This is a genomic window from Cryobacterium sp. TMT1-2-2 (assembly GCF_004403505.1).
Lineage (GTDB): Bacteria > Actinomycetota > Actinomycetes > Actinomycetales > Microbacteriaceae > Cryobacterium > Cryobacterium flavum.
Genome location: NZ_SOGS01000007.1, coordinates 1 through 114,659, shown reverse-complemented (window position 1 = coordinate 114,659; position 114,659 = coordinate 1). Strand labels below are relative to the sequence as shown.

Below are 114,659 nucleotides of genomic sequence, written 5' to 3'. Positions count from 1 at the left end.
GAGTAGTTTGAGGGCGGGCCCGGCTCACTCTTATTGTGGGTCGGGCATTTTTTTGTGGGTCGGGGCCGGGAAAAGCATTCCGCTCCCCGCTCAAACATCGCAACTCCGCGAAATACTTCCCCCGCTCCCTCACATTCGAACCGCTCGAGGCTTCGTCCGAGCGCGATGTCCGGAATCCTGGGTGGGGGCTAGAACCAGGTGGACTCTCGGATTTCCTTCATCGCGGCCTTGCGGTTGTCCTTGTCGAGGCGGTCGATGTAGAGGTAGCCGTCGAGGTGATCGGTTTCGTGTTGTAAAGCCTGGGCCATGATGCCGGTGCCGGAGAGCTCGATGAGATTATTGTCGAGGTCGATGCCGGTGACCCGGGCGAACGGGTAGCGCTTGGTGGGGTACCAGAGTCCCGGAACGGAGAGACAGCCCTCGTCGACGAGGTCGGGCTCTCCGGAGAGTTCAACGACCGTGGGGTTGAGGATGTAGCCGATGACACCGTCGACGTTGTAGCTGAACGCTCGCAGGTTCACGCCGATCTGCGAGGCCGCGACGCCGGCCCGCCCGGGCAGTCGCACGCTGTCGACCAGGTCCTGCACCAAGCCGCGCACCCGGTCGTCGATCCCGTCGATGGGGTCGGAGACGGTCTTCAGCACCGGATCTCCGAAGAGACGGATCTGGCGTTCGGGCACGGGGAGACTCCTCGGTAGGCGGGTGGTGTGAAAGACGAACGAGCGCGCGGCTCGCTACAGGTTGCGGTCGGTGGGGAGCCCCTCGACGACCAGTTCGGCGAGCGTTCGTGCTGCCAGCCGGGTGATCGGCTTGAGATCTTTGTAGGAGACGACGCTGCCGGCGGCAAGTTGAGGGTCGTAGGGGATGCGCACGATCTCGCGTACGCGGGAGCGAAAGTGCGACTCGATTTCTTCGAGGCGAACCAGGTTGGTGCCCTGGGTGGCGGTGTTGAGGGCGACGATCGCGTTGCGCACGAGGTCGCCGTAGCCGTTGGCTTCGAGCCAGGTGAGAGTTTCGGAGGCCAGACGGGCCTCGTCGACGCTGCCGCCGGAGACGATCACGATGGAGTCGGCGCGCTGCAGGGTGGCCCGCATGACCGAGTGCACGATGCCGGTACCGCAGTCGGTGAGTGCGATCGAGTAGTAGCGGGCCGCGAGGTCGGCGACGACGTTGTAGTCGTTCTCGTCGAACGCCTCGGAGAGCAGCGGGTCGGTGTCGGAGGCGAGAATGTCGAGGCGCGTTTCGTCGCGGGAGACCAGAGCGGAGAAGTCGGTGAAGTTGCCGATCGATGCGGCCTTGGAGACGACGTCGCGCACGGTCGACCTGGTCTGCTTGCTCACGCGTTCGGAGAGTGTGCCGCGGTCAGGGTTGGCGTCGATGGCGATGATGCGGTCGTCGCGGGCATCCGCCAGGGCCATTCCGAGCAGGGTCGTGACCGTGGTCTTGCCGACGCCGCCCTTGCGGGTGAGGATCGGAACGAACCGCGTGCCGCCCTCAAACTGGCGGCGGATGCGCTCGTCCATCTCCTTGTAGGCCTGCACCTTGGCGGAGTCGCCCAGGTTGACCAGGTGCAGGGTGAGGGCGTAGACGAATTCGGGCCAGGTGCCCTGCGGCGCCTTGCGGGTCTTACGGTTGACCGCGAGCAGGCGATCAGAGGTGAGCATGGCGGCCGACTCGGGGGCCGTGCTGTTTTCGGTACGGATGCGGTCGCGCCGAACTGTGGAGGCGGCATCCGCTCGGGAGAGCGATTCGATGGCCGAGCTGGCTCCGGCTGAACGGGCCGGCGCCGGCGTCGAGATTTCAACGGTGTGGGTGGCCGGGGTGGACACGATCCGGGTCGTGTCGAGGCCGATGCCCCCGGCCGACCGGCCCACGGCAGGCACCGAGCGGCGGGGCCCGACCGGCACCTCGATCGGAACGCTCAGGCTCTCGGGCAGGGACGCAGCGAGGTTGTCGATCGTGTGCGGCGGCAACTCGCTGTGATAGTCGTCGCGCTCGTCACGGGTTCGCTTGGCGGCAGACACCGGGCGCGCGGGCGCGCTCTGGTCGTCAGTACGTTTGTCTGGCACGGGTACATCCTCAACTGGTCGATAACGGCCCTAATCTTAGCGCGGACGCACAACCACGAGCAGATCGCCCGCATCGACCTGCTGGGTGAGCGGGATGGCGACACGTTCGATGGTTCCGGCGATCGAGGTGGTGATCGCCGCTTCCATTTTCATGGCTTCGATCGACGCGACGCTTTGGCCGGCTTCAACGTGAGCGCCTTCCTCGACCTGCAGGGTGACCACGCCGGAGAAGGGTGCGGCGATCTGACCGGGCTGGTTGGCATCCGCTTTTTCGGCGATCTTGGTCTGCACCGTGATGCTCGTGTCGCGCACGAACACCGGGCGCAGCTGGCCGTTGAGGATGGTCATGACGGTGCGCATACCCTTGTCGTCGGCTTCACCGATGGCTTCCAGGCCCACGTAGAGTCGCACGCCCTTAGCGATTTCGACGGCGTGTTCCTGACCCTGCTGCAGGCCATAGAGATAATCGACGGTATCGATGACGGACAGGTCACCGTAGCTTTCCTTGACCTGTTCGAACTGGCGGGTCGGCGCCGGGAACAACAGCTGGTTGAGCATCGCGCGACGTTCGGCACTCGATGCGCCGAGGGCGGTGCGCTCCCCCGCGGTGATCTCGGTGACACCAACGCGTACGTCGCGGCCCGCGAGCACCTTGGTGCGGAACGGCTCCGGCCAGCCGCCGGGCAGTTCGCCGAGCTCGCCAGCCATGAATCCGATGACGGAGTCGGGCACGTCGTACTTGTCAGGGTTCGCCTCGAAGTCGGCCGGGTCGGCCTTCACCGCGGCGAGGTAGAGGGCGAGGTCGCCGACCACCTTCGAAGACGGGGTCACCTTGGGCACGCGGCCGAGGATAGTGTTCGCGGCGGTGTACATGTCTTCAATCAGTTCGAAGTGGTCGGCCAGGCCGAGCGCGACGGCCTGGGTGCGCAGGTTGGAGAGCTGCCCGCCCGGGATCTCGTGCGAGTAGACCCGGCCGGTCGGGGCGGAGAGGCCCGATTCGAACGGCGTGTACAGGGTGCGCACGGCCTCCCAGTACGGTTCGAGGTCGGTCGTGGCCTTGAGCGAAATGCCGGTGTCCCGTTCGGTGTGAGCGAGGGCCGCCACCAGTGAGGATGCCGACGGCTGGCTGGTCGTGCCGGCCATCGGAGCCGAGGCCACGTCCACGGCGTCGGCGCCCGCACGGGCGGCCGCCAGCAGGGTGGCCAGCTGGCCGCCCGGAGTGTCGTGGGTGTGCACGTGCACCGGAAGGTCAAAGCGTTCGCGGAACGCGCTAACGAGCTTCTCGGCGGCGCTCGGGCGGAGCAGCCCGGCCATATCCTTGATGCCGATGACGTGGGCGCCGCTTTCGACGATCTGGTCGGCCAGGCGCAGGTAATAGTCGAGGGTGTAGAGGTTCTCGGCCGGGTCGAGCAGGTCGCCGGTGTAGCAGACGGCAACCTCGGCCAGGGCGGTACCGGTGTTCAGCACCGCGTCGATAGCCGGGCGCATCTGTGACACATCGTTGAGGGCGTCGAAGATGCGAAAGATGTCCACGCCGGTGTCCGTGGCCTCTCGCACGAACGCGTCGGTCACCTCGGTCGGGTACGGGGTGTAGCCCACCGTGTTGCGGCCGCGCAGCAGCATCTGCAGGTTGATGTTCGGCAGGGCTTCCCGCAGGGCGGCGAGGCGTTCCCACGGGTCTTCGCCGAGAAAACGCAGCGCCACGTCGTAGGTAGCGCCGCCCCAGCCCTCGACCGAGAGCAGCTGCGGGGTCAGCCGGGCCACATACGGTGCCACGGCCACGAGATCTTTGGTACGCACCCGGGTCGCCAGCAGCGACTGGTGGGCATCCCGGAACGTCGTGTCGGTGACGGCCAGAGCGGTTTGGGCCCGAAGATCGGCGGCGAATTTGGTCGGGCCGAGCAGCTGCAGCTTCTGGCGGGAGCCGTCGGGGGCCGGGGTCGTGATGTCAAGCTGCGGCAGCTTGTCGCGCGGGTGCACCGTGGTCGGCGGCACGCCGTTGGGCTGGTTGACCGTGACCTCGGCAAGCCAATTGAGAATCTTGGTGCCGCGGTCCTTGGATTCCCGGCCGCGCAGCAGCTCGGGGCGTTCGTCGATGAACGAGGTGCTCAGGTCGCCGGCGGCGAAGTCGGGGTCGTCGAGCACTGCCTGCAGAAAAGAGATGTTGGTGGAGACGCCGCGGATACGGAATTCGGCCAGCGCACGCTTGGACCGCACCACGGCGGCTGCATAGTCACGGCCGCGGCAGGTGAGCTTGGCGAGCATCGAGTCGAAGTGCGGGCTGATCTGCGCGCCCGTGTTGACCGTGCCACCATCCAAGCGGATGCCGGCGCCGCCGGGTGACCGGTAGGTGGTGATCTTACCGGTGTCCGGGCGGAACCCGGCCGCGGGGTCCTCGGTGGTGATGCGGCACTGCAGTGCCGCGCCGCGCAGGCGGATCTCGCCCTGCGTGAGGCCGATCTCGGCCAGGGTCTCCCCCGCCGCGATGCGGATCTGCGCCTGTACGAGGTCGACATCGGTGACCTCTTCGGTCACGGTGTGCTCCACCTGGATGCGCGGGTTCATTTCGATGAACACGTGCTGGCCGGCGCGTTCGCCGACGGTGTCGAGCAGGAACTCCACGGTGCCGGCGTTGACGTAGCCGATCGAGCGGGCGAACTTGATGGCGTCGGCGTAGAGCTGCACCCGGATCTCATCGCTCAGGTTCGGCGCCGGAGCGATCTCGATGACCTTCTGGTGGCGACGCTGTACCGAGCAGTCGCGCTCGAACAAATGCACCGTCTCACCGGCGGCATCCGCCAGAATCTGCACCTCGATGTGACGGGGGCGCAGCACTGCGGCCTCGAGGAACATCGTGGCGTCGCCGAAGGCGCTGTTCGCCTCGCGCATGGCTTCTTCGAGGGCGCCGCGCAGCTCGCTCTTCTTGGCGACGCGGCGCATGCCGCGCCCGCCACCGCCGGCGACGGCCTTGGCAAAGATGGGGAAGCCAATTTCATCGGCCTGGATAATGAGCAGTTCGACGTCGGTCGATGGCTGCGTCGATTTCAACACCGGAACGCCGGCCGCAATGGCGTGCTCTTTCGCGGTGACCTTATTGCCGGCCATTTCGAGCACGTCGGCGCCGGGGCCGATGAAGGTGATGCCAGCCTGGGCGCACGCATCGGCGAGCTCGGGGTTCTCCGACAGAAAACCGTAGCCGGGGTAGATGGCGTCAGCGCCACATTCCTTGGCCACCCGGATGATTTCACTCACGTCCAGATACGCACGAACCGGATGCCCGGTCTCACCAATCTGGTACGCCTCGTCGGCTTTCAGACGGTGCAACGAGTTACGATCCTCGAATGGAAACACCGCCACAGTCTTGGCTCCGAGCTCGTACGCCGCACGCATGGCACGGATCGCGATCTCTCCGCGGTTGGCAACAAGGATTTTCTCAAACATGCAAGCCTTTCGAGGGCGTACGGGGCGCACAGCTAACGGTTAGGTTCTCTAACCCTAGTGAAGGTAACCTTGCTACTCATGCACGTACTCAGCGTAAGTTCCCTCAAGGGTGGTGTCGGCAAGACCACTGTGACCCTTGGTCTGGCTTCTGCTGCCTTCGCCCGCGGCGTGCGCACACTCGTTGTGGATCTCGATCCGCAGTCTGACGTGTCAACCGGTATGGATATCCAGGTAGCCGGTCACCTCAACGTTGCCGATGTTCTCGGCTCACCCAAGGAAAAGACGGTGCGCGCGGCTATTGCCCCGAGCGGCTGGACCCGCAACCGTTCCGGCACGATCGACGTCATGATCGGCAGCCCGTCGGCGATCAACTTTGACGGGCCGCACCCGAGCATCCGCGATATCTGGAAACTCGAGGAAGCGCTCTCGACGATCGAGAAAGACTATGAGCTCGTGCTCATCGACTGTGCACCGTCGCTCAACGCCCTCACCCGCACCGCGTGGGCCGCGAGCGACCGCGTCGCGGTCGTTACAGAGCCCGGCCTGTTCTCGGTTGCTGCAGCAGACCGTGCGCTGCGCGCGATCGAAGAAATTCGCCGAGGCCTCAGCCCGCGCCTGCAGCCGCTCGGCATCATTGTGAACCGGGCCCGCATGGCGTCGCTCGAGCACCAGTTTCGCATCAAGGAGTTGCGCGACATGTTTGGGCCGCTCGTGCTCAGCCCGCAACTGCCGGAGCGTACGTCGCTGCAGCAGGCGCAGGGCGCCGCGAAGCCGCTGCACATCTGGCCGGGCGACAGTGCGCTCGAGATGGCGGGCTACTTCGACCAGTTGCTCGACCGGGTGCTGCGCACGGCGCGCATCGGCGAGTACGCCGAGGCCCCTGCGGTCTAGTTCGAACCTAGGCTTCTGCGAGGTCGCTAAATCGAGCCTGGGCTTCTGCGCAGATGCAGCCTGGCCAGAATCCCAGCGCACCGCGGCGCGCGGGACTTACGCCAATACGCCCCAGTTTCGCCTCGCGCGCAGCGGCGCAAGTCCCGCACACGCGAATGGCGGGCACCTCGGACCGAAAAGCGGACGCTAGGAGATTTTGCGGGTGGAACGACGGGCGGCGAGCTCGTCGGCGGGGTCGACCGGATGCATGTCGAGTTCGACCAGGCTAGTCTCGACCTCGCGGAGAACTTTGCCCACGGCGATCCCGAAGACGCCCTGGCCGCGGCTGACCAGGTCGATGACCTCATCGTTGGAGGTGCACAGGTAGACGCTCGCGCCGTCGCTCATGAGCGTGGTCTGGGCGAGGTCGCTGATTCCCGACTCGCGCAGTTGGTTGACCGCGGTGCGAATCTGTTGCAGAGAGATGCCGGTGTCAAGCAGACGTTTGACAAGCTTGAGCACGAGGATGTCGCGAAAGCCGTAGAGGCGCTGGGAACCAGAACCGGCCGCGCCACGCACTGTGGGTTCGACCAGGCCGGTGCGGGCCCAGTAGTCGAGCTGACGGTAGCTGATGCCGGCCGCACGCGCGGCGACAGCGCCGCGGTAGCCGGAGTTTTCATCAAGCTCGGGCATGCCATCGGTGAACAGCAGTCCTAACGAGTAACGCGAAGCGTCAGCGTCAGGCTTGAGCTCACTCATATGGGTTGCCTCTCGGGGGTTACGCGGTGCCGTGACCTGCAGCTGCGATGAAGCGAGCGTAAAGCCACTGTGTTGCGGAATTATCTGTGGTTCGGACGTGAACGGAATACTGATGTTATGACGATGTCCTGCTGTGGATCGCTCTACCTACGGTACCGAGGTGAAGTGCCTCGCAGCATGACATTCGCGTGACCGATTTGGCGTGTCGGTCGAGTGCAGGCGGCCCCGCCAGGAAGCGACCGGATCAAATCGACGACGGTGTCTCTTGAACCTGAATCAGTCTACGACCTAGTTGGTCAGTCGGCCCAGTGCGGAGCGAATCAGGCTGCCTCGAATGACCTCGAGTTGCCCGGCGATTTCGACCGCCATTTCAGCTGCCTTCGCCCGGCTGGAGGCGTCTTTACGCCGGGCGAGCGGCACGAGCGCACTTTCGATGAGGCCGAGTTCGCGTTCCGCCGCACCGCGAAAGCCTCGGAGGTGCCGCGGTTCGATTCCACTGCGTTGCAGCTCGACAAGGGCCCGCAGCACGTGCAGCACGCTGTCGCCGTAGTGTTCGGCGGGCAGAATGATCGACGCGGAGACAGCATCGTGCAGGAGCGTGGCGGATGCCCCGGCTTCGCGCAGCAGTTCGTCGCGGGTGAGACGACGCGACGTGCCGAGCATCGACGCTCCGGGGGTGGTTCCGCCAGGCAAGACCGGCGACAGCCCGGCATCCAGATCATCCAGATAGGAGCGGATGACCTTCAAGGGAAGGTACTGATAGCGCTGCATCGACAGGATCAGTCGCAGGCGATCGACGTCGCTGGTGCAGAACTTGCGGTAGCCGGATTCCGTGCGGGCCGGGGCGACGAGGCCCTGTTCCTCGAGAAAGCGCAGCTTCGACGGAGTCAGTTCGGTGAATTCCGGGGTGAGGCGTGCCAGGACCTGGCCGATACTCAGCAGCGGCGCTGATCCCGGAGCTTGCCCTTGAGCTTCCGACACAGACACGGAACGAGCCTGGGCGGAGTTTGCCGCCACTACTCGCTCGCCGCGCGGGCGAGGTCGAGGCGCGACGCGTAGAAGGTGAGACGAAACTTGCCGACCTGCACCTCGGCGCCGTCGGTCAGAGCAGCGGTTTCGATGCGCTCACCATCGAAGTACGTGCCGTTGAGCGAGCCGAGGTCTTTCACCGTGAAGGTTGTGCCGTTACGCAGGAACTCGGCGTGCCGACGCGAGACCGTGACGTCGTCGAGAAAGATGTCGGCGTTCGGGTGGCGACCGACGCTCGTGAGATCGGCGTCCAGCAGAAAACGGGCACCGGCATTGGGTCCGCGACGAACGACCATGAGCGCCGACCCGGAGGGCAGAGCGGCGATGGATTCCTGCTCCTCGGCCGTGACGTTCGAGTTGATCGACGCGATCTGGGCGGCGAACTCCTGGCTGAAATTCATCGTTGTGTCGGTGCTGAGCATGTCGTGCACCGTGGTCGATTCGCCGGGCGTCTCGACACCGGTGGAGCCAGGAGTAGAGGATGCTGGGGTGGACTGCGCCTTGCTGGGCATTGCTTCGCCTGTCGTCGGGTTTTCGGGCTGATCTGTGGGCACGGCCTCGTTCTGCTCCTCGGAATTATTCTTTCCGGCTAGATCGACCATCATGCACCTCCTATCGTTCCAGCGTATCGGAAGATACACCCGGGGCGACCCTTGGCAGCCGAATCACTCGCATCGTTTCAATGGCATAAATAATGCCGGCCCACCAGTACAGAAAAGCGCCCCAGAGACCGAACGCCCAGCCCATCGGCTGCGACCACCATTCCAGTGCAGGAAAGGCCTGTCCGAGCATGATCATCGGCAGGGCGTAGAACAGGCAGAAGGTCGCCACCTTGCCGAGGTGGTGCACCGGCAGCGGGCCAAACCCATAGTTTGCGAGGATGACGCCCAAGGCCAGCAGAAAGACGTCACGCCCCACGATGACCAGCACAATCCACCACGGGACCAGATCGCGCCAGGCGAGTCCGATCAGAGCCGCAAAGATATAGAGGCGATCGGCGGCCGGGTCCAGCAGTTGGCCGAGGCGGGTGATCTGGTTCCAGCGCCGCGCGAGAAACCCGTCGAGCCAGTCGGTGAAACTGGAGATGCTGAGCACGACCAAAGCCCAGGCATCCTCTCCCTGGGCGAGGAGTACGAGAAAAACCGGCACCAGTACCAGCCGCAGCAGGCTCAGCACGTTGGGCAGGGTGAGCACCCGATCGCTCACCACCCCGTTCACTGCCGTCGTCACGAGAAAGAGTCTATCGAGTGGGGCCAGATTTCAATCCAGCCGCCCCCGCAGCGTGGGCCAGCTGGCAGCGAAACCGGGATGAAGGGCGAGTAGATCAACGGAACCAGCCGGAACCCAGCGCAGGGCAATGCTCTCCTGGTCGCTGATCACCGGTTCGAACTCCTCGGTCGCCTCCACGACGACGGTCGTGTACGACCAGAATCCCAAGTCGAATAGGGACGTGAATTTGACCTGCACCAGGTGCGCTGGCACGCCGGCCTCTTCCCTTGCTTCGCGCAGGGCGGCGTCGATCGCACTTTCGTTCTCGTGGCGAGCTCCACCCGGAAGCCCCCACGTATCGCCGAAATGACTCCAGACGGCGCGATGCTGCAGCAACACTCCGAGGCGCGGATGATGAACGAGGAGCCCGGCCGCACCGAATCGGCCCCAGAATTTGCGACCATCGGGAGCGTGAACCCAGGCGTCGCCGCTGTCCCGGCCCGGGCCGACCGGCGGGACGGCCGCCCCGCGCGCGACGCTCGCATCGACACCCGAACTCTCAGTCATGGTCCAAGCATGCCCCACGCAGCCCTGAGGTTCGTACGAAATTTGGCTCAGCTGACCTAGATCGACATGATCGCGTGTACCGCCGTGGTGCCCAGACGCTCACGACCGTGCAGGTCGGTCAGCTCGAGCACGACACCGACGCCGGTGAGGGTGTAGCCGGCCCGATCGATGAGACGGCTCGTGGCCGCGATCGTGCCACCCGTGGCGAGGACGTCGTCAAGGATGAGAACTCGGCTGCCGGCCGGCAGCTGGCCGATTTCGAGTTCGAGTCGGGCCGAGCCGTATTCCAACTCGTATTCTTCGGTCAGCACGGTGCCTGGCAGCTTGCCGCCCTTACGCACGGCCAGGACAGCCACGTTCGCCGCGTACCCAACTGCGGCCGCCAGCAGAAAACCGCGAGCCTCGATACCGGCTACGGCATCGAATCGGCCTCGGTGCTGGTCGGCCAGGTCGTCGATGATTGCGCGAAAAGCGACCGCGTCGGCGAATACCGGGTTGAGGTCGCGGAACAGGATGTCAGGCTTGGGAAAATCGGGGTACGAGGCCAGCAGGGCCTCAACGTAGGAGGCGGCAGATTTCGGCGCAGTGGCAGAGAGTTGAGTCACTGATCCATCTTAAGCGGATGCCGGCTCCCCGCCCGGCGCTGCAGCGGCCGCCGCTTCCCGGGCCACTGTGTCCGGGTGCGGCATCATGGCGATGGCGCTCATCGCGTCGAGAAAATGCACAACGGCCGCCTGGTGGTCGGCGGAGAGCCCCACGGCGACCTGCATGAGCTGCTGGTGCGTTCCCGACAGCGCCTGCCGCATCTGCTCGTGCGAGGACGAGGTAGCGAACAGACGCTGGGCCCGACCGTCATCCGGGTTCACCTCCCGGCGAATGTGGCCAGACGCCGTGAGCCTGGAGAGGAGCTTCGCGGTGGCGGCCGACGAGATGTTCAGGAATTCGCTGAGATCCTTGGGGCTGGCGACGCGGTTTTGGCGTTCGCAGGCGATGAGGTGACGGATGGCCATCAGGTCTGTTTCATTGATCTGCATCTCAGCCTGGGCGCGCTGACGCATCGCGGCGTCGGCCACGCGAAACCGGCGCACGGCACGCAAAACCTCCATGGCCGAAGAAACTCCGGCGTTCTTGGGGTCGTACCAGTACGTCCCGGGCGCTGGGGGGTTACTCTCATCGTGGGACATATCCCCATGGTAACGTGGGCAGTCGCTAACTTGGTTAGTTATTTCCGATCATGTTAAGGTTACAAAAAGAAGGGGAGCACACGTGCACACCGCCAATACCCTTGATGAGCACGTAATCCTCCTCGATGACGAGGGCCGCCACATTGGTACCGCGCCGAAGCACAGCATCCACGGATCGGACACCGTCCTGCACCTGGCGTTCTCGTGTTATGTCCTCAATCCGCTCGGCGAAGTGCTCGTCACTCGACGGGCGCTGACCAAGAAGGCCTGGCCGGGTGTCTGGACCAACTCGTTTTGTGGGCATCCGCTTCCCACCGAACCGCTGACGCAGGCCGTCACCCGCCGGGCCGGATTTGAACTCGGGCTCGAGCTCGACCACATCGATCTCGCACTCCCCCAGTTTCGGTACCGTGCCACCGACAGTAATGGCATCGTCGAGAACGAGATCTGCCCCGTCTATCTGGCCACGACCGTCGCCGAACCCACGCCGAACCCCGACGAGGTCGCCGAATACGCCTGGACCCGCCCCGCAGACCTGTACCGGGCAGTGACGGATGCCCCGTGGGCGTTCAGCCCGTGGATGGCTCTGCAGGTGCAGCAGCTGGACACTTTTCGTGCTTGACACGGTCGCGACGGGCGTCGAAACCGAACTGACCCGGTTTTTCGCGGCCGCACGACTGCGCGCGAGCGACTACGGCGAGCACTATGTGGCGTTGTGGGATTCCCTGGAGCAGGCCAGCAGTGGCGGCAAGCGCGTGCGCCCCGCGCTCGTGCTCGCCGCCTATGCCGGTTTCGGTGGTCGTGATCAGTCCCTGGTAGCACCGGTCGCCGTGAGCTTTGAGCTGCTGCACACGGCATTTCTGATTCACGACGATGTCATCGACCGCGACCTGGCGCGTCGCGGGGTCGCCAACATTGCCGGGCGTTTCAACGACCGGGCGCTCGCGCACGGAGCCGTTGCCGACCAGGCCGGGGTCTGGGCGGCGGCGGCCGCTATTCTCGCCGGCGACCTGGCGCTCAGTGAGGCGCATCGGGCGCTGGCCAAGCTGCCGGTCGACGTGCACACCAGGCTGCGGCTGCTCGACCTGCTCGACCGGGCGGTGTTCGTCTCGGCCGCCGGGGAATTGGCCGACGTGACCAACAGTTCGGCGCAGCATCCGCTCAGCGTGGAGGAGGTCATCACCACCCTGGAGAACAAAACCGCCGTCTACTCCTTCGAAGCGCCGCTCCAAGCCGGGGCGGTGCTGGCCGGAGCCTCGGCCGAGGCGATTCGCCTGCTCGGGCGGTACGGACGTCTCGTCGGGGTGGCCTTTCAGCTCACCGACGATCTGCTCGGGGTGTTCGGCGACCCGGTCAAGACCGGCAAGAGCGTCACCGCCGACCTGCGCGAGGGCAAGCAGACCGCGCTGATCGCCCACGCCGGCGGCACCGAGAGCTGGTCGCTGATTGCGCCGTATCTCGGCAAGATCGACCTCAGCGAGGAGGAAGCGGAACGGGCGCGGGAGCACCTGCGCGCCTGCGGTGCGAAAGCGGCCGCTGAGGGGCTGGCCTACGACCATTCTCGACTGGCAGTCGACACGCTCGACCCGGCGATCATTCCCGCCGAGCTGCGGGCAACCCTGATCGAGTTGGCCGAGGCCGCCGTGAATCGGGCCCGCTGATGACGCCGCTGCGAGCAGTATCGTCTCGAACGGCCTCCGACACGAATCTGCTCAAATACGCGGAGACCGCGCGGGCCAGTTCCGCGACGGTGATCGGACACTATTCCACGTCGTTCGGCCTTGCCGCCCGGCTGCTCGACTCCCGGGTGCGCACCCCGGTACGAACGATCTATGCCCTCGTGCGCATCGCCGACGAGATCGTCGACGGAGCCGCCACCGAGGCCGGCGTCGGGATAGAGGAACAGCGGCAGCTGCTGGACGAACTCGAACTAGAAACCGAACGTGCCATCGTGCGTGGTTACAGCACCAATCTGGTCGTGCACGCCTTTGCCGCTACGGCCAGGCAGTGCGGAATCGACTCCAGCCTGATCGCCCCCTTCTTCGCGTCGATGCGCCGTGACCTTGACCCGACCCCGTTCAGCGCCGAGGGCGTAGCCGAGTACATTTACGGTTCAGCCGAGGTGATCGGGCTCATGTGCCTGCGCACTTTCGTGCACTGGTCCCCGCGCAACGACTCCGAACTCAGTGTGCTCGAAGACGGTGCACGCCACCTCGGCGCGGCTTTTCAGAAGATCAATTTTCTGCGCGACTTGTCCTGTGATCGCGAGGTCCTCGGCCGCAATTATTTTCCGGGGATCGACCCGCTGCACCTCACCGACGCGCAGAAGAACGTGATCCTCGACGACATCGATGCCGACCTCGCAATTGCCAGTGCCGTTCTGCCGCTGCTGCCTGCTGGCTGCCGGCGCGCCGTCGCCGCCGCACAGGGCCTGTTCACCCGGCTGTCCCGACGGCTGCGGTCGACCCCGACCAACCAGTTATTGCGCTCCCGCGTGCGGGTGCCGGATGGAGAGAAACTAATGATCGCCCTGAACTCCACCATCGGCCGCGGCGCGTGGAAGCGATGACACGCACCATCGTGATCGGCGGCGGGATCGCCGGTCTGGCCAGCGCCGCCCTGCTTGCCAGGGAAGGCCACGACGTCACCCTCCTGGAATCCCGCGCCGAACTCGGCGGCCGGGCCGGCCTCTGGGAGACCGAAGGATTTCGCTTCGACAAGGGCCCATCGTGGTACCTGATGCCGGAGGTGTTCGAGCACTTCTACCGTCTGTTCGGCTCCAGCTCGGCCGAGCAGCTCGACCTCGTGAAACTCGACCCCGGCTACCGGGTGCTCTTTGAGGGTGACCCTGTTCCGGTGGATATTCGCGCCGACCGGGCCGCAAACATCCGCTTGTTTGAATCGGTGCAGCCGGGGGCCGGACGGGCGCTCGATCGGTATCTCGACTCGGCGACCGAAACCTATGACATGGCCGTGAAGCGATTTCTGTATTCGAGCTACGAATCGTTCCGCCCGTTCCTGGTGCCCGACGTACTGCGCCGTCTCGGTCGACTGGCGCGTCTGCTGCTGCAACCGCTCGACAAATTCGTCGCGGGCTTCGTGACTGACGCACGGCTGCGTCAGATTCTCGGGTACCCCGCGGTCTTCCTGGGTTCGGCGCCCAACCTCACGCCGTCGATGTATCACCTGATGAGTCATCTCGACCTCGCCGACGGAGTGCTTTACCCGCAGGGCGGATTCAGCACGCTGATCGACAGCATCGCAGCGATAGCCCGATCCGAAGGCGTTCGAGTGATCACCGAAGCTACGGTCACCGCTATTCGGGTGAACGGTGACAAAACCGTCGCCGGGGTCAGCTACCGGGATTCCGCTGGGCAGTCGGTGAGCCTCGACTCCGAAAGCGTCGTCTCGGCCGCCGACCTGCACCACACCGAAACCGAATTGGTGCCGACCGCACTGCAGACCTACCCGGAACGCTGGTGGCAGAAACGCCGGTCGGGCCCGGGAGCCGTGTTGGTCATGCTCGGCGTGAGCGGTGAGCTCCCCCAGCTGCAACACCACTCACTGTTTTTCACGACGGACTGGGGCAAGAACTTCGGCCAGATCTTCGGTAAGACGACATCGGTGCCGTCGCCCGCGTCGCTGTACGTCTGCATGCCGAGCGCGACCGACCCCTCGGTCGCACCGACCGGCGACAGCAACCTGTTCGTGCTCGTGCCCGTTCCGGCCGATGTGGCCCTCGGTGCCGGCGGCATCAACGGTGCCGGTTCAGTCACGATCGAGCTGATAGCGGATGCCGCCATCGCGCAGATCGCCCAGTGGGCCGGAATCCCCGACCTCGCCGCCCGCATCACGGTGCGACGCACCGTCGGCCCGGCCGACTTCGCCGACGACCTGAATAGCTGGAAGGGCGGCGCTCTCGGGCCGGCCCACACGCTACGACAGAGCGCCTTCATGCGCGGATCGAATATGTCGAAGAAGATTTCCGGCCTGTATTACGCTGGCGGCACCACGATTCCCGGCATCGGACTGCCGATGTGCCTGATCAGCGCTGAAATTCTACTCAAGCGGATGCGCCACGACACCAGCACCGGACCGCTGCCCGAACCGCTGCCGGCCCGGCCAGGCCGGCCGGCCGTGCCTGGCGGATTCGGAGGATTCGGAGGATTCGGAGGATATTCCGACACCCCAGCGGAGTCTGCGCCGCCCTCGTGAGCGTTCTGTACCTGCTGACGCTGCTGGTCTCGCTTGGAGGCATGGTGGTGCTGGACTGGCGTTTTCGGCTGTTTTTCTGGCGTTCGCCCGGCCGGGCAGCCCTGGTGCTCGGTATCGGTGTGCTGTTCTTTCTCGGCTGGGACCTCGCCGGCATCGGCCTGGGTATCTTCTACCGCGGGGAAACATCGCTGATGACCGGCGTGCAGCTGGCGCCGGAACTGCCGCTCGAGGAATTCTTCTTTCTCACTTTTCTCTGCTACCTCACCATGAACCTGGTGCAGGGGGCCCGGCTGGTTCAGGGCCGGCGGGCTACCAAGTGACCTACCTGCTCCTGAACGCGGTCTTTCTCGCCGTCGCCGCGCTCGTAGCCGCAGTGGCCGCCCTGCGCCGGTTGATTTCGGCTCGCTTCGTCGTGCGCGTTGCCTCCGCGCTGCTGCTGACACTGCTGCTCACGGCCCTGTTCGATAACCTGATGATTGGGGCTGGATTGTTCAGCTATGACCCGGAGCATATTTCGGGCCTGTTCGTTCTTCTCGCCCCGATCGAAGATTTTGCCTACCCGCTCGCCGCGGCGATTCTGCTTCCGGCGCTGTGGACATTGGTGGGCGGCACCAGGTTAGGACAAACGGATGACTGAGCAGCTCGGCACTTCAGGGTGGAAGACCCGGCAGGTTGTGCAGTCGTCGCGGCCGCTCAGCTGGATCAACACGGCTTTTCCGTTTGCCGCCGCCTACGTTGTGACCACCGGGCGTGTGGACGCGACGCTGATCGTGGGCACGCTGTTCTTTCTGATTCCGTACAACCTGCTGATGTACGGCATCAACGATGTTTTTGATTACGAGTCCGATTTGCGAAACCCCCGGAAGGGCGGTGCCGAGGGGGCGCTGCTGCACCCCGCACTGCACCGAACGGTGATTGCCGCGGGCGTCCTCAGCTGTGTGCTTGTCGGCGGTGCGATGGTGTGGTTGGCGGGGGCTGGACATCCGCTCTCCTGGGTCGTGCTTGCCGTCAGCCTGTTCGCTGTGGTGGCGTACTCGGTGCGCGGGTTGCGATTCAAGGAACGGCCCATTCTGGACTCGATCACCTCGAGCACCCACTTTGTCAGCCCCGCCATCTATGGCCTCGTCGTGGCCGGTGCCACCGTGAACCTCGGGCTGCTGGCCCTGCTCGCCGCCTTCTTTCTGTGGGGCATGGCCAGCCACGCCTTCGGTGCCGTACAGGACGTCGAGCCCGACCGCCAGGCCGGAATCGCGTCCATCGCGACAGCGCTCGGCGCCTGGCCGACGGTGCGCCTCGCGATCACCTTCTGGGGTCTGGCCGGTCTGCTGATGCTCGCCATCCCCTGGCCAGGGCCGCTCGCCGCGGTGCTGGCCGTTCCCTACATTCTGGCGGCGCTGCCGTTCTGGTCGGTCAGTGACGAGCTGTCCGAGAGCGCCAACCGCGGCTGGAAACGATTTCTCTGGCTCAATTTCTTCACCGGTTTTGTCGTGACCATGCTGCTGATCCTCTGGGTGCGGCAGGGCGGCTGATTTTCGACTCGGCCCGTTGGCTAGAGTGAAGGGATGGAGCTTACCTCTGCCCGCGTCGACAGCTGGAGCTGGGGCGTGCGCTTGTTCAAGACCCGATCAATGGCCACAACCGCCTGCCGCGCCGGGCACGTGCGGGTGAACGGCGACAAAGCCAAAGCCGCGCAGGCCCTGCACATCGGTGATGAGGTTCGTGTGCGCAGCGACGGTTTCGACCGGGTGCTGATCGTGTCGCGTCTCGTGGTCAAACGGGTCGGCGCCGTGATCGCCGCCGAGTGCTACGTCGACAAGACTCCCCCGCCACCGCCCCGCGAAGAGGTCGCACTCGTGCCGATGCGCGACCGCGGCGCCGGGCGCCCGACCAAGCGCGAGCGCCGAGAGATCGACGAGCTGCGGGGCCATATCAACGAGTGAGCACTACGACAAACGCACGTCAAAGCGGATGCTGCGCTTGCGCTGACCGCTCAGGCGTGTGTCGGCGGGTGCGGCAGAGCCGGCTTGGGCCGAGGCTCGGCTGATTTCGGTGCTGGGGCCGGTATCAGCGCTTCCGGTGTTACTGCGGGTGCTGGCTGCGCCTGGCGCGACTGGGCCGACTGGGCCGACTGCAGCGCGGCGAGAACGCCGAGGGATCGTTTGATGCGATCTTCGGCGGCGGTGTCGATGTGGCTCGCCGCGAGGTTTGCCTCGCTGACCGCGCGCACGACCTCGTCGCGTTGAATCTTCACGCCCCGCGGTGCGTCGATGCCGATGCGCACACTGTCGCCGCGGGCGTCAAGCACGGTGATGACGATATCGTCACCGATGAGGATCTTTTCCCCCGGTTTGCGTGTCAGAACGAGCATCGTTCCAGCCTACCGTTCGCGCTCGGTGGGTCGAGAATGCGGCGGTGCAGCCCGGCGGCCGGTCGGCGCCGCCGCGACCCGCCCGTCCATCCACTCCACCGGCAGTCCGAGGTCGTCGACGGTGGCCGGCGAGGTCGTGAATTGGCGACCGAGCGCGGCCACGGCGTGCACCTGAATAGCGGTGACGACCATATTGACCCAGCGGATGGTGTCCTCGGGCTTTCGACTCGCGTCGACGACCACCCAAACCTGGTCGGCACCGATTGCGGTGAGGGTTGCCGCTCGAGCGAGAGCGTCAGACGCGGGTTCGAGGCCGTAGGCGATGAAGGTGCTGTGGCCGATATCCACGCCGTGGGCTCTGGCCAGCATGGCACCGCGCCGGTCGTCGACCCGCTCGATGCGCTCCTCCAGCAGGGTGCCGGCGATGCGCAGCTCGCCCGCACCGGCCACGCGCAGCATAAGACGAGCGATCGTGAGTGGGTCTTCCTCGAGCCCGACGATCAGAACCAGGTCTCCGGGCCGAGTGAGCGGGGCCGGTACCGGGGGTCGGGCCAACGCCGGGCGGGCGGGGCTCGGTGCTGGTGCCGAGCCCCGGGCGGGAACCGCGTCCGCGACCGGCTCGGGTGCGGCATCCGGCACCACATCGCGGCCGGTCGCGAAGGTGAGTTCGTCCATGAGCTTGGCGAAACCGTCAGAGGTCGTCGAGAGCTGCGGCGACGGCTGGGCCGGGTGCAGTTGGAATTCAGCCTCGTCGGCGTCGTCGAGCAGCGCCGCTATACCCAGCCGGGCCGAGATATCAAGGCCGGCATGCGCCGACTTCTTACGCTCTGACGGCTCCAGCACCTCGACGGTGATCTCGTAGTGCTGGCGCGCGAAGAATCCGCGGATCCCGCCGACTGTGACCCGTTCGGCGGCGATGATGGTGGCGTTGGCACCGTGCTCGGCGACGACGCGTTCCTGCAGCTCCCGCAGGGTCGGACCCTCAAGCAGAAATCGTTTCGGCTCCACGGACCACACCCACTGTCTCAATGGTCACATTCGCCGATGTTACTTCCTGATACGACAATACCGGCAGACCGCCGGTCTGCGTGGAGATGAGGCGGCGGATGGCTGGCCGCAGCGCCGGAGCGCACACCAGCACAGCAGTCTGCCCGCTCGCCTCCACCTTGGCCACCGAGCTGCGCACCGAGGCGAGCACCGTCTCCAGGCGCGCCGGATCCATCAGAATCTGCGTGCCCTGATCGGAGGGGCGCAACCCCTCGAGCATGGACTGTTCGAGAGTGGGGTCGATCATGATCACGCGCAGCAGCGTGCCATCGAGATACTGTGCGGTCAGCGCCGGGCCGAGCGCCTGCCGCGCGGCCTCAACCAGACCCTCCGCATCGTTCGAGGCCTTCGCGCGCAGCGAGAGCGCCTCGTAGATGCGCGGCAGGTCGTTGATCGGAATCTGCTCGACCAGCAGGCCCTGCAACACCCGCTGTACCTCGGCGAGGGAGAGCAGACCGGGAATGAGATCGTCGACGGCCGAGGGATTGACCTGTTTGACGCCATCCGTGAGCACTCGCACGTCTTCCCGGGTGAGTAGTCGGGCCGCGTTCGTGGTGATGATCGAAGACAGGTGGGTGACCACCACCGAGACCCGGTCGATCACGGTGGCTCCGGTCATCTCGGCGCTGTGCCGCATTTCGCTCGGCACCCACTTGCCGGCCAGGCCGAACACCGGCTCGATCGTGACCTGCCCCGGCAGGGTGTCCAGGGCGTCGCCGAGGGCGAGTACTTTGCCGGCCGGTGCCAGGCCGCGCCCATATTCGACGCCGGCGATGCGAATCACATAGGTCGACGACGGCAGATCGACGCTGTCCCTGGTGCGCACCGGGGGCACGACCACGCCAAGATCCATAGCGATTTTACGCCGGAGGCCCCGTACCCGAGCGAGCAGGTCGTCGGAGGCGCCGGAGACGAGATCGACCAGGTCAGGCGAAAGCATGATCTCAAGCGCGTGCACGCGCATCTGCTCGATCAGGTCTTCGGTCGTGTCGGTCTTGGGAGCGCTCTTCTCCGACGCCGTGCTGGCCTCGATGCTCGCCTGTTTGCTGACTTCGCCGGCCTTGATTCGTTGGGCGATCAGCATGAGCGCCATCCCCACGATGAGGAACGGCAGCACCGGCATACCAGGGATCAGCGCCATGAGCACTGCTGCGGCACCGGCGATGGTCAAGGCGTTCCGCGACTGCGTCAGCTGAGCGGATGCCGTCGAACCGATGTCGGTCTCCGCGTTCGAGCGGGTGACGATCATGCCGGTGGAGACCGCCATGAGCAGTGCCGGAATCTGGGTGACGAGGCCGTCACCGATGGTCAGCAGGGCGTAGGTGTTGACCGCCTCGCCGATCTCCAAACCACGCTGCAGCATGCCGATCGCGATGCCGCCGATGATGTTGATGATGATGATGATCAGGCCGGCGATCGCGTCACCCTTGACGAACTTCGACGCACCGTCCATGGCGCCGTAGAAGTCGGCCTCGGCCGAGACTTCAGCTCGACGATCCTTGGCCTGCGCATCCGTGATCAGGCCGGCGTTGAGGTCGGCGTCGATCGCCATCTGCTTGCCCGGCATGGCGTCGAGGGTGAATCGAGCCCCGACCTCGGCCACACGCTCAGCACCCTTGGTGACGACAACGAACTGGATGACGACAAGAATCAGAAAGATGACGGCGCCGATGATGATCGAGCCGCCGACGGCGACGTGCCCGAACGCCTCGATCACCTGGCCGGCATAGCCTTCGCCCAAAACCAGACGAGTGGATGCCACGTTGAGACCGAGACGAAACAGGGTCGCCACCAGCAGCAGCGACGGAAATACCGAGAAGTCCAGCGGCTTCTTCACGAACATGGTGGTGAGCAGGGTGACCAGGCCCAGCATGATGTTCAGGATGATCAGGATGTCGAGCAGACCGGCCGGAATCGGTACGACCAGCAGCAGAATGATGCCGACCACGCCGACCGGAACGGCGAGCTTGATGAGATTGCGATTCACGAACGGCCTCCGGCAGTCTGCGGTGTTGATGAGGATGATGGAGCAAACGGTGCAGCGGCCAGTGCGCTCATGGTGTGGGTTCCCGCCGTGCTCCCCCGCTTCTTCAGTGCCATGACGAAGGCGAGCACCCTGGCGACAGCGTTGTACAGTTCCGTGGGTATCTCGTCGCCGATCTCGCACGCAGCGTGCAGCGCCCGCGCGAGCGGCACGTCCTGCACGATGGGAACATGATCGGTGTCGGCTTGCGCGCGAATGCGGGCTGCCAGGTGCCCGACTCCCTTGGCGACCACGCGCGGCGCCGATTTGCCCGGCTCATATTTGAGGGCGACGGCCACGTGGGTGGGGTTTACCAGCACGACATTGGCATCGGTCACCGAGGCGATCATGCGGTTGCGGCTCATCATCAACTGCCGGGAGCGGCGCTGCGATTTGATCAGCGGGTCGCCCTCCGAGGCCTTGTTCTCGTCCTTGACCTCTTTCTTCGTCATCATGGTTTTCTTGCGGTTGCGTTTCATGATGACGAAGATGTCGGCGGCAGCGAGCACGAGGCCGGCCGCGACGGCGGCCTGCAGCAGCGCGGCCGTGCCGCCGCCGGCCGCGATGAGCAATTCAGAAACCGGCAGCCCTCCGGCGGTCAGCAGCACCGGCATCAGGCCCTGAATCACCGAGTACAGTACGAAGCCCACGGCGGCCGTCTTGGCGAGAACCTTGACGCCTTCCCAGAGTGCCTGGGTGCCGAACACGCGTTTCATGCCCGTGACGAGATTGAACTGCTCGAACTTTCCGGCGAATTTCTTGAAGTGGATGCCGCCCTGCAGCATTGCTCCGCCCAGCACGACGACGAGCACCACGACGAAAAACGGCGTGAGAATATCGGTCAGCGAGGCCAGCCCGTTGCCGAGGGCTTCAACGGCCACGCTGGGATCTGGATTGCGGGCGAGCGTGCCGATCAGATACATCTGGTCCGTGCCCGCATCGCCGCCGGCCGCGATGGTGGCTGGCAGCATGAGACCGGCCGCGCCAACGCCGAGCCAGGCGGTGACATCCTGCGATTTGGAGAGTTCGCCCTTTTCGCGCACCCTCTTCATACGTTTTTGGGTGGCTTGTTCGGTCTTTTCGCCGGAATCGGTGTCGGACACTACCTCACCCCCATGAGCGCATCGAGGGCCTGCCCGGTGAGGGAAGAGACGATGCGCGGCAGGGCCACGAACACCGTCGCGGCGAGGCTCAGCGTGATGAGGATCTTCAGCGGAAAGCCGAGGGCGAACGCGTTGAGCGCGGGGGCGACCCGAGTGAGCAGGCCGAGGCCGGCATCCGCTAGAAACAGCACGACGAGCAGCGGGCCGGCGATCTGCACGGCGGCGAGGAACATCTGGGTGGTAGCGGCGATCATGGCCTGGGCTGGCGCGGCCAGGTCGATGCCGGAGCCGAGCGGAATGGCGGTGTAGCTGCGAAACAGACCGCCGAGCACGAGTTGGTAGGCGCCGGAGGCGAACATGAGCGCGAGGGCGGTCATCTGGAACAGTCGGGTGAATTGGGCGCCGTTGACCATCGACTGCGGGTCGAAGCCCTGCGCCATCTGGAATCCGCTGAACATGTCGATGAGGCCACCGGCGGACTGCACGGCGGCGAAAACGAGAAAGACCAGGAAGCCCAGGGTGGCGCCGACCAGGATTTCCAGGATCAGGGCCCCGACGAACCCGGCGGTGTCCTGGGAGACGTACTCGGCGGTGACCCGCGGTGAGACGGCCAGGGCCAGTCCGATGGCGAGCATGGCTTTGATGCGGGCCGGAAAAGCACGGTAGGAGAACGGCGGTGCGATGACCAGAAAAGCCACCATGCGCACACCGGCCAGCATGACCGCTTCGATCCAGGCGAAATTGAGGTTGAACTCCACGTCAACCTCCGCCGAGCAGCGCGGGAATCTTCTCGAACATCGAGTTGGTGAAGGCGACCGATTCGGCGATCATCCAGTGGCCGCAGATCAGCAGGGCCAGGGCGACGGCGACCGCTTTCGGCACGAACGACAGGGTCACTTCCTGAATTTGAGTGATCGACTGCATCAGCGAGATGGCAAAACCCACCACGAGCGCGGTGATCAGCACGGGAGCCGACAGTTTCGCGGCCAGAATCAGCGCCTGCAGGCCGATATCGAGCACCGCATTGGTATTCATGTGGCCAGCTGATAACTGCCGATGAGGCTCGTGATGATGAGCCCCCAGCCGTCGACGAGTACGAACAGCAGAATCTTGAACGGCAGCGAGATCATGACGGGCGGCAGCATCATCATGCCCATCGACATCAGCGCCGCGGAAACCACAATGTCGATGACCAGGAACGGGATGAAGATGACGAACCCGATGATGAAGGCGGCGCGCAGTTCAGAGATCATGAACGCCGGAATGAGGGTGAGCAGGGTCACGTCGTCGGGATTGTCGGGGTTGGGCTGGTCGGCAGCCCGGGTCATCAGGGCGAGGTCTTCGCCGCGGGTATTGGCCAGCATGAACTGCCGCAACGGCTCCGAACCGAGGTTCAGGGCATCGGTGAAGTTCAGCGAACCGTCGAGGTAGGGCTGAAGTGCCACGTTGTTGATGTCGGTCAGCACGGGAGCCATGATGAAGAGCGACAGAAACAGGGCGAGGCCGGCGAGCACCTGGTTCGGCGGAATCGACGGCAGCGCGAGGGCGTTCCGGGTCATGGCCAGCACGACGAAGATCTTGGTGAAGCTCGTCATCATGAGCAGCAGAGCCGGCGCGACGGACAGCAGGGTGATACCCAGCAGGGTCACGATCGCTGACGAAGGTGCACCGTCGGGTCCGTTGATGTCCACGCTCAGCCCGCCGCCGCCGGTGTCGGACGGGTCGGTGGGGTCGGTCGGCAGAGTCGGGTCGATGGGGCTGTCCGGCATGGCCGGGTCGACCGGCAGGGCGTGCACGACGCTCACGCTCAGCCAGACGAGGGCTGCGGTGATGACGAGACCACAGAGAATCAGCAGGCCGAGCCGGGCAGAAGCCTGACGGTGTACCTGCCGGTCGACCGCGGAGTTCACCGTCCCTGCCGAAGCAGCGCGGCGGTCTGGCGCCAGGTTGATGGTGACAGGATCGACCCGGCCAGCGGGGCGGGGCGGGTCGGCGTCGGGGCCGGGGCGGCGTCATCCGCTTCGGCCGTGGCCAGGGAACGGGCAAAGGCGTCGCTCGCGTCGGGGCTGCCGAGCGCTGCCACAGCGGTCTCGAGGGTCGACGTGGAGACGGCAGCGACGGATTTTTCGTGCAGCACAGTCACGGCCTGCTCGGTCACGCCGAGAACGAGACGGGTTCCGTCGACCTCCACGACGACAACGGATGCCTTCTGCCCGATGGGTTGCCGGCCCACGACGGTCACCGGGTTAGCGATACCGTGCGCGCGTGCCCCGCGCGACAGTCGTCGCTGCAAGTACCAGAGCAGTGCGAGAACCACGCCCAAGGACAGGACGACGCGCACCGCGACTATAAGGGTGTCCACTTACGACAGGCCATCCGCGACATCGAGAATCTGGGTGATACGCACGGCGTAGTCCTGGTCGACGACGACGATTTCACCGTGCGCGATCAGGCGGCCGTTCAGCAGAATATCGGCCGGTGCACCGGCGGAACGGTCCAGTTCGATGACCGCGCCGGGCTTCAGCGACAACACGTCGCGCACGGACATGCGGGTGCGCCCGATCTCAACGGTCAGGGACATTTCGACGTTGCTGATACGCCCAAGGTTTCCCATGGCGACGCGGCTAGAGGCCGTAACGGGCCCGCCGACAACGCCGTTCTGGCGCACTCGAATGGCGAACCAGCCGGTCACGACGCCGCCGGCACTCAGCTCGAAGACGTCGGTGTCGTCGGCGGCGAACAGCGCCGAGGCGTCTTCTACCCTCGATTCGCCGAGCACGCCGATTCCGAGCACGCCGGAGGCGCTCTCCAGGGCCGGACGCAGAACATCCTGACTGGAGACGAGCTGGGAGTTCGCCCCGGCGGCGGCGTCGAGGGAGGCCGAGTCGCTCAATACCACGGCCAGGTCAGCGGAGGTCGTGCCCACAAACGAGGCGACCACGGCGGAACCAGCGCGCGAGCTCAGCTCGGCACTGCCTGTATGTGGCACCGCCAGCAGCGGCACCGACGTCGGCAACACGCGGATGAGAGCGTCAACGGCGACTTCGGGAATGGATCGGGTAGAAATCATTGAGCTGTCTCCTCGGTATCAATGACGATGCAGGCCAGCCGTGAACCGTTTGCTCCCACGGCCGCGCGGGCGAGCGACTGGCCGTCGACGGTCAAATTGAGCGGACGATGCTGGGGATGCGGAACGTGCAGAACATCGCCGACGGCCAGCGTCAGAATGCGACTGGGCAGTACGTGGGCCGTCTCCAGCCGGAGCGACACGTCGACCGGTACGGCCGCGATCTGGGCCTGCAAAAATTCGGCGGCATTCGACGTGGTGCTGGTGGGGTTCGCTTCGCCGAGTTGCGGCATCAGGGCCGCAGCAGGAATGGCCACCGTCGCCGTCGCCGTCACCTTCTCCACCCGAATGGCAAAGGTCGCGACCACCATCAGATCGCCGGTTGCGGCCGCCTGGGCAAACTGCGAGTTGTACTGGATCGCCTCGACCCCCATCTCGTCGACGAGCAACGGTCCGAAGGAATAACGCAGGTCTTCGAGGCTTTCGGCGATGAGCTTGCGAATCAGGGCGAGCTCGATCTGGGTGAAATTGCGTTCGGCGATCACGGGGATGCTGCTGTTGCCGCCAAGCATGTGGTTCACCCAGGTGAGTGCCGACGTGGTCGGAAACTGGATGACGGCTCGGGCCTCGAGACCGGCGACCGTGCACAGCACCATGGCCGTTTTCGGCGGCAGAGAGCCAGCGTACTCGTCGTAGGTGGCCATGAGTACCTGCTCGCAGGTGACCATGCAGAGCACGCGCACACGTGCGGTCAGCTGGGTGCCCCACTGCCGGGCGAACGTTTCAAAGGCCAGTTCCAGAACACGAGCGTGTTCCCGAGCCAGGGTGGTGGGACGCCGAAAGTCGTACAGCTCAACGCTCTTCGCCGCTTTCGCGGGCGCACTGCTGTCGACCTGATCCTGGACTGTCACGTTGGGACTATCGGCGGGGTCAGTCGAATGGTAAGGAGTCTCAGCCCGCGGATGCAGCGCGTCTGTTCCGGGTCAATCCTTCCCGGCCACACCGGGGATGAGCGCCCGCACGCTGTCCGGCTGGTCCGACAGCAGCACGACATCGACCCGGCGGTTCTGGGCCATGTCGTCGAGGGTTGATCCGGTGTTCACCGGCTGAGCCGAGCCGAAGGCGACAGCGGATATCATCTCTCCGCCAATCCCACCCTGCTCCACCAGACGACGCAATACCTGCGTCGCCCGGCTCGCGGACAGTTCCCAGTCCGTGGCAAACGTCGCGGACTGGCCGTGTTTGTCGGCGTGCCCCTCGACCGATATCTTCTGCCCGCTGGCCACCATCGCCGGAGCGGCAGCATCGAGCACCGCAGTCGCCGCCGCGGTGAGCTGGGCGCTGTCCGGTGCGAAGAACGTTTCGCTGCCAACCAGGCCCAGTGTCAGGCCACGGTCGGTGATGTGAAACTCGACCAGTTGGGCCACACCGGCTGCGGTCAGATTGGCGGTCACAGCAGCCTCCAGCTGATCGAGCTTCGCCACCTCCTTCTCGGCCGCTTCGGCGTTCGCGGTGGCCACGGCCGTGGCCTCTGCCGGGTCGATTGCCTCGGACGAGTGGGTGACTTCCGTGGGTGATTCGCCCTGGTTGTCGATGAGGTCGGCCGGAACGACGACTCCCTCGGCGGTATCCACCTTGCCAGCATCGACGGCCCCGAAGCCGGTGGCGAGGGAGTTGGCCAGTTGCTCGTATTTGTCCTGGTCGACGGTCGACATGGCAAACAGAACGATGAACATGCACATCAGCACCGTGACCATGTCCATGTAGGAGGCCATCCACCGTTCGTCGGGGTGGACGTCCTCTTCTTCGACCATTTTGCGCCGCGTGGCGCGCACACTCATGCTGCTTCGGGAAGGTCTTTGTCTTTACCCTTTCCCTTACCCTTGGCTTTGATCTTTCCTGCGGGCGCATCGGCATCCGCTGCGCCATCTTTATCCTTGGCGCCGACCTTGGGCAACAGCTCGGCCGGAACCATGGCCCGCAGTCGTTCACCGAGCAGCCGCGGCTGGCTTCCGGCCTGCACGGCCAGGGCGCCTTCCATGACCAGGGTCATGCGGTCGACGTCGAGGTCGGCAAGACGGCGCAGCCTGGAGCCGATCGGCAGCCAGATGAAGTTGGCGGACAGCAGGCCCCACAGTGTCGCGACGAACGCGGCCGCGATCATCGGGCCGAGGGTAGCGGGCGTGTCGAGGTTTTCGAGGACGTGGGTCAGAGAAACGACCGTGCCAATGATGCCGACAGTCGGGGCGTAGCCGCCGAGGCCGGTAAAGAATTTGGCCGCGTTGCGGTTGGAGCGTGCCTTGGTTGCGATCTCGTCTTCGAGCAACATGCGCAGTTCGTCACCGTCGGTGCCGTCGGCGATGTTCTGCAGGGCCCCCCGCAGAAACGGATCCTTGACGGTGTCGGCTTCCTGGTCGAGGGCGAGCAAGCCGGAACTTCGAGCGGTTTCGGCCAGGCCGACGACCTGGTCGATGACGGACTGCGGCGGCGTGGTCTTCCCGCGGAACGCACCCGGCAGCGCCTTGAAGGCAGAAGTGAAATCCTTTATTGTGCCGCCAGCGAGCCCGACCGCGATGGTGGCGCCGAAGACGAGGATCATGGGAGCCGGCAGCAGGATTGACATGACCGACGAATGCTCGAGGGTGATCATGGCCAGGAGCGCGCCAAAGGCGAGCACCAGACCGATCAGAGTTGCGGGATCCACTAGAGCTTCCTGGGGCCTCGTGGCAGGTCCCCGGCGGTCGGGTCATACGCGAGCGCGATCACGTGCGCCCGGTAGCTCGCGATCTTCTCGATCACTTCTTCCATGGACTCGGTGACGATGAAGTTGGCACCGTCCACCATGACCAGGGTGGTGTCCGGGTTCGCATGGATGCGTTCGATCAGGTCGGGGTTAATCGCAAAGTGACTGTCGTTCAGCCGCGTTAGTACGATCATGTGTTCATCCCTGGGTCAGAACACCGCAAGCGAGGTGTCAATCAGTACTGTCGGCTGTTTGTGGACCGGCGTAAGGCATCCGCTCAGTGGACAATTTTGACGGGTGCACGGCCCTGCCCACCCACGAAAATCGTCTACTGAGCGCGGCGGGGCGAACCGCACCAACCGCGACGGCTCAGATTGCGCGCGATTCGAGCCACGAGTTGGGACTCCTGACGCAGATCGTCGGCGTTGACGCGGGTGACGTGCAGCCCTTCCGACTCGACGTCGGCTGTACGGGTGAGGTCGCGGCGCCACTGTCGTTGGTCGGTGCGATGCTGATCTCCCTCATATTCGAGGAGCTCGCCGAATTGTTTGAAGTACAGGTCGGCACGACACAGGAACCGACCCGATGCGGCAAAGATGTTTTCGTTGACGAGGGGTTGAGGGAGCCCGTTCGTCACCACGATCACACGCAGCTCGGATTCGGGCGACGACTCGCTGCGAGCTGGGGCGGCAGCGGCGCTCCGAACAGGTGCGCGGCCGTGTGGTGACTGAAGAACGCGCCCACGGGCATCCGCTGTGCGAAGGCGTTGCATAGGTCTCGCGTGCTGGCGTGAGCTGATGCGGGTGCGCGCACTCCCCAGAACGGGCGGGCGAGGTCGCTGGCCCGCAGGCGACCGGGTGACAAGCCGTGCGCAGCGCCCTGGGACACGGCGAATGGGCCGGCAAGGAGGTGGGGCGGGAGCATTCGGCGCGTGGTCATGCCATGAGGATGCCGCATTCTGCCCCGAGGTCTGATGGTTATGCACAGGGCGGCGTTCACTCGACACAATTGTGGGGTGCGGACGGTTCCGCACCCCACAAACGTGTCTACTGAGCTAGCGCTTGAGGTTGGTCAGCTCCTGCAGGACCTCGTCCGAGGTCGTGATGATGCGGGCGTTGGCCTGGAACCCACGCTGGGCGACGATCAGGTTGGTGAATTCCTGCGACAGGTCGACGTTGGACATTTCGAGGGCACCGCTGGTGAGGGAGCCCATGCCGGCCGCGCCGGGGGTGCCGAGTTCGGCCGCACCCGAGTTGAACGTGGCGCGGTAGGCCGAGGAGCCGGCCTTCTCCAGGCCGCCCGGGTTGACGAAGTTAGCGAGGGCGATGCGACCGATGGCCTGCTGCTGGCCATTGCTGAACAGGCCGACCAGGGTGCCGTCGGCGCCGAGCGTGTAGCTGTTCAGCGTGCCAGCCTCGTTGCCGTCGTCGGTCTTGCCGGCAACCGTGGCGAGTCCGGAGAAGCCCTTGAGTTGGGCCAGGTCCATATCGATGCCGTCAACTTTCAGGGCGCCGGAGGCGGTGAAGTTACCCGTGGGGCCGTCGGCGTCGGTCTCGGCGGTGAGCTGCACGGGGGTAGGCGTCGTGCCGTCCGCCAGCTTGGATTGCCCAACGGTCCAGCCATCCGGCGTTGCGGTACGCGTGAAGGCCAGCGACACCGTGCGGGAGTTGCCGAGGTCGTCGAAGACATCGACGGTGCGGGTGAGGACGGTACCTTCGGCGGAATCCGACGGCAGGTTGCCGGTGAACGTCGCGGCGGTAGAGGCCTTAGCCGGCACGATTGCGCCGACCGGCAGGGTAATGTTGCTGGTCGCCCCGCTGGCGTTGACGACACCGTTGACGGCGCCCCAGCCCTGCACGATCGCGCCGTCGGGTGAGACCAGTCGGCCGGCCGAGTCGAAGTTGAAGGACCCAGCGCGGGTGTAGAGGGTTTCACCGCCGAGCGAGGTGACGAAGAAGCCATCGCCGGAGATCATGAGGTCGGTGGTCTTGCCGGTGGACTGCGACGATCCCTGGGCGAAGTTGGTTGAGATTCCGGCGACCTGCACGCCGAGGCCGACCTGGGCCGGGTTGGTACCACCGGCGGTCGGCGTCGCGCCGCCGGCGGCCTGGGTCAGCTGTGACAGGGTGTCCTGAAACTGGGCCGCGGACGCCTTGAACGCCGTCGTGTTGACGTTGGCGATGTTGTTGCCGGTCACGTCGAGCATGGTCTGGTGTGAACGAAGGCCGGAGATGCCGGAGTAGAGAGAACGAAGCATGAGGTGCTGCCTTTCGGAAAAAAGTTATGCGGTGAAGTTGATGGGTCGAGGACAAGCCGCGGATCAGGCCGCGGTCGTCGCCTCCGCGGTGGCTTCCGCGCCTTCGGTGTCGTCGGCAACGACGGCGCTGGTCACACCGGAGATGACGTCGAGGGCCACCGGTTCCCCGTTGACGGTGACCATGGGCACCGGGCCAGCGAACGAGACGGACGACGCGAGCCCGGTGATTTCGTCGCCATCGGCATTGGTATAGGTGACCGTCTCCCCCACCAGCGCGGCCGCCGAGGTGCGCATCTGCAGGGAGAAACCCTCCTGGCTCGCGGTGGCCATTTCGGTGAGCTTCTCCATCATGGCGAGCTGGGTGGTCTGGGCGATCATCTCGTTGGTATCCATCGGCGAGCTGGGATCCTGGTTTTGCAACTGGGTCACCAGCAGCGACATGAACACCTCCGAGTCCATGGACTGGTTGGGCGTACGCGTCGTGGTCGTGGACGTGTACATTCCGGTCGGAGCGGCGGCATTGCCTGCCAGGGCATCGATTGTCACGGTTGTTCTCCTAAGCCAGTACGTCGATAGTGTGGGTGGACCCGAATCGGGACGCGCGGTTCTCCAGCGGAGTGTCCGGTGCTCGCTCGGCGGGACTCCGAGCGTTGGGATTGCGCCCGTCGGCCTCCGAGCGGGGCTGGCGGGTGGCGCCGGGATCGCCGGCCTCGCTGTCGCTCGACAGGTCGAGCTGGGCGCTCAGCCCGGAACCGGCGAGGTCCCGGCGCAGGTCAGGCAAAATCACGCGCAGCGCATCACGGGCCAGATCGGTGGGAGCGAACAGCTCCACCCGAATGCCCTCCCCCGTCACGTGCGCCCGCACGGTGACCGGCCCGAGGTTGTCGGGCGTAACGCTGATGGTGAGCACGTGCTCACCCGGCGCAGCATTGGTCAGCGAGAACAGCGGCTTCATGATCTGCGCGGTGAGCGGCACGGCGGCAGCCGGCGCGGGCGCTGCAACCGGCGTGGCTGTGCTGGTCGCCAGCGCGGTCGGTGCAACGCTGGGCAGAGCGGATGCCGTCGGCGCGACGGCCTCCGTGCTCGTGGCGTGCACCCGCACGGCGTCGGGCAGCGCGGAGCGCGCCGACCCGTCGGTGGCCGCGGCGACGCTTTGAGCCGCACCGGCGAGGCTTTGTGCCCCACCGGTCGGCGCGGCGGGGTTCTGTGCCGTGCCGGGCACGGGCGGCGTGGCGGCCGGACTGAGTGCGCTCGCGGGCGTCGCTGAATCTGCGGTTGTCGAAGGGGCCTGGGGCGGCAGCGTCGCGGCATCCGCTTCGGGGGACGTTGTCGGTGCGGCACTGGAAGCGGTTGCACCGGCGTCGGCGGTGCGACCCTGGGCGGCCCGCACGGCAGCGACCGGAACGGCGGCGGCGGCCACTGCGACGACCGCCGCCGCAAGCGGGACGGCGGCGGTATCAGCAGCGGGCACCGCAGCGGCGGCGTTCGCTGCGGCGTTCGGCACAGCCGTGACTGCTCCAGCGACGTGGGCGGAAGCTACACCCGAACCGCCCGCCGTCGCCGGCGCGGCAACCGACGCGGTCAGGTCGACATTGGTGCTCCCCACGGCGTCAACCGACGGGCCGGGAGCAGCAGTGCTGCCCGCGGTACTGTCCGCAACGGTACTGTCCGCCGCCGGGAACGCGGCTGCGGCAGCGGCAGCCCAGGTCAGAGCTGGGGAAAACGCCACCGGGGCGGTTGCATCCGCCGGGGAACCGGCCGCAGTGGCCTCGGCCGCGGAATCCTGCGCGGGGTCCGTCTTCTGCTCCGTTGACGACGTCGCCGCCTTAGGGCCCGATGTCGACGAGGCGGCGCTGCGATCGGTGAGGGTGCCTTGCAGAATAGAGCCGAACGCTTCAGCGCCCGACGAAGCCGAGCCCTGACTGGTGTCGCGCGGGGCCGGCGCGGTAGCCGGCCGAAATTGGCCGAGGGTGAGGGTCATAGTGCACTTCCCGTGACGGTTGAATTCTGCTGGGCGAAAGCGGCGAAGGCGGCGCTGAGCATGTCGGTGGAGCCGGTGCCGGCGGACTGGGTGGTGGTGGGGATGATGCGGCGGATAGTGGTGATATCGGCATCCGTCATGTAGGCCTCGCGCAGGCACACGGTGCGGCCCGGATACGGGGCGTGGATGACCTTGTTGTCGCCGGCGTAGATGAGAATGTGGTCGCCACCGCCGGTGACGATGAGGTCGCCCGGCTGGGCTTCGGCGAGGGAGGCGACCTCGGTGCCCATCTTCATCTGACCAGAAACGAGGCGTGGCAGTTCTATTCCGATATCGGCATATACGGTTTGAACGAGTCCGGAGCAGTCCATTCCGCTGGAATCTTCTCCGCCGAACACGTAGGGCACGCCGAGATATTTCTCAGCGGACGCCACGACGTCGGTGCCGGTCGCGCCGTTGGCCGATCCGGTCGCACTGGTTGCACTCGTTCCGAGCGCCGCAGCGAGGGTAGCCGCGAAACTATCAGCCGAAGCGGATGCCGCTGCCGTCGTCGCTGCGGTCGTCGCTGCGGCCGTGGTCGTGACCCGTTCGGTCGACACGCTGGAGAGCTGCTGCAGGGTCGCCTGAATCTGGCTGACTCTGCCCATGGCCGCGATCATCGTCATAGTGTCTCCCCCTCGTTCAGGCTTGCCGAGCGGCTGCGGTGCCAGCGAGCTCCGGCAATCTCGTCGAGCACGGTCTGCTCGGCGTGCAGGTCTTCGGCCAGCACTGCGGCCGCGTGCCGGTCATGCAGTTTCTCGAGCGCGACCGACTCGGCCCGGGCGGCGTTGTAGTTGGACTGGGCGGAATCGAGGGTCTCCTGGTGGTTACGCCCCATGGCGTCGAGCTCAGCGAGCATGCTGCGCGACGACGACCTGGCCGCGGCCATGGCGTTGAGCGCGGCGATGGTCTGCGGAGTGTTCCCGAGAGCGCCCAGGGCCGAGCGGGCACGACCCCGGCGGGCCTGGAGCGCGGCCACGCGGGCATTCGCCTCGGCGAGGTCGAGGGCGGCCTGGTCCTGCTGCAACTTACGCAGACGCAGCAGCCCGGCCAGCGGAAAGAGGCGGCTCATGCGACAGCCCCGAACGCGCGGGTCAGCCGGGTGAGCTGGGACCAGGCCTGCTCGCTGGGAGTCTGGTCGTCCATCCGCTGTTGCAGAAAAGCGTTGATGGCCGCGCCGTTCTCAACGGCCGCATCGACCAGCGGGTTCGTGCCGGGCCGGTAGGCGCCGACGTCGAGCAGATCCTGCGCGCCCTGACGAGCCGCCATGACCTTGCGCAGCGTCGTCGCGATCTGGTTGCGTTCGGGGCTGTTGACCCGCGACGCCACGCGCGAAATGGAAGCCAGCACGTCGACCGAGGGAAAATGGCCGGTGATAGCGAGCTTGCGGTCGAGAACGACGTGGCCGTCGAGGATAGAGCGCGCCGCGTCGGCGATGGGTTCATTGTGGTCGTCGCCGTCGACGAGCACCGTGTACATTCCGGTGATCGAGCCTGTCTCACCGGTACCGGCACGTTCCAGCAGCCGGGCCAGCACCGAGAACGTCGACGGCGGGTAGCCGCGAGTGGCTGGCGGTTCCCCGACCGAAAGCCCGATTTCGCGCTGCGCCATGGCCACGCGGGTGAGCGAGTCCATCATGAGCATGACGTCGGCGCCCTGGTCGCGAAACGATTCGGCGATGCGGGTGGCGGTGAATGCGGCGCGCAGCCGCATCATCGCGGGTTCGTCGGAGGTCGACACGACGACGATGGAGCGGGCCAGGCCTTCTGGGCCCAGGTCGTCCTCGAGAAACTCGCGAACCTCACGCCCGCGCTCCCCCACCAGTGCGATGACCGAGACCTGGGCATCCGTTCCGCGGGCGATCATCGACAGCAGGGACGACTTTCCAACGCCGGAGCCGGCAAACAGGCCCAGACGCTGACCGCGGCCAACCGTCGTGAGAGTGTCGAGAACGCGCACGCCCAAGTGCAGCGGGGTCGTGATGCGCGCCCGGTGCATGGCCGAGGGGCTGTCATGTTCCAGGGAGACGAAACCGTCTGAATCGAGCGGGCCCTTGCCGTCAATGGGGCGGCCCAGGCCGTCAATGACGCGCCCGAACAGGCCACGGCCGGTGGGCACGAGCAGCGGCGAGCCGGCCGATCGCACGCGGGCACCGGCCTGCAAACCGGTGATGCGGCCAAGCGGCATGCATCGGATTCCGGTCTGGGTGGTGGCGACGACTTCAGCGTCGATACCCGCCTGGCCCGGTCGGGCGCCGAGCGTGACGATGTCACCAATCGCCGAGCGCAGGCCTCGCACCTCCACGCCCAGACCGACAATGGACGACACGACACCGACCCGCTCCGGGCGCCCGGCTTCGATTGCCTGCACGAGCTGCGTGGCGCGTGGGCGCCAGGTGGTGATCATGCTTCGACCTCGGCGAGAGCGGCCTTTGCGCGGGCAAAGGCCGTGCTGATACGCGCGTCGAGAAAGCCGTCGCTGAACTCGGTGATGGCGTCACCGCGCTTGAGTCGGGAATCCCCAACAAAACGGATGCTCTCCAGCGCGCGCGTTTGCGCGCCCAGCACCACGAGGTCATCCGGGTGCATGCGAATGCTGTGCACCTCGCTGCGGTCGAGCTGGTCTGGCTGGTGCAGGGCACGCTCCAGAGCGCGGCGGGCCGACGGTTCGGTATGGCTGAGTTCACAGCCGAGAATGGCTTCGGCCAGTTGCAGGGACGTGTTGACGAGCGTGGCTTCCGCCTGCTGAATGAGCGGAATGCTTCGTTCATTGAGGGCGCGGGCGGCGGCAGCGAGCAAACGCACCGCGCTGTCGACCTGCGCTTCACCGTAGCGTTCGTTCTCGGCGTGCTGGGCGTTGATCTCGTCGGCGCGCCTGGCGACGTCTGCGGCCGCCAGCCGTAGCCCCTCGGTGTACCCGGCGGCGTGACCCTCGGCGCGCGACTGCTCGTCGACGCGATCCTGCTCCTCGTCGCGCAGTCTCGGAAAGGCCATGCGGCCAAACCCGGTGTCAGTTGACATATTCGTCCTCGGCACCGCGTTGCACGGTGATGCTGCCCTGTGCTTCCATGTCGCGAATAGCGCGCACGATTTCGGCACGGGCGTCTTCGACCTGACGCATCCGCACCGGTCCGAGGCTTTTGGTTTCGTCGTCGAGTACGTCGCGGTTGCGCTCGGAGAGGTTGGCGCGGATGACCTCGGTGACGGCATCGGACGTGCCCTTCATGGCCATGGCCAGCACGGTCGTGTCGATGCCGCGCAGTACCTGCTGCACGTCCCGGCTCTCCAGCTTGACGATGTCGGCAAAGGTGAGCATGCGAGAACGGATCTCCTCGGCCAGGGCCGGGTCACGTTCCTCGAGGCCTTCCAGAAGTGCACGCTCGGTGGCGGCATCCGCTCGGTTGATGATGTCGACGAGCGGCTGAATTCCGCCGACCACTTCGATGCTCTCGCGCGCGACAATTTTACCGGTGCGAAGTTTGAGCGTGTCCGTCACGACCCGAATGGCTTCGGGCGTCGCACTCGACATAGTGGCGATGCACTGGGCGACGTCGGTGCGGAGGCCCGGTTCCATGCTGGCCAAAATAGCGGATGCCTGGTCGCGTCGCAGGTGCGCCAACACCAGTGCAATGGTCTGGGGCATCTCGCCGTCAAGCAGGTTGAGCACATCGCCGGGCTCGGAGGGATCCAGAAATTCAAAAGCCTTGCCGGCCATGGAGGTGGCGACGCGGTTCATGACACCGGCCGCGCGTTCGGCACCGAAGGAAGCCTCAAGCAGACCGACGGCGAACTCGTGCCCGCCGCGGGACAGCCGACGACCCTTCAGGGTGATTTCGTGAAATTCGTTGAGCGTGGACTCGGCGACGGCCGGGTCCACGTTGCGCAGCTGCACGATTTCGCCGGCGATGACTTCGGCTTCGATGTCGCTGAACTGCTTCATCACCTCCGTTGCGCGCTGGCGATCCATGTTCATGAGTACGACGGCAACTTTTTGGGTGCCGGTCAGTGCTGTGCCTGGCTCGTTCATGCGCGCTGCCGGTCATCCATCAGGCCACGCAGGAACTCGGCCGTGCTGCGCGGGTCGGACTGCGCCAGGGAATCGATCTCGGCGCGGCGCACGTCGGTGTCGGTCGGCACGAACTTGACAGTCGGGATGATCTTGGTGGGGGTGTCGGTCGGATTGTCGAGGAACAAGGAGCCGGCGGATGACGTCACCGAGAGCGGAACAGTGGCCTCTCCGAGGGCGTTCTGCATTGCCGTGAGATCGCCGATCTCCACCGATTCCCGGCTCTGGCGACGTGACCGGCGTGCGTAGAGAATGAGGCTGACCACGAGGGTGATGACGATGCCCGCGGTGATCACCGACACCCGCAGAATCTCGGCGAACTGTGCGGCGGCCGCGGCATCCGCTGCTGCCTTGAGCGCTGCAGCTGCTGCAGCGGCACCCGTGGTGTCGAAGGCCATGACTTCGACGGTCACGGCGTCGCCGCGCACGGCGTCGATTCCCGCGGCCGAGGTGACGAGCGAGGTGATGTCGGCCACATTGAGCTTGGCGGCGGCGGCGGCATCGACGGCCACGGAGACCGTCTGCCGGGTGATCGCTCCGGCCGGAATGGTGCGGTTCTCGGTGACCTTGTTGACGGCGTTGTTGCGGGTCGTCGACTCGCTTGAGAAGGTGCCGTCGGTGGCGCCATCGGCCACGGGGGCCGTGTCGGATCCGAGCACGCCGGCGGCGCTGCCGCCGGCTCCCGAGTAGGTCTCGGTGTCGACGGACTCGTTCAGCGCGGGCGCCTGGGTTGGGCTGGTGAAAGACTCTTCGACCCGATTGGCTGATTCGTAGCTCATGTCGGCGGCAACGACGACGGTGGCGTTGCCTGCACCGACAACCTTGTCGAGCATGGCCTGCACGGAACTGCGCACGCGGGTCTCATAGTCCGAGGCCTGCTGGTCGGCTCCCCCGGTGGCACCAACGCCGACGGCAGAGAGCACGGTGCCAGTCGAATCGACGACGGCCACATCGGCGGCGGTCATGCCGTCGATCGAGGCGCTGGTCAGGTGCACGATGGCCTGAACCTGGTCGTTGGAGAGGGTGACGCCGTTCTGGGTTTCAACGAAAACGGATGCCGTTGGGTCGTTTTTCTCCGACACGAACACGCTGTCTTTGGGGATGGCGAGCTGCACCGAGGCCATCTTGACACCGTCGAGGGCACCGATGGTCTTGGCCAGTTCGCCCTCGAGCGCTCGCTTGTAGGTGACCGACTGCTGAAACTCGCTCGAGGTCACGCCCATGGTGTCGAGCAGGGAGTAACCGCCGGTGCTCGAGGTGGGCAGGCCGGCCGAGGCCGACTTGATGCGTTCGTCGTAGACACTCGCTTCGGGCACCAGAATCGTGGCGCCGCCGTCGGCAAGCTCGTATTCGACGCCGTCGCTGCGCAACTGCTCGACGATGCTGTTGGCGTCTTCGCCGCTGAGGCCGGAGAAGAGGGGCGTGAAAGCCGGCTTGGTGACCCACATGCTGAGTGCGGCGATGCCGAGCACGAGCACGGCGACGCCGATGATGGCGACGGTGCGCTGGGCAATGGTGAACTCGCGAATCGCGTTTCCGAAGCGCTTGAAGACGCTGGTGACTTGCCGGGGCATCAGGCTTGCATCCTCATGATCTCGTTGAACGCGTCGACGCCTTTGTTACGCACGGCGGCGACGAGTTCCATGGTCACCTGGGCGCGGGTGGCGGCGATGGTGGCGGTGTGAATGTCACCCAGGTCACCGGTGACGGCCTGAATGGCAAGAGTATTCGAGGTGCCCTGAAGCTGCTGCAGGTTGTCGACGGCACCCGAGAGGGCGGTGCCGAAACCCGAGCCGTCGGTGCGCTGCGTGGCGGTCGTGGCTGAGCTGCCCATGACACCCGAGAGGGCGGTGGTTGCGTTGATGGCGCCAAGTGGCATCAGCCACGTCCGATCTGTAGTGCGGCTTCATAGGCGGTCTTGGCCCGGTCGACGACGGCGGCGTTGGCCTGATAGCCGCGCTGGGCCATGATGAGGTGGCCCATCTGCTCGGCCATGTCGATATCGGGGTAACGCACGTAACCATCGGCATCGGCGAGCGGATGCTCCGGCTCGTACACCAGGGTGCCCTCGGCACCGCCGAAGGCGGCCGTGGTGCTGGCGCCCACGTTGCCGGGGCCCTCCTGCGCGAGGATATAGCGTTCCTGAAAGGCAGCATCCGTTGTGGCGGTCACGGTGTTGGCGTTGGCGAGGTTGTCGGCGATGGCGTCGAGCCACTTGCGGTGCAGCGTCATGCCGCTGCCTGCGATTCCGATGGCGTCGACCATCAGGCGGTCTTCATCGCGGCGCGAATCGACGAGACCGGGCCTTCGACGGCCTTGGCGGCAAACTGGTAACGCAACAGCGCGTCGATGTTGGCGAGGGTCTCGGTGTCGAGGTTCACGTTGTTGCCGTTGAGCAGCGTCGGGTCGAGCGAACGCTCCGTCGTCGCGGCCGAAACACCGTTGCCGTCAGCGACCGATTTGGCCAGTGCGTTCTCGAACGAGACGACCTTGGCGTGGTAATCGGGGGTGTTGACATTGGCGATGTTATTCGCGATGGTGCGCTGGCGCAGCGCAAGGCCGTCCAGGGCGCTCGTGAGGGCCAGGGAGGTCACGGAATCAAGCATGATTACCCGCTTCGTCGACAGAATGACAAGACGGCCAATCCGTGGCCCGGTGGTGAGCAATCCGTGCTCACTCCTTGCTATCGGTCGCCACGACAGATGGGTAAGGAGTTCGTAAGAACATTCCCCAAGTTTGTTGCGCTACGGCGTGTCGCCGGTGTTTTACTACCCTCGAACGGGGGTCAGCCGGCCACATCCAGATAAACGGATGCCCGCGCGTCGCGCTCCGGAGGTACCGACCGTACCGCCGTGAGGTGCTTCAAGGTGAGGGTGCGAGCCTGTTCGAGTTCCCCGATGAGCTTCTGCTGATTGTGCAGCAGGTCCTGCACTCGTGTGGCCAGTTCCGGCGGAATATTTCCGAGCCTCGTCGGCACCGTCCACTCCCCTACGGCCGCGACACCATCGCTGTTCGAACCTGTCGAGACGGCCATCGACCGGGCCGCAGCATCCAGCCGATTCTCGAGGTCGTCGAGCGCGGCCTCCCAGGCGGCCAGACTAGCCAATGCCGAGCTCACCGCTCAAGCGCGCGATCGGTGCTGGCGCCGCCGGCAGCAGCGCCGCGGCTTCGTGCCAGGTGAGCCGCAGCGGTTCGAGCAGCGAGATGCACTCGCGGGTGCGGGCCGAGTCGCGGTGCGTGTTCGCACTCACCATGGCGGTCGAGACATAGGTATAGAGCGAGAACAGCCCCTCGCCGCCGTCCCAGGCGTCGACGTTGAGCGAGGTACTCAGCTCCGACACGATGGCCTGGGCGTGAATCAGGTTGTCTGACGCGATCTGCCAGTCCAGGCGCTGCTGGGCCGCTTCGGCCCGGTTCAGGTCCAGCAGCAGGCGGTCGTAGAGCATGGTGAGCAGGCGAACCGGGGTTGCCGAGAGAACCGCGTCGCGGTTGTAACGCGAACGCTGGGCGTTGGTTCCCATTGTCATAGTCATCATTTTCCGTTCGCGCTGTTGAGACCGTCAACCTGGGCGGTGAGCCAGGCGGATTGGGCGTTCATGTTGCTGAGCTGCACCTCGAGCGAGGCGTAGGTGCGTTCCAGGGTCGATCGGCGCGATGTCAGGCGCAGATCCCAGTTGTCGATCTGCGTGCCGAGGCTCTTGACCAGACTCTCCTGGCCGGTGATCATGCCGGTGATCATGCCGTCGTACTTGTCGGAAGCGCTCGTGGCCGCGGCGGCGACACGGGAGGAGATCTCGGCCAGCACCTTCTCGACGTGGTCCGGGTCGTCTTTCATGGCGGCGGCGAACTTATCAGCGTCGAATTCCATGGTGCCGCTCTTGGTGATGCTAATGCCGATCTCGCTCGGCGAGCGGCCGTCAACCGGGTACGACGCGGCGTCGAGGATCAGCTGTTTCACATCGCGCACAGTGCTGTCGCCGCTGAACACCCCGGCCGAGACCACGGCGTTGCCGCTCGTGTCGGTGCTATTGACCACGGCCGACTTGGTTGAAATCAGCGCGAACACCGTGTTGAGCGAGCTGACCAGCTTCTCTGCGATGTCGCTGACCGCCGCGTTGTCGCGGGCGACGGTGATGGTGACCGGATCGGTGGAGACCTTGGACACCGTCACGGCCACGCCGGGCAGCAGGTCGGCGAAAGTGTTCGTTGACGAGGTAATGCTCTGCGCGGCAGCGGTTCCGGCCCACAGCGTCACCTGCGCGTCTTGCGCGGCGGTAATCACGGCGGCGCCGGTAGCCTCGAGCACGTTGGCGGCGGTTCCGGCCGTGACGTCATCGCTCGTGCCCTGGTACAGCTCAAAGTTTCCGGTGAGGCCGGTGTCATCAGCGACCAGCTGCAGGCGATATTGCTTGTCGCCGGCGGCGTTGGTGCCCGAGGCCACCTTGGTGGCCGTGATGCCGGCGCTCGAGGCGTTGATGGCACTCGCGACGTCGTCGAGCGAGGCCGAGTTGGCCGCAATGTCGATGGGGGTACCGTTGCTGCCGACGAAGGTGAAGGAGGTGCCGCTGAAAGCCGTCATGGCCGCGGTCACGCCGGACTTTGCCTGGGCGAGGGCGCCCACGACGACGTCGAGTGAACCGGTGCTGGCACCGCTGGAGACGGTGGTGGTGATGCTCGAGTTGCTGCTCGTCGCCGAATAGAGGTTGAGGGAGCTGGCGACGCTGCTCTTGGTGGCGAGAGTCGCGAGACTGGCGATGGAGGCGTTCAGCCCCTGCAGCGCCGTCACGAACGTATTGGAGGCGGTGACTTTGGCTTTGAGCAGGGTCTGCGGCCCGGCTTCAAGCGTCATCAGAGAATTAATGAGCGAGGTGGTGTCCAGGCCGCTGATCAGGCCGTCGACTGCGAGAGACACGGGTTTCCCTTTCTGGTTGTCGAACCTGGGGTGGTGCTGTGGCGGCTGTTGCGGGTCTCATCTGGCCCGCAACAGCCACCCAGTCAGATCAACGAACGATCTGGGTTGAACCTGTGGTGCTGGTGTTACTGGAGCAGCTGCAGAACGCCCGAGTTGCTCTGGTTGGCCTGTGCGAGCATGGCGGTACCGGCCTGCGACAGAATATTCGCACGGGTGTACTTGACCATCTCTTCAGCCATGTCGGTGTCGCGAATACGCGAACCGGCAGCGGTGAGGTTCTCCTTCGACACGGCCAGGTTCTTGATAACGCTCTCGAACCGGTTCTGATCCGCACCAAGCGACGCGCGAGCCGTGGAGATGCCCGAGATCTGACGGTCGAGAGCCGTGATCGCGGCAGCAGCCCCCGCGGCCGAGGAAAAGTCCAGGCCACCGATCGTGCTCGTGCCCCCGCTGGCACCGGTCAGACTGGACGCAGTGATGGCGTCACCATTGTTGGCCCGAACACTCAGCTGATTGAATTCATCCACGCCTGCGGTGTAAAACTCACTGAATGCTGCATCTGCGTTCAGAACTTTCGCAGCATCACTGGCCGTTCCACCGGTGGCCAGAAAGTCCGTCGTTGCTGCAGTGGTGGATGTGGTCACGCCGTCAGCAGTAAAAGTCACTGCCGTGTCAGACGTTACCGGTGTTGCGTACGACTTGCCGACGTTGCCTGCTCCGATGGCGTCGGTGACCTTGTTGACGTTGGCGCCGGCGAGGTTAACCTTGATCTGGCTGCTGGCGTCGCCGTTCGCGCCGACCTGGAAGCTCAACTCCGGCTTGGTGCCGTCGAGCAGCTGGGTACCGTTGAAGTTCGTGGACTCACTGATACGAGTGAGCTCAGTGGTGAGCGCCTCGACCTCGGTCTTGATCGCGCCACGCGATTCTTCGTTGTTCGAGTCGTTACCGGCCTGAACGGCCAGGTCACGAACACGCTGCAGAATCGACTGCACCTCGTTCAACGAACCTTCAGCGGTCTGGATAACGCTGACAGCGTCCTGCGCGTTACGAGCGGCAACCGTGAGGCCACCAACCTGCGACTTCAGACCCTCCGAGATAGCGAGGCCGGCCGCGTCATCCGCTGCCCGGTTGATGCGAAGACCACTCGACAGCTTCTCGAGCGACTTCGACAGATCGTTCTGAGTGGTGGCCAGATTGCGGTACGCGTTGTTGGCCGCGACGTTGGTATTTACTTGCATGCCCATGATGGATCCTCCGTGACTGGGACTGAATTCTCCGGCCCATCCATGGGCCAGCACTTATACCTATCGACAGCAACCGCGCTCGGGTTAGAAACTCGCAGCGATCGCTGGTTAAAGAGAGACGGCATCCGTTCGGAGTAATTACGAGCGGATGCCGCCGATCACGCATCAGGTTCTGACGCGATCACTCGTGTTACTGGAGCAGCTGCAGAACGCCCGAGTTGCTCTGGTTCGCCTGCGCGAGCATCGCGGTGCCAGCCTGCGAGAGGATGTTCGCACGGGTGTACTTGACCATCTCTTCGGCCATGTCGGTGTCGCGAATACGCGAACCGGCAGCGGTGAGGTTCTCCTTCGAGACGGCCAGGTTCTTGATGACGCTCTCGAACCGGTTCTGGTCCGCACCCAAAGATGCGCGCGCCGTGGAGATGTTCGAGATCTGGCGATCGAGCAGGTCGATCGATTTCGCTGCCTTGGCGGCGTCCGTGAAGTCCAAGCCTGCAATATCGACGAATGTCGAGGTATCGGTCGTCCCGGTATTGCTATTTGAATACGTAGTTGCTGCCAGTCCCGCCCCTGCAGTCGCCCCGCTACCACCCGCAGTGACTGTAATGGCGTTCGCCGATGCGTCGTTCAGTGATGTGTTTTTGGACTGGATACTGTACGTGCCGGTGCCATTCGTACTGACAACAAAATCGACCGGCACACTCGAATCGGCGAAATTCGCTGCCTTAGCCGCAGTGTCCAGCTTGCTGAATACCTGCGCATCGGTCAGATCTGCCGCGGAGGTATCTCCAAAGTCGACAGTAAAGCTCTTAGCACCGGTGCCACCCTGTGAGATGACGTAGATACCGTTGGCAGTTGCCTTGTCAAACTGGATATTCCCACTTGCAACCGGTCCAGGTTTGGATCCTTCAGTTGTTACTCTGTAGCCGTCGGTGAGCTCATCCGTCACCTTGGTGACGTCTGCACCCGCGAGGTTGACCTTGATCTGGCTGCTCGCGGAACCGTTGGCGCCGACCTGAAAGCTCAGCTCGGCTTCGGAACCGTCGAGCAGCTGGGTGCCGTTGAAGTTCGTGGACTCACTGATTCGAGTGAGCTCGGCCGTCAGGGCCGTGACCTCGGTCTGGATCGCGCCGCGCGACTCGGTGTTGTTCGAGTCGTTACCGGCCTGAACGGCCAGGTCGCGAACACGCTGCAGAATCGACTGCACCTCGTTGAGCGAACCTTCTGCGGTCTGAATAACGCTGACCGCGTCCTGAGCGTTGCGAGCGGCGACCGTGAGGCCACCGACCTGCGACTTCAGACCCTCCGAGATTGCGAGGCCGGCCGCGTCATCCGCTGCCCGGTTGATACGAAGACCGCTGGAAAGCTTTTCCAGCGACTTCGACAGGTCGTTCTGAGTGGTTGCCAGGTTGCGGTACGCGTTATTCGCCGCAACGTTGGTGTTGACTTGCATGCCCATTTGAGTTCCTCCGTGACTGGGACTACGTGCGCCGGCCCATCCATGGGCCAGCACTTATGTCTATCGACCGCAGCGTTCAGGCCGTCAGAAGAACCGGCTGAACAGGCGCGTTCGGGGGGTGCCGTGGCCAGGGACAGCGCGATTGAATTCGCGGTGCCCCTGCTACGGCGGCCGGATCAGAATCTGATCCGGTGGTGAGGCGTGTTACTGGAGCAGCTGCAGAACGCCCGAGTTGCTCTGGTTGGCCTGTGCGAGCATGGCCGTACCGGCCTGCGAGAGGATGTTCGCCCGGGTGTACTTGACCATCTCTTCAGCCATGTCGGTGTCGCGAATACGCGAACCGGCAGCGGTGAGGTTCTCCTTGGAGACGGCCAGGTTCTTGATGACACTCTCGAACCGGTTCTGGTCAGCGCCAAGCGAAGCACGAGCAGTGGAGATGCCAGAGATCTGACGGTCGAGAGAGGTGATCGCAGCGGCAGCGCCCTCGGCCGAGGAGAAGTCCAGGCCACCGATTTTGCTCTGAACGGACTGCTCCGCGAGTGCCGTGCTTGATGCCTCTGTCACCACGCCGCCGGTCAGTGATTTCACGTTCAACTTGCCGTTTTCGTCGAGACTTGCCACCAACTTTTCGCTGAAGCTAGTGTTCGCATTCAAGGAAGCCACGGCATCCGCAGCAGTCTTTCCGTCTCCACCGACAGCGACAGTTCCAGTGACTGTGACGGCCGTACCATCGATCTTGAACGCAACGCTCGTTGCTGGCGTGGTAGTCGCCAGAACGAAAGACGTACCGACGTTGCCCGAGCCAATAGCCTTGGTTACATCGGACACGTTTGCGCCGTCAAGCTTGACCTTGATCTGGCTGCTGGCGTCGCCGTTGGCACCGACCTGGAAGCTGAGCTCGGCTTCCGAACCGTCGAGCAGCTGGGTGCCGTTGAAGTTCGTGGACTCGCTGATTCGAGTGAGCTCGGCCGTCAAAGCCGTGACCTCGGTCTTGATCGCGCCACGTGACTCGGTGTTGTTCGAGTCGTTACCGGCCTGAACGGCGAGGTCGCGAACACGCTGCAGAATCGACTGCACCTCGTTGAGCGAACCTTCAGCGGTCTGGATGACACTGACCGCGTCCTGAGCGTTACGAGCAGCGACCGTGAGGCCACCGACCTGCGACTTCAAGCCTTCAGAGATTGCCAGGCCGGCCGCGTCATCCGCTGCCCGGTTGATGCGAAGACCACTCGAGAGCTTCTCGAGCGACTTGGAAAGATCGTTCTGCGTGGTGGCCAGGTTGCGGTACGCGTTGTTGGCCGCGACGTTGGTGTTGACTTGCATGCCCATGGTGAATCCTCCGTGAGTGGGTCGTGTTACACCAGCCCATCCATGGTCTGGCAACTCTTGCTATCGACCGTTTTGCCGTGGGGGTTAGATTCCGAGGCCAGATCGCCCGCTAGCGGGCCCATACGCCAAGAAGACGCTGCCCCACGAAGGGACAGCGTCTTCAAGAAAGAGCAAGCAGCGGTTACGCGGCGGGGCGGAGCAGCTGCAGAACGTCGGAGTTCGATTGGTTGGCCTGGGCGGAGACCGCGGTGACCGGTTGGGCGAGAATGCTCACGCGGGTGAGGTCGACCATCTGCTCGGCCATGGCGTTGTTGCTCAGGCGCGACGCCGCCGCAAGGGTGTTCTCAGCCGAGACCGCCCGGGTCTTCCCCTCGAAGTCCACGCTGTCCGCGGTGACGGCCGGCTCGGATGACGTGAGTCCGCTCGAAATCGCAACGGTGGGCTGGGTGAGTGCGCTCTGCGCGGCGGCCAGTTTGCGGTAGGCGTCGGATGCTGAGGTATTGGTGTTGATCTGCATGACCATGAGGGTTTCTTCCGTGAGGTGTTGTGAAGCCGGCCCATCCATGGGCTAGCGGTGAGATTACTGAAAAGTCAGGATGCTGCGCGTTCGACCGTGTCGAGCTGCAGGTGTTCGTGCGCGGTGCGAGTCATTCCCACCGTGGCGAGGTCGGCGAGTCGGGCGAGGTAGGCGCTGCGGCGAGCCGGAGCAATGCGCGACTCCGGCTGATACGCAGCCGCGGTTTCGATTTCGTCGGCGTAGTGCGTGCTGAGTCCGTCGCGAAGCAGGCGAATCGCCTCGGCGCGCATTTGGGAGACAGCGGAGTGCGTAGTGCCGAGTTCCGCGGCGATGTCTTTGACCGGGCGGTCGTCGAAGTAGATCTGCTCGACGATGGCGCGCATCTTTTCCGGCAGGGCCGCGATGGCCGCCCGCAGGTAGACGAGACGTTCGGTGGAGAGCAGTGATTCTTCGGGCATTGCGGTATCGGCCACGAGAAACTCGGCGGTCGTGTCGTCGAGGGCTGAGAGGGTGCGGGCCGCGTCGGCCAGGCCGGCCGCGGCGGTGTCGCGGTCGACACCGAGAGCATCGGCGATCTCGTTCACGTTCGGGGTTCGCCCGAGGGCGGCCGCGAGGGTGTCCTGTACGGCGAGAGTTTCTTTGATGCGGCGGCGAGCGGAGCGGGTGGCCCAGTCGCTTGAGCGCATCTCGTCGGCGAAAGCGCCGATGATGCGGCGCCGGGCGAAGGCTCCGAAGGGAACCCCGAGGGTGGGGTTGAAAGCATCCGCTGAGGTAATGAGGGCAACAGCGCCGGCCGAGGCGAGGTCGTCACGGGAGAGGTGGCGGGCCTTGGCCCAGACCTCCGAAACGAGGTAGCCGACCAGGGGGAGATTCTCGACGACGAGGGCATTGCGGTCAGTGCGATTCACGTGCGTCCCCCGAGCTTCTCATGCCAAAAATTTGATGTGCACGGAAGGGCTGACGCGCCTCCCGCGAGAGGCCCCAATGCCTGCGAACTCAAAGCTACTCGTAGTAAGGGGTAAATGGGTAGCGCCAGCAGACCCATTTGGAACATTGCCGTGTCCTCTCTTTAGAGGACACGGTTGGGCAATTCGGCAAGAAATCAGGCTATTTTGCCTAACCGCGATGTTTTCTCGGCCGATAGTGCCAACGAATGAACCAGAGCACACGCACCCGTGTAGCCCTGAGCGCGAGTGAAATTGTGGGCTGGAGGAGTCATGGGCGCCAACGAATTGTCTGCGTTGCTGTGGCGAGAACGTGAACTTCTCGAGTTGCTGGTCTTCAAACTCGAAGAGGAACAGCTTCTGCTGCAGGGCGGTAAGTCGCGCTGGCTGCAACACGCCACTCGCGAGGTTGAACAGGTTTTGAACCTCGTGCGTGAAGCCGGCCTCGGGCGTTCCGTCGAGGTAGCCGCACTGGCCACCCAGTGGGGAACAGCCGAAGACGCCACCCTGCGTGAACTCGCCGCCAATGCCCCCGCGGGGCCGTGGGGCGAAATCTTCGCCGCACACCTCAAAGCCATGGGCGATCTCACCAGCCAGATCAAAGAACTCCGCGACACCAACGAGCGTTTCATTCGTGCCGCGGCCCGATCCACTCAGGAGACGATGACCACGGTCAGCGCCAACCCCAAGACCTACGATGCCAGCGGAGTGACCGGCGCCCCGGTGACCGCCGCCCGCATTTTCGACCGCAACCTATAACTTTGCACGACCAACGAGAAGAACGGAGAACACGGTGAGCACATTTGGTAGCTTGAACACCGCGTACACCGGCCTCGTTGCCGCGCGCCAGGGCCTCGACGTGGTCGGGCAGAACATTGCCAATGCCAATACGGAGGGCTACACCCGCCAGCGCATATCGACCTCCGCTCTCGGCGCCACGGCTCCTACCGGCATCTTCACCCAGGGCGCCCGCGTCGGTGAAGGCGTTGCCATGGACGGCATCGCTCGCCTGGCCAGTGCCCAACTGGATGCCCGCGTGCGAGCAACCGCCGCAACCGCCGGCTATACGGCGGTGCGGGCAAACGCGCTCGCTTCGGTTGAGGACTCGCTCAACGAACCCGGCGAAGACGGCATCTCGGCCAAGCTCGATGAGTTCTGGGCCGGCTGGCAAACCCTGTCGAACGGAACCGACACCGCAGCCCCCGCAGCGCTGCTGCTCGGCACGGCTGGCGAACTGCTCACCCAGATCTCCGAGGGCTACCAGGCCGTCTCCGACGAGTGGTCGAACGTGCGCAGCGACCTGAACAATATGGTCTCGGAACTCAACGGCGCGGCCACCCAGGTCGCCGCGCTCAACGTGCAGATTCGCCAGAGCCGCGCCACGGGCGGAACGGCCAACGAATTGCTCGACCAGCGCAGCGCCCTCACGACCACGATCGCCGCCCTCACCGGCGCGACCGTCACCGAGCAGGCCGACGGCACGGTGACCGTGCTCGTGGGTGGCAACGCTCTCGTCTCCGGCGGCACCGCGCATCAGGTGCAGGTCACCGCCGACTCTCCGCGCGTGATGCAGGACAGCGGTGACGTGAGGCTGGTGTGGGCCGATAACGCCGACACCGCCGTAACGATGGAACGGGGCGAAATGGCCGGCGCGCTGTCGCTGCTCGGCGGGGCCAACGCCAGCGGCACCGGAGGCGTCCTGGCTGAGGCCGCCTCCTCCTACAACACCTTCGCGAGTGAATTCGCCACGAAGGTCAACGCCATCTACGCGACCGGCTTCACGCAGGCGGGCGACACCAACCTGGAGTTCTTCACTCGCGCCTCCGGTGCACCGGCCGCACAGGGCCTCAGTATCGTGCCGAAATCATCCGCTGAAATGGCCGTACGGGCTTCAGCTACGTCTGGTGCCTACGACGGCACCATAGCGGATGCCATCGCCCAGCTCGGCGCCGGATTCGCGACCGACGTAGACGGCGCGATCACATCGCCGAGCACCACCTGGTCGGACTTCGTGACGAAGTCCGGCGTGCTCACGCAGACCGAGCTGCAGTCGGCGGCGCTGGCCAGCTCGACGGCATCGGGCGCTGCCAACCAGCAGCTCGCCAACTCCTCGGTGGACCTCGACGAGGAGAACGTGAACCTGCTGATGTTCCAGCACGCCTATCAGGGCGCGGCCCGCATGATGACGGCCGTCGACGAGATGCTCGACACGCTGATCAACCGCACCGGATTGGTCGGGAGGTAGCTCATGGTCGATCGGGTAACCACCCAGACGCAGATGCGCGCTGCCCAGCGCAACCTGCAGGAGAACATGACGCACCTCGCGCGGTTGCAGGAGCAGGCGAGCACGCTCAAGTCCATCAACCGTTCCTCCGACGACCCCACCGCGGCCGCCGCGGCTATGGCGGTGCGCGCCGAGATGCGTGCGGTTGATCAGTACAGCGCCAACGCCGACAATGGCAACGACTGGCTGACCACCATCGAATCCTCGCTCGGGTCGGTGTCGGACATCATGAACCGCGTACGGGACCTCACCGTGCAGGGTGCCAACTCCGGCTCGCTGTCAGCGACGGCCAAAGAGGCCATTGCCATTGAGATCGACGGGCTCAAAACCGATCTCCTCTCGCAGGCCAACACGAAGTTTCTCGGGCGCAGCGTGTTTGCCGGCAACTCGGATGATGCCACGGCGTTCACCGCAGTCACCGACGGCAGCGGTTCCACGACCTATGCGTACTCGGGCGACCCTGCGGGCTCCAGCGGCGTCGAACGGCGCATCAGCGCGACGAGCACCGTGCGCGTCGACGCAGCAGGCGCGACGATCTTCGGCGAGGATGACGAAAGCACCGGCTCGTCATCGGTTTTCGCATTGCTCGATAATATTGTCTCCGACCTGCGCTCGACCGACACCGCGGTCAACGTGGGCTCGCACCTCGAGGCACTCGACGATCGGATGGCCATCATGACCGGTCAACGCAGTGAAATGGGTGCCCGCCAAGTGCAGATGGAACGCGCCCAGTCGACCCTGCTCGAAAAGACCGGCACACTGGATGCCCAACGGTCCGGCATCGAAGACGCCGACCTGGGCCAGGTCATCATTGATTTGAAACTGCAGGAAGTGACCTATCAGGCCGCACTCGCTGTTACCGCCCGTGTACTTCAACCAACCCTGATGGACTTTCTCTCATGACGATTACCCTCACCAGCCCCACCCTCAGCTTTGTCTCTCCCCCGCCCGGGCTGGCGCCGCTCACCGACTTCGTGCTCAACGAGATCGAGGGGGCCGCTGGACTCTACTCGCTGCAGGCATCCGCTCACCCGACCACGCGCCTGTTCGTTCTCGACGCGGCCATCTTTCTGCCCAACTACACCCCGGCGATCTCGAGCGAGCAGTCGATCGCGTTGTCGCTGACGACGCCCGACGATGCTCTCGTGCTCGTGGTCGTCAACCCCGGCGAGAGCACCACGACGGTGAACCTGATGGCGCCCATCGTGGTCAACGCCCGCACGGGCGCCTGCGCGCAGCTCATTCTGGATGACCAGGACTGGCCCCTGCACGCCGAGCTCGGCACCGGCGAAAACTGAGGTCTGGCCGACTTTCCGGGGCCGGTCGATCTGAGCGGGCCGCAGGCGCGGGCAAACTAGTGCGACTCAGCGTCGATCAGGGCAGCCTCGAAGGCGACCCAGGGCAGCATGGCGCACTTGACGCGGGCCGGGTACCGCGAGACTCCCCCGAAGGCGGCGGCGTCGCCGAGAATCTCCTCGTCGGGCTCGATCTTTCCGCGTGAGCGCAGCATCTCCCGAAAGTTGTCGAGCAACGCGCGCGCCGAGGTTACGCTGAGACCGCGCAAGGTGTCGGTCAGAATCGAAGCGGATGCCTGCGAGATCGAGCAGCCCTCGCCGGTCCAGACCAGGTCGGTCACGGCAGGATCCGTTTCATCGTCGACGCCGAGCGAGACGCGCAGGGTGACCTCGTCACCACAGGTCGTGTTGATCTGGTGCGATTCGGCTACCCGCAGGCCACCGGCCGCGCCGAGAGCCACGGCCTCGGCGAGTGGCGTGAGTTCGACCGCCCCGTGCCGGGTTTTGGCATGCTCGAGAATGATCGTCTGATACAGCTGCTGCAGGTCACTCATGGCTTGACTCCGAAGAAGGGGGCGACCTCAGCGAGGGTGGCCAGAAACAGGTCGACCTCATCGGTCGTGTTGTAGAGGTAGGTGCTTGCGCGGGTGGACGCAGTCACGCCGAGTCGGCGATGCAGGGGCTGCGCACAGTGATGGCCTACGCGCACGGCGATGCCGGCGTCGTCGAGAAACTGACCGACGTCGTGCGCGTGCACTCCGGCGACGTCGACGGCGGCAAGTCCCAGACGTTCCACGCCGAGACCGGGGCCGAGCAGCCGTACACCGGGAATTTCAGCCAGGCCGGCAACCAGGCGCTGGCCGAGCTGGGCCTCCCAGGAGTGCACTCGATCCATGCCGGTTTCGCTCAGGTAATCAACGGCCGCGGCCAGCGCGATGGCCTGCGAGATGCGCTGGGTGCCGGCCTCGAAGCGCTGCGGCGGAGCGAGAAACTCAGCTTGAGTCATGTCGACGGTCGTGATCATCGACCCGCCGGTGAGGAACGGCGGCATGTCGGCGAGCAGTTCGGCTTTACCGTAGAGCGCGCCGATGCCCGTGGGGCCGAGCATCTTGTGGCCGGAGAAGACGGCGAAGTCCACGTCGAGCGCCTTGACGTCCACGGGAAGGTGCGGCACGGTCTGGCAGGCATCCAGCACGACCAGCGCACCGACGCGGCGGGCCAGGGCCACGAGTTCGGCCACCGGGTTGATGGTGCCAGTGACGTTGGAGCCATGGGTGAAGGCGAGCAGTCTCGTGTGGAGGCCGACAACATCCGCTGCGGTCAGCAGGTCGAGTGTGCCGTCGTCGAGGACGGGAATGAAGCGCAGGGTCGCACCGGTGCGCAGGGCGAGTTGCTGCCAGGGAATGAGGTTGGCGTGGTGTTCCATCTCGGTGACCACGATCTCGTCACCGGCGCGGAGGCTGAAGCGGCGGGCGGCCGGGCCGCCGAGGCCGAGTGAGGCGTTGGAGAAGCTGTAGGCCAGCAGGTTGATGCCCTCGGTGGCGTTGGAGGTCCAGACGATCTCGTCGGTCTGGGCACCGACGAACGCGGCAACCTTTTCGCGGGCGGCTTCGAACCCCTCGGTCGCTTCGACGGCGAGCGTGTGGGCGCCGCGGTGCACGGCCGCGTTGCGCTGCTCGTAGTATTCCTGCTCGGCTTCCATCACGCTGATCGGATTCTGCGAGGTGGCGCCAGAGTCCAGATAGACGAGCGGATGCCCGTTCACCGTTTGGTGCAGCACCGGAAAGTCATTGCGAATGCGCTCAACATCAATGTTAGTCAGCGGGGCCAGCTCAGGGTGCTGAGCGCCGTGGGCTGGGGACAAAGCGGACGATGGTGCAAAAGACGTCATACTCAAGGATATTCCCTCTCCCCGAACCCGCACGCCGCGCGGGCAAGTATGACGCGGCGGTGGAAAACCCGGCGGGAGCGTGTGAGGCTTAAGGGGTGACGCAGACTACCGAACAGACCGACCTTCGCGAGGACGTGTCACTCGACCGACCGTGGGTGACCCTGGTCTGGGACGACCCGGTGAACCTCATGTCCTACGTGACCTACGTCTTTCGCAGCTACTTCGGCGTCTCGCCCAAGCAGGCCGAACGGCTCATGCTGCAGGTGCACAATAACGGCCGCGCCGTCGTGGCCACTGGCAATCGCGAATCCATGGAACGTCACGTCGAAGCCATGCACGGCTACGGCCTGATGGCGACGCTGGCGAAGGCCGACGAGTGAGTCGATTCACCACTCAGCCGGATGGCACCCTGCACGGCCGCTTCGAACCGATCGAAGCCGACCTGCTGCGCCTCGCTACCACCCAGCTTCTCGAGATGCTCGACTCGGGTGCCGACGATCCCTCTCTCGCCTCGAGCGACGGAATCTTCGGGCGCCTGCTGCCCGACGCCTACCGCGACGACGACGACGCGGCCGCCGAGTTTCGCCGGTTCACGGCGACCGACCTGCTCGATCGCAAGGCGCAGAACGCCCAGGTCGTGCTGAATTCGCTGGGTTCCAGTGGAGCGGATACCGACACTCCCGATTCCTCCCCCGACGACGACAGCGACGACCTCCAGCCGGTCATGATCAGTCTCGATCCCGATGCCGTGCAGGCCTGGCTGCGAAGCCTCACCGACCTGCGGCTGACCCTCGCCGACCGGCTGCAGATCACCCCGGACGGGGTCGTGCACCTCCTTGGTGACAACACCCCGTTTCTGCGCGAACTCTACGAATGGCTCGGTATGCTGCAGGAAGAACTCGTCTACACGATCGACGTCTGACCATCCCGCGCGGCCGAGCGATCGGCGTGCTCGGCCAGCAGGGCTCGTGCAGCGAGTCCGATCACGGCGCTGTAGGTGGGGTAGGCGAATCGCACGTTTGCCAGCGTGGCCACGTCGATCCCGGCAGCCATCGCCGTCGTCACGGACTGAATGACCTCCACGGCGTTTTCACCGACCGCGTGGGCGCCGAGAATGAGCTCCCGCCGGCGGTCGGCGATGAGCTTGAGGAATCCCCGCTGGCGATCATCGATCACCGCCCGATCCAGCAGCGAATAGGGCACCACCGTTACGACGCACAGCTCGTCGCGCCGCCGGGCATCGGCCTCGGTCAGACCGACACCTGCGTAGTCCGGATCGGTGAACCCACCCGCGGGAAGCAGGTGGTGCGGGGTTCGTCGATTGGCATCCAACACGGCGTTCTCGGCCGCGGCCTCTCCTTCGAATTGTGCGGCCTGCACGAGCATATCTCGGCCGTTGGCGTCGCCAACAGCGAAAATGTGCGGTATCGAACTTCGAAAATACGCATCGACGGAAACGGACGAACGACTCGTGACGACACCGGCATTTTCCAGTCCGAGGTCACCGATATCCGCAGGCCAGCCAGTGGCCATGATCACAGCGTCGAAGCTGCTCACACTCTCGAGCCCGTTCTCCCGCCAGGTCAGGGTGATCGAGCCGTCAGCGGCGCGTTGAAGTCCGTCAATTCCGTCGATGCCCAGGCGGAGTATGACACCTTGCTCGACGAAAGCCTGGGCGACGGCGTGCGAGACGGACTCGTCAGACGTGGCGAGCACGCGGTCGGCCACATCGAGCAGGGTCACAGCCGAGCCGAAGGAACGAAACACAGTGACCAGTTGGGCACCGGTGTTTCCCCCGCCGATCACGGCCAGGCGACTGGGAACACTCGGAAGGTCGAGCACGTGCTCCGGTACCGTCGCGAGCTCAGCTCCTGGAACCGGCAGCCGCCGGGAATGACCGCCGACGCACACCAGTACGGCACCGGCGGTCACCCGACGCCCAGATTCCAGTCTGAGCGTGGAGGCATCCAGAAAGCAGGCGCGCCCCTCAAGAATGAGTTCCACACCGGCGTCAGCGAATCGCGTCGCCTCATTTTTCATCAAACGCACCCGGTCAACGGTTTGCCGGACGCGAACGACGGTGGCGGGCCAGTCCAGGGGGCGCTCGGACACGGAGATGCCGTACGCGTTGGCGGTGCGGATCTCCCGCATGAGCCGAGCCGTTTTCGCCAGTACGCGGGTGGGTACACATCCGGTGTTCACGCACGTGCCGCCGAGACGGTCAGATTCGCAGACGGCGACGGATGCGCCCAGTTCCGCCGCGCGCAGGGCTGCAGCGGTTCCAGCCGGGCCGGCACCGATCACGACCACATCGAAATGATCAGGAACCGGCCGGTTCGAATCGGCATCCCTTTGTTCGAACGGCATCGTGTGTTCGGAGGTTGGGGCAGCGGTCATCTCGGTCTCCCACCGTCGTAATCGACCAAATAATGACAGCGTCGGCTGGGAATCAACCTGCGGGTGCTCTCGTGTCTGCTAACCCCGGGCCGCCAAAGGTAGTCTGGTCCCGACCAGGCGGGGCGCCTACTACCGTGCTCGCTTCGCCCTCGTGAACTCAAACCGTGTGCCAGCGCCGCACGCACGGATGCCCCACCGCATAGTGAGTGGGATTCACAGCATCCAACGGAGACAACAATGGACCTCAGTACCGTGACCCGTATCATCCCGGCTCGAACGCGCAGCGACCTCATCGCGCTCGGGCCGACCGTCGTACCGTTGGCCGGGGGATCCGAGCTGTTTGCCGACCCGCGCGCCCACCTCAGGGCACTCGTCGATTTGCAGACCCTGGGGTGGCCGGCGCTCACGATTACCGAGGATGGTCTCGAGATCGCGGCAACATGCACTCTGGCCGAGCTCTCCCGGCTGCCGATGCAGGCCGGGTGGGCGGCGCATCCGCTTTTTTATCAGTGCTGCACGGCCCTGTTCGGCTCATTCAAGGTGTGGAATGTAGCGACGGTCGGCGGCAACCTGGCCACCTCGCTTCCAGCCGGGCCCATGATCACCCTCGCCGTCGCGCTCGATGCCGAGCTGCTGGTCTGGCGCGGCGACGGCAGTGACGAGGTCGTACCGGCTCGACAGTTCGTCACCGGCAATATGACCAATGCGCTCGAGGCCAATGATGTGTTGCGTTCCATTCGAGTGCCGCTGACCTCGCTGCAGGCCACGACGGCGTATCGCAAGATTGCCCTGTCACCGCTCGGACGCTCGGGCGCGGTGTTGGCCGGGCGGGTCGACGCCGACGGTGTCTTCGTGCTCACGGTCACGGCGGCGACGCTGCGCCCCGTGCAACTGCGGTATTCGGAACTGCCCGCCGCCGACGTTCTCGCCGGCGATATTGCCGCGATCGACTGCTGGTTCACGGATGCCCACGGCCCCGCCGACTGGCGACGCGCGATGGGACTGCTGCTCGGCGAAGAGATTCGCGCCGAACTCGCCGCCTCGACCGACGTCGCAAGTCAGTCATGACGCTGGAACAGGCCGCGATGGTCGCCACCGTCACCTTCGAGGTCAACGGCACCCGGGTCGAGGCGACGCCCGCTGCCGGCCAGTGCCTGCGCACGCTGTTACGGGAGCAGGAACACTTCGAGGTGAAGAAGGGCTGCGACACCGGCGACTGCGGCGCCTGCACGGTGCAGGTCGACGGCACACCAGTGCACTCCTGCATCTACCCGGCGTACCGGGCGGCCGGAAAGCAGATCACGACCGCGGCCGGCCTCGGCCAGCCCGGCAATCTCGCGCCCGTGCAGCAGCGTTTCGTCGATTCCGCGGGCTTTCAATGCGGCTTCTGCACGCCCGGCATGGTCGTGACCGCCGCCGCCATCGAAGCCGATGCCGACACCGAACCGGGCGAGTTGCCGCGACTGCACGACCTGCCCCGACTGCTCAAGGGCAACCTCTGCCGGTGCACAGGCTACCGCTCGATCACCGACGCAATTACCAGCCAGCACACCCCGCCGGAAGGCTCTTGCCACGTGGTGCCCGGGCGCGAACAGTCGGACGCATCAACGCTCGGCCGGGTGCGTGCGACCGGCCGAGCTGGCCAGGCCGTCGGCCCGGTCGGCACCTCCTCCGGGGCGATCGCCGGAGAACGCGTGGTCAGCGGGCTCGAGCCGTACACCCTCGATGTGGCTATTCCCGGGCTGCTGCACCTTGCTGTGCTGGGCAGTCCGCACGCGCATGCACGCATCCGCTCTCTAGATGCCACCAGGGCGGCCGCACTGCCCGGCGTGCACCGCGTGCTCACCCACGCCGACTCCCCCGCGACGCTGTTCTCCACGGCACGGCATGAAAGCCGATTCGACGACCCCGACGACACCCTGGTCTTCGATGCGACGCTGCGCTTTCGCGGACAGCGGGTTGCGGCGGTCGTGGCCGACTCGATCGCCATCGCCGAGGCCGCCTGCCGGCTGCTCGAGGTTGAATACGAGCTACTCGATGCCGTGTTCGACCCGCAGTTGGCCGGTGCTCCCGGTGCGCCGCTCGTGCACGGCGACAAGGACCCGGTCGTGTCGCGCCTGGCCGACCCTCGGCGCAATCTGGTCGCCGAACTGCACGGCGAATACGGCAACGTCGAGGCCGGCCTCGCCGAGGCCACCACCATCGTCTCCGGCAGCTGGCAAACCCAGCGCATCTCGCACACCCACCTCGAAACCCACGCCACAATCGGCTGGCTCGAGCAGGGCCGGCTGAACTTGCGCACGAGCTCGCAGGTGCCGTTTCTGGTGCAGAAGGAGATCTGCCGTCTGTTCGACCTCGAACCGGCCGATGTGCGCGTCTTCACCGCCCGGGTCGGCGGCGGCTTCGGGGGCAAGCAGGAGCTGCTCACCGAAGACCTCGTCACCCTCGCCGTGCTGAAAACCGGGCGGCCGGTGCAGTACGAATTCACCCGCACCGACGAGCTCACCATCGCCCCGGTGCGGCATCCCATGACGCTGGACGTCACCCTCGGAGCCACGGCCAACGGCCGCCTGACCGCCCTAAAACTCGGCGTGCTCGCCGACACCGGCGCCTACGGCAACCACGCGCCCGGTGTGATGTTCCACGGCACGAGCGAGTCCGTCGCGCTGTACAACGTGCCCAACAAACAAGTGGATGCCCAGAGCGTCTACACAAACAACCCCCCGTCGGGCGCCTTCCGCGGCTACGGCCTCGGCCAGATCATCTTCGCGATCGAGTGCGCGCTCGACGAACTGGCCCGCAAACTCCACGTGGACCCGTTCGAACTGCGCCGACTGAACTCGGTGCGGCCCGGCGACCCGCTCGTGGTCACGCACGAGGAAGGACCCGACCTGATCTTCGGAAGCTACGGCCTCGACCAGTGCCTCGACCTGGCCGAAGCGGCGCTGAAGCGCGGCAATGGGGCCGTCGTTCCGGCCGGGCCCCCGTGGCGGGTCGGTACCGGCATGGCGTCGTCGATGATCGCGACGACGCCGCCGCGCGGCCACCGGTCGCAGGCATCCGTTCAGCTGCTCGCGGGCGGCCGCTATCTGGTGCGGGTCGGCACGACCGAATTCGGCAACGGCACCACGACCGTGCACGCCCAGATCGCCGCGACGGCCCTGCACACAACGGTGGACCACATCGATTTGGTGCACTCCGACACGGATGCCGCCGGCTACGATTCCGGCGCGTTCGGCTCGGCCGGGGTGGTGGTAGCCGGCAAAGCCGTGCTCGCCGCGGCGACCGCGCTGGCCGAGACGCTCGGTTCAGCCGCGGCGTCGCGCAGTGGGTCGGCCGACGTGACGTGGCAGCTCGAACGGGATGGGCTGCGCGCGGCGGGCACGGTCGTCTCGCTCGACCAGCTTGCCGCCTGGGCCACCGCCAACGACATCGATCTGACCGCCACGCGGCGCGAAGACGGAGCGCTGCGCTCCCTGGCCTTCAACGTGCACGCCTTTCGCGTGGCCGTGAACACCGACACCGGTGAAGTGCGCATTCTGCAGTCGATCCAGACCGCCGACGCCGGCTTCATCATGAATCCCGAGCAGTGCCGCGGCCAGATCGAGGGCGGCGTCGCGCAGGCGCTCGGTACCGCCCTGTTCGAGGAGGTGCTGCTCGACGGCGCTGGCGCGGTGACGACCCGGGTGCTGCGCAACTACCACGTTCCCCAGCTGGTCGACCTGCCGGTCACCGAGGTCTACTTTGCGCAGAGTCACGACGTGCTCGGGCCTTACGGCGCCAAGTCCATGAGCGAATCGACCTACAACCCGGTCGCGCCGGCGCTGGCCAATGCGGTGCGTGACGCGATCGGCATCCGTCCCACCGAGTTGCCGATGTCGCGAGACCGCATCTGGCGGTTGCTGCACGGTTGAGCGGATGCTGCGGGCCCGGGTCGCGTAGGCCGGCTCGCGTTGGGCGATGGTGGCCTCGACAGGCTCGACCAACGGGTGTGGCAGGTCGCGTGGGCAGGCTGCGTCGGGCGATGGCGGTCTCAGGAGCAAAAGCGGCCTGATGCCGGCATCAAGCAGATTCTGATGCCCCAGTTCGCGCTCATACACTCTCTCGCGCTGCAGCAGACGCTGTACCGCATGGGCGAGGCCGTACTGGAGGCGTATCCGTTCATCGCCGAGATTCGGCTGTCGGCGCCGATCAAGCATCACTTTCTATACGACCTGTCGCCGTTCAACGTGGCGAACAACGACGAGGTGTACCACGCCGCCGACCGGCCCTACGGACTCATTCAGGCGACCATCACGCACGATGATGCGTCCGACGCCGGTCCCGCTTGGGATTCGTATGCCGGGCTGGTTTAGGTGCTGTGGGTGGCGCGGCGTGACGGGCCGACCGCACGAGTGGGGCTCGGTTTTGCCGGGCGGCTCGGCGACGTCCGGCCCGGTTCCGGTGGGCACCGTGCAAATCTGCGGAGAGTTTCACGAAATGGTGCCGAAATCGCCGATCTCCCAGGTTCGAGGCGATAATCTCCGTAGATATGTACGAAGCATCGGGTAGCGCGGTCTTCCGCGGCCACATCTTTCACATTGCCGACGCGCCGACCGTGGATCAGGCCCGTTCGCACCTCGTTTCGGTGCCCGACGGCGCCCTGGTCACGACGGCGGGCGGCACGATCGCCTGGGTCGGTCCCTTCGCCGAGCTGCCGACGGCGTTCGCCGCGCTGCCGGTGACCAGGACCGGGTTCATCCTGCCGGGGTTCGTCGACACCCACATTCATTTTCCGCAGACCTACACGACGGATGCCTACGGCGGCGGCCAGCTACTGGAATGGCTCGACGAGTGTGTGTTTCCGGCGGAGTCCCGGCTGGAAGACCCGGGGTTTGCGCGACAGGTGGCGCGGGATTTCACGAGAAGGCGGGCATCCGTCGGCACGACCAGCGCCCTCGTGTTCGGGTCGGCGTTTGCGCCGGCGCAGGACGCGCTGTTTGAAGAAACCCAGGCGGCCGGCCTGCGGCTGGTGAGCGGGCGCGGCATCCAGACCGTGGGCACCGACTCGGCCGCCACGCTCCTGACTAGCGAGGAGCAGGCTCTTGAGCTCGCGGCCGCCGAGATCGACCGCTGGCACGCCGTCGACACCGGTACGGCCCAGACCGCGCTGCTGCAGGTCGCGATCGTGCCGCGATTCAGCCTCTCGGTGACGCCGACAACCCTGGCCGGGCTCGGCGAACTCTACGACTCGGTGCGCGGGCGCGGCGTGTACTTTCACAGCCACCTCAACGAGAACGACCGGCCCGGAACCGGCGAGATCGCCGCCGTGCGATCGGTGTACGGCACGAAAACGTACCTCGACACCTACGACGGATGCTTCCTGCCGGGCTCAGCCCGCGGCGGCACGTCGCTGCTCGGGCGGCGCAGCATCCTGGCGCACGCCGTGCACTGCCAGGACTCGGAGCTCGCCCGCCTGGCCGACACCGGCACGTCGATCGCACACTGCCCGACCTCGCAGGGGTTCCTCGGCTCCGGCACCATGCCGTGGCGTCGCACAACGGGTTTCGGCGTGAACGTAGCGATCGGAACGGATGTTGGCGGCGGCGACGAATGGCTCGTCGCGCGGGTGCTCAACGACTGCTACAAAGCACATTTGTCGGAACCCGGCGAGGCCGGCGTGGCGATCGACCCGGCCGCGCTGCTGTTCACCGGAACCCTTGCCGGCGCGCGAGCCCTCGACATGGAGGACCGGTTCGGCAACTTCGATCTCGGCAAGGACGCGGACTTTCTGCTCATCGACCCCGATCGCTGGGAATCGCTCGCGCTCGTGCTCGCAAACGCCGTGCGGGCCGACGACGCCGCGCTGGCCGCTGAGCAGACCCTGTTCGCGCTGCTGCTCGCTTTACGGGAGCCCGCGATCACCGGGGTGTATGTGCGCGGTCGCCGGGTGAGCGTGGAGTAGTCGCGGGGTGGTGCATCCGCCCAAGACTCACGCCTCGGCGTTCGAAACTCACGGCTCGGCGCGGTCAGCTGCCTCGATAGGTTGAATAGGCGAACGGGGCGAGCAGCAGGGGTACGTGATAGTGCTCCGCAACGTCGGCGAGGTCGAACGTGATCGTCACCTCCGGGTAGAAGGTGTCTCGCCCGGCCTGCGCGAACCAGGCTCCGGTATCGAAGCTGATGCGGTACCGGCCGGCCGGCAGCGCCGCCGGGCCGAGCGCGGTGAGGCGCCCGTCGGCATCCGTTTCGCCGGTCGCGACCAACACCCACGCGGTGCCGACGCGCTGCTCCAGCGTGACCGCCACGCCCGCCGCGGGCCGGCCGGTGACGGAGTCGAGCACGTGCGTCGTGACGTGGCTGCGTGCCGCGACATCCGCAAGCTCCGGTCCCGGCCTGCGCGCCGCCCGCTCGGCGCCGCCCGAATCAGAAACACCCGGCCGAAACGGGCCTCATAGTCGCGATTGCCAGCCGCGAGCAGGGCAGCCAGCTCGGTATCGTCCGCGTCGGCGGAGGCCTGTTCCCGGCGGGAGAATTGCTGCGCAGCCCCGGCTCCGGTCGGCGCCTGACCGATGTGCGGATGCCCCGCGAGGGCTTCATCCACCTCCGCGCCAGACAGCGGGGTCGCGGCCCGCCGAGCGGCGTCGACCAGCGCACCGGCCTCGACGTAGGGGGCGCCCGCCGCGACCTCCTCGGCCCAGCGGTCGACGGCCAGGCAGGTGTGCCGGCGGTCGCGCAGCGCAGAGACCGAGAGAGTCAACATGGTGCCCAATCTACTCACCAGGGCGCCTCGAGTTCGTCGAGGTCTTCGTACACCTGCGTGATGGCGGCGATGCGGGTGCGGGTTTCGCGCACGTGCGCCCCCATCGCGCCGGTCGCGAGCAGGTTGATCAGGCTCATCGCCGTGGCATAGCTGTCGAAGGCCGAAGCGCTGTCGATCGGGCATTCCAGCCAGACCGCCGCGCCGTCGGCATGCTTGCGGGCCGACGGGTCGGCGATCAGCACGAGCGGGATCCCCCGCCGCTGGATCGCCGCGACCAGCTGCCCGAAGCCCGCGGTGCGGCGCCGAAAACCGAGCAGAACGACCACGTCGTGCGGGCCGAGTCCGGCCAGATCCTCGCCGATCGACTGCCCGGGCAGCGGCGCAAGCCGTACGCTCTGGCAGGCCTGGGCGAGTTGCTGGCGCAGGTGCAGGGCCAGCGGGTAGCTGTTGCGCAGCCCGATCACGACGACGTTGCCGGCGTGCGCGATCAGCCGCGCCGCGGCATCCAGTCGGCCGTCTTCGAGGTTTTGCAGCAGTCGCCGCAGGTTCTCCTGCTCACCCTCCAGGTGCGCGGCCAGGCGCGACGGCGTACCGGCGGAGGCTCCCGGCCCACCCACCGGGGCGCCGTGACTGCGCAGGGTGCGCGCGTGCTCGCGTACCTCGGCGGAATCCTGAAAGCCCAGCCGGCGAAACAGTCGCGACACCGTGGCCTTGGAAACACCGCTGAGTCGGGCCAGCTCCGACGCGTTGTACACTGCGAGGTCGCTCAGGTGATCGAGGATGAAATCGGCCACCCGCTGCTCCTGCGGCGACAGCTCGCCGTAGCGACCGTCGATGCGCTGCCCGATGTTCATCGTGTCGGTCACCTCAGAGCCGCACGTGCGTCGTACTCGGAGTCCATCTCGTCGGCGTCGTACTGGTCGGCCAGGGCCAGCACCGCTGCTTCGAACGCATCGAGCGCGACGGCCACGTCGGCCACGGTGACCGATTCGTCGGGGTGGTGACTGACGCCGCCGAGGCAGCGCACGAACAACATGCCGATGTCGGTGAGCGCCGCGATCGCCATGGCGTCGTGGCCAGCCATAGAGAACAGCGTCGGCGACGACTCACCACCAGCCAAGCGGATGCCGGTCGCCACGGCCGCCCGCAGGTGCGGGCTGCAGTGCGCGGCCGGTGCGCCGTGAGTTTGAACGCTCGTCAGCGTCAGCCCTCGGCGTTCGCAAATTTGCTCCGCCGTCTGCTCGATCAGGGCCCACGCCCGGTCTCGTTGCGGATCAAACTCGCCGCGCAGGTCGAGACTGAACTCGACCCGCCCCGGAATGACATTCACCGCGTCGGGAAAGAGGGCGAGATGACCGACCGTGCCGATCAGGTCCGCCTCGCGGGCGATGCGTTCGATCGCAAGAATGACCTCGCTCGCCCCGGCCAGGGCGTCTCGGCGCAGCGCCCACGGCGTTCCGGAGTGCCTTGCAGCCCCCTCGATCACGACCTGGAACCGTCGGGCTCCGGCGATCGACGACACGACGCCGAGCGCGAGGCCGGCGTCATCGAGTACCGGGCCCTGTTCGATGTGCGCTTCGAGGTAGCCGATCAGTTCGACCGGGGTGCGCGCGGCCTCGCCGATCAACGCCGGGTCGAGGCCGAACGCACGATAGGCCGCGTCGAGGCTCACACCGTTCGCATCGAGCAGGCCCCACCACTCGTTCTGCCAGGTTCCGGCCAGGGCGCGGCTGCCGAGCAGGGTGGTGCCGAATCGGGTGCCCTCTTCATCGCCGAAGGCGGCCACCTCAAGGGCGAACGGTAGGGGGCGACCCGACTGCGCGAGGCGTTCGGCCACCGCGATGGCGAGCAGCACCCCGAGGATTCCGTCGTACCGCCCCGCCGCAGGAACCGTGTCGAGGTGCGAACCGAGCAGCAGTGCGGGTAGCCCGGGGGTGGCTCCTTCGAGCCGACCGCACTGGTTTCCCGCGGCATCCTGCCAGGTGGCCAGGCCGGCCGCGGTCATCCACTCGGCGGCGAGGGCGTTCACGGCGGCGTGTTCGGGCGAGAGGTAGACCCGCTCGATCAGGCCGTTCGGCAACGAGCTGTGCCAGGCGAGCTCGTCGCACCGGTCGAGGATGTCGGCCGCGGTCGTCACAGGGCATCCTGTCGCGCGTTATCGGCGTACACATCGTAGGCGGCGCCCACACCGCTGCCACCCACAACGGATGTCCCGGCGCGGCGCAGCACCTGCTCGAGCGCGGCGAGGGTGGTCAGCACGGTGTACTGGCGGGCGTTGTAGCCCATGGTTCCGATGCGCCAAACTTTGCCGTGCAGTGGGCCGAACGAGGTTCCGATCTCGATACCGAAGTCGTTCAGCAGGGCCCCGCGCACGCTGTCGCCGTTCACCCCGTCGGGGATCACGACCGCGACGACGTTATTCATCTTGTGCCCGAGGTCACCAAACGTATCGAGGCCGAGAGCCTGTACCCCGGCCAGCATCGCGGCGCCGTGCCGACGGTGCCGCTCAACGGCCTCCGGCAGCCCTTCGTCCACGAGCAGCCGGGCGCATTCGCGGGCACCGTCGATCAGCGAAACCAGGGCGGCCTCGATGCCGGCCCGGGCGGTACCGTCCACGAGCAGCGTGTGCTCGTTCGTGGTGCCGAAGACGGTGCGGTAGAACGCTTGCGTCTCGGTCATGTAGCCGGTCATGGCGGGGTCGTACTGGCCCACCAGTTGTGCCGCCATGGCGCGCAGCACCCGGGGATCGGCGTTGATCGGGCCGGGACCCATGAGAAGTCGCGCGGGCGGATTGATCGGAAGACTGGAAATGTGTTTCACTCCCTCGGCATGGTGAAACAGGTGTTTCAGGTGCCCAGTTTAGGCAGCAGACGTTTCCTGCGCGTTACGGGGATGTCGTAGTGTTCAAACCCGGTGGCTCACCCGAGCGCGGTGGCCAGTTCCACTGCGGCATCCACGAGCGCCAGGTCGCTGAACCTCGGCCCGACCAGGCACAGCCCGAACGGGCCACCGCCCACCGAAAGCAGCGCCGCCGCCAGCGAAACCGGCCACGTCGTAGACGTCTTTGACGGCGACGGTCAAACCGTGCAGCGGAGCGTCGGTTTCACTGCCGGTTTCACTGTCGGATTCGCTGCCCACGAGGGGGTTGTCCAGGACCCGCCAAATGCTGGTGTCAAAGGCCGGCACTGCTGCCGAACGCATCGAATCAACCACGAAAGTCGGCCACTCGAATGCGGGCGTGCACGCCGGTGACACGGTTAACCACCTGCGAGATGTTGAAGTCGGTTGCGGCGCTGAGATAGGCGTATGCGAGGGTGCGATCCATGCCGTAGCGGGCGGCGAGCAGGTTGATTGCCGCCCGTACGCACTCGCGCACGGCCTCGTCGAGGTCGACGTTCAGGCCGGTCGGCACGAGAAAATCGCTCGTCTCGGCGAGTGGGCCGACGAGCGCGCCAAACTGTGTGAGGGCATCCGCTTGGCTGATCACGTCGAAGCGTACCCTGACGCGCAGCGACGCCTCCATGGCCGTGAGGGCGACCTCGCCGTCGCCCTGAGCCAAGTGCGGGTCGCCGACGTAGGCGAGCGCGCCCGGGACCTGCACCGGCAGGTACAACGACGATCCAACGGTGAGCAGGTTGATATCAAGGTTGCCGCCGTGCGCGCCCGGCGGCACGGAATGCGCCCGAACGTCGCCCGCGACGGCGACGCCCATGATGCCGAGGAACGGGTTCAGGGGAAACCGCACCACCCGGTCGCCGCCGGGCTGGAGCGGCAGTGTGCCCACTTGACGGCCCTCGTACTCCTCGACGGCCGCGAACACGCTCAAATTTTCGGTACCGAGCGGATACTCGCCCGGCAGGACGCCGCGACCGTGCCGGTTGGAGATGATTCCGTAGGGCACACGCGGTGTCGCCTCGAGGACGGTCATTTTGAGCAGGTCGCCGGGCATCGCCCCGCGCACGTGGATGGGGCCGGTGACAACGTGCGGGCCGTCGCTGCCCGGGTCGCGGTCGATGTCCGAGGCGGCTAGCGCGACGGCGTCGTCGAGTACGAATTCGCGCGGCACACCGTTTCGGCCGAAGAACGCGGCCGGGTCGCGGCCCTGATCTTCGAGCACCCCCTCGTGGCTGATCGTGTCGATGGTCAGTTCCTCGCCCGAGTCGACAGTGATCACGCCCACGTCCCGCGCGCACGGCAGACGCCCCCAGAGCACAGTATTGATAGTGGCCGGAAGATATTGCCCCGAGCGGATGCAGCCGCGCTGCGGCTGAAGGATCAAAGCGTTCATCGTGGCCTTCCAGACAAGCAGGTACCAAACAATGCGCCGAGCGACGCATCGTTGTTGATCCGCCGAGGGCCAGGCCGAATCGGAGTGAATTTCACGCGGCAGGGCGGAAAATATCGGGCTCTTCCTGCGAGCGTATAACGCCGCGGCCAGCGAAACGCCCAGTCACCCCCGTGGTGGGGGGATCGTGACCGTCGCAGGATTGGCCCGTACGATGGCAAGCATGCAGACGCCGCAGCCCGCCAGCCACGCCGCGGGGCTGGTGCTCGCCGCCGGGGCCGGTTCACGCTACGGTCAGCCGAAGGCGCTCGTGCACGACGCCGCCGGGCACTCCTGGCTTCGGCACACCATCGATGTCCTGACAGCGTCCGGCTGCTCCCCCGTGATCGTGGTACTGGGGGCGCGCGGGGCCGAGGCCGCGGCGCTGCTTACGCCTGCGGCATCCGTTCTAGTCGTGCAGGCCACCGATTGGGCCGACGGGCTCTCTGCCTCGCTGCGTGCCGGGCTGCTCTGCGCTCTCGAGCAGCCCGGTCTGACCAGCGTCGCCGTGGTTCCGGTGGATGTGCCCGACCTGAATCAGGCGACGATCGAGCGGATGATCGGCACCAGCACCGAGACCACCCTGCGCCAGGCCCGGTTCGCCGGGCAACCCGGTCACCCGGTCGTGATCGGCCGCGCACACTGGGAGCCCCTCATGGCTGGTGCGACCGGTGACTCCGGCGCCGGTCCCTATCTGCGCTCGCACGCGGCCGAGGCCGTCGAGTGCGGCGATCTAGGCACCGGAGTTGATGTCGACCGGCCGAACTGACCGGTTGTGTAGAGGGCCGGGCCCAGCTTAGGAAACCGGGACCATGATCTATCCTGGGCCCAGCTTCCGTGCCCGGTCCCGGAGAGAAGGGGCTAACCTCGGGCGGGCACCCGGGTGACTGCCGCGTAGGCGCGCGAGGCTCCGGACTGCAGGGTCAATGACACCGCGAGTAAGTCGAGGCGGGCGCGCGCGGAGCCGGTGAGGCGCAGCATCCGCTCACAGGCCTCCCGCAGGTCGAGAACGGTCGCGGTGTTGGGTGGCAGAGACGTGCCGAAGCCGACGTCGTCGAGGGCGGCCGCCCCGGCGAACTGGTCGGTTGAGAACGGGAGCACGACGAGCGGCACCCCCTCGCGCATCGCCTCGGTAACCGAATTATTGCCGCCGTGCGTCACGGCGAGGGCGGCATCCTGCAGCAGGCGCACCTGCGGCAGGAACCCGCGCACCAGCCAGGAGTCGGGGATGGGCCCGAGCACTGTGGGATCAGTCGCCCCGACAGCGAGAGCGACCCGCACCGGCAGGCCTCTCAGGGCGGCGGCAACGCGCGTGAGCACATCACCACGTACCGAGAGAAAACTTCCAAAACTGACGTAGACCACGGGCAGCGAATCTGCGGCCAGCCACGCCTCGACCTCGGGATCGACGGCTTCGGTGCGCACGGCGGAGCCGAGAAAGACGTGCGGCGGCAGCGCCTTGGTGCGCTCGGGGGCGTGCAGTTCGGCCGGGTAATTGAGAAGCAGCACATCGCCGCACTCCTGGAAGGCGTCGCGGCTCGGCGTCGCCTGAGGGTCAAGCTTATGCAGGGCGTCATTCCACTGGAGGGTGAACGAATCCCGCACAGCCTCACACTGCAATTCGAGCAGGGTGAGTTCAGTCGCATCGGGCGCGAACACGGCAGGCCAAGAAGGCGGGTAGCCATAGACCTCGGTTTCAACGGGCAAGGCCGACGGATGCCCGAGCACGACGTCGGCGTGCGGCACTCCGGCGCTGAGCAGGCCGAGCCGGGCACTGAAGGCGAGGTGGTCGACGATGATCTGGTCTGGCCGCACCTTGGCGACGATGCGCTGCACCTCGCGGGCGATCTCTACCGGATTGTAGAGCAGGTCGCTGCTGCGCGCCTTGGCTTGAAAACGCAGGGTATCAACCATGCCGCGGCGGGTGGCGTCGAAGAAGCCGCGCAGGGCATCGTCTTCACCGACGGGCTGCTGTTCGGCCCGGATCGTGCCGGGGTTGGAGCCGCGGCCCAGCTGCAGATTCTCCCGTTCGAACCCGAACGCGGTCACGATGTCGGCCGTCGCCGGACCGGTCGCCACCACGACGCGTTCGCCGGCCTGCGCCCAGGCGGTACCGAGCGTGGCGAGCGGGTACAGGTGCGAGGCGTAGTCCGGGCTGATGATCAGAAGGGTCACGACACGCTCAGTTCCCAGGCGATCGGCTCGCTGGCCAGAGCAACGTCACTGTAGACTTCCGTCAGGGTCGACGCCATGGCCTCGATGGTAAACCTGTTCGCGACCATGCTGCGAGCCCGTGCCGCGTTGGCGCCACCATGCGCTCCCGCCGCCAGGGTCAGCGCGTCAGTGATGGAGTGGGCCAAGGCGTCGCAGTCACCGGTGTCGACGAGCAACCCGGTCACGCCGTGCTCAACGTAGGTCGCCGGTCCGCCGCCGTTGGGGGCAACCACTGTGAGCCCGGTGGCCATCGCCTCGAGCAGTGCAATGCCGAACTCCTCTTTCATGCTCGCGCAGACATAGACGCCGAACGGAGCCGCGAGGCCGGGGCGTCCATAACGGGCGGCGGCAAGCCAGCGCGCGACGGTGTCGTTGGCGCGGTGTCCAGCCAGCAGCAGGCCTCGAGTTGATGCTTCGGCGCCCGCCACTGCTGCCTGCATGCGTTGCAGCTCGATGCCTTCATCCCGCGACGGATGCTCCAGGTCGCCACCCACAATCAGCAGGTTGCAGCGAGCCTGCAGTTTCGGATCGTTGCTCCACGCCTCGACCAGGGCGGCCATACCCTTGACCCGGTGCAGTCGGCCGACGCTGATCAGCAGCGGCAGTCCGCGCCGCTCGGACGGGAGCGTACCGAGCAGGGCGTCGAGCTGGTCGAAGGCCACGGCGGCCGGTTCGACGGCGGCCCGCGCGTGGGCGGCGCGGGAGACCAGCAGGCTGCCGCCGGTGAGGCCGAGCGAGCCGAGGGCATCCGTTCGCGAACGGTCGATCACTGCCAGGTCGATTCCTTCGGGAATGACGGAGTGACGTTCGGGGTGCGCATCGATGTCGATGCCGATCAGTCGTTCGATGTCCTGCTGCAGTTGCGGGCGCGGAAACAGCACTGTGTGGGCGGCATCCGCGGCGAGGCGCTGCACCAGGCGGGCGCGAAACCAGAAGTGTTCGACCGCGTCGACGGCGCCGAAATTGGCCCGGGTGAGCGCGCCGCTCGATTCGAGAGAGTCGATCACGCCGTGCGGGTCGGGTGCCACGGTGAACACCACCGGAATGTCGAGGTCGCGGGCGACCGTGGCCGCGGCGAGGCTGCCGACGTCGGCCATGCGCAGGTGAATGGCGTCGACCGTGCCGGCCGAGCGCAGAATACGACGGATGCCGCGCTGCGCGGCTACCCGGCGCGGCCACGCGTCGATCGACGGCACCGGACTACCGACGAACGGAACGGCCGCAAACGAGTGCCCGGGCTGGGTCGATCCGACGTCGGAGAGAGCGTCGAGCGCGTACTCGTGGGTGCCGCGGGAGATGGTGATGACCCGGTCGACCCCGGCTGCCGCAGAGTCCGGCCCCCCGGCCGGACCGGCGACGAGGGCGTCGCCGAGGCGCACCAGCAGTGTGGCGATGCCGCCATTGTCGCCGACGCCTACCTGAGAAAGCTCACCGTCGATGTCGGCGTGCAAGAACAACTGGGCGATCGTGGCGCTCTGGCTGCCGTGCTGCCACGATCCGCGCGGGGCCGCCGTGGCCGTGAGGTCGAACAGGGCCAGGCGGGCGACCGCGGCGAGTTCGAGGCTGTCGTCCGGGGCGTTGTCGTCGTGGGCTTTGTCATCGTGGGCCTCGTCGGGAGCCTCGGCACCGGGCGTGAGGGCATCAGCTTGGGATAGCGTGGAGAGCAACGACATGACGGTCGGTGTCGGGGCCCGGTCGCCGAGTGCCGCGATGGCGGCGACGCGAGCGTGCAGTTTCTCGGTGCGATCGACGGCGACGCGGCGCAGCAGGCGCTCCGGTACGCGCCCGGGGATAAGGCCGATGGTCTCGACCAAGCGGGCGCGGGCATCCGCTTCGCTCGTGCCGAGCAGGATGCCCTCGAGGAACAGGCCTACCTGATCTGCAGCGGAGGAGCCCCACTGCTCGAGGGTGCGCTGGGCGAGCATGCCGGTGAAACCGCCCTGCCGCACGAGTGTGACCAGCCCAGCAATGGCGTCGTAGCGGGGCAGCCGGGTGCCGAGCGCCCAGGCAGCGTGCTCGCGCAGGAACGCCGAGTCGTGGTGCAACAGGGCCACGAGAACCTCGTCGGCCGAGTCGTCGAAGACCTGGGCGAGGGCGTGCACCGCTGCAATGGCGGTGAGCTGATCGGCGGGGTCGGTCGCCGCCTGAGCCAGCAGCCGCACGGCGCGAACACCGCCGTCGCGTGCAGCCGCCACCGTGAGATCGTCAGCCCGACGGATGCCGTCGAGAATGGTGGCGGCAGAGCGCTGCTCGTCTAGGGCAGTGTGGGTGGCCACGAGCTTCTCCTCCCCGCGGACTTCTCCGCGGATCGATCGCGGCGATTCGGGCACGCCGCGAGTGAACGGGGCTTCCCTCGGCCAGTCCACGCCGAGAAACTCAGGAATCCGAGCACTGATGTGGCCGGAACAGATTTAGCTAGCTGAGTTAGCTAATTCCCCACTCGCCATCATGGCATGAATTAGGGCCTCAAAGCTGGGAGACTTCTCACATCGCCTGAAAGCGCCGGATTTGCAGCGAAATTCTCGATCCGTTGCCGGAATACGAATAGAGTCACGCCCCAATGAATGGAGCGTGACTCTATGCTGGTGACGCGCGTTGCCCGACCCGGGTTTAGCCGAACAGGGCCGTCACCTTCGCGAGTGTCTGAGAAATGCCAAAGGCCAGCGGGATCCCTACCAGCGCCCAAGCCACGATGACTTTTAGAACCTTCATGCGTGCGCCTTCCTAGCTGTTGCACCGACGAGCGGCTTTTCGGGTTCGTGAAAGTCGGTGTGAACCGGTCGCACGAAAAGGTTCGCCACAAAACCAACAACGAGCAGCCCAACCATGGTGAGCAGGGCCGGCTGATAGGCCGCGGCCGTCAACTCACCCGGAGCGCCCTGAGCATCGAGGAACGAGTTGACAATGAGCGGACCGGCAATGCCGGCCGCCGACCAGGCCGTCAGCAGGCGACCATGGATGGCCCCCACCTGAAAGGTTCCGAACAAATCCCGCAGGTAGGCCGGAGCTGTAGCGAAACCGCCACCGTAAAAAGAAATGATAACGAAGGCCAGTACAACGTAGAGCGCCGTCGTACTCGATCCGAAGAGCGCCAGCAGCACGTACAACACCGTGCCAACGCCGAGGTACACCATGTAGATGTTCTTGCGTCCGGTCTTGTCCGACGTGGCCGACCAGGCGAATCGTCCGCCCATGTTAGCGAGCGACAACAAGCCCACAAAGCCTCCGGCAACGGCCGCCGAGACCAGCGAGTTGCCGTCGCTCTGCCGGAAGAAGTCCTGAATCATCGGTGCGGCCTGCTCGAGAATACCGATACCGGCCGTGACGTTGCAGAACAGGACGACCCAGAGCAGCCAGAACTGACGCGTGCGAATGGCGTTCCTGGCTGAAACGTGGTTGCTCGTGACGAGGGCCTTGACCCGCACCTTCGACGGATCGAAACCGGCCGGCACCCAATCAGCAGCCGGAACCTTGATCGTGAAAGCCCCGAACATCATGTACGCGAGATAGATCACGGCGAGGGTGAGAAAAAGCTTGCCCACGGAGTCGCCGCTTGCCACCCAGTTCGCTGCCCCGGAGTTGGGGTCATAGAAGCTGAGGAGCGCCGTCGACACTGGGCTGGCGATGAGGGCGCCGCCGCCAAAGCCCATGATGGCCATGCCGGTTGCGAGGCCCGGGCGGTCCGGAAACCACTTGATGAGTGTGGAAACCGGGGAGATGTAGCCGATGCCGAGGCCGATACCGCCGATGAAGCCGTAGCCGACGTAGACCAGCCACAGCTGGTTCGTAAAGATTCCGAGCGAACCGATGAGGAATCCGCCCGACCAGAACAGTGCAGCGACGAACATCGCCTTGCGCGGCCCGTTCGTGTCGACCCAGGTGCCCATGATGGCCGCCGAAAGGCCGAGCATCACGATGGCGATCGAGAAGATCACCCCGATCTGAACCAGGCTGGCGTCGAAGTGCGCCACAAGCGCGGTCTTGTAAACACTCGTGGCGTAGGCCTGGCCAATGCAGAGGTGCACGGCGAGTGCGGCCGGCGGAATCAGCCAGCGGTTGAATCCGGGTGGAGCGATGGTGCGGTCTCGGTCGAGCCAGCTCATGGAGATATCCTTGCTGCCGGTATGGCGATAGCGACTCTGCTGTGCGTTTCGGCTGTCCACGATGGCCGTGGACGTACTCCGCAAACGGATTGACTTAATAGTCTGCGGAGGCAATTCTAGAGGATTCATCGAGCACATTTCGTTCCAAAATCTCGCCCATTTGGTAATTCGGGGGAATTCCCCTTGGCGGCAAGGCAGGATAGATATATGACACGTTCAGCACCTATCGACGACATCAACGAAAATAATCTTGTCGTCACCGCGCCCAAGACCCACGCAGCGGGCATCCAAGCCGTTGCGGTGGCGCTCGATCGGGGTATTGCCCAGGCTGGTATCGTTCGCACCGCACGGTCGCTGCTGCGCCTCAACCAGCGCGACGGCACCGACTGCCCCGGATGCGCGTGGCCGGAATCCCAGGGACATCGCAAGACCGCAGAATTCTGCGAAAACGGCGCGAAGGCCGTCGCTGAAGAGAGCACGCTACGCACGGTGACGCCCGCGTTCTGGGCAGAGCATTCCATCGCCGAGCTCGCCACCAAGACCGAGTATTGGCTCGGAAACCAGGGCCGCATTACGCACCCCGTCGTCATTCGCCCGGGCGACACGCACTACTCGCAGATCTCCTGGGATGATGCTTTCGAACTCATCGGTGAGCAGATTCGCGCCACGGTGCCCGACCGCACCGTCTTCTACACGTCTGGCCGCACCGCCAACGAGTCGGCGTTCATGTACCAGCTGTTCGCCAGGTCGATCGGCACCAATAACCTGCCCGACTGCTCCAATATGTGCCACGAGTCCTCCGGCTCAGCACTGAACCCCACGATCGGCATCGGCAAGGGTACGGTCTCGCTCGAAGACATCCACCAGGCCGAACTCATTATGGTGGTCGGCCAGAACCCGGGCACCAACCACCCGCGCATGCTGTCGGCCTTGGCCGAATGCAAGGACAACGGCGGCAAGATTGTGGCCGTCAACCCTCTGCCCGAAGCGGGACTGTTCAACTTCATGGACCCGCAGACTCCGAAGGGCGTCGTCGGCAAGGGCACCAACCTGGCTGATGAGTTTCTGCAGATCAAGGTCGGCGGTGACCTGGCCCTGTTCCAGGCGCTCGGTCATCTGTTGCTCGAGGAGGAGGCCCGCGTACCGGGGTCGGTCATCGACCACGAGTTCGTCGCCGCGAACACCGACGGAATCGAGGCCTATCGGGCCGCCCGATCGGTGATCGACTGGGCCGAAACGAAAAAGGCCACCGGCCTGGACCGTGCCGCGATCGAGACGGTGGCGCAACTGCTCATCGCGAGCAAGGCCACCATCATCTGCTGGGCGCTCGGACTGACCCAGCAGCCGCACTCGGTGAACACCCTCAAGGAGATCATCAACCTATTGCTCCTGCAGGGCAACTTCGGCAAGCCCGGCGCAGGCGCCTGCCCGGTGCGCGGCCACTCCAACGTGCAGGGCGACCGCACCATGGGCGTGTGGGAAAAGCCGAAGGAGCCCATGCTCGCCGCCCTCGACGCCGAGTTCGGCATCGTATCCCCGCGGGAGCATGGCCTCGACTCCGTCGACACGGTGGATGCCTTCGTGCACGACCGCGTCGACGTATTCGTCTCCATGGGCGGCAACTTCGCCCTGGCTTGCTCCGATACCGACCTGCTGGAGAAAGCCATGCAGCGCGTCGGTCTCACCGTGCATGTGTCGACCAAACCCAATCGCTCGCACGTTATGCACGGTTTGACCTCGCTCATCCTGCCGACGCTCGGCCGAACGGATACCGATGACAAGCATCCGTCGGGCCGCCAGGTGCTCTCAGTGGAAGACTCGATGTCGGTCGTTCGCACCACGCAGGGACGCCTCGAGCCGGTGTCTGAGCACCTCCTCGCCGAACCGGTGATCATTGCCCGCATGGCCAACGCCACGCTCGGAGAAGACCACCCGGTAGATTGGAAGGCGATGGCGGAAGACTACGACGTCGTTCGTGACCACATCTCCCGCGTCGTACCCGGCTTCGTCGACTTCAACGTTCGGCTCAAGACCAAGAATGGGTTCGTGCTGCCCAACCCGCCGCGCGATACGCGCAGCTTTGCCACCGATATTGGTCTGGCCCGGTTCACGGTGAGCCCGATCGAGTACCTGTCGGCGCCAGAGGGTCACTTGATTCTGCAGACCATCCGCAGCCATGACCAGTACAACACAACGTTCTACGGTCTTGACGACCGCTACCGCGGTATCAAGAACGGTCGTCGCGTCATCCTCATCCACGAAGACGATGTCACCGAGCTGGGCTTCGCCGACCGCGATATGGTCGACGTGATCAGCACGTACCAGGGCGTCGAGCGCCGAGCCGACACGTTCCGCCTCGTGGTCTATCCGACACCGCGCGGCTGCGCGGCTGCGTACTTTCCGGAGGCGAACGCACTCATGCACCGCGAGCTCGTGGCCCGCGAATCGAACACCCCCGGTTACAAGGCCATGACCGTGCGCTTCGTTCCGGCCGGCGCTGCTGCCTAGCCTGAGTCAGGCGGCCTGCTCGTCACTGTGTGCGTCGATGATCCGGTCGCCGCCGGCATAGACGACCATGGAGTTGCCGCGGAGAAAGCCGACCAGGGTCATGCCAACCTCGACGGCGAACTCCGCGGCGAGTGACGAGGGCGCCGAGACCGCCGCGAGCACGGGAATGCCCGCCATCAGGGCCTTCTGGGTGAGTTCGAAACTCGCCCTGCTCGATACCATGAGCACCGTGCCGGTCAGCGGCAGCCTGTTCTCCTTGACCGCCCAGCCGATGACCTTGTCGACGGCGTTGTGCCGGCCGACGTCTTCGCGCAGCACGAGCATTTCGCCGGAAGCGGCATCGAACAGGCCGGCCGCGTGAATGCCGCCAGTCTTCTCGAACACGTTCTGCCCCGCGCGCAGCTTGTCGGGAAAAGTCGTGAGCAATTCGGCAGTCACTCGCACCGCGTCATCCGCTATCTCAAAGACTGATTTGGTGCGCACGGCATCGATGCTCTCCTTGCCGCACAGGCCACAGGAGCTGTTGGTGATGAGGGAGCGCTCCAAGCTCCGTTCCGGTGGCGCGACGCCGGCACCGAGGGTGACGTCCAGCACGTTATAGGTGTTGACCCCGTCGATCGCCCCAGCGCAGTAGCGGGCCGAATTAAAATCGTCGCCCTGCGTGATGACGCCCTCCGAGACCAAAAACCCCGCCGCAAGGTCGATGTCGTTACCCGGGGTACGCATCGTGACGGCAAGGCGGCGGCCGTTCACTCGAATTTCCAGCGGTTCTTCGACGGCAAGCAGGTCCTCGCCAGCCAGAGGCTGGGCACCGACGGTAATTCGGGTAATTTTGCGTCGCGCGGTAATTCTGTTCATTCTAAAGTCTCCAAAACGCTGGTGCCGTTACCGCACTCCAGCCTTGCCGATTAGCCGCCGATGTAGGACATTTCGATTTTCTTGGCACCAGACGCCCGCAGCTCACTGGTCTTCGCGCTCCGCAGCTGCGAATAGCGGTCGGTGCGCTCCCGCCACAGGTGCGCCATAACGGTGGAGAGTTCCGCGTCGGAGCATCCGCCGCGCATGAGCGCCCGCAGGTCGTGGCCCTCGGTGGCGAACAGGCAGGTGAACAGCTTGCCATCGGTCGACACGCGGGCGCGCGAGCAGGTCTGGCAGAAGTTCTGGGTGACGCTCGAGATGACGCCGATCTCCCCGCCGCCGTCCTGGTAGCGCCAGCGGCGGGAGGTCTCGCCGCTGTAGTTCGGGGCGATCTCTTCAAGCGGCAGCTCGGCGTGGATGCGCGCGATGACATCTTTCGACGGAACGACGGCGCCCATCTCCCAGCCGTTGCTGGTGCCCACGTCCATGAACTCGATGAACCGCAGAATGTACGGGGTGTCCTTGAAATGACGGGCCATGGCCACGATGTCCTGGTCGTTCTTGCCGCGCTGCACGACCATGTTGACCTTGATCGGGCCGAGGCCGACCGCTTGGGCCACATCGATGCCGTGCAGTACCTTGGCGACCGGAAACTTCACGTCGTTCATGGTGCGAAACGTGGTGTCGTCGAGCGAGTCGAGCGACACCGTTACGCGCTTCAGGCCGGCATCCTTGAGCGCCTGCGCCTTCAGGGCCAGCGCCGACCCGTTCGTGGTCAGGGCAATGTCGATCTCACGGCCGTCGGGGGTGCGCAGCTCGGCCAGCAGGGCAATGAGGTCTTCAAGCCCCCTACGCAGCAGTGGTTCACCGCCGGTCAGCCGAATCTTCTCAACGCCATGGGCGACGGCCACGCGCGCGAGCCGGGTGAGTTCCTCGAAGCTGAGCAGTTCGTCGTGTTCCATGAACGCGAAGTCCCGGCCGAAGATTTCCTTCGGCATGCAGTAGACGCAGCGAAAGTTGCAGCGGTCGGTGACGCTGAGGCGCAGGTCGTGCAACGGCCGGTTCAGCCGGTCGGTCACGGTGCCGGTGGGCGTTTCAAGGTGCACCGGAATGTCCGAGCGCTCTCGATAGAAGCGCGGAGCTGGTTCTGCAAGGTCGGCGCCGGTCATGTTTCCACCCTAACCCCGCGCTCCGCCCGGAGATACCCAGAACACCAGTAATAAGCGGATGCCGCGGCTCGCGGCTTGAATCCGTGGCTAATTCAGGAATTTATTTCAATTTCTGAGCGGATCCGACGTTATTCGCGCAGATTCGGGTCGGATTTCCTGAATAAGCCACACGGCGCGCGGATGCTGATGACGCCGATACAGGAATGGCCCGCCCGGGAGAATTCCCGAGCGGGCCGTTCACCTATCTGCTGTTAGCCCTTGACGTAACCGTTGGGGTTCAGCACGTACTTCGTCGCCGCGCCGGCGTCGAATTCGGCGTAGCCACGCGGGGCGTCTTCGAGGCTGATGGCTTTGGCGTTGACGGCCTTGGCAATCTGCACCTTGTCGTGCAGGATCGCCATCATCAACTGGCGGTTGTACTTCATCACCGGGCACTGGCCGGTCGTGAAGGACAGCGACTTGGCCCAGCCGAGGCCGAGCCGAATCGACAGCGAGCCCACCTGCGCGGCCTTCTCCTTGGCGCCCGGGTCGCCCGTGACATAGAGGCCCGGAATGCCGAGGGCACCGCCGGCTGCCGTGACCGTCATGAGCGAGTTGAGCACGGTGGCCGGAGCCTCGTGATCGGCGTCCTTGCCGTGGCCGCGCGCCTCGAAGCCCACGGCGTCAACACCGGCGTCGACCTCTGGCACGCCGAGGATCTGCTCGATCTGCTCCCCCGGCTCACCCTTGGTGAGGTCGATGGTCTCGCAGCCGAAGCTGCGGGCCTGCGCGAGACGATCCGCGTTCATGTCACCGACAATGACGACGGCCGCACCGAGCAGCTGCGCCGAGACGGCCGCCGCAAGGCCCACCGGGCCGGCTCCGGCCACGTACACGGTGGTTCCGACGCCGGCACCGGCCGTATAGGCCCCGTGGAAGCCGGTCGGGAAGATGTCGGACAGCATGGTGAGATCCATGATCTTCTCGAGCGCCTGGTCCCGGTCGGGAAACTTCAGCAGGTTCCAGTCGGCATAGGGAACCAGCACGTACTCGGCCTGGCCTCCCACCCAACCGCCCATGTCGACGTAGCCGTAGGCACTACCCGGACGGTCCGGGTTGACGTTGAGGCAGATGCCGGTCTTACGTTCCTTACAGTTGCGGCAGCGACCGCAACTGATGTTGAACGGTACCGACACGATGTCGCCGACCTTGATGAATTCCACGTCGGGGCCGGCTTCGACCACTTCGCCAGTGATTTCGTGCCCCAGCACCAGATTGCTCGGTGCGGTGGTACGCCCACGCACCATGTGCTGGTCCGAGCCGCAGATATTGGTGGTCACGGTCTTGAGAATCACACCGTGCGGCACCTTGCGGCCGACGTTGGCCGGGTTGACGCCCGGTCCGTCTTTGAGTTCAAACGTGGGGTAATCGATGTCGATGACCTCGACGACTCCCGCGCTCTTGTAGGCAACTGCTCTGTTCCCCGTCATGAACTACCTTCCTCGTTTTTCTTCGCGGAGCAAGTCAGACGACCTTCTCCACATTGGGTGAGCGCTGCCGATTGTGACTGCAGCCCTTTTACTTCACCACGGTTTTCAGAAATTACAATCAGCCAACTCCCAGTTCGTGCCCCCCGTTCTGGCCTACGGGACGACCAGATCGGGGAACGACTCAGGACTTCCAGACCTGCACAACGGATGGCCGGGGCCCCGCCCACGCACCGGCCGGCGCCGCAGCACCCAGCGCAACGTAGTCCGGGAATCGACTGGACTGGGCGGCCCAGCTGCCGTTCTCCCCCGGATGCTGCACGGCCACGTACACCATCGATTGCTCAGAGCGGATGACCGGCCCGCACGTCTCCGCCTGCCGCGGCACCGAAAGGAACTGCTGCACCCGCCCGCGCTCGGGGCCGGTGAGCGGCACCTTGAACAGGCCGTCGCAGAATCCGATCGTGCTCGGGGCACCGTCGGTGGAGATCCACAGGTTGCCCTCGGCGTCGAAGGCGACGTTGTCCGGGCAGGAGATGGGCGAGACCTTCTCGCTCGGGAAACCGGCGAAGTAGGTGCTCGTGTTCGTCTTCGGATCGCCGCAGACGAGCAGCAGGTTCCAGTCGAAGGTCACCGCGGTGGCGTCGGAGCCGGTTTCGGTGATCTCCACGATGTGGCCATCCCGGTTGATCGCGCGGGGGTTGGGCTCGGTGGCGCCCTCCTTGCCCGGCAGGCCACGGTCGGTGTTGTTGGTGCAGGCGACGTAGATCTTGCCGGTCACCGGGCTCGGCTCGACGTCTTCGCAGCGGTCCATTTTGGTGGCGCCGACGGCATCCGCTACCAGCCGGGTGTTCACGAGGGCGTCGTCGGTGCTGAAGCCGGGCACCTGGCAAACGCCGTCGATGACGAGCGCGACCCACTGGCCGGTGCCGTCGAACTTTTCGTCGGCGGGCAGCTGACCGGTGCCGGTGATCTCGCCGGCCGGCGAGTTGCCGGTGAAGCGGGCCACATAGAGGGAGCCACGGGTGAGCAGGGTCTTGTTGTGGGTGCGGGCTTTCGGGCCCTTCTTCTTATCGAACCGATCGAAGGAGACGAACTTGTAGAGGTAGTCGAAGCGTTCATCGTCGCCCATGTAGGCGGCGACGTGGCCGGTCTTTCCGACGATGACGTTGGCGCCCTCGTGCTTGAACCGGCCGAGGGCCGTGTGCTTGACCGGCGGCTCGTTCGGCGCCTCCGGGTCGATCTCCACTATCCAGCCGAACCGGTTCGGCTCGTTCTCGTTGCCGGCGATGGTGGCGTCGAACCGGTTGTCGACCTGCTCCCACAGCCGGCCGGTGGGGCGGTTGGCGAGACCGTAGCGGGCATCCGCTGCGCTGGTGCCCGGCGTGCGGAAGTACCCGTTGAAGTTCTCCTCGCCGGAGAGCACCGTGCCCCAGGGTGTGGTGCCGCCAGCGCAGTTGCCGAGGGTGCCGAGCACGGTGCGGCCGGCCGGGTCTGCCCTGGTCTTCAGCAGGTCGCTGCCGGCGGACGGACCGGTGACGGTGAACGGGGTGCTCGCGGTAATGCGACGGTTGAGGCGGTCACCGACCCGGTAGGTCCAGGGCTGACCGGCACGCTTTCGTTCGAGGGCGACCACGGACATGCCGTGGGCCATCATCGCGACGCGACGCTGCTCATCCGCTTCGGCCGGTGTCGTGGCCGGGGCGAACATGATGCCTTCGTTGGTGTACTCGTGGTTGGTGACGAGGGTGCCGGAACGGCCCTTGGTCTCGAGAATGGCGAGGTAGTCGTTGTTGTAGCCGAACTGCAAGGCCTGCGACGCGGCGGTCTGGTGATCAGGGTCGAACACGTCGGTGGCGGCGAACAGCGGGTCGCCCCAGCGGATGATCGGGTTCCAGGAATACCCCGCCGGTACCGAGAAGGCATCGACGGCCGCCGGAACCGGCGCGATCGGCGTGAACGCGAGGCCGCCGCCGGCCGGACCGCCCGGTGCCGCCAACGCGGGAGTCGTCTGGCCAGCCCCCAGTACGATCGCCGCAGCGCCGACGCCAACGCCCACGAGCAGGGAACGGCGGCTCAGGGCCGCTCCGACGATGTCGCGAAAGTAGTCATTCGTGCTCTCATTGGGCACCGGGTGAAAGCAGGCGTCTGCACACTTGAGGTGACAGGTGACCGCACTGCGCTTACCGAGCGTATGGCCATCCATCGGTAGCAGAGGGATCAGCGGCCGGTCACGATCGGTGACGCTCTGACGGAGATCTTTGGCTTCACGATTCAACATGCGGGCACTCCTGATGGTTTGGTGAACCCCGAACTGGGGGCAGAACCACCCTCCCGCCACCCGGTGACTCCACGGTGAACCGAATATGAACGTTCGGTGCCGATCAGTGTTACAGAACGATGAGACCGATCACCCAGACGGCGGCGAAACCGGCGACGCCCTGGATGGCGGTCGCCGGGGTGAGCGTGCGGTAGGCCGTCGCGACCGGGATACGGCTGAGCTGCGACACCACCCAGAAGAAGCTGTCGTTGGCGTGCGAGACGACCATGGCTCCGGCGCCGATCGCGAGCACCGAGAGCACTTTGCCGAGGTCGGAGTCGAGGCCGAGGGCCGGCAGCAGCGGCAGGAGCAGCACCGACGTGGTCACCATGGCGACCGTGGATGAACCCTGCGCGGTCTTGAGCGCGGCCGAGATGAGGAACGGTACGGCCAGTCCGAGCCCGAGCGTCGAGAGGGTGCTGCCGAGAAAGTCGGTGAGGTCGGAGGCCGCAAGCACGGCTCCGAAGGCGGCGCCCGAGGCGGTGATCAGCAGGATGGGCGCCGAGATGCGGATGCCCTCGGTCACCCGATCGCCGAACGCGTCGAGCTTGCCCTTACCGCGCAGCAGGAACAGCGAGGCGATCAGGCCGACGGCCAGGGCGATGACCGGGGTGCCGACGAAGACGATGGCGATATACAGGCCGGAGTCGCCGAAGGGCGCGGCCGGCAGTTTGGCGATCGATGCGAGGCAGATCAGCAGGATCGGGGCGAGAATCGGCAGGAAGGCCAGAAAGGCGTTGGGCAGCTTGCCGTAGGCGGCGCGAATCTTCTCGTAGTCCTGCTCGCTCTCCTCGCCGCTCGGCTCGGGCATGAGCTCGATGTTTTTCTTCAGGAACCGGTTCGCCCAGAGCAGTCCGGCCAGTGCCGAGACCACGGCGGCGATCAGGCCGAAGCCGATGATGAGGGCCAGCTGGTCGATGATGTTCAGGTTGCCGGCGGCGGCGAGTGGGCCGGGAGTCGGCGGTACGAAAACGTGGGTGGCGTACAGGCCGGTCATCAGGGCGATGGTCATGGCTACGAGCGATACCTTGGCCCGGGCGGCGAGCGACTTCTTGAGGGAGTTCAGAATGACGAAGCCGGAGTCGCAGAACACCGGGATCGACACGATGAAGCCGATGACGCTCATGGTCAGCGTCGGAAACCGGGTGCCTAACACGCGAATCAACGCTTCGGCCATGGCGATCGCGGCGCCGGTGCGCTCCAGGATCACGCCGATGATGGTGCCGAACAGGATGATCAGGCCGATATTGCCGAGCGTGGCCCCAAAGGCCGTCGTCATGGTCGGGGCGATCGTGTCAACCGGCAGACCGAACGCGAAACCACCGACCAGCGCCGCAGCGAGCAGCGCCAGGAAGGGATTGATTTTCAGCTTCGCGGTGGCGAAGACGATGGCGGCGACGAGAGCCACCAGGATGGCGATGCTCAGCATTGAGACGGCCTTTCTATTTCAGGGTGGAACTAGTGGGTCTGGAGAAAGAAGGAAACGACCTGCGCCGTGGTCTCGCGTAGGCGTTGGGCCGCGTGCTCCTGCAGGTCGTCGAGGGTCGCCGGTCCGCCGGCGATCGAGAATGCGGCGCTGACACCGGATGCCGCGGTGTCGGCTGGCGACAGCGCCACCCGCCCGGCGATGACAACGACCGGGCATCCGGTCGGCGCCAGGCGTGCGACTGCCACGGCCACCTTGCCGCCGAGCGATTGGGAATCGAAGCTGCCTTCACCGGTGAGTACGAGGTCGGCGCGGGCCATCTTGTCGGCCAGGCCCACGGCATCCGCTACCAGGGTGGAACCGGGTACCAGCTCGGCGTGGAGCAGCGGCACGAGGGTGGCCGGCATACCGCCGGCCGCTCCGGCGCCTGGCCGGCCCTGCATGTTCTCGCCGGTTTCAGCGAGCACGATGGCGGCGAGGTGGGCCAGGCCCGCGTCGAGCTCCACGACATCGTTGGGCTGCGCGCCCTTTTGCGGGCCGAACACAGCGGCTGCGCCGTTCGTGCCGCAGAGCGGGTTGTTCACATCGACCGCGACGCGCCAGCTGACCTCGCGGGAGCGCGGGTGCAGGCCGGTCAGATCGATGGACGCAATCTCGGCCAGGCCGGCGCCGCCGGGCGCGACCGGTTTGCCGGCGGCGTCGAGAAAGCGCGCGCCGAGCCCGGCGAGCAGACCGGTTCCGCCGTCGGTGCTGGCGGAGCCGCCGACGCAGAGCAGAATCTCGTCGACCTGCTCATCGAGCAGTTCGCGGGCGAGCAGCCCGACGCCGAAGCTGTCAGCGCGCTGGGGCTGGGGCTGGGCATCCGCTGTCAGGGGCAGACCGTTGGATTCGGCCGCTTCGATGAGGCCCGTGCGGCCGTCGGACGAGGTGGCGTAGCGAGCCCAGCGGCTGCGCCCGAGCGCGTCGACGGTGAGCATGGTGCGGGGCAGGACGCCCCAGACTGCGGCGATGGCATCGAGCGTTCCCTCGCCGCCGTCGGCCATTGGGCAGAGGATCAGCTGCGGGTCGGGCCTGCCGAGCGCGAGGCCGGCGTCGCGGGCACCCTCGGCCATGGCGGCGGCGGCTTCGGCCGCGCTGAGGCTTCCTTTGAACGAGTCCGGCGCGATGACTATGGTGAGCGGCTTCAGCGCCGTGCGATCGTGCATTGATTCAGGCTAGAACACAACCAGACACATATTCAGGTGGAATCACACCACATTTCTCGGCAAATCATGAGCCATTTACTGTGCATCATGCACATAACGAGCGGCATCGGCCGCCAGTGCGACCCGCATCCGCACGGCGGCGTGAAACTGTCGGAGGTTGAGGCCGGTCAGCAGCTCGATGCGGTCGAGTCGCTGCACGAGGGTATTGCGGTGCACGCCGAGTTCCCGCGCCGCACCGGCGATCGACAGTTCGGCCTGCAGGAACACCCGCGCCGTCTCGTTCAGGGCCGCGCTGAGCGGCGCGAGCACCGATTCAGCGAGATCCTCCATCATAGCGGTGGGCAGGCCGGCGATCGCCAGCTCCAGCCCCAGGGCGTCGAGGCGAGTCTCGGACCCGACGTCTACCAGCTCGAGCAGCCCGGGCCGGGCCAGCAGCGCGCCCAGCCGTTCAGCGTCGCTCGCGAGTTGGTGCATGGTGGCTCCGACGCGTCCGATCAGAAAACGCAGGGGCGGCTCGCCGGAGCGCTGCAGACGCTGTCGAAGCAGCTCGTGGCCCAGCGCAGACGACGATCCGCTGAGCACCCAGACGGCACCGTTGATGTCGGCGGCCACCACTCCCGTGAACTCGCGCAACCCACGAAGCAGCGCCACCGACTGGTTCTCGGCCACGATTCCAATGAGGTTCCACGGTGGCTGCAGTGGCGCGTCGATGCCCCGCAAGCCCGCCATCAGGCGACTCTCGGTGAGATTACCCCGCGCAAGGGTCCCGAGGATGTCCCGAATCGCGGATTCTCGCCACGACGCGTTATCGCGCTGCCGCTCCTGGCTGAGCAGCATCTGAACGGTCAGCACGAGCACCTGCGCGACCGGCAGCACCTCGGCGGGGATTCCGGTAACCCCGACGACGGCCACGACCTGTCCGTCGACGATCAACGGAATATTCACTCCCGGCCGGGTTCCCTGATGCTCGTCGCCGGGAGCGATGTGCACCGCTTCCCCGCGAACAGCGGCATCCCGGGCCCCGTCATGCAGGGTGCCGATGCGGGCAGCGTCCAGTGAGCCGATGATCATCCCGCCCGCATCCATGATGTTGACGTTGTGCACGAGGCTCGGCGCGACCTGCTCCACCAGGCGCTGGGCGAGCTCACGGGTGATCTGTGCGGTGCCGGGTGCACTGCCGGTCGGTGCGGTGCCGTTCGGTATTGCGTCGGTCATTTGACCATCGTAGATCGCAGGCTCCGGCGGTCTCACGAGCATCCGCCCATGGCGCATATCAGTGGAGTGACATACACTTTTACTTAGAAAACATATTCGATAGCAGTTGATTTCGACGAGATTTTGCTCGAACTCATTGTTGGAGTTTTTTAACCATCGCTCATCAGGTTTTTACCATTATCGCCCACCCCGAGCCACCCGTCACGAGCCTAGGGAGCCCACCTTGCCCCACATTATTGACGCACCGGTCGACGTTGAGCTGTCCCCCGACGGCGACCCGTGCGCGTTCATCTGGAATCGGTTCGAACACACCGTCATCGGTCAGCCGCAGGCCGTATTCAAACGCACCCGGTGGTGGGAAAACGAGGGAACCCCCACCCGCATCGACACCGAACTGTGGCGGCTCGATGCCTGCCGTGGCGGCGAAGAGCAGCACCGCTACGACCTGCGCCGCGGCACCGACGGGTCCTGGACTTTAGCATTGGACTGGGGATGAGCACCGCACCGGGGACGACTTTCAGTCACCTGCACGTCGCGAGCGCCTACTCGACCCACTACGGGGTGACGCTTCCCGAAGCCCTGGCCGAGCAGGCGGCCGCGCAGGGCGCGAATTTTCTGGCCGTCACCGACCGTGACGGACTCTACGGCGCAGTCAAACACGTGCGCGCCTGCGTGGCCGCCGGTATCCGCCCCGGGCTCGGCGCCGAACTCGCCGTGCACGACGACCAGTATCGCCCGCTCGGTCGAGTGGTCGTACTCGCCCACGGCCAGACGGCGGGTAGAGGCTACGCCGCACTTTGCCGCGCGGTCAGTGCCGCCCACAGCACCGATCGAGACGCACTTCAGCACGGCGCCGCCGGCCACGGCGCACCCCAGAACAGCACAGCCCAGCACAGCACCGCCCACGGCGCAGCTGCCGGCCCGAGCATTTCGCGCGCCCGCCTGGCCGACCTGGCCGGCCTGGCCTCCCTCACCGTGCTGCTCGGCCCCGATTCCGACGTAGGCCTGGCCATCGGCCGCCGCGACAATTCAGATGCCGCGGCGCGGCTGGCCCACTGGCAGCGCGCCCTGCCCGCAGGCACCGTCGTGCTCGAAATCGTCTGCCACCTCGCCGAAAGCGGCACCGTCGGCAGTGTCACTCCGGCCACGCGCATGCTCGCCCTGGCCGAGAACGCCGGACTGCCGGCGGTGCTCAGCAATGCCGTGCGCTACGGCACCCCCGACGAGGCGGTCACCGCCGACCTTGCCGATGCCGCCCGCTTTCTGCTGCCGCTCGCCGAGCTCGAAACCCCCCAAACCAATGGTCAGGCCTGGCTCAAACCGGCCGGCGCGATGCGCCAGGTGGCCCGCATGGTCGTCGACGCCGGCCTGCACGACAACGGGGCGCTCGAACGACTGCTGGGCGACACCGAGCAGCTCGGCGACCGTTGCAGCCTCGACCCCGTGAGCGACATCGGCCTCGGCCGTCCGCGCATGCCGGAGGCGCGCATCATCGGCGTCACCGGCGACCCGGTCACCGAGCTGTGGCGCCGCGCCCGAAGCGGCATCGCCGAGCTGTACTCGGCGAGCGGCTCACGCGCGGTCGAAGCGGCCCACCATCAGCTCGCCCACGAGATGAAAACGGTCGAACACTTAGGCTTTGCCAGCTACTTTCTCACCGTGTCGCGGGTGGCCGACATTATTCGCGGACTGGGCATCCGCATTCAGGCCCGCGGTTCAGGGGTCGGGTCGGTGCTCAACTATGCGCTGCACACCTCCTCGGTCGAACCGATCGCGAACGGCCTGCTCTGGGAGCGTTTTCTCTCCCCCGAGCGCCAGACCCTGCCCGATATCGACATCGACGTCGAGTCAGCGAGGCGGCACGATATCTACCGCGAGGTCTTTCGCGCTTTCGGCAGCGACCGGGTCTCGCTCATGTCGATGACCAACGCCTACCGGGGCCGCGGCGCCGTGCGTGACGCCGGCCTCGCGCTCGGCCTGCCCGACGCCCAGATCAACGTGATCGCCAAGCAGATGTGGCGGTTCAACGCCCGCGACTTTCGCCGCGCCCTCGAGGAGAAACCCGAACTCGAGGCCCTCGCCACCGAGGTGCGCGAATCGCAGCAACTCGATCTGCTGGTGGACCTCACCGCGAAACTCGACCGGCTCCCCCGGCATATCTCGGTGCACCCCTGCGGCGTGATCCTCTCCGACGCGAGCCTGCTCGACCGCACCCCGGTGCAGGCGAGCGGCATGGGCCTGCCCATGTCGCAGTACGACAAGCACGACATGGACCCGATGGGCCTGATCAAGCTCGACATTCTCGGCGTGCGCATGCAGTCGGCCATGGCGCACGCTGTTGAAGAGCACCACCGGCTCACCGGCGAGAGCATCGACCTCGACCGGGTGCCGCTCGACGATGCGAAAACGTTCGAGCTGATTCGTTCCACCCGCACCCTCGGCATCTTTCAAATCGAATCCCCCGGCCAGATGGAGCTGGTCGGCAAGCTGCAACCCGAGGTGTTCAACGACCTCACCGTGGAGATCTCGCTGTTTCGACCCGGCCCGATGAAAAACAACATGCCGCTCAAATATTTGCAGGCCAGGCACGGCGAGGTCGCGCCCGATTACATTCACCCCCGGTTCGAGCCTATTTTGCGCGAAACCAAGGGCGTCGTGATCTTTCACGAACAGGTCATGCGGTTGTTCGACGAACTCACCGGCTGCGGCCTCGGCAAAGCGGATGTCTTTCGCCGCCATCTGGGGAAGCCGGAGCAACTCCCCCAGATCGAGGAGTATCTGCGCGAGAAAGCGCTCGCCCGCGGCTTCAGCGTGAAGGTGATCGACCAGATCTGGACGGTGCTTGCGGGGTTCGGTAGCTTCGGCTTCGCCAAGGCGCACGGCGCCGCCTTCGCCCTGCCCACCTACCAGTCGGCCTGGCTGAAAACCCACCATCCGGCCGCCTTCCTGGCCGGGCTGCTCACCCACGACCCCGGCATGTGGCCCAAAGACCTCATCGTGGCCGAAGCCCGGGTGCTCGGGGTGCCGGTGCTCCCCCTCGACGTGCAGTCGAGCGCGCTGGATTACCGCGTGGAAGATCTCGCCGACGGGAGCCAGGGCATCCGTTTGGCGCTGCCTGAGCTGGTCGGCAGCACCGAAGCCGAGCGGGCGCGCATTGCCCAGCACCAGCCGTTTGGGTCGCTGCAGGACTTTCGTGACCGGGTGCACCCCCGCAGGCGCACGTTCGAAGCGCTGGCCCGGGTCGGCGCCCTCGACACGTTCATCGGCTACGACCGGGCCCGGCGGCACGAGCTACTCGCGCACATTCAGTCGTTGCGCGGCACGGCCGTGGTCATTCGTGCCGACCAGCTCGCGTTCGAGGTGGAGCTGCCGGTGCCGCGCTACTCCGGCGACCGTGCGGGTGCCATCACCTCGCTCGAGCTGCGCGGTCGAACCCAGACCGACCTGGAGCTGCTCGATCTGAACCTGGCCGTCGGATCACACCAGATGAAACGCTTTCACTCGCTGTTCAAGGAGTTGGGGGTGACGCCGGCGAGCGAGCTCGGCAACCTGCCCGGCGGCACCGAGGTTCTGCTCGCCGGGGTGCGGCGGGCTACGAACACGCCGCCGATGCGCGGCGGCCGCCGCGTGGTGTTCATCAGCCTCGACGACGGCACCGGCCCGGTCGCGAACGTCGTGTTCTTTCACGACGCACAGGAACGGGTGGGCGGGCAGGTGTTCCAGACCAATTACATGCTCGTGCGCGGTCGAACACGGCGCTCCGGCGCCAAGGGAGTGTCGGTGACCGGGGAGAATCTGTGGAACCTGTTCGATGTGGCCCGCCAGGTGAAGGAACGCCACGCCGTTGAACGCGCCGCCGCGGAGGAAGCGGCCAGTGCTGCCGCCTACGCCGCCGAACTTGCGGCGCATCCGTTGCTGCGCACCCCGGCGCAGCAGTCTTCGGGCGGCGGTACCCTGCACCAGCTCACTGGGGCGCAGAGTGCCTAGCCAACAAGCGGCCGGCACCGCTGGCCGGGCGCTACTGGCCCGGCGGCGCCGGAGCCGTCTCCGGCGGGGCGGGTGCGGCCGGCGGAGCCACCGGCGCCACGACCGGTGGCGCCACGACCGGTGGCGCCACGACCACGGGCGGTGGAATGTACTTGGGGGCGAGTTCGTCGAAGGCATCACCGCCGTACTTGGCGTTGACGACCGACATCACGACCGGCCACATGCGGTGCCGCGCCGTCGCGATCTGGTCACGCCCAAAGAACTGCCGCCGCTGGCTGAGTGATCCCGTCACACTCACCACGGCGACTACCGTGGCCACCTTGGTGCTTGCGCCGCTCATCCAGGTATCCTTGGCGCCATCCGTTGTTCCGGTCTTGCCGATCATCGGTACATTCGGTTTCGTATTCGAGTTGGATTGTTGTCCGGTGCCGCTCGTCATCACCCGGTGCATGGCGTAGGCCATGCCGGCGGCGACCGTCGAATCCACCGATTGCGTGCAGACCGACGGCGGCACCGCGACCTCCACGCCGCCGCGGTCGACGATACGGTCGATGGCGATCGGCGAACAGGTGACGCCCTTATTGGCGATGCCGGCGAAGGCGACGGCCATGGTCAGCGGCGCAACCTCATTGGTTCCGATCACGGTTGCTGCGGACTGCGACAGCGGGTTACCGTCGGCCCGGTGCACACCGAACGCCTCCGCAGTTTTGCGGATACCGCAGAGGTCGAGCCGCTTCGCCATGCCGATGAAGCCGGTGTTGATTGAGCCGACGGTGGCTTGCAGCGCACTGTAGTTGGCACCGGATTCGTTGGCGTCGTTGCGCGGGTTGAAGGGTGGTTTCTCCTTGTCGTAATTCTGGGGCCCGAGGCAACTGTCTTGAAAGGTGCCCCAGTTGGACTTGCGCCGGGAGTCCACGCGTTCGTTGAGCGAGTGCCCTTCTTTGAGCCATTCGGCCAGGGTGAAGACCTTATAGGTCGACCCCGGCTGGAATCCGCTCGAACCGCCCTCGGCGAAGTCCGTGGCGTAGTTGATTCCGGTGTAGTTGGCACCGGTCGCCTGCACCGTGGGGTCCTGGCTGTAGTCCTTGTTCTGGGTCATGGCCAGCACCCGGCCGGTGCCGACCTGCACGCTCGTGATCACCGCGCCCACGTCCCCGCCGGCGTAGACCTTGGGAACCTGCTGATTCATGGTGGTCACGGCCGCGCCCTGCACGTCGAGGTCGAGGGTCGTGTAGACGTCATAGCCGCCTCGGCGAAAGTTGAGCATGCGGGTGGCAGCGTCGGCGCCGAAGGTGGGATCGGTCTGCAGAATCTTGGTCACATAGTCGCAGAAGAACGCGTTGGCTGCGGCGGTCTGGCAGCCGGTGCTGGGTTCGGTGATCACGGGTTCGACCGGTGCCGCCAGGGCCGCTTCGTAGTCGGCCTTGGCGATCTTTTTGTGGCGCAGCATCTCACGCAGAATGTAGTCGCGGCGCTGCTTGTTCGCGGCGTAACCGTTGGCGGCCCCATTGGTCTCGCTGGCCGGCTTGTCGAGCTGGAACTTGACCGGGTTGTTCACGATCGCCACCAGGCTGGCCGCCTGCGGCAGGGTGAGGTTGGCCGCGGTGCTGTTGAAGTAATAGTTGGCGGCGGCTTCGATGCCATAGACGGTGCCACCGAAGCCGGTGATGTTGAAATACTGCTGCAGGATGTCGTGCTTGCTGTACTTCTTCTCGACCCCGATGGCGAGCCGCATCTCTTTGAGCTTGCGGTCGGGCGTGGTCTCGGTCGCCGCGGTGTAGCAGGCATCGTGTGCGCGCTTGTCGGTGATCACCTCGCACTTCTGCACCAGCACGTTCTTCACGTACTGCTGGGTAATGGATGACCCGCCCTGGGTGTCTCCCCCGGCCACCGTCGTTGCCGTGGCCCGCAGGGTGCCCTGCAAATCGACCCCGCCGTGCTCGTAGAACCGTGGATCTTCTCCCGACACCGCGGCATCCTTCGCAAACTGGCTGATCGCATCCCACCCCACCTCGATGCGATTCTGATCGTAGAACGAGGCGAGCAGTTCGAAGGTTCCGTCACTGCGGGTCGCAAAAATGTCGCTCTTCTGCGAGAGGGGCTCGATGTTGATGTAGCCGGGCAGATTCTCGAACACCGAAATGGTATTGCTGGCAGCCATACCCGAGAGCGCAACGACAGGGGTTACCGACACGGTGACCAGAATGCCGGCCACCGCGCTCATCGCGACGAATCCGAGCATCCCGCCGAGAACGCCGTGCAGAGAACGCCGCCACGATTGGGCCGCGCCGGCTGGAACCTCGGTCACTTGCACCACGTTTACCCCCAACTGAGTCGATCAGTGCGAGCGCCAACGCCTGCACATCGGTTGCCAATTAATTGTCATGTTAGTCACCTGTGGGCTCGAATGTGACCGGCTGGCCGATTTGAGAATGTATCGGCTTGATACCGGTTTGTCAGTAGTATCCGGTGAAGGTTCGGGAGGTAAAGGAATGCGAACGTTCGGCATTGAAGAGGAATTCATCTTTCTGAAGCCGGCAACCCTGCAGCCGGCGAACGTCGGCGACGAGGTGCACGTGCACGTGGGCATTCCCAGCCGTGATGCCGGGGTGCAGGCGCTCAACCGGGTGCGCGTGTGGCTGCCGACGCTGCGCGCGCTGGCCGTGAATTCGCCGTTCTGGCACGGAGCCGATACCGGCTTCTCCAGCTGGCGGAGCGTGCACATGCGCCGGTGGTCCACGATCGGAACTCTGGAGAGTGCGCTGATCGTGACGGACGAGCTGCTGCGCTATGCCGGCGATGCGATTGACGAGGTGGGCAATCGCGAGCGAATTGTGGGGCTGCTGGCGCGGGCGCGGCGACTCGGGACCGGAGCCGAACGCCAGCGGGCCGCCATGAGAAGCGGCGGGCAGCCGGCGCTGGCCGCCCTGCTCACGCAGGCGCTGACCGCGCACGACTAGATCTTCAGCGACGGGTGCAGCTTGGCGATCGACCAGATCTTCATCGAACGACTGGCGAAGACCGAAACGGCGAACGCTCCGATTCCGAAAGCGATCAGGGCGAGAAGGTCAACCAGAATCGCGCTCGTGAAGCCCTCGGCGATGAGTCGCCGCACGCCGTCGACCGCGTAGGTCATCGGCAAGGCCGGGCTGATCCACTGGAAGAAGCCGGGCGACGTCTGAACCGGATAGGTGCCTCCGGCCGAGGCCAACTGCAGAATCAGCAGTAACAAGGCCACCAGCCGACCGCGCCCGCCGAGCAGGGCGATCAGGCTGTGGTGAATGGCCGTGAACACGAGCGCGACAATCACCGTGAAGGCGGCGAGGGCCGCGAAATTGGCGGCTTCCAGCCCCACCAGAAAGTGCAGCACGGCGAGCAGAAGTCCGGCCTGCAGCAATCCAAACAGCAGCCCAGGGGCGAGGCCGGTCAGCGCCACCCGCACCGGCCGGGCAGTGGATGCGACGGCCTGCGGCGACAGCGGACGGAACAGAAAGTACATGCCGATTCCGCCGACCCAGAGCGCGAGCGGAATGAAGTACGCCGCGATGCCCTCGCCATAGAATCCGACGGCATTCTCGCGCACATGCTCGGCGGCAACTGGTTCGGAGGTCACCGCGGCGAGTTCGCTGGCCTGCGCGGACGTGTAGCTCGGCACCTGCGTCACACCCGACTGCAGCGAGGTGCTCAGACTGTCGGCACCGGTCGCGAGCTGGCCGAGGCCGTCGGCGAGTGTGCTCGCGCCGGTGCTGGCGGTCGTCGCGCCGGTGGCCAGCGTGCTGGCGCCGGCCGCAGCGCTGTCGGCACCGGTGGCGAGCGAGGCAGCACCCGCGGAGAGCGATGCCGCGCCGGTTGAGACGGATTGGGCTCCGGCCGAGACGCTCGACGCTCCCGTGGCGAGGGTCGCGGCGCCGTCGGCGAGCGTGCCGATGCCGGCGACGAGTGGTGTCGCGCTCTGGTTCAGGATGTTGGCCCCGGCTGCGACGGTCGCGGCGCCCGCCGCGAGATCCGCGATCGATCCGCCGCCGGTGGCGAGGGCCGCGTTCAGCTGGGTCAGGGTCCAGTCAGGGTGCGCAGCCGTGAGCGCGGCGATCGTGCCGAGAGTCGTGGAAACGGTTTGGGTACCCGCCGCCAGCCGGGCCGTGGCGGTCGGCAATGTGCTCACGCTCGCGTCGAGGGTGGCCGCGCCCGTCGCGAGCGCTGCCGAACCGCTCGCGACCTCCGCCGCACCGTTCGCCACACTCGACGACCCGGTGGCCAGGGTGCTCGCGCCGGTGGCGAGGGTGTGGGTGCCGGCATCCACTTGGGACAACCCGCTCGCGAGCGTGGCGGCGCCGTCGGAGAGGGTGCCGAGGCCGATCACGAGTTGCGCCGACCCGTCGCTCGCGCTCGTGGCGCCGTCGCTGAGGGTGAGTGCGCCGTTGGCGGCCTGAGCGAGGCTGTCGTGCACACTCGTGAACCCCAGGTAGACGTTGTCCAGGTAGGTCGCCGAGATGGACGTCGACAGCTCGGTGCGTATCGCGGCGGTGACCGATTTCGTGACCTGCCCCACGATGAAGTTCGAAGCGTCGTCGGTGTACACGCGCAGGCGGGCCTGCTCGGGGGCGAAAACGGATGCTGCGGTGCCGGTCGTCGTGGCGGCGGGGTTCACAGCGCCGGGGTTTGCAGCGGTCGAGGCCAGGGTGCTCGAGAAATCGGCGGGAACGACGAGCACGGCGAAATTCTGGTTATCGGCGAGCGAGCTGCGGGCATCCGCTTCGCTGGTGGCACTGCTCCACGTGAAACCAGCACTGTCGCTGCCCACGAGGGAGTCGACCAGGCCGGCGCCGGCGTCAATGGTCTGCTCGCGGCCGTCCGTGCCGGTGACGTTCGCGGCCACGTCGTTGTTGACGATGACGGCGTGTAGTTCGCCGATGTTGCCGCTCGTGTTCCAGTTGGCCGAGAGGTAGACGCCGCCATAGATGGCGGGAACGGCGGCGATCATGAGCAGCGCCACGATGGCCAAGCGGGAAGACCGAAACCGGGACAGCTCGATGCTGGGCAGTGAAAACATCTTGGCCACGGTTCAGGCCTTCCGGGTGGACGCGGTCAGGGTGCGGGATGTGAGGGTGCGGTCGGCGGAATCCAGGTCGAGCAGGTACACCGGGCGGGCTGGCGCGGGGTGGACGTCGGCGCCGACGCGTTCGAGGATCTCGACGAGCTCCTTGGGGTCCTGCCCGCTCGCCGCGATCGTGAGATCGTGCCAGCCCGCCATGCGCAGAACGAGCAGTGCGGCCCAGGCGCGGGTGCGGTCATCCGTGTCGCGCAGGGTGTCGACGTCATCGACGATCAGCAGGCGTGGCCGGCCGATCAGGGCCAGGACGACGCCGAGCACCGCACGATCGAGCGGTTGCAGGTCGACGATGCGGTCGGTGCCGGTCAGTCGCGGCAGGCCGGCATGACGTTGCTCAAGGATTTCGCCGGCCCGCGCATCGACCTGACGCAGCAGCGCGTTCACCCGAACCAAGCAGAGTGCCACCGTTTTCTGGCTGACCAGCGGTTTCCACCACGGTTGACGGAGCACGAGGGCAGCCGCGATCTGGCGCTCAACCGTGAGATCGTCGTCGAGGCGGTTTACGATCGGCGTCTCGGCGAGGGCCGACAGGTGCCGCACCTGCCCGCCGCTCTGGCACAGCGGATGTCCGAACACGGTCGCCGTTCCGGCGAACCCACGCAGGCGGCCGGCCAGAGCGAGCAGCAGCGCTGTCTTGCCCGAGGCGAACCGGCCCGACACGACGAAGAGTGCACCGACCGGAATAGCGAGGTTAGTGGCGCCGATCACGGTCTGGCGACCGTTTCGAATCGTGAAGTTGCTCGCTCGGATGGCGAGGGCGATTTCAGTCGAGTCGATAGCGGGGGTCGAAGCGGAGTCGAGGGTCATGCAGAGTTCCATCCAACGTTGGGTTGTGCGGGGCGCAATGCCGCCGTAGTATTTTCAATACCGAGAGTATCCAATACCCAAAGTATCCGCTTGTCAACAGCAATCCGAAAGGCACTCATGGACGAGACGCCCACGCCCACTCCCCGGAGGCGCCCCCTGCGCACCGACGTACGTGCGGATATTCTGCGGGCGGCGACCGAGCAATTCTTCGAATCCGGCTACCTCGGAACCAAACTCGACGACGTGGCGACGCGGGCCGGCTACACCAAGGGCGCCGTGTACTCCAATTTCGGCTCCAAACAAGCCCTCTTCGGATCGATCCTGAATGAGCGCCTGGCCACCCTGCTCAGCGGTCGGCTCGCAACCATTCTCGGCGACGAGATACGGCTCGACGACGCGGCGCTCGCCCGCATCGCCCGCCGTCTGGCCGAGACCCTGGTCGAAGACGGCCCCTGGCACCTGCTGCTCATGGAACTGGCCGTTCATGCGGCCCGCAACCCCCAGGCCGCGGATCTCTATCGCCAGAGTCGGCAGAGCGTGCGCCTCGCCCTCGGCGCGGTGATCCTGGAACGCGCCGACCAATTCGGCATCGACCCGGCTGCCCACCGGGTGGACGTGCTCGCTCCCCTCGTTATGTCGGCCACCAATATCCTGGCGCTCGAGCGCATTCTCGACCCGGACTACTTCACGAACGAGGTGCAGTCGCGCATGATCGAGGCGCTCCTGGTGGGGACTCTGCGATAGTTTTTAGCGCAATTTGAGCCCCGCCACCAGCCTGTGGAGAACTTAAACGGGATTGTAGCAATCCGGTCTACTGTGGCCCCATGCGAAATCCGTCGCGCCGTCGCCCGCTGCACACTGCCGTGCTCAGCGCTCTCCTGCTGTCTGTCTCCGTTGTTTTCCTAAGCGGATGCATGGCCGCTCCCGTCCCGCCCGTCCCGGCAACGCCGGTCGCCGTGGCTAGTCCCGAGCCCACCGTGACTCCCCCGGTCTTCGCGTCGAACGACGAGGCGCTGGCGGCCGCGACCGCCGCCTTCGGCGAATATCAGTCGATGTCCAACACGATCGCCCACGAAGGCGGAGCAGATCCCGAGAGAATTTCCGATTTTGCAGTCGGGAAAGTTCTCGAGTCAGATCTGGAGACCTATGCCGAGTTCCGGGCTGGAGGACTCCGTATGGTTGGCGATCTTGCATTCGACTCGTTCTCCATCCAGAGTGCGGATTTGTTTTCAGGCGCAGTAACCGCCTATGTGTGCCAAGACGTAAGAGAAACGGATGTGGTCGATCTGGGGGGCACAACTGTCATTGCCCCTGGTCGTCCTGGTAGCTACCCATTGCAAGTTTCCTTAACTCACGTTGCCACCTCCAACCGACTCCTCGTCGAGAAATCAGACTTATGGTCCGGCAAAAACTTCTGCTAATTCTCCTGGTCGGTCTAACCACCATGTTTCTTCCGATACCAGGCGCCGTTGCCAGCCTTCGCACTGCCGCATGCACGTCACTTGAGAGCGTGCTCGCTACTTGTCCACCCAAGGCGGACGTCACGGGTCCAGGCGTTGACCTATCAGCCGGGTACGGAGGAAGTTCGGGTGACGGAGCGGGCGGCTCCGCCGGCCGCTCCGGGACAGGCCCAACGGTGGTCGAGATCTGCGCACATCCCACAGGGCAACTGACGTCCGAGCAGGAGTGGACACTCTGTGGCTCCGGCGACTTCCCCGTCGTCTCACGCCACCCCGAGTGGCCCGTCACCCTCGCCGCCCCAACCACACCCTGCACCGGCTGCTCACCCGCAACTGTTGTTCACGTCACCGACCTGCACAACTTTCCTGCACCTTCCGCCCCCACCGGCATGGAACCGAACGGCTGGGCCATCGTCGGCCTCGCCGCCAACTTCTGGACCGGAGCAGCGGCTCACGTGCAAGACGGACTCCTGCTCGGCCAGCCTGCTCAGGTTCTCTTCACGCCCGTCGGGTACCGCTGGAACTACGGCGACGGCCGCACGGCCTCGAGCCCAGCGGGCGGAGCCAGCTGGGCGGCCCTCGGCCTCGCCGAGTTCTCCACTACCCCGACCAGCCACAAATACGCCGCTAGGGGCACTTACTCGGTCACCCTCACCGTCGATTACCACGCTGACTACAGCTTCGGCGATCAGGGCTGGCGACCCGTCGAAGGAATCGTCTCCGTGCCCGCGGCACCGTTCACCGTCGTCGCAGCAACCGAATCCACCGTGCTCGTCGCCGAAGACTGCAACGTCAACCCCCACGGACCCGGCTGCTGACGCTCCGGCCCGCGTGGCGGCACCCCTTACAGATCAGGGCACCCCTACCCAAGAGTGCCCTCATCGGCAAGGAGTGCCGCGATTGGCGAGCCCGCCCGCCGTCTGCGGGTTCGACTCGAAACCGGGCCGGGGGCCACGTTGCCTACGGCAGCAGGCGGTCCCCGGCCTTTTTCGGAAGCCGGGCTGCCGCAGCGCGGGCGATTGCTGCCGCGGCTTCGTCGGCGACTGCGTCGAAGTCGACGCTGTTGATCGAATCAGAAACGGATGCTTCCGCTGCCGACCGTGCAGCTGCGGCAACGGTCGCCGCCGAGGCTCCAACCGACGGTGACGACGCTGCTGAAGGCGCTGCCACTGAAGGCGAGGTTGCCCCCGAGGGCGACGCGGCGCCGGCCCCTGGGGAACGCACTGACGTAGCAGCAGCAGGCGAAGCGGATGCGCCACTGTGCGCGGGCGCAGCGTTCCGCAGGGCGGCTCCGGCCGTTCCGCCGAGCAGCCCACCGAGGAGGTCCTTGATGCCGATTCCCATGGTGGAGCCGAGCACGGCGTCGACCTCGCTGAAGCCCGACGCGACGTTCTTGGAGAGCTGGCTGGCACCATCCGTTGAAATGACGGTGAGCTGGTCGATGTTCCCCATCGGAGCGGCGAGCTCGTGTGCGATCTGCGGGAGCATTTCGACCAGACGCAGCTGGATGAGCGCCTCGGACTGCTGGGCGACGGCCTCGGCGGAGAGCCGGGTGGCCGTTGCCTCTGCGGTACCCCTGGCGAGGATGGCGTCGGCCTCGGCCTGGCCCTCCGCGCGGGTGGCGTCGGCGTTCGCGACACGGCTGTCGCGATCGGCGGTGGCCTTGGCGACGGATGCCTCGGCGGCCGCGATCGCGGTCACCCGAATTCGGTAGGCGTCAGCGTCGGCAATGGCGTTGACCTCGGACTCCAGCTCGGCCTTGCGCAGGCTGGCGCGGCGCTGAGCGGTGAGCTCCTGCTCCTGCACGATGGCCTGCTGTGCCTTGGCCTCGGCGAGAGGCTTGGATGCGGCGGCCTCAGCGGAGGCCTTATCGGTGTCGAGCTGCAGGGCGGCCTTGCGCAGGGCGAGCGTGTTCTGCGCTTCTGCGATGGCCTGCTCGGCGGTGATCAGGGCTTCCTGTGACTCTCGGTTGGCGACGTGCTCGGCAACCTCGGCCTGGCGGCGAACCTTGGCCTGCTCTGCACGACCGATGTCGCGAATGTAGTCGTTCTCGTCGGTAATACCCTTGATCTCGAAGGAGTCAACGTCGAGGCCCTGGTTGGCGAGCGACTCACGCGCGGTGGCAAGCACGGACGTGCCGAGCTCGTCGCGCTTCTGAATGACGGTCATCACGTCGGTCGCGCCGATCGAGGATCGCAGCGAACCGCTCAGTACCTCCTGCGCGAAGCCGTCGATGTTCTTGTCCTGCCCGAGGAACCGCTGGGCGGCGGCGCGGATCGCTGCCGGGTCGTCGCCGACCTTGACGATGGCGACGGCTTCAACCGAGAGCGTGATGCCGTTGCGATCCTGCGCCACGGCAGTGATCTCAATCGCCCGGCTGCGCAGGCTGATCTTGAACGCCTTCTGGAAGAACGGGGTGATGAACACACCCTGTCCGTGCACGACGCGCTGGCCGGATTCCTCGAGCGTGGCACCATCGACGATGGTCTTGCGGCTCTTCTTGCCGGTGATAATGAGGGCTTCGTCGGGCCCGGCATTCTTGTAGATGGTCTTGGCGTAGATCAGGCCGATGAGCAGAACCACAATGATCGTGAAAATGATCCCGGGGATCGGGCTGAACAGAAAATCGAGCATGGAGTCCTTCCGAGGCGCAAGCGCATACATCGTTTCGGCGATCCGGTCGAGCGACCTCGGCGCCGAGCTGTGCATCCAGTCTCGCAGGCCACGGCACCGGATGCGAAAGATGTCGACAATCCGAGTCTGCCGTTGTGCCCATTTCGGCCTGCCAATCGCCGTTTCACGGCGCCCGCGCGCGCCCAGTTCACGGCGCCGCGGGAGCTGCGCCACGACCCCCGGCGACGTCCCCGAATCCCCCAGGCCTACCCGTCGATGAAGTCCGCAGCAGCGCGCAGGAACGCGGCAGCCGCGAGGGCGCGAGCGGCGGCATCCGTTTCGCGCGAGCCGGCGCTGCCCGCCATTCCTGCCGGGCCAGCGGATGCCGCGAACGGGTCGATCCCGCCCGCGCCAATCCCGCCCGCGCCGACCCCGGCTCCCACCCCGGCTCCCACGCCGGCGGCCGCGTCAAGCAGAGCCGAAATAGCGCCCGGAATCGTTGCGGAGCCGGACCCAAAGCCCGAACCCGAGCCCGCACCGGCGGCGACCCCGCCCGCGGCCGAACCAGCACTGTTAGCACCGGCAGCAGATACCGAACCAGCACCGCCAACCAGAGCCCCCAAAAACACCCGCGACTTCGCCGCCCGCGGACCGTTGAAGTCCGGGTTCTGTCTCGGCTGGCTGGAGAATGCCTCCCGCACCTTGACCAGGAATTCGCTGTTGGTCAGGCGATTCGCGCTCGGAACCACGAGCAGGCTGGCCGCAACGGTGAAGTCCCCGTGCCCGCCGGTCTCATAGGCGACCTCGGTGGGCTTGCACCCGCTGAACAACACCTCCCGAGCCAACGCGCGCTTGCCGGCCCGAGCGGGCGTGCCGCGCTTCAAACGGTAGTTCCTGCTCGTCTGCTCATCGGGAATGATGAACCGCGCCCTTCGACCGTGGGGAGCGGATGCCGCACTCAGGTCGGCCACATCGGCCGGCTGCAGCTGCAACCGTCGTTGACCGTCGCCGGAGTGGCAGGAATCGAAGAAGGCCGTGAGGCTGACGCCGTCGGGCAGCTGGTCAAAGATCTCGCCCAGGTCGTCATCGATGATCAGGTTGCCGTCGCGAAAGTCGATCGGGCAGAGCGCTTCGTCGTACTTCGTCTCCTCGTTGCCGGCCTCGGATTCGTCGCCGTCGAGGTCGTCGACGTAGGTGCCATGGCCGGCGTACTGAAAGACCAGCACATCGCCGGCGACACTGCTGGCGACCAGGTCGAGCAGCCCGAGCAGAATGTTCTGCCGGGTCGCCTCCGCGTCGAGCAGGGTGCGCACCGCGAACCCGGCGATGCTGAATTGCGCAGCCCAGGCCTCGGCATCGGCTACGCAGCCGTAGAGGGCATCGCCGCCCGGATAGGCGTTGATGCCCACACAGAGCGCCTGGTGAGTGCCGACCGGTCGGGGCGCTGCCGGGCCTGGCATAGGCCAAAGTTCGTCGCCGAGATCCCGAGTGGCTGGGAACGACTGGATGCGCGAGCTGCCGGTGACCCGGCGGGCGACGCTGTCCATGGTGGGAATGTCGTTGTCGAAACCGCCGTGACTGGTCGAGGTGCTGCGGCTGGTGAGCGGGCCGCTTGGCGTCTTCGACCAGATAATATCGGCCGCTCCACCGACCCCGGGCGACCCGCTCGCGCCGGACAGCCCGAACAGCCCAGCCAGCACGGGGTCGGCGCGCAGGCATTCCTCGAGTCCGAGGATGGGCGAAAACTCCTCGGGTTCGAACGACGCCCGCACGAGGTAGAGCAGGGATTTTCCGTAGGCGCCGAGGCAGGTGTCGTCGCGTTCGAGTTTCTCGGTCATGGTGAACATGGCGAGGGATTCCACGCCGTGGCCGACCAGGGGCACGATCTGCTTCTCGAAGACGTCGGTGCGCACGGCCGGCGCGAGCAGGCTGAGCGTTTCGATGGCCGGCACCCCGGCTTTCAACGCCGTCGGCAGAAAGAAGGAGTGAAAGATCGACCCGGCGCTGTGCCCGACGGCGTGCACGGTGATCGTGTCGGGATGCGCTGCGCAGTAGGCGCCAAGCGCTTCGGCCACGTAGCGGGCGCCGCCGTCACCGGCCGAGGCCGCCTCGGCCGAACGCTTCATCTGCCCCCAGATCGCCTGGCCCTGCCCGAATCGGGCCGCCAGTTCGAGTACCCGGTCCTTTGCATCGTCGAGCCAGCCGCGGCGACCCTGCGCCCAGTCTCCGACCGCGCTCGTGATGGCCCCGGCGAGGCTGGTCTCCCAGACGAAGTGAATGGGGTAAACGCCGTTCGATTTCCACCAGTCCACTTGGGTGGCCGCGATGCGCAGCCCGGATTGCTCATCGACGAGCCCGCCGTGCGCGTAGAACACCACGGGAACGACGCCGCCATGCTCGGCTACAAAGGCCGGCAGGTGGGTGGCGAAGATGGCGTCGACGTCTTTCTTGGTCGTTGTGAACGCCCCGGTCGACGAAAATGTGCCGCCGCTGAGGTTGACGACGTGCGGCCGTAGTTTGTCGAGTTCGCTCTGCGGCAACGGCGGCTGCCGTTTGGTGGCCGGTGCCGTCTTCGTGGGGGTCGTCGGTTCGGGCATGGCGCAGGTCCTCTCACGGGTGACGGGCGGGCGCTGCGATTATGGCCCGTGCGCGTTACTGCGGTGTTACTGCGGCGCACACCTTGACAGACCCGACGTTCGGTTGCATATTGCAGACACAAACGGATGCTGCGGGGGTCGCGATGACGACTGGTGCGGAGACGACCGGAGACCTCGTGTCGAGCAACCCGGCCCACAGCGGCCTGCAGGTGAGCCTGACTGTGCTGGCCGAAGGGCCATTCACGAAGTCCAGGGCGGCCGGGCAGGACACGCTGCTCACGACGACCCTGCGAGTGCCGGTCGAGCGCATCGGGCCGGGGCCGCGCAGCGCCCGCTTCGACGTGATCGTGCGGCGCCCGGGCGAGAAGCCGTTCAGTCTCGAGCTCGGCTCCCCCACTCCGCCGTGGATGATCGTCGACGAGAAACCTCCCGACACGCTCCCCGAGCTGCTGCAGGACAGCCGGTTCTTGGCGCAGCAGGTGTACGCCGTGGCGGCATCCACTCTGGCGCTGTTCGAATCGACCCTCGGGCGACGCATGGGCTGGGTCAATGGCGGGCGACTGACCATCAGCGCCTACGACCGGGTCTCCTACCGGGAGTCCGGTTATTATCGCGACGACGGCCTGATTCGGTTCGGGCACAAGCGCGACGGCCGCACCAGCAAAGCGGTGCCGCTCGCCCTGTTTCGTGATCTCGTGGCGCACGAAGTGACCCACGCGATCGTCGACGGCTACCGACCCAAATGGGCCGACAGCCACGCCGAACTCGACCAGATCGCCCTGCACGAAGCCATCGCCGACCTCGTGGCGCTGCTCTCGGTGTTCTCCACCCAAACCCTGGTCGAGCAGCTGCTGACCCAGACCGAGAACCTTGACCTCGCTACGCTCGACGAAGTCACCCTGCGCAATGACCTGTTTCGCCTCGGCGACGGATTGTTTAGACGCGGCACGGCCAGGCCGTCGCTGGCCGATGACATCGTGGCCGACTGGCGCACCGTGCCCGACCCGCACCTGCGAGGCGGCGCAATCGTGCAGGTGCTGCTGCGCGTGGTGGCCCGGCTCTGGCTGCAGCGTCTCGACCTGCCCGGCGGCCGCTCGAGCCTGTATCAGGTGGCGCGCGCCGGGGCATCCGTCGGGCGCCAGGTCTTGAGCATGCTCATTCGCAGCCTCGGCTACATGGCACCGGTCGATGTGACCTGGGAAGACCTGCTGCGCGGCATTCTCGCCGCCGACCTGGCGGTCGTGCCCGACGACGACCTCGACTATCGCGGCACCGTCCTGACGGCCTTCGCCGAGGCGGGAATCGTACTGCCCCGGGCCACCGACCTCTCGGGCGTCGCACAGTTCACGGATCTGCGGTACCCGGTTCGGCTGGCCGCGCTGGCTTCCGATCCAGAGGAGATCGTGCGGTTTCTCTGGGAGAACCCCACCCTGCTCGCGGCGGCGAGAATCGATCCGACCCGGCCGATCGCGGTCGAACGGGTGCGCCCCACCCTGCGCGTCGGCCCCGACGGTTTCGTCGTGTCGGAGATCGGCGCCACCTTCACCCAGGAGTTTCGGCTGAGCGCCGCTGAAGCCCGCAGCCTGGGGCTCGCCACCCGGGCACCGGTGTTCATTCGCGGCGGTGGGCAACTGCGGTTCGACGAGGGCGGGCGCCTCAGCTTCGCCGCCCTCAAACCGATTCTCGATCCCGACCGCCAGCGCGCCAAGCTCGCCGCCGCGCAGCTCGCCACTCGCCCAGCGAATGCCGCCGCTCCCGTCACCCGGCCGGCCGCCGCCCCGCCTGTACCGCCGCAGCCCAGCCCGCGAAAAATCGCCGCGCCGCCCCCCGAGGTCTCGGCCGACCGTCGGCCGACCTTTCATCCCTGAGGTTCAGAACGCCGTGCCCCACGCCGTCGACTTTCCCAAAGCGGATGCCTCCAGCTGCGCACGCTGCGCGAACTTGCGCGCCCGCAGCTTCGCGTTGACCTGCTTGATCACCTCACCACGGCTCGAACCGGACTGCAGCGCGTCCAGCAGAAAGTGCGTGAACGCGCCGTTGTACCGGCCGTCGAAGTTGGCGTCGGCGGCGGTCTGGTCGGCGCGGCAGGCGGCGAACAACACCGGTTTGGCCGCGGCCCTGGAGGTGCGAACCAGGTCCCGCAGGGTGCGGGTGTCGGCGCCCTCGGCTTCGGCGCCGTCCCGACCGAGCGGTGTCGGCGGCGGCACGAAGCGCGGGCGCCGGTCGTCGACCGTGGGCACGAGGTCCATGGCGCGCAGCCCGCTGCCGCTGTGACAGGTGTCGAGAATCACATCGAGCAGCACCCCCTTCGGCAGCCGGGCGAACAGGTCGTGCAGTTCATCGTCGACGATGAGCGAGCCCGGGTCCCACGCGGCACCGTTCTGCCGCAGGTCGTAGGTGGCGAAGGCTTCGTCGACCTGGTCGGCTTCGTCGCCGCTCGTGTCGGGCAGCTGCGTGCCGTGGCTCGACATGGTGAAAACGATGTGATCGAGGTGCTCCCCCGGCGCGTTCGCCCGGTCCAGCGCCTCGGTCATCGCGCCGAACACAGCGCCCTTGGTCGCTGCCTGGTCGGTCAGCACGGTGATGCTCGCGTCGGCGAATCCGAAACCCGAGGCGAGCAGCTCCCTGACATCGTTGGCGTCGTTCACGCAGCCGTTCAGCCAGCTCGCCATCGGCAGATTCTCGAACTTGTTGATTCCCACGCAGAGAGCGAATTGAGTCATGATGATCCAAATCTGACAGAGCCGACACCAGCGGATGCCGCGGGTGCCGGCTGCACACTCCGCGCGAGCCGAGGGTAGCCGCAGGGGCGTTACCGGCGAGTTACTCGGGCGCCGCGGTCGCGGGTGCGAAAGCATCCGTTTTGGGGGTATCGGCATTGACAACCGAGCCGGTGCTGGCCATTCTGGGCGGTAGCAGCACCCGCTGTCTCGTTGCGGGTCCGCTGTGTATTCTTTCGCGGATCGAGCACTCATGGGATTTTCAGCGACACCCGGCTGGGATCTTCGCGTGCTGGGCTACTGGCAGTTGCGTTACAACGGCCTTCCGGTCGAGGTCGGTGCACGTCAGAAGCGGCTGCTCGCCGCCCTCGCCCTGCTTCACCCCCAACCGCGACCCGTGCTGGCCGCCTTGCTCTGGCCCGACAGCCCCGAGCGTCAGTCGGCCGGAAACCTGCGGGCGAGCGTCTTTCGCATCTCGCATGAACTGCCCCGACTCTTGAGCGCGACTGATCCTCCGCAACTCGACGCCGCGGTGCGCGTTGACCTGCGCGAGGTACGGGAATTGATCACCGAGGTCACCCTGAACGGCGCACGATCGGTGCCGCCCGAATCGATCGATTTGCTGCAGGAAGCCAACCTGCTGCCGGGCTGGTACGAGGAATGGGTGATCGACCAGCAGGATCACCTGCTGAACCAGCGGGTCGATGCGCTGGAAGCCCTGGCCCGCTGTTACCTGGTCGCCGGCAGTTTCAACCGCGCCCTGGGAGCGGCACGGGCAGCGGCGCTCGTCGACCCGCTGCGGGAAAGCGCCCAGCACCTGCTCGTACGCTGCCACCTCGCCGAAGACAACTACGCCTCGGCGGTGCGGGTGTACCGCAGTTTTCGGGCCCACCTGGGGCGGGAACTCGGGGTCGAACCGTCGGCCCATTTCGCCGAGCTGCTCGGGCTGGAACCCGCGATCGCCGACTCCCGCCTGCTGGTGCGGGCGATGAAAACCAGCTGAGCTCACAGGAGGTTCTCACTCGGGGCCAACTTATGATCGACCGGTGACTGAAACAGCCCTCCCCCGTCCCTTCCGCCCCCAGTCCCGCTGGGTACGCAGCGTCGGGCTCATGATCTTCTTCAGCCGCTGGCTGCAGGCGCCCCTCTATATCGGCCTGATCATCGCGCAGATCATTTACGTGATCGTGTTCATGGTTGAGCTCATCAACCTCGGCGGTGACGTCTGGACGTCACTGACCGTTCCGAGTAACGACGGCGGCATCCACGTTGAAGAAGCCGCGATCATGCTCTCCGTGCTCGGCCTGATCGACGTCGTGATGATCGCGAACCTGCTGATCATGGTCATCATCGGCGGCTACGAAACGTTCGTCTCGCGCATCCGCTTAGAGGGTCACCCCGACCAGCCGGAATGGCTGTCGCACGTCAACGCGAACGTGCTCAAGGTGAAACTCGCTATGGCCATCGTGGGGATCTCGTCGATTCATCTGCTCAAGACGTTCATCGAGGTCGGCGACCTGGCCGCGCGCGGCACGCCGGTGGATTCGAACCCCACCGAGACCATCACCGGCAACGTTTACACCTGGGACGGCGTGCTCTGGCAGGTCATCATCCACATGGTGTTCATTCTCTCCGCCATCGCCCTGGCTTGGATCGACCGAATGTCGCAGGCCGGGCATGCTGCTCCGGCGCTTGCGCCGTCACCGGTGCACGGGCCCGCCGTCGCCCCCGGGCCGATCGCGGCTCTGACTGCCGCACCCATCCGGCGCGAACTCGCGCCCGCTGCTTCCGCTGGCATCGCCGTGCACCTGACCCAGCTGGGTCAGCTCCGCGACGCCGGCGTTGTAACGGATGCCGAATTCCTCGCCAAAAAGACGGAGTTGCTCGCCCGCTATTAGGAGGCTGATTCAGAAAGTCGTGAGGCCGTGGGCGCGAAACTGGCCGCGCATCCGCTCCTGCAGGGCGGCGTCCGGCGGTTGCACGCCGTGCAGCGGATACGGGATGGCCAGGCGGTTCCACTTGTCCTCTCCCATCTGGTGAAAGGGCAGCACCTCGACCCTGGAGACGTTGGGCCAGCGGGCCACGATCTCGGCGACGGCGTCCACGTTGTCGATCGCGTCGGTCAACCCGGGAACGAGCACGAACCGAACCCAGACGTTGGTTCCGCGCGCGCTCAGCCGGTCGCCGAACGCGATGGTCGGTGCCAGCTCTCGCCCGGTCACCTCGCGGTAGGTGTCGGGCAGGCCGGACTTCACGTCGAGCAGTACGAGGTCGGTGTGATCGAGCAACTCGTCCGACGCGCTCGTGCCGAGATACCCCGAGGTGTCGAGGGTCGTGTGCACGCCGAGCTCATGGCACTCGGCGAACACCCGTGCGACGAATGCCGGTTGCATGAGCGGCTCCCCGCCGGACAGTGTCAGACCGCCGCCGGTCGCCGTGAACACACCGAGGTAGCGACGGATGCGGGCGAGCACATCCTCAATCGGCGTGATCAGGCCGTCGTGCTTCTTCCAGGTGTCCGGGTTGTGGCAGTACTGGCAGCGCAGCAGGCAGCCGGAGAGAAAATAGGTCAGCCGGGTGCCCGGCCCGTCGACGGCAGTGACGAGTTCCCAGGAGTGCACGCTCGCCACCCGACCGTCGCGGATCGCGGCCAGATTCTCGTGGTGCTTCTTGGTCGCCGGAGCGCCCGTAGCGCGGGTGGCGGTGCGGGCGAGGTCCAACTGGTGCAGGTCAGCAGTGGTGGAGGCGCGGGCCACGGATGCTGCGCGCACGGCCCGGCCCACGGCATCCGCTCGCGACGGCCCGTCTGAGGTTCTCTTCACCGGCACACCCAGGCGGTGTGGACCGACATTGACCGCGGCACCCACGACGTCAGACGCTCGTGTGGAAGGTGCGGCTGATCACGTCGAGCTGCTGCTCGCGGGTGAGGCGCACGAAGTTCACGGCGTAGCCCGACACCCTGATGGTCAGCTGCGGGTAGTTTTCGGGATGCAGCATGGCGTCTTCAAGGGTTTCGCGGTTGAGCACATTGATGTTGAGGTGATACCCGCTCGCGAGCGTGTAGGCGTCGATCAGGCCGACGAGGTTGGTGATCTGCTCCTCGGGCGTGTGGCCGAGACCGGTCGGCACGACCGTGTTGGTCAGGGAGATGCCGTCTTGCGCTTCGGAATAGGGCAGTTTTGCCACGCTCAGGGCCGAGGCGAGCATGCCGTGTGTGTCGCGGCCGTTCATCGGGTTGGCTCCGGGAGCGAAGGGCGCTCCGCCGCGGCGTCCGTCGGGCGTGTTTCCGGTCTTCTTGCCGTAGACCACGTTCGAGGTGATGGTGAGCACCGACTGGGTATGTACGGCGTTCCGGTAGGTGGGGTGCTTGCGAATCATGGCCATAAAAGTCTCGACGATGGTGACCGCGATCTCGTCGACCCGGTCGTCATCGTTGCCGAACGAGGGGTACTCGCCGTCGATTGTGTAGTCCACGATGAGGCCGGTGTCGTCGCGCACCGGGCGCACGGTGGCGTACTTGATCGCGGCGAGGGAGTCGGCGGCGACGCTGAGGCCGGCGATGCCGCAGGCCATCGTGCGCAGAATGGTGCCGTCGTGCAGGGCCATCTCGAGCCGTTCATAGGCGTACTTGTCGTGCATGTAGTGGATGCAGTTGAGCGCGTCGACGTAGGTTTCGGCGAGCCATTCGAGGCTCGCGAGGTAGGCGGCCCAGACGGTGTCATAGTCGAGCACGTCCCCGGCCAGCGGGGCGGTGACCGGCGCGATCTGCTCGCCGGTCAGTTCGTCGCGACCGCCGTTGATGGCGTAGAGCAGCGCCTTGACGACGTTGACCCTGGCGCCGAAGAATTGCATTTGCTTGCCGACCCCCATCGGCGAGACACAGCAGGCGATGGCGGCGTCGTCGCCCCAGGCCCCACGAATGATGTCGTCCGACTCGTACTGAATGGCCGAGGTGTCGATGGAGACCTGCGCGCAGAAGCGCTTGAATCCCTCGGGCAGAGCGTCGCTCCACAGCACCGTGAGGTTCGGCTCCGGCGCTGGTCCCAGGTTGTACAGGGTCTGCAGAAACCGGAACGCAGTCTTCACCACGAGGGTGCGCCCGTCGAGGCCGATGCCACCGAGCGACTCGGTGACCCAGGTGGGGTCGCCGGAGAACAGCTGGTCGTATTCCGGGGTGCGCAGAAATCGCACGATACGCAGCTTGATCACGAGGGCGTCAATGAGTTCCTGCGCCTGGCTCTCGGTCAACACTCCGGCCTGAAGGTCACGCTCGAGGTAGGCGTCGAGGAAGGCGCTGTTGCGGCCGAACGACATGGCGGCACCGTTCTGCTCCTTGACCGCGCCGAGGTAGGCGAAGTACAGCCACTGCACCGCTTCGGTCGCCGTTCGTGCCGGCCGGGCAATGTCGGACCCGTAACTGGCGGCCATCTGAACGAGTTCTTTCAGGGCCCGCACCTGCTCGGCGTTCTCCTCCCTCGAGCGGATGATCTCTTCCGTGCTCGGCTGCTCGTCCAGCGTCGCGCGTTCCATCTTCTTCGCCGCGATCAGCGCGGTCACGCCGTAGAGCGCGACGCGGCGGTAGTCGCCGATGATGCGGCCTCGACCGTAGGCATCCGGCAGCCCCGTGATGAGGTGACTGTGTCTGGCCCGCTTGACTGCCGGCGGATACACGTCGAACACGCCGTCGTTGTGGGTCTTGCGGTACTTGGTGAAGATCGTTTCCAGCTCGGGCGAGACCGGGTAGCCGTAGGTCTCGAGGCTCGTCGCGACCATGCGCCAGCCGCCAAACGGCATGATGGCGCGCTTGAGCGGGGCATCCGTTTGTAATCCGACAATGATCTCGTTCGGTCGGTCGATGTAGCCGGGGGCGTGCGCGGTGATCGATGCCGGGGTCGTCGGGTCGACGTCGTAGACGCCGAGCGCCCGCTCCCGGGGAAACATCGCCGATAGGCGAGCCCACAGGCCGAGGGTGCGCTCGGTCGCCCCGGTCAGAAAGCTCGCGTCTTCGGTGAACGGCGTGTAGTTGCGCTGAATGAAATCGCGCACGTCGATTCCGTGCTGCCAGGGTCCGGCGGTGAAACCGGCCCAGCCATCGTCGATGCTGGGAGCGGCGGAACGCGGGCTGTCAAGGAGGGTCATACCTCCACGCTAGCGACGGGGCCGGCGGCTGTCTCGGGCCGTAAGTCCCGACTTTTCCGTCAGCGGATGCTTACCGTTTCAGCCCCGGAAACTGGTCGTCGCGCCACTCGTCGGGCAGCCGGGTGCCGGCGGCGGCCGCATCGTCTTCGCGCTCGCGGAGCTCGACCCGGCGAATCTTGCCGGAGATGGTCTTGGGCAGCTCGAAGAATTCCACCCGGCGCACCCGCATGTAGGCGGGCAGGCCGGTGCGGGCGTGTCGAAGTACGGCTTCGGCGGTCTCGGCGTTCGGTTCCCAGCCCGGGGCGAGGTGGATGTAGGCCTTGGGAATGTTCAACCGGGTGGAGTCGGGCGCGGGAACGACGGCGGCTTCGGCAACTGCGGGGTGTTCGAGCAGCACGCTCTCCACCTCGAACGGTGACACCTTGTAGTCGCTCGATTTGAACACGTCGTCGGTGCGGCCGATGAAGGTGAGGTAGCCGTCGGCATCCACGTTGGCGACATCGCCGGTGTGAAAGAAGCCGCCGCGAATGGCGTGCGCGGTGAGGTCGGGTTCGCCGTGGTAGCCGCTCATGAGGTTGACCGGGCTCTGCGAGAGATCGAGGCAGATCTCGCCCTCGTCGGCGGGCAGCTCGGTGATGGGGTCGAGCAGTTTGATCGAGACGCCGGGCAGGGGCAGCCCCATCGACCCGGCTTTCAGCACGGATCCGGGCCCGTTTCCGACGATGGCGGTGGTCTCGGTCTGGCCGAATCCGTCGCGGATCGTCAGTTTCCAGCCGTTGTCGATCTGCCGGATGACCTCGGGGTTCAATGGTTCACCGGCCGAGAGCAGTTCCCGGAGGGCGGCGGGGCGGGCGCCAACATCCGTTTGGATGAGCATGCGCCAGACCGTGGGCGGCGCACAAAAGGTGCTGACCCTGGCGCGATGCAGCTGCGCAATGAGGGCGTTGGGATCGAACTTGGAGTAGTTGTAGACAAACACGGTAGCCTCGGCGATCCATGGGGCGAAGAAGCAGCTCCAGGCGTGTTTGCCCCAGCCGGGCGAGCTGATGGCGAGGTGCACGTCGCCGGGGCGGAGGCCCAGCCAGTACATGGTGGACAGGTGGCCCACCGGGTAGGAGGTCTGCGAGTGCAGCACCATCTTGGGTTTGCTGGTCGTGCCGGAGGTGAAGTAGATCAGCGAGGGGTCAGCGGATGCCACGACCGTCTCGATGGGCTCGGGCGTGACACTGTAGGCATCGGCGAAATCGGCCCAGCCGGGTTTCGGGGCACCGACGCCAATGCGCCCGTAGTCGCCGGGAACGTCGTCGAATTTGGCCGCGTCGGACGAGTTGGCGATGACGTGGGTGACGCCGCCGCGCTGCACCCGGTCGCTCAGGTCGTGCGAGGCGAGCACGGCGCTAGTGGGCATGATGACGGCGCCGACCTTCATGATGGCGAGCATGGCCTCCCAGATTTCGCGCTGGTTGCCTAGCATGAGCATGACGTGGTCGCCGCGCCGCACGCCCTGATGGCTGAGCCACGTGGCAACCTGGTCTGACCGGTGAGCCATCTCGTCGAAGGTGAACTTCTTCTCGCTACCGTCTTCTTCGACGATCCACAGCGCTATCTTGTCGTTGCCACGGGCGAGCACATCGAACCAGTCGGTGGCCCAGTTGAAGTGGTCTCCCACGTCGGGCCATTCAAATTCCTGCGCGGCGCGGGCGTGATCGTCGCGCAGGGCCAGAAGCTGGTCGCGGGCCGCGCGGTAGTTGCCGGTGCTCGTGTTGGTGTTCGTGCTCACCTGGTGAGTCATACGCCGTTGTCTCCTCGAACGAGTCGCCAGAGTGAAACGGCGACAGTCCATTCTGACAGTGCTCGAGGTCGGACCGCACCGGGCCGATAGTCTGCGAGGGATGACATCTGAAAACGCGCCCGTTCTGCCCGCCATGATAACGGCCAACGAGATATTCGCGCGGGTCGACTACCGCGCCGCTGTTCGGGCGGTGCAGAACGCGCTCCTCGGCGGGCTCGACCCGGCACAGGATTTCGCCCGGCAGGTGCTGCCGGTCGCAAGCGGCCAGCTGCTGCTCATGCCCACCGAGGCGCCGGATTTCGTCGGTATCAAGGTGGCCTCGGTCGCTCCGGGTAACCCGGCGCTCGGCGTCGAGCGCATCCAGGGCGTCTACCTGCTGCTCGATGCCGCGACGCTGACCCCGGTCTGCCTGCTCGATGGCGCCGCGATCACGACCCTGCGCACCCCGGCCGTGTCGGCCGCCGCCGGCGATTACCTGGCTCCGGCTACCGTGGAACACCTGGTCGTGTTCGGATCGGGGCCGCAGGCCTGGGGCCACATCGAGGCGATGTGGGCCATCCGCTCGATCAATCGAGTCACTATCGTGGCCCGCGACCAGGCCCGTGCCGAGCTGTTCGCAGCTCGGGTGAGCGCGACCGGGCTGCCGGCCCGGGTCGGCATCGCGGCCGACGTCGCGACGGCGCAGCTCATCGTGTGCGCCACGACCGCCCGCACTCCCCTGTTCGATGGGTCGCTGGTGCCCGACGACTGCTGCGTGGTCGCGGTCGGTTCGCACGAAGCGGATGCCCGCGAGCTCGACTCCGCGTTCCTCTCCCGCGCCCAGGTTGTGGTCGAAGACCCGGCGACGGCGCTGCGCGAGGCCGGTGACGTGATCATGGCCCTGGCCGAGGGTGTGGTCCGGCCGGGAGACCTCGTGCCGTTGCGTGAACTGGTGATCGGTGCGATCGGCGTAGATCTGGGTCGGCCACGCATCTTCAAGAGCACGGGAATGTCTTGGGAAGACCTGGTCATCGCGACGGCGGTGCATCGGGCCGGCGAGCTGTGAAGTGGAGACACGGCTTATCGTTAGGGGTGACCTTCTCCATTCGTTCCTTCGTGCCCGCCGATCTGCCGCGCCTGCTCGCGCTCAACAATGAGGCCGTTCCCGCGGTCAACGAGCTGGATGCCGAGGCGCTGGCTTCGCTGGCGCTGCACAGCCACCTCGCGGTCGCCGTTGTCGACGACGATAATGTCGGCACGGTGCTCGGCTTCGCCATTCTGTTCGTCGCCGGAACGGAGTACCAGAGCGAGAACTACCGGTGGTTCTCGGCCCGGTCCAGTGATTTTCTCTACGTCGACCGCATCGTCGTGGCCGACGGGTATCGCGGGCAGGGCCTCGGCCAGGTGCTTTACGACGCCATCTTCCGCGCTGCCCGCCGTTTGGAGCTCGCCGAAGTGCTCTGCGAGGTCAACCTGGAGCCGCGGAACCCGGGCTCCCTCGCCTTCCACGACCGGCTCGGCTTTGTGGAGGTCGGCCAGCTGTCGACAAAGGGCGACACCGTTGTCGTGAGCCTGCTGGCGGCATCCGTTTAGGCTGAAGACGGCTAGTCGTTCGTCGCGGGCGTCGGCCCGTCCGATCGGGTCGGCAGGTCGAGGCGTTCGAGAATAGCCTGCAGATCGCCGATCATGGCGAGCTGACGATTGTTGATCTCCAGCAGCGCTTCGATGTCGGTCTTGGCCGCGATGTTCGTATCGAAGTCGTGCTGGGCCAGCGCCGCGGCGATCGCATCCTGCCGCTTGGCCGAGATGAGCAGAATCGCGCCCTGCAGACCGGCGAGCATGCTCAGGAACAGATTGAGCAGAATGAACGGGTACGGATCCCAGCCGGACGCGAACGAATTCGCCACGGCCCAGAGGATCATGAACAGCACGAAGCCGCCGACGAACCGCCAGCTGCCCATGGAGTTGCGCATGGTGTCGGCGGCCCGCTCCCCCGTGGTCAGGGATTTCTTGTGCTGCTGGTGCCAGGTGATGGTGAGTCCGCGGCGGGCACTCGCGGTCTTCGGTGCAAGGGGCGGCGCCGAGGCAGGACTCGGCTCGGCCGCGGCTGGCCCGGGGGTGCCGGGCGCGGCATTTGTTGACATAGTATTCATGGGCACAGTGTATGTCTGCGGGCTTCAAGCGCTCTCGTGGGGGCTGACACGGCAGCGAATGCACAGCCCGCAACAAATCTCTGTATACACAAATCCTCCTCGTTGAGAACACCATTCGGGCTCGCCTTGAGTCTTCTGCGATAGAGTCCGTCGAAACGGGGACAGACGAACTGCTCTGTATACATACTTTGTCTAGAAGTTCAAGGGGGAGCGGAAAAATGCTATCGCCCCTTATGGTCAATCTGACGCGAGTTATCGCTTGCTCAGAACCAAGCCAAGGGACAACCCTCGATGCGAATTACCTGCCCGTTTTGCAAGTCTCAGGCCGACCTGAAACCCAACCCCGCGCAGGCCCTGCGCATTACCCTTCCCCTTTACGTTCTCAAGTGCACCGGTCGCGAACGCACCAGCATTCGCGTTGAACCCGTGCGTCTGGCGCACACCTTCGCCTCGGCCTAACTGCTCGCTGGTAGGCGATTTCTTCGTCCAGGGTTCAGGTTGAGCCTGGGATGCCGTCAGAGGTTGCCGGCGGTGTCACGTCGTCGTGGGTGCCCCGGTTGGCTACGAGCCAACTCAGCGGGTCGACTATCGCTGTCGGGCACCGCTGCCGGGCACGGGCGGCGCGGAACTGGCGCAACAGTGTTGCGTCGGGCAATGGGTAAGCGCGAATGCTTGGGGCGCATTCGCGAAGGAGAATCGCTCATTACTTCGACATTGCATGGCTGACGCCAAGACGGTACGGCGGTGAAACGCGAATGATCGTCCTTGCGCTGCCTGATGACGGTCGCAGTAATGTTGACGAAATTGGATCGGTCGGGCAACTTTGGTGCCTTGTGTATTTGTGAGTTTCTATCGCTTTTTCGTTCGATTCTTGGTAGAATTGGCGTGAAGGAGGCAATGGCGCCCATGTTCATGGAAAACCCGAGCGAGACCAGTTCGAACCCCGTCATTGCGGCGGTGGAGCAGGCTCGGGAGATTCTGTTGGCGGCGTTGGGCGGGGTGTCGTTCGGGCTGCTCGGTGATGAGGAATCGTTGACCATGCTGCTGGCGTTAGAGAGCGTGGGCCGGGTCGTCGACGGAGCCCGGGTGCTCTCCACGTCGGACGTGCTGCGTCGCTCCGAATACTTCGATGCTGCCGCAGCGAAAGCCGCCGCCCAAGCTGCTGTTGATCAGAGTGCGGCCGCTCCAAGCGTGGCGGGTGCGGCGACGACTCTGGCCGCGCCGACGCTGGCCCGTCGGCTCGGCTGCCGCAGCGGCGTCGAACTGGTCTGCACCCTCGCCCGCCTCTCTCGCAACGAAGTACGTCAGCGAGCCGTGCTCGGTGAGAAAGCGGGCCAGCGGATGCNCACCCTCGCCCGCCTCTCCCGCTCCGAGGTGCGGCAGCGATCCGCGCTCGGTGAGAAAGCGGGCCAGCGGGTCGTGCTCGGCCGCCCGCTGGCCCCCACCTACCCGGTGCTCGGAGAGGCCCTGCAGGGCGGGGAGCTCGGCCTGGAACAGGCCCGGGTGATCGTGCAGGTGCTCGACGGCCTGCGCTCCGAGGTGCTGGCCTCCGACCTCGACCGGGTCGAACGCTCCCTCGTGGCCAGCGGCTCCGGGGCGATCACCCCCGAAACCGAGGGACTGCCCGGTGCCGGCATAGCGTTCGCGCCGGAGTTGCTGCGGCAGCAGGGCATCCAGTGGAAAGCACGCCTCGCCCCCGACGGCACCGCGCCCGGCGAGGCCCCGACCGAGCGGCGCAGCTGGCTCACCTTCGGCACCCTCAGCAATGGCGGCTACAGCCTCAACGGCTGGTTCACTACCCTCGACCGCGCCATCATGAGCAACGTTTTCGATGCGTACCTGTCCGCCGCCGCGGCCAACCCGGTCCCCGGGAACGATACCCCCACGGCCACCCCTGCCACCGATGTCATACCCCGCACCACGGTTGAGTTCCGGGAGACCGAACCCTCCGACGCCAGCACCAACGGCACGCAGAGCAACGGCACCAGCAACGAGGCCGAAACCCAAGCAAAAGCAGAAACCGGGGTCGAAGTCGAGGTCGAGGCTAACCCCCCACCTGGCCCGCACGGTCCGTGCCCGCAGCAACCCGACGACACCCGCTCGCGCGGTGAGAAGCAAGCCGGCATTCTCCGCGCCGTGTTCGAAGCCGCCGCCCGGCAGCCGGGCACCCCGACCATGGGCGGTGCCGCCCCCACCGTGCTCGTACACATCAACATCAACGACCTCCTCGACGGGCGCGGCGCCGGGTGGATCGACGGCATCGACGGCCCCCTCACCCCCAACCAAGTCGACGAACTCATCTGCGCCGGCGGCTACCAACCTGTACTGTTCGGCCACACCGGCACGATCCTGCACTTGGGCACCAGCAACCGATTCTTCAGCGCCCAACAGCGCCGAGCCCTCGCCGCCCGCGATGGCGGCTGCGTCATCCCCGGCTGCACCGT

At 66.0% G+C, this 114,659-nt stretch carries 107 protein-coding genes and 2 pseudogenes (1 of these 109 running past the window's edge); 35 read left to right on the top strand and 74 right to left on the bottom strand.

Annotation, left to right across the window (positions count from 1 at the left end; all coding sequences use genetic code 11):
* Positions 1-6: the end of a long-chain fatty acid--CoA ligase gene (locus E3T35_RS05830; protein WP_134378115.1), read on the top strand. The gene continues 1,827 nt to the left of window position 1, outside the view; 6 of the gene's 1,833 nt are visible here — the last part of the coding sequence; its start codon lies off the left edge, out of view; its stop codon occupies positions 4-6.
* Positions 7-188: 182 nt separating this feature from the next.
* Here E3T35_RS05830 and E3T35_RS05825 read toward each other — a convergent pair whose 3' ends face one another.
* From E3T35_RS05825 to E3T35_RS05815, 3 genes are read right to left on the bottom strand one after another with little or no spacing between them, the layout of a single operon-like run.
* Positions 189-680, bottom strand: a complete 492-nt coding sequence (locus tag E3T35_RS05825; RefSeq protein ID WP_092339748.1) for a peptide deformylase — start codon at positions 678-680, stop codon at positions 189-191.
* Between the two features lie 54 nt (positions 681-734).
* Positions 735-2,069: a MinD/ParA family protein gene (locus E3T35_RS05820; RefSeq protein WP_241988744.1), complete on the bottom strand. Its 1,335-nt coding sequence runs from the start codon at positions 2,067-2,069 to the stop codon at positions 735-737.
* A 36-nt stretch (positions 2,070-2,105) separates the two neighbouring features.
* Positions 2,106-5,510 carry a pyruvate carboxylase gene (locus E3T35_RS05815; protein ID WP_134378114.1) on the bottom strand — a complete coding sequence of 1,135 codons (3,405 nt, stop codon included), beginning with the start codon at positions 5,508-5,510 and terminating at the stop codon, positions 2,106-2,108.
* A 78-nt stretch (positions 5,511-5,588) separates the two neighbouring features.
* Here E3T35_RS05815 and E3T35_RS05810 point away from each other — a divergent pair, with 78 nt between their 5' ends.
* Positions 5,589-6,401, top strand: a complete 813-nt coding sequence (locus tag E3T35_RS05810; RefSeq protein ID WP_134346942.1) for a ParA family protein — start codon at positions 5,589-5,591, stop codon at positions 6,399-6,401.
* A 186-nt stretch (positions 6,402-6,587) separates the two neighbouring features.
* Here the strand turns inward: E3T35_RS05810 and E3T35_RS05805 are convergent, their stop codons facing one another.
* The 7 genes from E3T35_RS05805 to E3T35_RS05775 form a co-directional block, all read right to left on the bottom strand.
* Complete coding sequence (locus E3T35_RS05805) at positions 6,588-7,139, bottom strand: MerR family transcriptional regulator (protein WP_092339744.1); 552 nt, start codon at positions 7,137-7,139, stop codon at positions 6,588-6,590.
* Between the two features lie 288 nt (positions 7,140-7,427).
* The gene (locus E3T35_RS05800) at positions 7,428-8,126 is read right to left on the bottom strand and encodes a MerR family transcriptional regulator (RefSeq protein ID WP_369827364.1); all 699 of its coding nucleotides are present in this window, start codon (positions 8,124-8,126) and stop codon (positions 7,428-7,430) included.
* Positions 8,127-8,155: 29 nt separating this feature from the next.
* Complete coding sequence (locus tag E3T35_RS05795; protein ID WP_092339870.1) at positions 8,156-8,590, bottom strand: FHA domain-containing protein; 435 nt, start codon at positions 8,588-8,590, stop codon at positions 8,156-8,158.
* Positions 8,591-8,780: 190 nt separating this feature from the next.
* Positions 8,781-9,398, bottom strand: coding sequence for a CDP-alcohol phosphatidyltransferase family protein (locus E3T35_RS05790; RefSeq protein WP_233197507.1), 618 nt, complete (start codon positions 9,396-9,398; stop codon positions 8,781-8,783).
* Positions 9,399-9,428: 30 nt separating this feature from the next.
* A complete protein-coding gene (locus tag E3T35_RS05785; RefSeq protein WP_092339743.1) occupies positions 9,429-9,944 on the bottom strand; it encodes an NUDIX domain-containing protein in 516 nt (171 codons plus the stop codon).
* Between the two features lie 56 nt (positions 9,945-10,000).
* Positions 10,001-10,549 (bottom strand): adenine phosphoribosyltransferase, encoded by a 549-nt coding sequence (locus tag E3T35_RS05780; RefSeq protein WP_092339742.1) that lies wholly within the window; start codon positions 10,547-10,549, stop codon positions 10,001-10,003.
* Between the two features lie 9 nt (positions 10,550-10,558).
* Complete coding sequence (locus tag E3T35_RS05775; RefSeq protein WP_134346718.1) at positions 10,559-11,128, bottom strand: MarR family winged helix-turn-helix transcriptional regulator; 570 nt, start codon at positions 11,126-11,128, stop codon at positions 10,559-10,561.
* A gap of 82 nt (positions 11,129-11,210) precedes the next feature.
* On the opposite strand from E3T35_RS05775, the gene idi reads away from it, so the two are divergent.
* Genes idi through E3T35_RS05735 form a run of 8 tightly spaced genes read left to right on the top strand, consistent with a single transcriptional unit; the run spans position 11,211 to position 17,283 of the window.
* Positions 11,211-11,750, top strand: coding sequence for an isopentenyl-diphosphate Delta-isomerase (gene idi / locus E3T35_RS05770; protein ID WP_134346717.1), 540 nt, complete (start codon positions 11,211-11,213; stop codon positions 11,748-11,750).
* A complete protein-coding gene (locus E3T35_RS05765) occupies positions 11,743-12,789 on the top strand; it encodes a polyprenyl synthetase family protein (protein ID WP_166789847.1) in 1,047 nt (348 codons plus the stop codon). Before idi ends, E3T35_RS05765 begins: the two co-directional genes overlap by 8 nt.
* Positions 12,789-13,697, top strand: coding sequence for a squalene/phytoene synthase family protein (locus tag E3T35_RS05760; protein WP_134378113.1), 909 nt, complete (start codon positions 12,789-12,791; stop codon positions 13,695-13,697). The genes E3T35_RS05765 and E3T35_RS05760 overlap by 1 nt, the downstream gene beginning before the upstream one ends.
* Positions 13,694-15,343, top strand: coding sequence for a phytoene desaturase family protein (crtI, locus tag E3T35_RS05755; protein ID WP_134378112.1), 1,650 nt, complete (start codon positions 13,694-13,696; stop codon positions 15,341-15,343). Before E3T35_RS05760 ends, crtI begins: the two co-directional genes overlap by 4 nt.
* Positions 15,340-15,663 carry a lycopene cyclase domain-containing protein gene (locus E3T35_RS05750; RefSeq protein ID WP_092339736.1) on the top strand — a complete coding sequence of 108 codons (324 nt, stop codon included), beginning with the start codon at positions 15,340-15,342 and terminating at the stop codon, positions 15,661-15,663. Before crtI ends, E3T35_RS05750 begins: the two co-directional genes overlap by 4 nt.
* Positions 15,660-15,980 (top strand): lycopene cyclase domain-containing protein, encoded by a 321-nt coding sequence (locus E3T35_RS05745; protein WP_134346713.1) that lies wholly within the window; start codon positions 15,660-15,662, stop codon positions 15,978-15,980. Before E3T35_RS05750 ends, E3T35_RS05745 begins: the two co-directional genes overlap by 4 nt.
* Positions 15,973-16,872 carry a prenyltransferase gene (locus E3T35_RS05740; RefSeq protein ID WP_134346712.1) on the top strand — a complete coding sequence of 300 codons (900 nt, stop codon included), beginning with the start codon at positions 15,973-15,975 and terminating at the stop codon, positions 16,870-16,872. Before E3T35_RS05745 ends, E3T35_RS05740 begins: the two co-directional genes overlap by 8 nt.
* 33 nt (positions 16,873-16,905) lie before the next feature.
* Complete coding sequence (locus tag E3T35_RS05735) at positions 16,906-17,283, top strand: RNA-binding S4 domain-containing protein (RefSeq protein WP_134346711.1); 378 nt, start codon at positions 16,906-16,908, stop codon at positions 17,281-17,283.
* Between the two features lie 50 nt (positions 17,284-17,333).
* Here E3T35_RS05735 and csrA read toward each other — a convergent pair whose 3' ends face one another.
* The 35 genes from csrA to E3T35_RS05560 all read right to left on the bottom strand — a co-directional run bounded on the left by csrA (position 17,334) and on the right by E3T35_RS05560 (position 46,405).
* Complete coding sequence (gene csrA / locus E3T35_RS20170) at positions 17,334-17,711, bottom strand: carbon storage regulator CsrA (protein WP_134346710.1); 378 nt, start codon at positions 17,709-17,711, stop codon at positions 17,334-17,336.
* A gap of 9 nt (positions 17,712-17,720) precedes the next feature.
* A complete protein-coding gene (locus tag E3T35_RS05725; RefSeq protein WP_134346709.1) occupies positions 17,721-18,719 on the bottom strand; it encodes a hypothetical protein in 999 nt (332 codons plus the stop codon).
* On the bottom strand, positions 18,694-20,745 hold the full coding sequence (locus E3T35_RS05720; RefSeq protein ID WP_092339730.1) for a flagellar biosynthesis protein FlhA: 2,052 nt from the start codon (positions 20,743-20,745) through the stop codon (positions 18,694-18,696). Before E3T35_RS05720 ends, E3T35_RS05725 begins: the two co-directional genes overlap by 26 nt.
* The gene (locus E3T35_RS05715) at positions 20,742-21,884 is read right to left on the bottom strand and encodes a flagellar biosynthesis protein FlhB (protein ID WP_134346708.1); all 1,143 of its coding nucleotides are present in this window, start codon (positions 21,882-21,884) and stop codon (positions 20,742-20,744) included. Before E3T35_RS05715 ends, E3T35_RS05720 begins: the two co-directional genes overlap by 4 nt.
* On the bottom strand, positions 21,884-22,642 hold the full coding sequence (locus E3T35_RS05710; protein WP_092339728.1) for a flagellar biosynthetic protein FliR: 759 nt from the start codon (positions 22,640-22,642) through the stop codon (positions 21,884-21,886). Before E3T35_RS05710 ends, E3T35_RS05715 begins: the two co-directional genes overlap by 1 nt.
* A gap of 1 nt (position 22,643) precedes the next feature.
* Positions 22,644-22,919, bottom strand: a complete 276-nt coding sequence (gene fliQ / locus E3T35_RS05705) for a flagellar biosynthesis protein FliQ (protein ID WP_092339727.1) — start codon at positions 22,917-22,919, stop codon at positions 22,644-22,646.
* Positions 22,916-23,794 carry a flagellar type III secretion system pore protein FliP gene (gene fliP, locus E3T35_RS05700; RefSeq protein WP_369827362.1) on the bottom strand — a complete coding sequence of 293 codons (879 nt, stop codon included), beginning with the start codon at positions 23,792-23,794 and terminating at the stop codon, positions 22,916-22,918. The genes fliQ and fliP overlap by 4 nt, the downstream gene beginning before the upstream one ends.
* Positions 23,791-24,246, bottom strand: a complete 456-nt coding sequence (gene fliO, locus E3T35_RS05695) for a flagellar biosynthetic protein FliO (RefSeq protein WP_092339726.1) — start codon at positions 24,244-24,246, stop codon at positions 23,791-23,793. Before fliO ends, fliP begins: the two co-directional genes overlap by 4 nt.
* Positions 24,247-24,954 (bottom strand): flagellar motor switch protein FliN, encoded by a 708-nt coding sequence (gene fliN, locus E3T35_RS05690; protein ID WP_134346707.1) that lies wholly within the window; start codon positions 24,952-24,954, stop codon positions 24,247-24,249.
* Positions 24,951-25,862 (bottom strand): flagellar motor switch protein FliM, encoded by a 912-nt coding sequence (locus E3T35_RS05685; RefSeq protein WP_174775005.1) that lies wholly within the window; start codon positions 25,860-25,862, stop codon positions 24,951-24,953. The genes fliN and E3T35_RS05685 overlap by 4 nt, the downstream gene beginning before the upstream one ends.
* Positions 25,863-25,934: 72 nt before the next feature.
* Complete coding sequence (locus E3T35_RS05680; RefSeq protein ID WP_174777084.1) at positions 25,935-26,792, bottom strand: flagellar motor protein MotB; 858 nt, start codon at positions 26,790-26,792, stop codon at positions 25,935-25,937.
* Positions 26,789-27,655, bottom strand: a complete 867-nt coding sequence (locus E3T35_RS05675; RefSeq protein ID WP_134346706.1) for a motility protein A — start codon at positions 27,653-27,655, stop codon at positions 26,789-26,791. The genes E3T35_RS05680 and E3T35_RS05675 overlap by 4 nt, the downstream gene beginning before the upstream one ends.
* Positions 27,655-27,888: a flagellar FlbD family protein gene (locus tag E3T35_RS05670; RefSeq protein ID WP_092339723.1), complete on the bottom strand. Its 234-nt coding sequence runs from the start codon at positions 27,886-27,888 to the stop codon at positions 27,655-27,657. The genes E3T35_RS05675 and E3T35_RS05670 overlap by 1 nt, the downstream gene beginning before the upstream one ends.
* Positions 27,889-28,022: 134 nt before the next feature.
* Positions 28,023-28,334: a hypothetical protein gene (locus E3T35_RS05665; protein ID WP_134346705.1), complete on the bottom strand. Its 312-nt coding sequence runs from the start codon at positions 28,332-28,334 to the stop codon at positions 28,023-28,025.
* 2 nt (positions 28,335-28,336) lie between these two features.
* Positions 28,337-28,633 (bottom strand): hypothetical protein, encoded by a 297-nt coding sequence (locus tag E3T35_RS05660; protein ID WP_134346704.1) that lies wholly within the window; start codon positions 28,631-28,633, stop codon positions 28,337-28,339.
* 115 nt (positions 28,634-28,748) lie between these two features.
* Complete coding sequence (locus tag E3T35_RS05655) at positions 28,749-29,951, bottom strand: flagellar hook protein FlgE (protein WP_134346703.1); 1,203 nt, start codon at positions 29,949-29,951, stop codon at positions 28,749-28,751.
* A 63-nt stretch (positions 29,952-30,014) separates the two neighbouring features.
* Positions 30,015-30,497 carry a flagellar hook capping FlgD N-terminal domain-containing protein gene (locus tag E3T35_RS05650; protein WP_370449191.1) on the bottom strand — a complete coding sequence of 161 codons (483 nt, stop codon included), beginning with the start codon at positions 30,495-30,497 and terminating at the stop codon, positions 30,015-30,017.
* Between the two features lie 10 nt (positions 30,498-30,507).
* Positions 30,508-31,932, bottom strand: a complete 1,425-nt coding sequence (locus tag E3T35_RS05645; protein ID WP_134378110.1) for a flagellar hook-length control protein FliK — start codon at positions 31,930-31,932, stop codon at positions 30,508-30,510.
* A complete protein-coding gene (locus tag E3T35_RS05640) occupies positions 31,929-32,597 on the bottom strand; it encodes a C40 family peptidase (protein WP_134346701.1) in 669 nt (222 codons plus the stop codon). The genes E3T35_RS05645 and E3T35_RS05640 overlap by 4 nt, the downstream gene beginning before the upstream one ends.
* Positions 32,594-33,043 carry a flagellar export protein FliJ gene (locus E3T35_RS05635; RefSeq protein ID WP_134346700.1) on the bottom strand — a complete coding sequence of 150 codons (450 nt, stop codon included), beginning with the start codon at positions 33,041-33,043 and terminating at the stop codon, positions 32,594-32,596. The genes E3T35_RS05640 and E3T35_RS05635 overlap by 4 nt, the downstream gene beginning before the upstream one ends.
* The gene (locus tag E3T35_RS05630; protein WP_134346699.1) at positions 33,040-34,377 is read right to left on the bottom strand and encodes a FliI/YscN family ATPase; all 1,338 of its coding nucleotides are present in this window, start codon (positions 34,375-34,377) and stop codon (positions 33,040-33,042) included. The genes E3T35_RS05635 and E3T35_RS05630 overlap by 4 nt, the downstream gene beginning before the upstream one ends.
* Entirely contained in the window at positions 34,374-34,991 is a 618-nt protein-coding gene (locus E3T35_RS05625) for a FliH/SctL family protein (protein WP_134346698.1), read from the bottom strand. The genes E3T35_RS05630 and E3T35_RS05625 overlap by 4 nt, the downstream gene beginning before the upstream one ends.
* A complete protein-coding gene (gene fliG, locus E3T35_RS05620; protein ID WP_092339715.1) occupies positions 34,981-35,997 on the bottom strand; it encodes a flagellar motor switch protein FliG in 1,017 nt (338 codons plus the stop codon). The genes E3T35_RS05625 and fliG overlap by 11 nt, the downstream gene beginning before the upstream one ends.
* Positions 35,994-37,610: a flagellar basal-body MS-ring/collar protein FliF gene (gene fliF, locus E3T35_RS05615; RefSeq protein WP_134346697.1), complete on the bottom strand. Its 1,617-nt coding sequence runs from the start codon at positions 37,608-37,610 to the stop codon at positions 35,994-35,996. The genes fliG and fliF overlap by 4 nt, the downstream gene beginning before the upstream one ends.
* Positions 37,610-37,915: a flagellar hook-basal body complex protein FliE gene (gene fliE, locus E3T35_RS05610; protein WP_092339713.1), complete on the bottom strand. Its 306-nt coding sequence runs from the start codon at positions 37,913-37,915 to the stop codon at positions 37,610-37,612. Before fliE ends, fliF begins: the two co-directional genes overlap by 1 nt.
* Entirely contained in the window at positions 37,915-38,304 is a 390-nt protein-coding gene (locus tag E3T35_RS05605) for a flagellar basal body rod protein FlgC (protein ID WP_092339712.1), read from the bottom strand. The genes fliE and E3T35_RS05605 overlap by 1 nt, the downstream gene beginning before the upstream one ends.
* On the bottom strand, positions 38,301-38,642 hold the full coding sequence (locus E3T35_RS05600; protein WP_134378109.1) for a flagellar basal body protein: 342 nt from the start codon (positions 38,640-38,642) through the stop codon (positions 38,301-38,303). Before E3T35_RS05600 ends, E3T35_RS05605 begins: the two co-directional genes overlap by 4 nt.
* Before the next feature lie 179 nt (positions 38,643-38,821).
* The gene (locus E3T35_RS05595; protein ID WP_134346696.1) at positions 38,822-39,142 is read right to left on the bottom strand and encodes a hypothetical protein; all 321 of its coding nucleotides are present in this window, start codon (positions 39,140-39,142) and stop codon (positions 38,822-38,824) included.
* A complete protein-coding gene (fliS, locus tag E3T35_RS05590) occupies positions 39,135-39,563 on the bottom strand; it encodes a flagellar export chaperone FliS (protein WP_134346695.1) in 429 nt (142 codons plus the stop codon). The genes E3T35_RS05595 and fliS overlap by 8 nt, the downstream gene beginning before the upstream one ends.
* Positions 39,564-39,568: 5 nt before the next feature.
* Positions 39,569-40,948 carry a flagellar filament capping protein FliD gene (fliD, locus tag E3T35_RS05585; RefSeq protein WP_134346694.1) on the bottom strand — a complete coding sequence of 460 codons (1,380 nt, stop codon included), beginning with the start codon at positions 40,946-40,948 and terminating at the stop codon, positions 39,569-39,571.
* 125 nt (positions 40,949-41,073) lie between these two features.
* Positions 41,074-42,192 carry a flagellin gene (locus E3T35_RS05580; protein WP_134346693.1) on the bottom strand — a complete coding sequence of 373 codons (1,119 nt, stop codon included), beginning with the start codon at positions 42,190-42,192 and terminating at the stop codon, positions 41,074-41,076.
* 190 nt (positions 42,193-42,382) lie between these two features.
* Positions 42,383-43,651 (bottom strand): flagellin, encoded by a 1,269-nt coding sequence (locus tag E3T35_RS05575; RefSeq protein WP_134346692.1) that lies wholly within the window; start codon positions 43,649-43,651, stop codon positions 42,383-42,385.
* A 204-nt stretch (positions 43,652-43,855) separates the two neighbouring features.
* On the bottom strand, positions 43,856-44,980 hold the full coding sequence (locus tag E3T35_RS05570; RefSeq protein WP_134346691.1) for a flagellin: 1,125 nt from the start codon (positions 44,978-44,980) through the stop codon (positions 43,856-43,858).
* A 181-nt stretch (positions 44,981-45,161) separates the two neighbouring features.
* On the bottom strand, positions 45,162-45,545 hold the full coding sequence (locus tag E3T35_RS05565) for a hypothetical protein (RefSeq protein ID WP_134378108.1): 384 nt from the start codon (positions 45,543-45,545) through the stop codon (positions 45,162-45,164).
* 26 nt (positions 45,546-45,571) lie between these two features.
* Complete coding sequence (locus E3T35_RS05560; RefSeq protein ID WP_092339705.1) at positions 45,572-46,405, bottom strand: sigma-70 family RNA polymerase sigma factor; 834 nt, start codon at positions 46,403-46,405, stop codon at positions 45,572-45,574.
* 309 nt (positions 46,406-46,714) lie between these two features.
* Here E3T35_RS05560 and E3T35_RS05555 point away from each other — a divergent pair, with 309 nt between their 5' ends.
* From E3T35_RS05555 to E3T35_RS05540, 4 genes are read left to right on the top strand one after another with little or no spacing between them, the layout of a single operon-like run.
* Complete coding sequence (locus tag E3T35_RS05555) at positions 46,715-47,200, top strand: flagellar protein FlgN (RefSeq protein WP_104090687.1); 486 nt, start codon at positions 46,715-46,717, stop codon at positions 47,198-47,200.
* Positions 47,201-47,234: 34 nt separating this feature from the next.
* A complete protein-coding gene (gene flgK, locus E3T35_RS05550; RefSeq protein WP_134378107.1) occupies positions 47,235-48,686 on the top strand; it encodes a flagellar hook-associated protein FlgK in 1,452 nt (483 codons plus the stop codon).
* Positions 48,687-48,689: 3 nt separating this feature from the next.
* The gene (flgL, locus tag E3T35_RS05545; RefSeq protein ID WP_134378106.1) at positions 48,690-49,628 is read left to right on the top strand and encodes a flagellar hook-associated protein FlgL; all 939 of its coding nucleotides are present in this window, start codon (positions 48,690-48,692) and stop codon (positions 49,626-49,628) included.
* Positions 49,625-50,023, top strand: coding sequence for a flagellar assembly protein FliW (locus E3T35_RS05540; RefSeq protein WP_104090682.1), 399 nt, complete (start codon positions 49,625-49,627; stop codon positions 50,021-50,023). The genes flgL and E3T35_RS05540 overlap by 4 nt, the downstream gene beginning before the upstream one ends.
* A gap of 56 nt (positions 50,024-50,079) precedes the next feature.
* Here the strand turns inward: E3T35_RS05540 and sufU are convergent, their stop codons facing one another.
* Positions 50,080-50,574: a Fe-S cluster assembly sulfur transfer protein SufU gene (gene sufU, locus E3T35_RS05535; protein ID WP_134378105.1), complete on the bottom strand. Its 495-nt coding sequence runs from the start codon at positions 50,572-50,574 to the stop codon at positions 50,080-50,082.
* A complete protein-coding gene (locus E3T35_RS05530; RefSeq protein WP_134378104.1) occupies positions 50,571-51,911 on the bottom strand; it encodes a cysteine desulfurase in 1,341 nt (446 codons plus the stop codon). The genes sufU and E3T35_RS05530 overlap by 4 nt, the downstream gene beginning before the upstream one ends.
* A gap of 95 nt (positions 51,912-52,006) precedes the next feature.
* Between E3T35_RS05530 and clpS the strand changes: the two genes are divergently transcribed.
* Complete coding sequence (gene clpS / locus E3T35_RS05525; RefSeq protein ID WP_241988743.1) at positions 52,007-52,291, top strand: ATP-dependent Clp protease adapter ClpS; 285 nt, start codon at positions 52,007-52,009, stop codon at positions 52,289-52,291.
* Positions 52,288-52,833: a DUF2017 family protein gene (locus tag E3T35_RS05520; RefSeq protein WP_134378103.1), complete on the top strand. Its 546-nt coding sequence runs from the start codon at positions 52,288-52,290 to the stop codon at positions 52,831-52,833. The genes clpS and E3T35_RS05520 overlap by 4 nt, the downstream gene beginning before the upstream one ends.
* Here E3T35_RS05520 and E3T35_RS05515 read toward each other — a convergent pair.
* Positions 52,815-54,308, bottom strand: a complete 1,494-nt coding sequence (locus E3T35_RS05515) for an NAD(P)/FAD-dependent oxidoreductase (protein WP_241988742.1) — start codon at positions 54,306-54,308, stop codon at positions 52,815-52,817. The two genes, E3T35_RS05520 and E3T35_RS05515, sit on opposite strands and share 19 nt — an antisense overlap.
* A gap of 237 nt (positions 54,309-54,545) precedes the next feature.
* Here E3T35_RS05515 and E3T35_RS05510 point away from each other — a divergent pair, with 237 nt between their 5' ends.
* From E3T35_RS05510 to E3T35_RS05495, 4 genes are all read left to right on the top strand, one after another.
* Complete coding sequence (locus E3T35_RS05510; RefSeq protein ID WP_166789846.1) at positions 54,546-55,376, top strand: FAD binding domain-containing protein; 831 nt, start codon at positions 54,546-54,548, stop codon at positions 55,374-55,376.
* Positions 55,373-58,222 (top strand): molybdopterin cofactor-binding domain-containing protein, encoded by a 2,850-nt coding sequence (locus E3T35_RS05505; RefSeq protein WP_241988741.1) that lies wholly within the window; start codon positions 55,373-55,375, stop codon positions 58,220-58,222. Before E3T35_RS05510 ends, E3T35_RS05505 begins: the two co-directional genes overlap by 4 nt.
* 75 nt (positions 58,223-58,297) lie before the next feature.
* Positions 58,298-58,663: a hypothetical protein gene (locus E3T35_RS05500; protein ID WP_370449305.1), complete on the top strand. Its 366-nt coding sequence runs from the start codon at positions 58,298-58,300 to the stop codon at positions 58,661-58,663.
* Positions 58,664-58,839: 176 nt separating this feature from the next.
* Entirely contained in the window at positions 58,840-60,252 is a 1,413-nt protein-coding gene (locus E3T35_RS05495) for an amidohydrolase family protein (protein ID WP_134378100.1), read from the top strand.
* A 64-nt stretch (positions 60,253-60,316) separates the two neighbouring features.
* On the opposite strand, the pseudogene uraH reads toward E3T35_RS05495, so the two are convergent.
* The 6 genes and pseudogenes from uraH to E3T35_RS05465 all read right to left on the bottom strand — a co-directional run.
* A pseudogene (gene uraH, locus E3T35_RS05490) lies at positions 60,317-60,649 on the bottom strand (hydroxyisourate hydrolase); the annotation flags it as partial.
* A gap of 62 nt (positions 60,650-60,711) precedes the next feature.
* Positions 60,712-61,050 (bottom strand): annotated as a pseudogene (locus E3T35_RS20165) (2-oxo-4-hydroxy-4-carboxy-5-ureidoimidazoline decarboxylase); the annotation flags it as partial.
* A 14-nt stretch (positions 61,051-61,064) separates the two neighbouring features.
* A complete protein-coding gene (locus tag E3T35_RS05480) occupies positions 61,065-61,916 on the bottom strand; it encodes a MurR/RpiR family transcriptional regulator (RefSeq protein ID WP_241987871.1) in 852 nt (283 codons plus the stop codon).
* On the bottom strand, positions 61,913-63,187 hold the full coding sequence (locus tag E3T35_RS05475; RefSeq protein WP_134378099.1) for an allantoate amidohydrolase: 1,275 nt from the start codon (positions 63,185-63,187) through the stop codon (positions 61,913-61,915). The genes E3T35_RS05480 and E3T35_RS05475 overlap by 4 nt, the downstream gene beginning before the upstream one ends.
* A complete protein-coding gene (locus E3T35_RS05470; protein WP_134378238.1) occupies positions 63,184-63,822 on the bottom strand; it encodes an alanine--glyoxylate aminotransferase family protein in 639 nt (212 codons plus the stop codon). Before E3T35_RS05470 ends, E3T35_RS05475 begins: the two co-directional genes overlap by 4 nt.
* Before the next feature lie 433 nt (positions 63,823-64,255).
* On the bottom strand, positions 64,256-65,338 hold the full coding sequence (locus tag E3T35_RS05465; RefSeq protein WP_134378098.1) for an acetamidase/formamidase family protein: 1,083 nt from the start codon (positions 65,336-65,338) through the stop codon (positions 64,256-64,258).
* 220 nt (positions 65,339-65,558) lie between these two features.
* Here E3T35_RS05465 and E3T35_RS05460 point away from each other — a divergent pair, with 220 nt between their 5' ends.
* A complete protein-coding gene (locus tag E3T35_RS05460; protein WP_134378097.1) occupies positions 65,559-66,143 on the top strand; it encodes an NTP transferase domain-containing protein in 585 nt (194 codons plus the stop codon).
* 92 nt (positions 66,144-66,235) lie between these two features.
* Here E3T35_RS05460 and E3T35_RS05455 read toward each other — a convergent pair whose 3' ends face one another.
* The 3 genes from E3T35_RS05455 to E3T35_RS05445 form a co-directional block, all read right to left on the bottom strand.
* Entirely contained in the window at positions 66,236-67,549 is a 1,314-nt protein-coding gene (locus tag E3T35_RS05455; protein WP_134346675.1) for a glycosyltransferase, read from the bottom strand.
* Entirely contained in the window at positions 67,546-69,864 is a 2,319-nt protein-coding gene (locus E3T35_RS05450) for a glycosyltransferase (protein WP_134378096.1), read from the bottom strand. The genes E3T35_RS05455 and E3T35_RS05450 overlap by 4 nt, the downstream gene beginning before the upstream one ends.
* 432 nt (positions 69,865-70,296) lie before the next feature.
* On the bottom strand, positions 70,297-71,691 hold the full coding sequence (locus E3T35_RS05445) for an OFA family MFS transporter (protein ID WP_104090659.1): 1,395 nt from the start codon (positions 71,689-71,691) through the stop codon (positions 70,297-70,299).
* 207 nt (positions 71,692-71,898) lie between these two features.
* On the opposite strand from E3T35_RS05445, the gene E3T35_RS05440 reads away from it, so the two are divergent.
* Entirely contained in the window at positions 71,899-74,199 is a 2,301-nt protein-coding gene (locus E3T35_RS05440; RefSeq protein ID WP_134346672.1) for an FdhF/YdeP family oxidoreductase, read from the top strand.
* 6 nt (positions 74,200-74,205) lie between these two features.
* On the opposite strand, the gene fdhD is transcribed toward E3T35_RS05440, so the two are convergent.
* The 7 genes from fdhD to E3T35_RS05405 form a co-directional block, all read right to left on the bottom strand.
* Positions 74,206-75,057 (bottom strand): formate dehydrogenase accessory sulfurtransferase FdhD, encoded by an 852-nt coding sequence (gene fdhD / locus E3T35_RS05435; protein WP_092450710.1) that lies wholly within the window; start codon positions 75,055-75,057, stop codon positions 74,206-74,208.
* Positions 75,058-75,107: 50 nt separating this feature from the next.
* A complete protein-coding gene (gene moaA / locus E3T35_RS05430; protein ID WP_134346671.1) occupies positions 75,108-76,226 on the bottom strand; it encodes a GTP 3',8-cyclase MoaA in 1,119 nt (372 codons plus the stop codon).
* Between the two features lie 251 nt (positions 76,227-76,477).
* Positions 76,478-77,695, bottom strand: coding sequence for a formaldehyde dehydrogenase, glutathione-independent (fdhA, locus tag E3T35_RS05425; protein ID WP_092339684.1), 1,218 nt, complete (start codon positions 77,693-77,695; stop codon positions 76,478-76,480).
* Between the two features lie 181 nt (positions 77,696-77,876).
* Positions 77,877-79,898 carry a PhoX family phosphatase gene (locus E3T35_RS05420; RefSeq protein ID WP_241987899.1) on the bottom strand — a complete coding sequence of 674 codons (2,022 nt, stop codon included), beginning with the start codon at positions 79,896-79,898 and terminating at the stop codon, positions 77,877-77,879.
* Positions 79,899-80,082: 184 nt separating this feature from the next.
* A complete protein-coding gene (locus E3T35_RS05415; RefSeq protein WP_134346669.1) occupies positions 80,083-81,441 on the bottom strand; it encodes a GntP family permease in 1,359 nt (452 codons plus the stop codon).
* Positions 81,442-81,470: 29 nt separating this feature from the next.
* Positions 81,471-82,643, bottom strand: a complete 1,173-nt coding sequence (locus E3T35_RS05410) for a glycerate kinase (RefSeq protein WP_134378095.1) — start codon at positions 82,641-82,643, stop codon at positions 81,471-81,473.
* A gap of 75 nt (positions 82,644-82,718) precedes the next feature.
* Positions 82,719-83,858 carry a sugar diacid recognition domain-containing protein gene (locus E3T35_RS05405; RefSeq protein WP_166789844.1) on the bottom strand — a complete coding sequence of 380 codons (1,140 nt, stop codon included), beginning with the start codon at positions 83,856-83,858 and terminating at the stop codon, positions 82,719-82,721.
* Between the two features lie 223 nt (positions 83,859-84,081).
* Between E3T35_RS05405 and E3T35_RS05400 the strand changes: the two genes are divergently transcribed.
* Together E3T35_RS05400 and dnaE are read left to right on the top strand one after the other, a co-directional pair.
* Positions 84,082-84,354 (top strand): hypothetical protein, encoded by a 273-nt coding sequence (locus tag E3T35_RS05400; RefSeq protein WP_134378094.1) that lies wholly within the window; start codon positions 84,082-84,084, stop codon positions 84,352-84,354.
* A complete protein-coding gene (gene dnaE, locus E3T35_RS05395; protein WP_134378093.1) occupies positions 84,351-87,845 on the top strand; it encodes a DNA polymerase III subunit alpha in 3,495 nt (1,164 codons plus the stop codon). The genes E3T35_RS05400 and dnaE overlap by 4 nt, the downstream gene beginning before the upstream one ends.
* A gap of 31 nt (positions 87,846-87,876) precedes the next feature.
* Here the strand turns inward: dnaE and E3T35_RS05390 are convergent, their stop codons facing one another.
* A complete protein-coding gene (locus E3T35_RS05390; protein WP_134378092.1) occupies positions 87,877-90,153 on the bottom strand; it encodes a transglycosylase domain-containing protein in 2,277 nt (758 codons plus the stop codon).
* Between the two features lie 184 nt (positions 90,154-90,337).
* Here E3T35_RS05390 and E3T35_RS05385 point away from each other — a divergent pair, with 184 nt between their 5' ends.
* Positions 90,338-90,805, top strand: a complete 468-nt coding sequence (locus E3T35_RS05385) for a glutamate-cysteine ligase family protein (RefSeq protein ID WP_241988740.1) — start codon at positions 90,338-90,340, stop codon at positions 90,803-90,805.
* Here the strand turns inward: E3T35_RS05385 and E3T35_RS05380 are convergent.
* Positions 90,802-92,895, bottom strand: a complete 2,094-nt coding sequence (locus tag E3T35_RS05380; RefSeq protein WP_241988753.1) for a YhgE/Pip domain-containing protein — start codon at positions 92,893-92,895, stop codon at positions 90,802-90,804. The genes E3T35_RS05385 and E3T35_RS05380 overlap by 4 nt on opposite strands.
* A gap of 12 nt (positions 92,896-92,907) precedes the next feature.
* Positions 92,908-93,762, bottom strand: a complete 855-nt coding sequence (locus tag E3T35_RS19165) for a hypothetical protein (RefSeq protein ID WP_166789843.1) — start codon at positions 93,760-93,762, stop codon at positions 92,908-92,910.
* Between the two features lie 90 nt (positions 93,763-93,852).
* On the opposite strand from E3T35_RS19165, the gene E3T35_RS19160 reads away from it, so the two are divergent.
* From E3T35_RS19160 to E3T35_RS05360, 3 genes are all read left to right on the top strand, one after another.
* Positions 93,853-94,506 carry a TetR/AcrR family transcriptional regulator gene (locus E3T35_RS19160; protein WP_166789842.1) on the top strand — a complete coding sequence of 218 codons (654 nt, stop codon included), beginning with the start codon at positions 93,853-93,855 and terminating at the stop codon, positions 94,504-94,506.
* Between the two features lie 233 nt (positions 94,507-94,739).
* The gene (locus E3T35_RS05365) at positions 94,740-95,183 is read left to right on the top strand and encodes a hypothetical protein (protein ID WP_206750656.1); all 444 of its coding nucleotides are present in this window, start codon (positions 94,740-94,742) and stop codon (positions 95,181-95,183) included.
* 215 nt (positions 95,184-95,398) lie between these two features.
* On the top strand, positions 95,399-96,040 hold the full coding sequence (locus tag E3T35_RS05360) for a hypothetical protein (protein WP_134378086.1): 642 nt from the start codon (positions 95,399-95,401) through the stop codon (positions 96,038-96,040).
* 142 nt (positions 96,041-96,182) lie between these two features.
* Here the strand turns inward: E3T35_RS05360 and E3T35_RS05355 are convergent, their stop codons facing one another.
* Positions 96,183-97,856: a flotillin family protein gene (locus E3T35_RS05355; protein WP_166789841.1), complete on the bottom strand. Its 1,674-nt coding sequence runs from the start codon at positions 97,854-97,856 to the stop codon at positions 96,183-96,185.
* A gap of 245 nt (positions 97,857-98,101) precedes the next feature.
* On the bottom strand, positions 98,102-100,432 hold the full coding sequence (locus tag E3T35_RS05350) for a caspase family protein (protein ID WP_134346656.1): 2,331 nt from the start codon (positions 100,430-100,432) through the stop codon (positions 98,102-98,104).
* Positions 100,433-100,575: 143 nt separating this feature from the next.
* Between E3T35_RS05350 and E3T35_RS05345 the strand changes: the two genes are divergently transcribed.
* Positions 100,576-102,300, top strand: coding sequence for a hypothetical protein (locus tag E3T35_RS05345; RefSeq protein ID WP_134378085.1), 1,725 nt, complete (start codon positions 100,576-100,578; stop codon positions 102,298-102,300).
* Between the two features lie 3 nt (positions 102,301-102,303).
* On the opposite strand, the gene E3T35_RS05340 is transcribed toward E3T35_RS05345, so the two are convergent.
* Positions 102,304-103,155 carry a caspase family protein gene (locus E3T35_RS05340; protein WP_134378084.1) on the bottom strand — a complete coding sequence of 284 codons (852 nt, stop codon included), beginning with the start codon at positions 103,153-103,155 and terminating at the stop codon, positions 102,304-102,306.
* A gap of 250 nt (positions 103,156-103,405) precedes the next feature.
* Here E3T35_RS05340 and E3T35_RS05335 point away from each other — a divergent pair, with 250 nt between their 5' ends.
* Positions 103,406-104,155, top strand: coding sequence for a bacterial transcriptional activator domain-containing protein (locus tag E3T35_RS05335; protein WP_134378083.1), 750 nt, complete (start codon positions 103,406-103,408; stop codon positions 104,153-104,155).
* A 43-nt stretch (positions 104,156-104,198) separates the two neighbouring features.
* Complete coding sequence (locus E3T35_RS05330; protein WP_134378082.1) at positions 104,199-105,050, top strand: TIGR00645 family protein; 852 nt, start codon at positions 104,199-104,201, stop codon at positions 105,048-105,050.
* A 9-nt stretch (positions 105,051-105,059) separates the two neighbouring features.
* On the opposite strand, the gene pflA is transcribed toward E3T35_RS05330, so the two are convergent.
* The 3 genes from pflA to E3T35_RS05315 all read right to left on the bottom strand — a co-directional run bounded on the left by pflA (position 105,060) and on the right by E3T35_RS05315 (position 110,083).
* On the bottom strand, positions 105,060-105,872 hold the full coding sequence (gene pflA / locus E3T35_RS05325; RefSeq protein WP_241988752.1) for a pyruvate formate-lyase-activating protein: 813 nt from the start codon (positions 105,870-105,872) through the stop codon (positions 105,060-105,062).
* 151 nt (positions 105,873-106,023) lie between these two features.
* A complete protein-coding gene (gene pflB / locus E3T35_RS05320; protein ID WP_134378081.1) occupies positions 106,024-108,291 on the bottom strand; it encodes a formate C-acetyltransferase in 2,268 nt (755 codons plus the stop codon).
* Positions 108,292-108,361: 70 nt separating this feature from the next.
* Positions 108,362-110,083 (bottom strand): AMP-binding protein, encoded by a 1,722-nt coding sequence (locus E3T35_RS05315; protein WP_134378080.1) that lies wholly within the window; start codon positions 110,081-110,083, stop codon positions 108,362-108,364.
* A gap of 100 nt (positions 110,084-110,183) precedes the next feature.
* On the opposite strand from E3T35_RS05315, the gene E3T35_RS05310 reads away from it, so the two are divergent.
* Together E3T35_RS05310 and E3T35_RS05305 are read left to right on the top strand one after the other, a co-directional pair.
* Positions 110,184-111,128 (top strand): ornithine cyclodeaminase family protein, encoded by a 945-nt coding sequence (locus E3T35_RS05310; RefSeq protein ID WP_198420996.1) that lies wholly within the window; start codon positions 110,184-110,186, stop codon positions 111,126-111,128.
* 26 nt (positions 111,129-111,154) lie between these two features.
* Entirely contained in the window at positions 111,155-111,655 is a 501-nt protein-coding gene (locus tag E3T35_RS05305) for a GNAT family N-acetyltransferase (protein WP_134346649.1), read from the top strand.
* Between the two features lie 11 nt (positions 111,656-111,666).
* On the opposite strand, the gene E3T35_RS05300 is transcribed toward E3T35_RS05305, so the two are convergent.
* Complete coding sequence (locus E3T35_RS05300; RefSeq protein WP_370449302.1) at positions 111,667-112,215, bottom strand: DUF1003 domain-containing protein; 549 nt, start codon at positions 112,213-112,215, stop codon at positions 111,667-111,669.
* A 291-nt stretch (positions 112,216-112,506) separates the two neighbouring features.
* On the opposite strand from E3T35_RS05300, the gene E3T35_RS19155 reads away from it, so the two are divergent.
* Both E3T35_RS19155 and E3T35_RS05295 read left to right on the top strand, forming a co-directional pair.
* Positions 112,507-112,674, top strand: coding sequence for a hypothetical protein (locus E3T35_RS19155; RefSeq protein WP_166789840.1), 168 nt, complete (start codon positions 112,507-112,509; stop codon positions 112,672-112,674).
* Between the two features lie 438 nt (positions 112,675-113,112).
* Positions 113,113-114,659: DUF222 domain-containing protein (locus E3T35_RS05295; protein WP_166789839.1), on the top strand; the 1,547-nt coding region annotated here is incomplete at its 3' end.

What these genes read in the sequence shown, in the direction of transcription:
- flgL (WP_134378106.1), top strand. Translation starts at nt 48,690, where the DNA reads ATGGTCGATCGGGTAACCACCCAGACGCAGATGCGCGCTGCCCAGCGC.
- E3T35_RS05420 (WP_241987899.1), bottom strand. Translation starts at nt 79,898, where the DNA reads ATGGATGGCCATACGCTCGGTAAGCGCAGTGCGGTCACCTGTCACCTC.
- E3T35_RS05735 (WP_134346711.1), top strand. Translation starts at nt 16,906, where the DNA reads ATGGAGCTTACCTCTGCCCGCGTCGACAGCTGGAGCTGGGGCGTGCGC.
- E3T35_RS05415 (WP_134346669.1), bottom strand. Translation starts at nt 81,441, where the DNA reads ATGCTGAGCATCGCCATCCTGGTGGCTCTCGTCGCCGCCATCGTCTTC.
- E3T35_RS05655 (WP_134346703.1), bottom strand. Translation starts at nt 29,951, where the DNA reads ATGCTTCGTTCTCTCTACTCCGGCATCTCCGGCCTTCGTTCACACCAG.
- E3T35_RS05645 (WP_134378110.1), bottom strand. Translation starts at nt 31,932, where the DNA reads ATGACCCTCACCCTCGGCCAATTTCGGCCGGCTACCGCGCCGGCCCCG.
- E3T35_RS05510 (WP_166789846.1), top strand. Translation starts at nt 54,546, where the DNA reads ATGGACCTCAGTACCGTGACCCGTATCATCCCGGCTCGAACGCGCAGC.
- E3T35_RS05760 (WP_134378113.1), top strand. Translation starts at nt 12,789, where the DNA reads ATGACGCCGCTGCGAGCAGTATCGTCTCGAACGGCCTCCGACACGAAT.
- E3T35_RS05810 (WP_134346942.1), top strand. Translation starts at nt 5,589, where the DNA reads ATGCACGTACTCAGCGTAAGTTCCCTCAAGGGTGGTGTCGGCAAGACC.
- E3T35_RS05440 (WP_134346672.1), top strand. Translation starts at nt 71,899, where the DNA reads ATGACACGTTCAGCACCTATCGACGACATCAACGAAAATAATCTTGTC.
- E3T35_RS05460 (WP_134378097.1), top strand. Translation starts at nt 65,559, where the DNA reads ATGCAGACGCCGCAGCCCGCCAGCCACGCCGCGGGGCTGGTGCTCGCC.
- fliF (WP_134346697.1), bottom strand. Translation starts at nt 37,610, where the DNA reads ATGCCCCGGCAAGTCACCAGCGTCTTCAAGCGCTTCGGAAACGCGATT.
- E3T35_RS05505 (WP_241988741.1), top strand. Translation starts at nt 55,373, where the DNA reads ATGACGCTGGAACAGGCCGCGATGGTCGCCACCGTCACCTTCGAGGTC.
- E3T35_RS05530 (WP_134378104.1), bottom strand. Translation starts at nt 51,911, where the DNA reads ATGACGTCTTTTGCACCATCGTCCGCTTTGTCCCCAGCCCACGGCGCT.
- csrA (WP_134346710.1), bottom strand. Translation starts at nt 17,711, where the DNA reads ATGCTCGTTCTGACACGCAAACCGGGGGAAAAGATCCTCATCGGTGAC.
- E3T35_RS05625 (WP_134346698.1), bottom strand. Translation starts at nt 34,991, where the DNA reads ATGTCAACTGACACCGGGTTTGGCCGCATGGCCTTTCCGAGACTGCGC.
- E3T35_RS05310 (WP_198420996.1), top strand. Translation starts at nt 110,184, where the DNA reads ATGACATCTGAAAACGCGCCCGTTCTGCCCGCCATGATAACGGCCAAC.
- E3T35_RS05340 (WP_134378084.1), bottom strand. Translation starts at nt 103,155, where the DNA reads ATGACTCAATTCGCTCTCTGCGTGGGAATCAACAAGTTCGAGAATCTG.
- pflB (WP_134378081.1), bottom strand. Translation starts at nt 108,291, where the DNA reads ATGACCCTCCTTGACAGCCCGCGTTCCGCCGCTCCCAGCATCGACGAT.
- fliE (WP_092339713.1), bottom strand. Translation starts at nt 37,915, where the DNA reads ATGCCACTTGGCGCCATCAACGCAACCACCGCCCTCTCGGGTGTCATG.
- fliG (WP_092339715.1), bottom strand. Translation starts at nt 35,997, where the DNA reads ATGAACGAGCCAGGCACAGCACTGACCGGCACCCAAAAAGTTGCCGTC.
- E3T35_RS05470 (WP_134378238.1), bottom strand. Translation starts at nt 63,822, where the DNA reads ATGGGTCCCGGCCCGATCAACGCCGATCCCCGGGTGCTGCGCGCCATG.
- E3T35_RS05805 (WP_092339744.1), bottom strand. Translation starts at nt 7,139, where the DNA reads ATGAGTGAGCTCAAGCCTGACGCTGACGCTTCGCGTTACTCGTTAGGA.
- E3T35_RS05565 (WP_134378108.1), bottom strand. Translation starts at nt 45,545, where the DNA reads ATGGATGGGCCGGCTTCACAACACCTCACGGAAGAAACCCTCATGGTC.
- E3T35_RS05515 (WP_241988742.1), bottom strand. Translation starts at nt 54,308, where the DNA reads ATGACCGCTGCCCCAACCTCCGAACACACGATGCCGTTCGAACAAAGG.
- sufU (WP_134378105.1), bottom strand. Translation starts at nt 50,574, where the DNA reads ATGAGTGACCTGCAGCAGCTGTATCAGACGATCATTCTCGAGCATGCC.
- fliN (WP_134346707.1), bottom strand. Translation starts at nt 24,954, where the DNA reads ATGATTTCTACCCGATCCATTCCCGAAGTCGCCGTTGACGCTCTCATC.
- E3T35_RS05495 (WP_134378100.1), top strand. Translation starts at nt 58,840, where the DNA reads ATGTACGAAGCATCGGGTAGCGCGGTCTTCCGCGGCCACATCTTTCAC.
- E3T35_RS19155 (WP_166789840.1), top strand. Translation starts at nt 112,507, where the DNA reads ATGCGAATTACCTGCCCGTTTTGCAAGTCTCAGGCCGACCTGAAACCC.
- fliS (WP_134346695.1), bottom strand. Translation starts at nt 39,563, where the DNA reads ATGACAATGGGAACCAACGCCCAGCGTTCGCGTTACAACCGCGACGCG.
- E3T35_RS05570 (WP_134346691.1), bottom strand. Translation starts at nt 44,980, where the DNA reads ATGGGCATGCAAGTCAACACCAACGTCGCGGCCAACAACGCGTACCGC.
- E3T35_RS05575 (WP_134346692.1), bottom strand. Translation starts at nt 43,651, where the DNA reads ATGGGCATGCAAGTCAACACCAACGTTGCGGCGAATAACGCGTACCGC.
- dnaE (WP_134378093.1), top strand. Translation starts at nt 84,351, where the DNA reads ATGAGCACCGCACCGGGGACGACTTTCAGTCACCTGCACGTCGCGAGC.
- E3T35_RS05680 (WP_174777084.1), bottom strand. Translation starts at nt 26,792, where the DNA reads ATGAGTGTGCGCGCCACGCGGCGCAAAATGGTCGAAGAAGAGGACGTC.
- E3T35_RS05335 (WP_134378083.1), top strand. Translation starts at nt 103,406, where the DNA reads ATGGGATTTTCAGCGACACCCGGCTGGGATCTTCGCGTGCTGGGCTAC.
- E3T35_RS05465 (WP_134378098.1), bottom strand. Translation starts at nt 65,338, where the DNA reads ATGAACGCTTTGATCCTTCAGCCGCAGCGCGGCTGCATCCGCTCGGGG.
- E3T35_RS05775 (WP_134346718.1), bottom strand. Translation starts at nt 11,128, where the DNA reads ATGTCCCACGATGAGAGTAACCCCCCAGCGCCCGGGACGTACTGGTAC.
- fdhA (WP_092339684.1), bottom strand. Translation starts at nt 77,695, where the DNA reads ATGACGGGGAACAGAGCAGTTGCCTACAAGAGCGCGGGAGTCGTCGAG.
- E3T35_RS05300 (WP_370449302.1), bottom strand. Translation starts at nt 112,215, where the DNA reads ATGAATACTATGTCAACAAATGCCGCGCCCGGCACCCCCGGGCCAGCC.
- fdhD (WP_092450710.1), bottom strand. Translation starts at nt 75,057, where the DNA reads ATGAACAGAATTACCGCGCGACGCAAAATTACCCGAATTACCGTCGGT.
- E3T35_RS05660 (WP_134346704.1), bottom strand. Translation starts at nt 28,633, where the DNA reads ATGACCACGCGCCGAATGCTCCCGCCCCACCTCCTTGCCGGCCCATTC.
- moaA (WP_134346671.1), bottom strand. Translation starts at nt 76,226, where the DNA reads ATGACCGGCGCCGACCTTGCAGAACCAGCTCCGCGCTTCTATCGAGAG.
- E3T35_RS05630 (WP_134346699.1), bottom strand. Translation starts at nt 34,377, where the DNA reads ATGATCACCACCTGGCGCCCACGCGCCACGCAGCTCGTGCAGGCAATC.
- E3T35_RS05385 (WP_241988740.1), top strand. Translation starts at nt 90,338, where the DNA reads ATGCGAACGTTCGGCATTGAAGAGGAATTCATCTTTCTGAAGCCGGCA.
- E3T35_RS05785 (WP_092339743.1), bottom strand. Translation starts at nt 9,944, where the DNA reads ATGACTGAGAGTTCGGGTGTCGATGCGAGCGTCGCGCGCGGGGCGGCC.
- E3T35_RS05740 (WP_134346712.1), top strand. Translation starts at nt 15,973, where the DNA reads ATGACTGAGCAGCTCGGCACTTCAGGGTGGAAGACCCGGCAGGTTGTG.
- E3T35_RS05405 (WP_166789844.1), bottom strand. Translation starts at nt 83,858, where the DNA reads ATGACCGACGCAATACCGAACGGCACCGCACCGACCGGCAGTGCACCC.
- E3T35_RS05580 (WP_134346693.1), bottom strand. Translation starts at nt 42,192, where the DNA reads ATGGGCATGCAAGTAAATACCAACGTCGCGGCCAACAACGCGTACCGC.
- E3T35_RS05815 (WP_134378114.1), bottom strand. Translation starts at nt 5,510, where the DNA reads ATGTTTGAGAAAATCCTTGTTGCCAACCGCGGAGAGATCGCGATCCGT.
- E3T35_RS05380 (WP_241988753.1), bottom strand. Translation starts at nt 92,895, where the DNA reads ATGTTTTCACTGCCCAGCATCGAGCTGTCCCGGTTTCGGTCTTCCCGC.
- E3T35_RS19165 (WP_166789843.1), bottom strand. Translation starts at nt 93,762, where the DNA reads ATGACCCTCGACTCCGCTTCGACCCCCGCTATCGACTCGACTGAAATC.
- E3T35_RS05355 (WP_166789841.1), bottom strand. Translation starts at nt 97,856, where the DNA reads ATGCTCGATTTTCTGTTCAGCCCGATCCCCGGGATCATTTTCACGATC.
- E3T35_RS05635 (WP_134346700.1), bottom strand. Translation starts at nt 33,043, where the DNA reads ATGAGCCGCCTCTTTCCGCTGGCCGGGCTGCTGCGTCTGCGTAAGTTG.
- E3T35_RS05670 (WP_092339723.1), bottom strand. Translation starts at nt 27,888, where the DNA reads ATGATCGTACTAACGCGGCTGAACGACAGTCACTTTGCGATTAACCCC.
- E3T35_RS05600 (WP_134378109.1), bottom strand. Translation starts at nt 38,642, where the DNA reads ATGCTTGATTCCGTGACCTCCCTGGCCCTCACGAGCGCCCTGGACGGC.
- E3T35_RS05315 (WP_134378080.1), bottom strand. Translation starts at nt 110,083, where the DNA reads ATGACTCACCAGGTGAGCACGAACACCAACACGAGCACCGGCAACTAC.
- fliQ (WP_092339727.1), bottom strand. Translation starts at nt 22,919, where the DNA reads ATGAATACCAATGCGGTGCTCGATATCGGCCTGCAGGCGCTGATTCTG.
- crtI (WP_134378112.1), top strand. Translation starts at nt 13,694, where the DNA reads ATGACACGCACCATCGTGATCGGCGGCGGGATCGCCGGTCTGGCCAGC.
- E3T35_RS05345 (WP_134378085.1), top strand. Translation starts at nt 100,576, where the DNA reads ATGACGACTGGTGCGGAGACGACCGGAGACCTCGTGTCGAGCAACCCG.
- E3T35_RS05540 (WP_104090682.1), top strand. Translation starts at nt 49,625, where the DNA reads ATGACGATTACCCTCACCAGCCCCACCCTCAGCTTTGTCTCTCCCCCG.
- E3T35_RS05640 (WP_134346701.1), bottom strand. Translation starts at nt 32,597, where the DNA reads ATGACGATGATCGCGGCCATGGGCAGAGTCAGCCAGATTCAGGCGACC.
- E3T35_RS05555 (WP_104090687.1), top strand. Translation starts at nt 46,715, where the DNA reads ATGGGCGCCAACGAATTGTCTGCGTTGCTGTGGCGAGAACGTGAACTT.
- E3T35_RS05795 (WP_092339870.1), bottom strand. Translation starts at nt 8,590, where the DNA reads ATGCTCAGCACCGACACAACGATGAATTTCAGCCAGGAGTTCGCCGCC.
- E3T35_RS05410 (WP_134378095.1), bottom strand. Translation starts at nt 82,643, where the DNA reads ATGCACGATCGCACGGCGCTGAAGCCGCTCACCATAGTCATCGCGCCG.
- E3T35_RS05350 (WP_134346656.1), bottom strand. Translation starts at nt 100,432, where the DNA reads ATGCCCGAACCGACGACCCCCACGAAGACGGCACCGGCCACCAAACGG.
- E3T35_RS05445 (WP_104090659.1), bottom strand. Translation starts at nt 71,691, where the DNA reads ATGAGCTGGCTCGACCGAGACCGCACCATCGCTCCACCCGGATTCAAC.